Consider the following 115343-nt stretch of genomic DNA (forward strand, 5'->3'; position numbering starts at 1 on the left):
TTTACGTTCACCATAACGATCAAAAACTCTTAAAACGCCTTCCATTAATGGAATAATTTTATCTGAAGGCAGGAACTCATAAAACAAATCTGCGTGTCTTGGTTGAGAACCTAAGCCACCTGCAAGCATCACTTTAAAGCCTTTTACACCGTCTTTTATTTTTGCAATAAAACCTAAATCGTGCATGTAAGACAAACCAGTATCTTCATCTGTACCCGAAAAAGACACTTTGAATTTCCTACCCATTTCTTGACAAATAGGATTTCTTAAAAAGAACTTAAATAAAGCATCTGCGTATGGAGATACATCAAATGGCTCGTTAATATCTATACCTGCTGTTTCACTTGCAGTGACATTCCTTACTGTATTGCCACAAGCTTCTCTAAGGGTAACATTATCGCGTTCTAATTCTGCCCAAAGTTCTGGAGTTCTATTTAAATCCACATAATGAATTTGAATATCTTGACGTGTAGTAATATGTAAACGACTTCTTGAGTATTCATCTGAAACTTCAGAAATACGTCGCAACTGATGACTCAAAACCTTTCCGTAAGGCAATTTGATTCTGATCATTTGCACGCCTTCTTGACGCTGACCATAAACACCTCTTGCTAATCGAAGACTTCTAAATTTTTCTTCGTCTATTTTACCATTGTGAAAAAGCTCAATCTTATTTGCTAAGTCAAGGATATCCTTTTCTACTACCGGATTTTCTAATTCTGTTCTAAAACTTTGCATTTGTTCTATTTATTGAAAGTGAATACCACACTCTCTATTCAGTAGTGCTTTTATTGGGTCGAAGTAATCAACGTTCTTTTCTAATTGGTTCTCTACTATATAATCATCTAAGTCTTCATCACTCCAAAAGTAAAATGGACTCACTTTTAGAATACCATCTTTACTAAAACTTAAAATATCTTTTTTGTCTCTGTACTCCGTTTGTCTTACTCTAATGTTAGTAAACCAGATATCTGGATTCTGCTCTTTTAAAGCACGCCTAAAAGGTTCTAGCTTTACAGTTTCAGAAAAAATATCATGGTTATCATCCTCTAAACTTGGCAATCCAATAGTTGCATCAATTTCTTCTTTACTAAGTAAGGATTGATATTTTAGAATATTAAGCTTATACTTTTCTATCAAATTATTAGCATGCTCATAAGTACTAGGTTCGTTGTAAAGCGTATCACACCAAACCACTCTAATATCATTTTCTAATTTTGATATTGTACTTAATAATACTGAAGAATATTTTCCAAAACTGGTAGTTACAATCTTATTATTGGACAACTTTAAAGCCCATTTTGCAATTTCAATTGGATTCTTCTCTCTTAACTTCTTATTCCAAACGTCTATATCTATGTCTATCATTTTCCCCATTTTATATTAGTCCAAGCACGTTCATGAAAAAAGTAAAGTACCATTTTAGAGACTAGTTCTATTCCTCCAATAGAAAACGCTAATGCTAAAGTACCAGTGATCACATAGGATATAGTTACAGTAGCTAGTGTACCAACAACACGCCAACTAATTGTTTTTACAATACTTCTTTTTATGTTTTCTTGAGGTACAGAAGACACTTGTGCCTCATTATCTATATTTAAATCTGTCTGTATTACACTTCCCATAATATGCTATTAAATTATAAATACTTTTACCCTATAGATTTAGTAGGGTATTGCAAACATATAAATTTATATTCCTTTAAGAGGTATATATTTCGAAAAAATTAACGTATAAAAATAAGAATCTGCTAATTAGATAAATCAGCTAAGGTGGTATTTCTAAAAATCTCTAAGGTATTATCTCGCACCTTAAGCATTAATTTATTCACTGCACAGACCTTCTCATCTGGGCAGTCTTCACATTTTTCATAAAAATTAAGGCTTACACAAGGCACCATTGCAATAGGTCCTTCTAACAATCGCATTACCGTTGTCATAGGAATATCTTTTGGGTCTTTTAACAAATAGTAACCACCTCCTTTTCCTTTTTTAGAACCTAAAACACCATTTTTTCTTAAGGTTAAAAGGATACTTTCTAAAAATTTTTGAGAAATGTTTTCTGCTTTAGAAATTGTAGAAATTTGAACAGGAGTCCGTTCTTCTTGTCTTGCCAAATGCACCAAGGCTTTTATTCCGTATTTTGTTTTCTTTGAAAGCATAATGTAAATCTAGTTATTTTTTTCAATACTAAGCTCAATCTTGTGACTAGCATTTTTAAATAGCTAACGGTATTAATTTACTCTTTTTTATTGTAATTCTTTTCTTCAAATAATTCAAAAGTGAATTAAATCATAAAAAAAGTGAAATAAATATGGGTTCCATTTAATTTCTCTATTTTTGCACTATCAAAATTTAGAGGAAAAATTTGATCTGATTGCAACCTCTGACGCTGAATACTCAGCTGAAACAAAAAATGCTAAAGCAGTAAGTTTAGTACTTCTCTAGCGACCAAGCAATCTGAAATTTTCCGTAGATTAATTATAACCTAAAACTTAGGAATTATGCCATATTTATTTACTTCAGAAAGTGTTTCTGAAGGACATCCAGACAAAGTAGCAGACCAAATTAGCGATGCTTTAATTGATAATTTTTTAGCTTTTGACCCAGAATCAAAAGTGGCTTGCGAAACATTAGTAACTACAGGACAAGTTGTTTTAGCTGGTGAAGTAAAGTCTAACACCTATCTCGACGTACAGAAAATAGCAAGAGACACCATTAATAAAATTGGCTACACAAAAAGCGAATATATGTTTGATGGCAATTCTTGTGGTGTTTTTTCTGCAATACACGAACAATCTGAAGAGATTAACCGTGGTGTAGATAGAGCTACAAAAGAAGAACAAGGTGCTGGTGACCAAGGAATGATGTTTGGTTACGCAACTAATGAAACTGATAACTACATGCCTTTGGCTTTAGATTTATCACACAGAATTTTAGTTGAACTAGCTGAATTACGTCGCGAGAATAAAGAAATAAAGTATTTAAGACCCGATTCTAAAAGTCAGGTTACTATAGAATATAGTGATGACAATACACCTCAACGTATAGATTCTATTGTTGTTTCTACGCAACATGACGAGTTTGATGCTGATGAAATTATGCTCGCTAAAATCAGAAAAGATATTGTTGAGATATTAATTCCGAGAGTTGTAGCAAAACTTCCAGAGCATATTCAAGCTTTATTTAATGATGACATTAAGTATCATATAAATCCAACTGGGAAATTTGTAATTGGAGGACCGCATGGAGACACTGGTTTAACTGGTCGTAAAATTATTGTAGATACTTACGGTGGAAAAGGTGCACATGGTGGTGGCGCATTTTCTGGTAAAGACCCAAGTAAAGTAGACCGTAGTGCTGCCTATGCAACAAGACATATTGCAAAAAACTTAGTTGCGGCAGGTATCTGTGACGAAATTTTAGTACAAGTATCTTATGCTATTGGTGTTGTAGAACCTATGGCTATTTTTGTTGATACTTATGGAACTTGTCCTTTTAACTTAACAGATGGTGAAATAGCTAAAAAGGTTGAAAAACTATTTGATATGAGACCTGCTTTCATTGAAAAACGTTTAAAACTGCGCCAACCAATGTATAGCGAAACAGCTGCTTATGGTCATATGGGTAGACAACACGAAGTTGTAACTAAAACATTTCAACAACCAAATGGAGAATCTACAACTTTAGATGTAGAATTATTTACTTGGGAAAAATTAGATTATGTTGATAAAGTAAAAGCTGCCTTTGATATTTAAGAGATCTTTTAAAAGTTAAAATTATATAATCGAAAACACCCTAACTATTTAAATAGTTAGGGTGTTTTGTTTTTTACTACTTTTATATAATTACTCTTCTAAACTTATACTTTTAATATTGTCTTTATAAACACGATCTATTAATATATGTCTAGGGTCTATTGCTGCTTTTGCTGGCAAAGAATCTAGCTGCATTGTAATTGACGTACTTTCTTTATTGAACTTTATGCGCTTTTGAGAAAACAACCTTTCTTCATCATCATCCATAAAGAAACCAACATCAATCCAGTCGTTAATATTGGCCTTGGTTTCATTACCAAGACTATCTGATTTAATTTTTGAACTTTCAATTTCTAGAGTAACTTCATATTTACCATTATCCATTTTTTTATAATTAGCCTCTTTTAATCGGTTATCATATAAGGTAATTTCTTTAAACCAATCCGTTATCAAGTATTTAAGTGAGTCTGGCACTTGTGGTTCTAAATGTCTTATAAAATCCAATGAAGTAGGATAAGGTGGCTTTTTATAACGATACTCTTCTAAGAAATTTTTCATGGCTAAATTCACTTTAGCTTCACCAATATAATCTTGTAAAGCGTATAAAATTACACTACCCTTTCCGTAATGAATATACTGCTGATTCTCTACTTTGTATAGTGGCAATTCTTTTTCTCTTTCTCCACTTCGACCTCTTAAATAGCGATCATGATCGTACTTTATAAATTCTCTCATTTTCATCGGATTCCCCGTCATATTCTTCATGGTCATTAATGATGAATATTCAGAAAAACTTTCGCTCATAAGCGTACTTCCTTGCATGTTTGCACCAATAACCTGATGTGCCCACCACTGATGTGCCATTTCATGAGCAATAACAGCATCTACAACATTGTTTTCTGTTTCATCTTCAAGATTAATTATAAATCCTATAGCTTCAGAATAAGGCATTGTACCCGGAAAAGCCTGAGCAAAAGATGCATATCTTGGAAACTCAATAATTCTGCATTGTTTATGAAAATATGGTCCAAAATTTTTGGTATAATATGCTAATGACCTTTCTACTGCATCTAGCATCATATCAACATTTTCAGGATGTTTTTCATCATAATAAACTTCAATATCAATTCCATTCCATTTACGTTTTTTTAATTCGTAATCCGCAGACATAAAAGAGTAGAAATTTAAAGATGGTGTATCTGTTTTGTAATGGTAATAATCTCTTCCATTTTCTTCCCATTTCTTAATTAAAGAGCCAGGAGCAATTGCCGTTTGTTCTTTTACAGTAGATATTATAGTTTCAACATTAATAAAATCAGATTCACCGTTATTTATATAATTACGATTATGCAATTCACTAAGTTCACTAGACAATTCTGGTGTACGTTCTTTATGCTCTAAATCATATTTTTTACGTGTGTTATTATCTGAAATCTCATAATTTTCGTTATAACCCATTGTTGGTAATATATCTCCATTATTAAAGAATGTTCCATTCTTAACAATCATGGTATTCCCTCTACTGTTTTTAAATCCTTTGGTAATAAATTTATTATCTAATTTCATTACTATCGACTGTCCTGGCTGTAGCGGTTTACTCAATTTGTAAATGGTATATAGATAAGTACTGTCTTTGTAAACTGGTTTTGCATTAGGAATATTAAGTTTTGTATCCCAACCTTCTTTATTAAAAAAGTGAAGCGAATCAATTGCTTGGTTAGACTCATTAGTTAACTCAATATCTGCCTTAACATGTATATCCCTTTTATTAGGAAAAATGTCTATATAATATTTAGCATCTGTTACTTTAGGGTGTACGGCTTCTTTATATTTTGAATATTTCTTTTCAAATTCTGCCATAAGTTGCTCTTCTGTATCATTAGATCGATACGGATTTAAAACTTGTGTATTGTAATACACAAAGCCAGCAACACCAAGCCAAATTATAGTAAGGACTGCAATGAAACCTCTATAACTTTTAGGAACTTCCTTTTTGGCTGTTTTTATACGACTTAACAGTGAACTTTTAGAGCCACGATTCCATAATGCTCCTGCAATTAATAAGCCTATAACGGATAACAAAATCCAATAAAGATTAAACCACAAGGTGCTTTTTAAACCTGGTCCAAAACCATTCATATCTGAATAGAATACTGAAGAACCACCTCCAATATCTAACATATTAGAATTAATATCTAAAATACTCAGAATAATCTCCCAAACTAATAATATTAAAACAGAGATAAAGTAGCCGATATATTTATTACTAGATAAAACTTGAATCATTATCATAATACCTCCAAACACAATATACAAGGCAAAGTTCTCATAAAAGAAATCGAGTAAATACACGTCTAATTCAATACGTGTAAATCCATTTAGCAATTGATAGATTACACCTATTAGAATAAAAAATAAATTCAATATTGAAGTCAAACAAACTAAAGACAATGCCTTAGCTGCCATAGAAATAAACGACGTATGTGCTGTTGCATCTATAACTTCATTAATTTTTGAATCTCTATCTCGCCAAATTAATTCACCACTAAAAAAGATAAGAATTATAATAGTAAATATATTGGTGCTACCTTTTATAGAATCAATCAACTTATAAGTTAACGGATAAGATTGCAAGCCCATAAACTCAAATCCTTGACTTAAATCAACTACTAAAATTATAATACAGAAGAGGAATAATATTTTGAAAGTTACACTCTTAACAATGCTTAAAAAGTTAGTATAAAAAAAGCTTTTAAACTGAATCCAATTTGTGGAAGCCTTAAATGTTGGATTCAAGTTTGGTAGCGCAAACACAGTTTCTTTATCGCTATTTTTAACCTTTTGTTTTTTTACTTTTTTATTTTTCGTTTTAAATGAAAAACTAAAATAAGATATCATTAAAATAATTGCTCCAACTGCCGTCCATAGAAGTCTATTCTTAAAAAGCAAACCAGAAAACCCAGGACTAATAGTATTTTTCTCTATTGGTGTAAAATATTTAGTTTCTAAAAAGTAAGTGTTAATTCCAAATATATCTGAAAGTGCAGCTATGGTTTCGTTATCTACGTCAGACATTAGGGAACCAGACACTATATAGGCTACAATAATAACTAAGCCACCAACAAATGAAATAATAGTACTTTTCCACTTATTTGCCATCGCAAAAATCACTGATCCTGCTAAAAACATGTTGGGCAGAATAAATAATAAATAGTTATTAATAAAAGTTTCGAGATAAAAATCACCAAAGCGTTCGGTATCCATCCATCCAAAAATAGAATTCATGTAAGTCCCTAAAAGCACCCCTATAAAAACACCTAACAAGGGTAATGTTGAAACCACTAATGCTCCCAAAAAGCGTCCGAAAAAATAACCTGGTTTGCTTAAAGGTGTTGTAAATAATATTTCATTAAATTCATTATTATGATCTCGTAAAGCTGCATTATTAAAAAAAGCGACAGCCATTAATAGACTAAAAACACAAAATACAGTGACATGAATTGTGATTGTATATGGCGAATTGCGATAAACGTTACCAATTGCGCCACCAACTTGAACATTATCACTAACGGTAGCAAAGAATTCCATCAATGCCAATATGAAGATAAAAATATACACCATCGGTTGCTTAAGCGTATATTTTAATTCTGATAAAAAGAATGTTTTAAACATAATTAAAATGGTTAGATTAGATTAAACAAGAACGTTTGATGTGTTTATTTTTGAAAAGAACACATCTTCTAAATTTGGAGCAACTTGCTCAAAACCATTTTGCGGATGCACTTCGCTAAATACATGTATCAATGGCTGTCCTCCTACCATTTTATTTGAAATCACCTTATAATCATTGGCATAATTTTGTAAATCTTCTCTACTTACAATTTTCCGGAATACTTTATTCTCTAGATCATCAATAGCAGATTGTGGTGAACCATGATAAACAATTTCCCCTAAATTCATTATTGCCATTTTGGTACACAACTCTCTAACATCATCTACAATATGTGTAGAAAGTATGACTATTACCTCTTTACCTACATCTGCTAATAAATTATAAAAACGATTACGCTCTCCTGGATCTAAACCAGCAGTTGGCTCATCTACAATTATAAGTTTTGGGTTTCCTATTAAGGCTTGTGCAATACCTACACGCTGTTTCATTCCTCCAGAAAATCCTTTTACAGATTTGTTACGCTTTTCGTAGAGATTAACTTTATCTAATAAATAATTTACTAATTCTTTGCGCTCCTTAGCATTTGTAATACCCTTTAAAATTGCTAAATGAGTTAATAATTGTTCTGCTGTAATTCGTGGATATACACCAAACTCTTGAGGTAAATAACCTAATACTTTTCGTAATTCGGCCGGATTGTTTAAAATATCAATATCATCTAATGTGGCAGTACCTGAATCAGCCTCTTGCAACGTAGCTAGGGTTCTCATTAAAGATGATTTCCCAGCTCCATTAGGGCCTAAAAGACCAAACATTCCATTTTTTAATTCAAGATTAACGTTATCTAAAGCTTTTACACCATTAGGATATGTTTTAGATAAATTAGTGATTTTTAACGTACTCATAAATGAAGATTTTTTGATTGATTAATTATAAATTAGACGACTTATTCTGAAAAGCGTTACAGAAAATTCCCGTATTCTCCTTTAACAAGGTAGCTATTTATAAATAAAGACGTTAAAAATGGGCAAATAGTTGCCTACCCAATTGAAAAATTGAGATTAGTATTTATAAAAAAGAATTATTTGTTATTTCTTCAAATACGTAATAAAAGAAAATGAATAAGCATGTTTTTCATCAGCATCATGAGTTCTTCTACTAACTTCTTGCCATTTACTATCATCAATTTCCGGAAAAAATGTATCTGCATTTTCAAAGTCTGCGTGAACTCGAGTTATTTCGAGTTTATCAACCAAAGGCATTGCTTGTTTGTAGATTTCTCCGCCTCCAATTACAAAAGGTTGTTTATCAAATCTTGATGCATCAAGAGCATCTTCAAGAGAATTTACAACTATTACGCCTTCTGGTACTTTATAATCTTTTTGTCTGGTAATGACAACGTGTGTTCTGTTTGGTAATGGTTTTGGGAAACTTTCAAATGTTTTACGTCCCATAATAATATGATGACCATTAGTTAAAGCCTTAAAATGTTTCAGATCATCACTTAAATGCCAAATTAACTTATTATCCTTACCTATAGCATTGTTTTCGCCTGCAGCTACAATAATGGTTAACTCAGAAGTCTTTTTTTTTTCTAGTACTTTAGGGTTTTCTTTAACCTCAGTATAAGCTTGCGTTTGTGCTATTTTTGTCTCTTCTTTTAGAAAATTCTCTTTTAACTTATCTATTCTAACTTGTTGTTGGCTCACTAACTTATCTAACTGTTGCTTTTCCCAATTTTTACCCATAAACTTATTAGTAATAAATACACTTATAAAATGGTAAATAAACAAAAACAACCATGCAAGTATGGCATACACAAACCAATCTACACCGGCAATTTTAAAGTTTTCACCAATACCCAAAACCGTGTTAGATAGTATTAAGAAAACTGCACCAATTAAGAAAATAACGAAATGAATATACAATCCCTTCTTTTGCTTAATACGTTTCTGAGCATTTTCTATCAGCTCTAATTGGTCTTTATCTATGGTTGAAACCGTCTTTTTTTTCCCGAACATAATGGTAATTTAATAAGATAAATATACCTAAATTTTAAATAAATCAAGGTGGTAAATTTATGAGTTTCTATTATTAGCACTTTCGCAAACGATTTAGCTGAAAATCAGACACAAAGAAAAAAAATATTATGTTATTGATACACTAAAATATGACTTTAAAAATTACATTCTGTCATAAAAATCATTTACCATATTAAGAAAATGATAATTCTTTCGCCTTTAGACCTTTAATCGATTTTAATTACTCGATTCTTTTATACTTTTGTAGTGTAATTAAATCAATTATTATGGCAATTAAAAAGCAGTATTTAAAAAGTAAACCAGTTTGTAAGGTCACATTTTCTGTACCTGCAGAAGAGGCAAAAAGTGTAGTTGTTGTTGGAAACTTTAACGATTGGAACGCAAAAAAAGCGACTAAATTAAAGAAACTAAAAAACGGTACTTTTAAAGCAACTGTTGATTTAGAAAAAGACAACTCTTACGAATTTAGATACCTTGTTGATGGTAAATCTTACCTTAACGATGACCAAGCAGACTCTTATGCTTGGAATGACTATGCTGGCGCAGAAAACAGTGTAATCAATTTATAAGAAAGCCTCTTAAATAAGACATTAACAAAAGCGTCTCAATTAATTTTGAGATGCTTTTTTGTTTTTTAATCAAAATACACTGTCATTAAGGCACTAAATGGCGTCTTAACTGGTTGTCCATTATTTGTGCCTACAGTTTTGAATTTTGGCATCCGTTTTATAAGTTGAATTACATCTATTGCAACTGCTTTATGATGTGCTTTTACATTAATCTCTTCTGTCCTTCCTTTTTCGTTAATTACAAAATCTACATGAAACTGAGTCTTTTTTGCCGTAGGAAATGCTTTATCTGCTAACTCGTAATTAAAGCTAACCTTTATATAATTTATTATTTTTTCTGTAGTACATTTTTTAGTATCTTCAAAACTTAAATCTTTATCGCAACCTCTGTAAACAGGATATGTTTTATTAAATAACTTAATCTTTTCATTGCTCCTATTTACTACCAATTCCTCTGTGGTTGTTTTAAAATTTAATACTTGTTTTGCAAACATCTTTCCTTGAACACAAAGAAGCAAGCCAGATAGGAAAACTAAACTTATAAAAAATAATTTCATAGAGAAAATTTAAATAGCGACTTTCCCTTTAATATGTGGGTGCGGATTGTAATCTACAAGTGTGAAGTCTTCAAATTTAAAATCGAAAATATCTTTAATTTCAGGATTTAAAATCATTTTTGGCAATGGTCTTATCTCTCGAGATAATTGTAACTCTAATTGGTCTTTGTGATTATTGTAAATATGTGCGTCACCAAAAGTGTGAATAAAATCACCAGCTTCGTAACCACAAACCTGAGCCATCATCATGGTGAATAAGGCATAAGATCCAATATTAAATGGTACGCCTAAAAAGATATCTGCACTACGTTGGTAGAGTTGACAAGATAATTTCCCGTCTGCTACATAAAATTGAAAAAAGGCATGACAAGGCGGCAATGCTGCTTTTCCGTTGGCTACATTCTCAGAGAATGATTTTGATGTATCTGGTAAAACTGAAGGATTCCATGCAGAAACCAACATTCTACGACTGTTTGGATTGTTCTTTAAAGTAGAAATAACCTCCTTAATTTGATCTATCTCTTCGCTAGCCCAATTACGCCATTGATGTCCGTAAACTGGACCTAAATCACCATTTTCATCAGCCCATTCGTTCCAGATTCTTACGCCATTTTCAGTTAGATACTTTGTATTTGTATCCCCTTTTAAAAACCAAAGCAATTCATATATTATAGATTTTAGATGTAACTTTTTAGTCGTTACCATTGGGAAACCTTCGCTTAAATCAAATCGCATTTGGTAACCAAAAACGCTTGTTGTCCCAGTTCCTGTTCTATCTCCTTTTTCGTTCCCTTCTGCTAAAACGTGTTTTACTAAGTCGTGATATTGTTTCATATTACCTCCTGCAAAAGCAGGAGTCCCTTTTAAGTTATACAAAAATTTTGATAAGTTGAAATACTGTAACTAGTTCAGCACCACTCAAAGCGAAATTAAAAAAAAGCACTAACTCGCCTGAATAAATACTTTGTTTAATATTAAAAGTTATTAACGGAATGAGTTGTGATTGGAATTAAAGATGAAAGTATATTTTTAATTACTTTGAGATTCCTTTCTTCAAAGGAATTTGTTACCCAATAATCATTCCTGCAATGGTCGCTGAAACTAATGAAGCTAATGTACCTCCTATTAAAGCTTTCATTCCAAATTTAGATAACTGTTTACGTTGTCCTGGTGCTAATGAACCAATACCTCCAATTTGTATTCCTATTGAAGCAAAATTAGCAAAACCACATAACATGTATGTTGCCATGATTATAGATTTTTCGTAAGTAAGATGTGTAGCACTTGCTGCATTTTTTAAATCAGCTAATTGTATATAGCCTATAAACTCACTAGCTGCTAATTTAATTCCTAATAGCTGCCCCATTAATGCCATATCTTCTGAAGCCACGCCAATTAACCACATTAAAGGTGCAAAAACGTAACCTAAAATAAACTCTAAAGAAAGACCATCTTTATATGGTGTATTTGCAGCAATAACTTCATTTAGTGAAGTAAAATGCCAATTAATATTCCATTCTTCAATAATAATTCCATCAAAACCTGCAACACCTCCCAAAATACCATTTATCATGGCTATAAAAGCAACAAAAACTAAAAGCATGGCGCCTACATTAACCGCTAGTTTTAAACCTTCAGTAGTTCCGTTTGCAATGGCTTCTAAAATGTTAGACCCTATTTTATCTTGAGACACTGCAACATCTGTATTAACCTCTTCTGTCTGCGGAAATAATATTTTAGAAATCACAATAGCTCCTGGTGCAGCCATAACAGACGCAGCTAATAAATGTTTAGCATAAAACAATTGTAATGCTTCATCTTCTCCTCCTAAAAACCCAATATATGCAGCTAAAACAGCACCTGCAACGGTTGCCATTCCTCCTATCATTACCAGAAGAATTTCGGACTTATTCATTTTTTCTAAATAAGCCTTAATCAATAAAGGAGCTTCTGTCTGTCCTAAGAAAATATTACCAGCAACACTTAAACTTTCTGGTCCTGAAATCCCTAATACCTTAGATAATAACCAGCCCATTCCTTTTACTACCTTTTGAATCAATCCTAGGTAAAACAAGACTGATGTTAAAGCGGAGAAAAATATAATTGTAGGTAGTACTTGAAATGCAAAGATGAAACCGAAGGAGTTAATATCTAACATGCCTCCAAATAAGAACTCACTACCTGCTTGTGTAAAGCCTAGAATAGCAATAAATCCTTGACCTACATACTCAAAAACCGATTTTACAAAATCAATTTTCAATACACCTATAGCGATAATAAGTTGAAAGAGTAATCCAATTCCAACGGTTTTCCAATTAATAGCTTTACGATTACTACTGAATAAAAATGCAATAAAAATTAAGCTTACCATACCTAAAGCGCCTCTCCAAAAACTTGTAAATGAAAACCCTTGATTAGGAATTATTTTATCTACATTAGTTTCAGATAGAGCAACTTTATCTTCTTTTTTTGGCACTAAATTGAAACGCATCTCTTTTCCCGAGAAAACTAGAGTTGAATCTGTAAGCTCAGTTATTTTATACTTTTCAATGGAGTTGAGTGAATCGTTATGATAAAGTACCAATAAATTATTTTGATACATATAATCGCCTTGAAGACTATGATTTGAGTCTGAAGAAAAATTAAACTCTCCTTTCTTAAATTCTAAAGTTTTATAAGCGCTTTCAGGAACTGTAGATTCCCATGTTTTTTCAAGTTCTTGTGCCGTAATTGATGAGAGCCCAATAAATATAACAAGAAGTGTCTTGAAAAAATAATTCATAAAGTGTAGAGTTAGTTAGCGTTTAGAAATTTCGTCTCTTATTTTGGCAGCAGTTTCATAATCTTCATTATTAACGGCTTCATCTAAGAGCTTATTAAGTTCTTCGAGAGATGTATTTTTATAACCTTCTTGCTCAACTGAAGCAGCTTCAATTTCTTCCACAATAAGGTCGTCTACAAGAATGCTATCTTGTTCTTCGTCATCCTTTTTAGGATTGACTTTAAGATAGATTCCTGCTTTATCTAAAATATTTTTATAAGTGAATATTGGTGCCTGAAAACGTAAAGCCAAAGCAATCGCATCACTTGTTCTGGCATCAATTATTTCTTCAATTTTATCGCGTTCGCAAATTAAACTTGAATAAAACACACCATCTACCAACTTATGGATGATGACTTGCTTTACAACAATATCGAAACGGTCAGCGAAATTTTTAAATAAATCGTGAGTAAGCGGACGAGGTGGACGAATCTCCTTTTCTAAAGCTATTGCAATGGATTGCGCCTCAAAAGCACCAATGACTATTGGTAGTTTTCTGTCACCATCTACTTCATTAAGTATTAAAGCGTAGGCACCATTTTGGGTTTGACTGTATGAAATGCCTTTGATATTTAAACGAACTAAACTCATAATTTATAAAACACAAAGAACTGTTTAAATTTGGACTTTACCAACTGCATTTACAGATTTAGCTAATTTCTCCTATACTTTCCTTAAAATGTAAGTATTAGATAGAAATCAAAATTTAAACAGTCCTTAATTAATACCTCATCGTCTCTTCACCGAATTGGTATTCAATTTACAAGGTAATAAAATTATGCGTTTGCGGCTTTAAAAGCTTTTAATTTTTCAATTAACTTAGGCACAACTTCAAATGCATCACCTACAACTCCATAATCTGCTGCCTTAAAGAAAGGAGCTTCTGGATCTGTATTAATTACCACTTTTACTTTAGAGGAGTTAATACCTGCTAAATGCTGTATTGCACCAGAAATACCAATGGCTATATATAAGTTTGAAGCTACTGGCTTACCTGTTTGTCCAACATGCTCACTATGTGGTCTCCACCCTAAATCTGACACTGGTTTAGAACAAGCTGTTGCAGCTCCTAAAACATCTGCAAGCTCTTCAATCATTCCCCAATTCTCTGGTCCTTTTAATCCTCTTCCTCCAGAAACTACAATCTCTGCATCAGCGATACTTACTTTGTCTGTAGCTTTGTCAATAGACTCTACATTTACTCCAGAATCTGGCAATGAAGGTGAGAAATCTTCAACTGAAGCACTTCCTCCAGATTCTACCAATCCGAATGAATTATTAGATAAACCAACAATTTTTACATCAGTAGTAATTTCTGTATTTGCAAAAGCTTTGTTTGTAAATGTTGTACGTTTTACTGTAAATGGAGACACACTAGATGGCGCTTCAAAAACATTAGACACATAACCTGCATCTAAACTTACGGCTAATAATGGTGCTAAATATTTACTATCTGCACTAGAACTAACGACCACTACTTTTGCACCTTCGTTATTTGCTGCATTATCAACTATCGCTGCATATTTTTTGGCGTTAAATGCTTTTAAACTATCATCTTTTACCAAAAGCACTTTTGATGCTCCGTAGTTCCCTAAAATTTCTGCATTATCTGCATTAACAGCAACAGCAGTTACTGATGTTCCCATTTGATCGGCAACAGCTTTAGCGTAAGACACAACTTCTAAAGCCGCTTTTTTTAATTTTCCGTTTTCGGATTCTGTATATACTAGAATTGACATAATCTTTTTTAATTTTTAAACTTCAAGTTCTAAACTCCTTTAATCTATACTTTAGAATTTAGATTTTTGAATGTTAGAATTTGGTTTTAAATCACTTTAGCTTCGTTATGAAGTAAGCTCACTAATTCATCTATATTATCTGCATCTACCAATTTAACGGCACCTCTAGGAGCTGGTTTTTCAAAACTCACTACTTTAGTTTCTGCACTTGCATCTGTAGGCTCAACAACCGTTAATGGCTTTTTACGAGCCATCATAATACCTCTCATATTAGGAATACGTAAGTCACTTTCTTCTACCAATCCTTTTTGGCCTCCAATAACTAAAGGTAAACTTGTACTTACAGTTTCTTTACCACCATCGATTTCTCTAATTGCTTTTGCGCTTGTTCCATCAACTTCTAAGCCTATACAATTGGTTACAAAGTTTGCACCAATCATACCTGCTAACATACCAGGAACCATTGCACCATTGTAATCAATAGATTCTCTACCAGCAATTACTAAATCGTATCCACCATCATTAACTACTTTTGCTAATTGTTTTGCAACTGCAAAACCATCTGTAGCTTCAGTATTTACTCTAATTGCAGAGTCTGCACCAATCGCTAACGCTTTTCTTAAAGTAGGTTCTGTTTCTGCACCTCCAACATTAACAACGTCTACGCTTGCGCCTTGCTTTTCTTTAAACCACATGGCACGTGTAAGGCCAAATTCGTCATTAGGGTTGATTACAAATTGTACACCATTAGTGTCAAACTTAGTATCGCCTTCTGTAAAATTAATTTTTGAGGTTGTATCAGGCACATGGCTAATACATACTAATATTTTCATATAAAAATGATTTATTTTAAACGTCTATTTTATTCACGACGAAGATAAATATAAATATTTGAAATTTTACTATGCATGCATAATAAATTTTATGTAATGACAGTTTTATTCGATTAAACTATCAATTTTTCAAAAAATCACACTCTTTTTTATCAATAAACTGACCTTATCTAAAAAAAACAACATACTATTTTGTTATGATTAAATGCGAAATAAACTAAATAGACTATCTTAATCTAAGAATATAAAAAAAAACATTTTTGACTCTACATTTAATGTCATTATATAAGCAATAATTATTATTTTTGCTTTTCGAACAAAAATAAGAACATGAAGACAATTCAATTTAGAGAAGCTATTTGTGAAGCCATGAGCGAAGAAATGCGCAGAGATGAGAGCATTTATCTTATGGGTGAAGAAGTAGCAGAATATAATGGTGCTTATAAAGCATCTAAAGGTATGTTAGATGAGTTTGGAGCAAAACGTGTTATTGATACACCAATTGCTGAACTAGGTTTTGCTGGTATTGCTATTGGTTCTACAATGACAGGCAATCGTCCTATAGTAGAATATATGACATTCAACTTCTCTTTAGTTGGTATTGATCAAATTATAAATAATGCTGCAAAAATCAGACAAATGTCTGGTGGACAATTTAAATGTCCTATTGTATTTAGAGGGCCAACTGGTTCAGCTGGTCAATTAGGTGCAACGCATTCGCAAGCATTTGAAAACTGGTTTGCTAACACACCTGGTTTAAAAGTAATTGTTCCTTCAAATCCTTACGATGCAAAAGGTTTATTAAAAGCTGCCATTAGAGATGACGATCCAGTTATTTTTATGGAAAGTGAGCAGATGTATGGCGACAAAGGTGAAGTACCAGAAGGAGAATATACAGTTCCTATTGGAGTAGCTGATATTAAACGTGAAGGAACAGATGTTACTATTGTTTCTTTCGGTAAGATTATAAAAGAAGCTTACAAAGCTGCTGATGAATTAGCAAAAGAAGGTATTTCTTGTGAAATTATAGATTTACGTACGGTACGTCCATTAGATAGAGAGGCCATATTAAAATCTGTTAAGAAAACAAATAGATTAGTAATTTTAGAAGAAGCATGGCCATTTGGAAATGTATCAACTGAAATTACTTATTTGGTACAATCAGAAGCTTTTGATTATTTAGATGCTCCTGTTGTAAAAATAAATACGGCAGATACACCTGCACCTTATTCTCCTGTGTTATTAGCAGAATGGTTACCTAATAGTGACTCTGTTATTAAAGCAGTTAAAAAAGTGATGTACAAATAAATCGCAGATTTCTGCGTTAAGTAAACTTCATTATCAACCTAAAAGTTAAGTTTAGCATGGTTGTTGATGAAGTTTGTTTTTTATTATGAAACTGAAACTACTCTTATTTTTTATATCACTAGGACTTTTATCTGCCACTGCGCAAACTAAAGTCAGCGGACACGTGTTTGATGAAGGCAACACGCCAATACCTTTTGCCAATGTAATGTTTAAAGGCTCCACCATTGGAACCATTACAAACGAAGACGGTAAATTTTATTTAGAATCCGATGAAAACTGGGAAACCTTAGTGGTTTCTTTTGTTGGTTTTAAAACACTCGAAATTCCTTTACCGAAACGAATAAATTATGAATTAAAATTTATTCTTCAAGAAGAGGAGTCTTCCCTTGATGAAGTTCTTATTGTAACTGGTAAACAATCTAAAAAGGCTTCAGAAAATCCAGCTATAAGAATTCTTAAAAAGATTTGGGAACGTAAACGAAAAAATGGACTCAATCAATTTAAACAATACGAATACGACCAATACGAAAAAGTAGAATTTGACCTCAACACCATAGATAGCGCTTTAATTAAAAGTAAGCTTTTTAAAGGTATGGAATTTGTGTTTGAAGAAGTTGATACGTCTAATGTTACCGGAAAAACGTATTTACCAATCTTTTTAAATGAATCTGTAAAGAAAATCTCTGGTGATAATTCAATTAATAAAGAACGTGAGGATTTAATAGGTAATAAAAACTCTGGCTTTAGTAATAACCAAATTATAATTGATTTTATAGACGATTTATATTCTGAATATAGTATCTATGATAATTACATGAAATTTTTCGATAAAAGCTTTGTGAGCCCATTAAGTAGAACTGGTGTTCAAACCTATAACTATGTTTTATCTGACAGTGCTTTTATAGATAACAAATGGTGTTACAACATCATTTATTACCCAAGACGAAAAAACGAATTAACTTTTAAAGGTGATTTTTGGGTTAACGATTCTACTTTCGCTATAAAGGAAATTAATCTTCAAGCATCAAAAAGCGCGAATATAAATTGGGTTAAAGAAATATATATAGAACAAGAATTCGAAGTTTTAAATGATTCCTTATTCTTAATTAAACGCGATTATTTTCTTTCAGATTTTTCCATGAATAAAAAGGAAAAATCTAGAGGGATTTACGGAAAACGAACTACGATCTACGATAATTATCAATTCAACCAACCAAAAGACGCTAAGTTTTATGATAAGGTTGTTTATAATTACGAAGCAGACGTCTATAACCGTCAAGACGATTTTTGGCAAACTAACCGACTTGAAGAATTAAGCAAAGACGAAAAAGGTGTTTATAAAATGTTAGACACGCTTAAGACGGTTAAGAAATTCAAACGTATGTATAATCTAGGAAGCATACTTGCCTCTGGTTATATAGAGTTCCCGAGCCTTAACATGGACTATGGTCCAATTTTTTCAACCTTCGGTTATAACGAGGTTGAAGGTGTGAGGTTAAGAACTGGTGGACGAACGTATTTTGGTCCTAATGATTTATGGCGAATTGAAGGTTTCTTAGCATATGGTTTTAAGGACGATAAATTTAAATACGGTATTTCAGGAAAATGGTTATTAAATAAGCGAAGCCGACTCACAATATTTGGAGGCAATCGTAGAGATGTGGAACAAATTGGAGCGAGTTTAACAAGCTCAACAGATGTTTTAGGACGTAGTTTAGCATCTTCATCAATTATTAGTACAGGCTCAAATGATAAATTAACCAATATTAGTTTAACTAATTTAGGATTCTCTATTGAACCTACACGAAACTTTGAAGTGAGAATAGACGGAAGTTTTCGCAATCTCAGATCTGCATCACCTACGTTTAGTTTAGACTATAATGATATTGAATCACCTACTGGTATTTCTTCAGAAATTAAACAATTTGAATCTAGACTATCTCTATCTTATTTTCCAAAACGAGAAATGACTGGTTTTGGTGTAGAACGAAGAGAGAAAAACGATAATTTCGCTAGGCTTTTTGCACAAGTGAGTCGTGGAGACCAAGATTGGTTTAGTAGCGATTTCGATTATACTAAAGTGCAATTCTCATACATCCAACCATGGCAACTAGGTGGTTTTGGCCGTTTAACAACCTCAATAGAAGCTGGTAAAACTTTTGGTGAAGTGCCATTGGCATTACTAAATGTTGTACCTGGTAACCAAACTTATTTCTCAATATATAACACGTTTCCACAACTAGATTTTTACGAATTTGTAACTGACACCTATAGTTCTGTGCATTTAGAACATAATTTTAATGGTCGTATATTTTCTCGTATACCATTTCTAAAGAAGTATAACTTAAGAGCAATCTTAGGCTTAAGAGGTGTTTGGGGAGAATTATCAGAAGAAAACAGAGCATTAAGCAATACAGGAAATAATCCTGCTGAATTCATATTAGTTGCACCAGATTCTCGAATGTATTATGAATATAGTGTCGGTGTAGCCAACATTTTTAAGGTATTGCGATTAGACTTTAACTTCAGAGGTAATTATCTAGATCTTCCAGATGCTAGAAAATTTGGAATAACAGGTAGCTTTGGGTTTTACTTCTAACCCGATTTTAAGATTCTTTTCATTTGCCTAAAACTCGGTAAAACACTATATTTACAGACTGAAATAACACAAAAATCGCACAAATATTTTCTTGTGTGATTTTTCAAATTAATAAAATAGACATGTCAGAACAAGAAGATTTAACTTTCGATGTATTAATAGAAATACCTAAAGGAAGTCGTAATAAATATGAATACGATTTTACTTTACATAAAATTCGTTTCGACCGTATGCTTTTTTCATCTATGATGTATCCAGGAGATTACGGTTTTATACCAGAAACTTTAGCTTTAGATAGCGACCCTTTAGATGTTTTAGTATTAGGGCATCAACCTACCTTCCCGATGGTAGTAATGGAAGTTAGACCAATTGGTGTTTTCCATATGACAGATGAAAAAGGACCAGATGAAAAAATTATTTGTGTACCAGTTTCTGACCCAATTTGGAGTAATAATAAAGATATTAGCGATTTAAATCCACATAGATTAAAAGAAATCGAACACTTCTTTAGGGTCTATAAGGACTTAGAGAAAAAGAAAGTTGATGTTGGTGATTGGGGAAATGCAGAAGAAGCTGTGGCAATCTATCACGAATGTGTTAAACGTTACGATGAAAGTGAGCACAAAAAGAAACGCACTTTTACAATTTAACGAAATCGACCCAACTACATCGTTTTCGAAATCGTAAGTTTTTTAACTTATAAATATTAAAAAAGCAATATCATGTAATTGATATTGCTTTTTTCGTAAAAATATGTTTGATTTTACTACTTTAGCCGAGCTAAAAACTAATCAATTTAAATATTACAATATGGAATCAATGATGATTTACATGCCAATAGCGTTGGCAATTTTAGGATTAATTTACATGCTCATTAAGCAATCTTGGGTAATGAAACAAGATGCAGGAGATGGTAAGATGAAAGAAATTTCAGACCATATATATGAAGGAGCATTGGCGTTTTTAAATGCCGAATACAAATTACTAGCTGTTTTTGTAGTCGTAGTAGCTGCATTATTAGCTATTGTTTCATTTATTGTACCTACAACACACTGGTTAATTGTAATCGCTTTTGTTTTTGGTGCAGTATTTTCTGCATTCGCTGGAAATATCGGAATGAAAATAGCAACAAAAACAAACGTTAGAACAACACAAGCTGCTCGTACAAGTTTACCAAATGCACTAAAAGTCTCTTTTGGAGGTGGAACTGTAATGGGTCTTGGAGTTGCTGGTTTAGCTGTTTTAGGCTTAACAGTATTCTTTATAATCTTTTTTAATGTCTTTATGGGTGGTGTTTGGACAAATACCATGGATATGACTATCGTCTTAGAAACCTTAGCTGGTTTTTCACTTGGAGCAGAATCAATTGCTTTATTCGCCAGAGTTGGTGGAGGAATTTATACGAAGGCAGCCGATGTTGGTGCTGATTTAGTTGGTAAGGTAGAAGCTGGAATCCCTGAAGATGACCCTCGTAATCCTGCAACTATAGCAGATAATGTAGGTGATAATGTAGGTGATGTTGCCGGAATGGGAGCTGATTTATTTGGTTCTTATGTAGCAACGGTATTAGCTGCAATGGTTTTAGGTAACTATGTCATTAAAGATATGGGTGGCTCAATCTCTGATGCTTTTGGAGGTATTGGTCCTATTTTATTACCAATGGCAATTGCTGGTGTAGGTATCATTATTTCTATCATCGGAACGATGTTGGTTAAAATAAAAAGTAACGATGCTAAAGAAGCTGAAGTTATGGGCGCTTTAAATATTGGAAACTGGACTTCAATTATATTAGTTGCTGCTGCATGTTTTGGATTAGTAACATGGATGTTACCAGAAACAATGCAAATGAACTTCTTTGGAGAAGGCTTACAAGAGATTTCTTCAATGAGAGTATTCTACGCAACCTTAGTAGGTTTAGTTGTAGGTGCTGTTATTTCGTCGGTAACGGAATATTACACTGGTTTAGGTAAAAAACCAATTTTAAATATTGTACAACAATCAAGTACCGGAGCAGGTACAAACATTATCGCTGGTTTAGCTACTGGTATGATTTCTACATTCCCTTCTGTATTATTATTTGCTGGAGCAATATGGGCATCTTATGCTTTTGCCGGATTTTACGGAGTTGCATTGGCTGCATCTGCAATGATGGCTACAACTGCAATGCAGTTAGCAATTGATGCTTTCGGACCAATATCGGATAATGCTGGTGGAATTGCTGAAATGAGCGAACAAGAACCAATCGTTAGAGAGCGTACAGATATATTAGATTCAGTTGGTAACACAACGGCTGCAACCGGAAAAGGTTTTGCAATTGCTTCTGCAGCATTAACATCTTTAGCTTTATTTGCTGCCTATGTAACGTTTACAGGAATTGATGGTATTAACATTTTTAAAGCACCTGTTTTAGCCATGTTATTTGTTGGTGGTATGGTACCAGTAGTATTTTCTGCTTTAGCAATGAATGCTGTTGGTAAAGCTGCCATGGAAATGGTAGAAGAAGTGCGTCGTCAGTTTAGAGAAATTCCAGGCATTATGGAAGGAACAGGACAACCAGAATACGATAAGTGTGTTGCTATTTCTACTGAAGCTTCTTTAAAAGAAATGATGTTACCTGGTTTATTAACTATTGGTTTCCCTTTAGCAATCGCCTTTATTCCTATGATTTTCGGAATGGATCCTTTAGCTATCGCAGAAATGCTTGGTGGTTATATGGCTGGTGTTACAGTTTCTGGTGTACTTTGGGCAATATTCCAAAACAATGCAGGTGGTGCTTGGGATAACGCTAAGAAATCATTTGAAGCAGGTGTAGAAATTAATGGAGAAATGACATTTAAAGGTTCTGAAGCTCATAAAGCGGCTGTAACTGGCGATACTGTTGGTGACCCATTTAAAGATACATCTGGACCTTCAATGAACATCTTAATTAAACTAACGTGTTTAATTGGTTTAGTTATTGCTCCTATTTTAGGTGGTCATTCTAATGATACTGCTTTAGCAAACATTGAAGAAGAAGTGTCTATTGAAATGACGGTTAATTCTAATGCTATTGCAAAAGCAACAGTTGACTTTTCTACAATAAAAGAAGGCGTAAAAGTATTAGAAACAATTGTTTTTGAAGGTACTCAATCTGAAGTAGAGAAAGAATTAAAAGCTTTTGAAGCCTCTATTACAAATGATGCTGGCGACATTATAAAAGTCATTGAAAAAGTAGATATAACTAAAGGATAACCTTTAGAATCATAAATAAAAAACCCTCATAAAAATCATTTATGAGGGTTTTTCATTTCACGTAATTTAGCTATTACAAGGTAGGAATTTCTTGATTATAACTGTTATATCTGTAAATCAAGCAATTCTAATCAAAAGATTCATTATGGCATCAATTAAAAAAATCCTCAGTCTTATTTTAATTTTTCTATTTGCATTAACCTCCCTAACATCTTGTGAAACGGATGATGGCAATAATAGTAATGGACAACAAGAAACAATACCAGATTCGTTTTCTGAATATTTTGGAAACGACATTTCAAGAGATTTTATAGGCAATGTAATAGACAGTAACAAAAATCCAATTGAAGGTGTTACTATCACTATTGGTAACGAAACAGTATTAACCGATAGTAATGGTATTTTTATTATAAATAGCACTAATGTAAATGAACGTTTTGGATATGTTAAAGCTGAAAAATCAGGATATATTCATGGCTCACGTAGTGTTGTGCCTTCAGGTGGTACTAACAAAGTAACCATAATGCTACTTGAAGCTACGGTTGTAGGAACCGTAAACAGTGGTTCTTCTGAAACAATTAGCGTAGCAAATGGAAGTTCTGTAAGTTTTGATGGTAATTTTATTAAAGAAGATGGCTCAGCGTATTCTGGTTCTGTTGATGTAATAATGCATCATTTAGATCCGGCTGATAAGGACATGGCCATGCAAATGCCTGGTATGTTATATGCCCAAAACAATGAAGGTGCTGAACGCATGCTTCAAACCTTAGGAATGTTAGCAATAGAATTGAGAGGTACAGGTGGAGAAGATTTAAACTTAGGAGAAGGTTCTATCTCGGAAATTAAAATGCCAGTTGATGCGAGTTTAATGAGTATTGCACCTGCAACTATTCCATTATGGTATTTTGATGAAGTTAACGGCTATTGGAAAGAGGAAGGACAAGCCACTCTACAAGGCAATATGTATGTTGGTAATGTTTCTCATTTTTCATTCTGGAATTGTGATATACCAGCAGAAGCCATCACACTTTGCATAACAGCTACTAATGAAAGTAATAACTCACTGAGTAATCTTTGGGTAAGTATAACTAGTACAACTTTTGGCACTACATATGGTTACACAAATGAAAATGGTGAAGTATGTGGTTATGTTCCAAGCAACGAAACCTTAGAACTTAATATTTATAGTTATGATTTTTGTGGAGACACACCTCTTTATTATGAAATGATTGGGCCATTTTCAACCGATTCTAATATTTCTATTATTGTGCAAGAAAGTTCAGATATTATAGAGGAAACCATTATTGGAAATTTTAATTCTTGTAATGGTGACGCTGTAAATGATGGCTATGTGCAATTAACTTATGGATACCAAACTTACATAGATTTAGTAACTAATGGTGAGTTTGAAATTAATTTGCTACGTTGTGAAGAAGATAATACCTTTAAATTAAAAGGTAGTGATTATGTAAACTTACAGACAACGGATAGTATTAGTTATACGTTTACAACACCCTTAACTAATATAGGATCGATATCAGCTTGTAATACAGTAACCGAATTTATACAATACTCAATTGATGATGGAGAAACTGTATTAATAATTGATGGATTTCAAACAGGATTTTCTGAAGCTTCAGATGCTGTTGATGGACCTTCATTAACCATTAGCGGTTCAAGTAATACTGGAAATTGTTTCTATATGTTCGGAAACCTGGACGATACTGTATATGAAGGCTCATATGATTATTTCGACTGGAACGACGCCAATGATACGGGTTTCAATATACAAGAATGTATAGATATGACTTCTACAAATAACAACATCATATTTAACCTAACAACATTAGGAGCAGCAGGTGAGTATATAGATATTAATTTTAGTGGAGCTTATGAAGATTATAATGGTAACCCACATACTATTACTGGAGTTGTGCATGTATTTAGAGATTATTAATTTAAAACTCTCTATCTAAAAAAAAGCCTTTCAATACTAATTAGTATTGAAGCAAAAATTAATAGGATTTTTCACGCAACCATTTTAAGATTTTTTCATCTATAAAATATAATCTTAAATCAACCGCTATGAAATCAATCAAAATTTCACTTTCAACCTTCCTTTTATTATGTTTATCACTTACCTCTTGTGATATTGACGATGGTTCGTCTAGCAATAATAACCAACAACAAGAAATCCCAAATTCTTTTTCTGAATATTTTGGTAACGATATTTCTAGAGATTTTTTAGGAACGGTCGTTGATAAAAACCACCTTCCAATCTCAGGTGTTACAATTACCATTGGTAGTGAAACGGCTTTAACAGACAACAATGGTGTTTTTATTATTAGAGATGCTGATGTAAATAAACGCTTTGGCTATGTAAAAGCTGAAAAAGCAGGTTACATTCATGCTTCTCGAAGTGTTGTTCCATCTGAAGGCACAAACAAAGTAACTATAATGATGCTAGATGCTAATATTACCGGAACTGTTAATAGCGGCTCAGCAGGAACGGTTTCTCTTAACAATGGAAGCTCAGTAAGTTTTGATGGAAACTTTATTAAAGAAGATGGCTCTGCTTACTCTGGTTCTGTAGATGTTATTATGCATCATTTAGATCCTACTGATGATGATATGTCTCAACAAATGCCAGGTATGTTGTATGCTCAAAATGAAGAAGGTGCTGAACGTATGTTACAAACTCTTGGTATGCTCGCTGTAGAATTAAGAGGTTCTGGTGGAGAAGATTTAAATTTAGCCGAAGGTTCTACTTCAGAAATTAAAATACCTGTGGATGCTAGTTTAATGTCTATTGCACCTGCAACTATTCCGCTTTGGTATTTTGATGAAGTTAATGGCTTTTGGAAAGAAGAAGGACAAGCCACTTTACAAGGTAATATGTATGTTGGTAGTGTATCTCATTTTAGTTTTTGGAATTGTGATATACCAGCCGAAGCTATTACACTTTGTGTAACGGTTACAGACGAAAATGGCAATGAATTAAGCAATATAGAAGTAAATATAACAAGTGCTACTTTTGGAAGCACTAATGGCAGCACAAATGAAAACGGAGAGGTTTGTGGTTTTGTGCCAAGTAATGAAAGCTTAGACCTTAGTATTTTTAATTATGGTATTTGTGGAAATACACCTTTACACTTAGAAACTATAGGTTCTTTTTCTTCAGACTCTAACATCACCATAATTATTACCGATAATCCATATATTATTGAAGAAACTGTTACTGGCAAATTAAATAATTGTGATGGAGCTTCTGTTACTGACGGATATGTTCAAATCACCTATGGAGAAACAACTTTTACAGACTCGATAAACGATGATGGTTCTTTTGAGATTATTGTGCTTAGATGTCTTGAAGATAACACCTTTAGTATAATGGGAACTAATTTTAACAACCCGCAAACAACTGGAGAAATATACTATACATTCACATCTCCTTTTACAAATTTAGGAGATTTAAATGCCTGTAATACAATTGACGAATTTTTTACATATAGTATAGATGATAGTGCGGTTGAAAGATTGTATATAGAAAATGACGACTTGGGTACTGGAACATTTTCTGATTACATTCAGTTACATGGAGGACCATTTAATACTACATTCAATAGCATAATTATAAATGTCCCTAACCAACTAGGTAGTTATACTATAGGTGTTGATGATTTTGTTAAATTAGTATTAGGTTTCGAAGAGAATGGCACCAATCAATTATACGTTTTAAGTAATACTGAAGATTGTAATATAACTATAAATGTTAGTAAAGCTGCTGAATTTATAGGAGACCATATCGATATAAATTTTAGTGGTGAACTTATACATGTTTATGAAGGTGTAACATATGGCCCAACGAGAACAATTGTAGGTTCTGCACATATAAAAAAGAGGTAACTCATAAAAAAGCCTTCAACTCATAAGAGCAGAAGGCTTTTTCAAATTTAAAAATAAAATATTTTACAAAGTATAAGTCAATCTAAAAGTGATAAACCTTGGTAAAATAAAAGTCTCAGAACTATAAACTGAAATATTACTAGAGCCATTATTCACATTAGAATCTATATTTAATAAATTAGAGGCTTTAAGTTGGTATTCCCATTTAGCATCTTGATCCTTTCTGTAAGCTAAACTAGCATTCCAAGTTTGATAAGATTCTGAAGGCGTAATATTACTACTCTGATTAGTGTATGCATAATCTGTCCTTAACGTTAAAGAATCCCATATATAAGCATCAAATTCTACAGAAGGTGCACTTGTAGTATATTTTATATCGTCACCTCCTTGATTAGTATTACTTATACTATGACGGTATTTTAAAGTTACGTTTGGCCATTCTCTAAAATTAGTACTCAATTCTGGTGTGTATGTCTGAGAAAAACTTTCATTTACCGATCTATCACCTTGTACAAACTGATTTATTTTACTGTAATTAAAGTTAGCTCTTAAGCTTGCTCTTAACTTCCCAAATGTGCGTTGAATACGTCCGAAAGTAGAAATACTTTCATCTGCAAAATTAGAGTTAAAATAAGAACTCGTTCTTATTACATTATCAAAATCGGTTAATGACCTCACCTGATCAATGTTTTTATTATAATTAAAAAAAGCAAAAACATTGGTATAATTAAAAAGGTTGAAACTAAAATAACGTAGACTTATATTATGCGAAAGTGCATTCTGTAATTCTGGCTCACCATACTGAATGCTATTGTAATTATTTAAAACTAAACCTTCAGCTAAACTCGTAACGTCTGTAAACGAATTTTTCATATTATAGCTTAAAGTTAAACTTTCACTCTTTTTAAATTGAATCCTAGTTTCAAAATCAGGTAATAATCTAACAAAGTTATCTTCATATGTTGTACCAAATTGTGTGTTTTTATTTCCATAAGCATGTACAGAAAATCCTGGTGTAATGGTAAACTTACCTGTTTTTAGAGTATAATGCATTCCTAAATAAACATCACTAAAATTATATTCAGTATCATTTTCATTTACTAGCAAATCACCATCACTTGTTGTTAAAGTTGCAGTTGGATCAAAAAATGAACCATCATCTAAAAACTGAAAAATATTAGAATTAAATTTTTGATTACTTAAAATAGTCCCTAACGTAAAGTTGATATTACTTTTTGAATTCAGAATGTTATAATAATCTAATTTAGCATCTAACTGGTTAGATTTAATACGTCTTTCTTGATTTAAGTTATAACTAGTTTGATCCGTATCTAGGCCTAAAACACCTGCTGTTGTCTCAAAAGCATCCTCATCCTTTAATCCTGTTACATTGTAAAATGGGTCTTCATCCTTAATTAAGTGTTGTGCTTCAAAAGCAAAAATATTAGTCTCATTTAATGTGTAATAATAGTTAACATTTTGATTAATACTAAAAGGCTTTGCTTCATCAAGTTGATTCGTATTTCCAACTACAGATGAAAACTCATCGTTTGCTTCAGAATCATCAGAAATACGACCAAGTATATCATAATTCAATTGATTATTTACATTTGGTTTATAGCTTGCACTTAACTTCGCTAAACCCTGATTAGTTGCTTCTCTACCTGTTTGTATAGTTTCTTCATCTGGAATGTCTAATTCAGAATCCGTATAACGCACAAAACTCTCTTGTCTTGTTTTTAATCTATTTGCGTTATAAATAATAAAACCACTAAGATCTAAAGCTTTATTTGGAGCATAACTAAAGTTAACTGCTGCCAACTTAGATTCTATTTTTTCTGCATCTCCAAGATCAGTTAAACCTCGTAGTCCATTATCACCAAGATTTATACTTGTACCACTATTATTACTTGGAGCTCTAAATCCACCTCCAAAATTTCTAATATCCCTTCCTGTTAAGGCTACTTCTCCAATATTATTTAAGTCACCAATAACATTAATACTATATTTTGGACTGTAATAAAACAATTTAGGTTGTACTAAGTATAATTCATCATTTGGTGAAGGTGCAACACCTCCTCCTGCAGTAACATCACCAAACCAAAAGTTCTCTTTTCCTTCTTTTAGTTTAATATTAATAGCCACATTATCTTGATTATTCTGTACACCGCTTAACTGACCTACTTCGGAATAATTACGTAAAACTTGTACTTTATCTACTGCGTTAGAAGGTATGTTTTTGGTTGCTAATTTAGAGTCACCATCAAAGAAATCTTTTCCGTTCACCATTAATTTATTAACCACCTTACCTTCTACCTCAACTTGTCCATCTTCATTTATTTCTACACCAGGTAATTTTTTTAGAACATCTTCTAACTTCCGCTCAGAACCATTTTTAAATGAATCTGCATTATATATTAATGTATCTCCTTTTATAGTCACAGGCATTTCGTAAGTAATCTCAACTGCATCAAGCTGATTATCTGAAACCATACTATAGTTTTTTGTGATATCTGCTTCTTTGGTTGTTAGAGTTTCATTTACCGATTTTAATCCTATGTAACTGATCTGAATATTATACAAGGTATTCTTACTTAAAGACAGTACAAACTTTCCATTAGAATCTGTTATACCATAAGACTCTAAAGAGTTAGAGTCTTTATTAATAGCAATAACATTTGCAAGTTCTAATGGTGTACCAATACTATCCTTTACAACACCCTGAAGCTTAATTTGGGCAAAGGAACTACTAGCTATTACTATACATAATAGCGCTAAAACATTCTTCATATAATTTGGTTGTGATTGTTATTTTAAATTTTCGTTTAAATCAAATGCAATAAAACATTTGTTTGTAATATGGTTGTTCTAAACAAAAAATGCTTTTAAATTAGTTACGACCTCGTCCGCCTCCTCGACCACCTCGTCCACCTCTACCACCATACATCTCGCGCATTTCTTGCATTTTTTTTGTCACAATCTCATTGTATTCGGCTTGGGTAACCTCGTCTCCTTTTGTAGGTTTCTTAATTTCTTCTTTTTCAGCTGGGTTTAAAACAATCTTAGTACATAATATAGTAGTACGATCAGCATTAACTTCTAATATTAATCCTGGTAAACCCCAATAATCATCTGGCCCTTGGTTTACAGGAATCTGAGGCGAATACCATGCTACAACTTCTATCGTTTTTGGCACTTCTATTTCTGATAAAGGATCATCCGATTTTGCGTTAGCCTCATCTTTAGTTTTAGTACTATCTTTTGAAACTTTCCCTTCTTCTTTTTCATCCTTTTTGTCTCCACCACGCCCACGTCTAAAGCTTCTAAAATCAAACTTATCTACAGTTGTAGTCGCTGTAGCTTTGAAACACGTATATTGACCAATTTGTTTCGTCTCAGTCCCCATTTTCCATTCCAGATTTTTTATTTCATCTACAATTAAAAACTGCTTTCCAAAAAACTCTTGGTCCTGAATAACCTCTTTTGTTTTTACGTTTTTGTATTTTGGACCACCAGATAGGCTAGAACCGAAACCACCAAAACCTCTTCCTCCTCCTGGAGCTGCTAACTTCTCTTCTTCTTTGTAAATAGACTCTGCTTGATTAAATGTTAAAACGTATTCTTTTTCTAAGAAGCTTTTCATACGTTCCATTATTTGCTTTTTCCTATCCGGACTCATATCACGACCACCAAATTCATCCATATCCATAGTGGTTTTAGATTGGTAATAGGCCTTGCCTTGAAAATCTTGTGCAAACGCACTAAAATTGGTAAAAAACACTGTTAATAGTAACGCGATTTTTAATGGTAATTTCTTCATGTTTTTATTGATGTTGTTTAAACTCCTGAACGAATTTAGTTAATCTTACATTACATAAGACTGCAGATAATAAGAAAAGTAAAACGTCACCTTGTTAAACTTATGTTAAGAAAACTAACCACCAATTGTAATACTAATGCTTTCCCCTTTAGAACCTTTACGAGGTGCATAACGTTCCATCATTTCTTTCGCTTTTTTATCCATTATTTCATCGTAATCTTTCTGATTTACCTCTTTTCCTTTAGTGGGTTCTACAATCTCCACTTTTTCCTCTGGATTAATTACAATTTGACTACAAATGATTGTTAGTTTTCCATCATGAATTTCTAAAATTAAACCAGGTAAACCTTGATATTTCGAAGGTCCATTACTCACAGGTATTTGAGGTGTATACCAAGCCGTAATTGTACGCTCTTCCATTTCAGGTTCTTCTTCATTCTTCTCTTCGTCAGATTCTTTTTCCTTATTCGTGTTACTGCTAAAACTGAAACTTTTTCTCTTTGGAACTTGCTTAGTATAGGTGGCTTTAAAACACATATATTCACCAATATGCTTTGTTTCGGATCCTAATTTCCAATCTATGGAAGCTATAGAATCTTTAATCAAAAACTTTTTACCCATAGTCTCCTTTTGATCAACATAATTTTTGTCTTTTATATTTTTATAAAAAACATCATCACCACTATTTCCAAAAGACATCATAATTTCACCTCCAACTTGCGGTTTATCTAGTTCGGCTTCTTGTTTATATAAAGATGACGTTTTATCAAAAGTTAATTTATAAGTTTTCTGAAACCCTTTTTTCATCATCTCCATCATCTTGGTTTGCATAGCATCATTGATTTTAGTGCTATCCATCTTAATTTCAATTTTACGTTGCGTTTTGTAAGTTGCTACACCTTGAAAATCTTGAGCTAAAACTGAAGAAGCCATAAGAATAAGAACAAATGAGAGTAAGATCGAGAGATTTTTCATGTTTTTTTGTTTTGATTAATATACTACAATATTCTGAAAATTAATTAAGTACTTGTGTTAACCAACGTTAACGAGTGTTAACCAATAGCGAGTTCTAAATTTTTACTTTATACATTTGAAGTATGAATGATAAAAGATATAAATGGATATTATACACCATTGTTGTTGTCATCCTTGTTACAATTAGCATACAAGTGTATTGGAATTATAAAAATTACCAAACTAGCAAGCAACAACTTATAAATGATGTACAAATTAGTTTAGATAAAGCAGTAGATGATTATTATACAGCCTTAGCAGAACGGTCTACTATTGGTATTTTTTTAAAAGGCAATCAACAAAAGGATGCTTTTAAAGAAGGAAGTAAACTTCAAGATTTATTAAAAAATATAGATGAATCTAATAGCGGCTTTAATAATATAGACTCGTTAGATATCAATGCCATAGACGGCATAACAATACTTAGAGGACGTAAGGCCGATTCAATGGCTAAAAAAGAAGATGAAAAACTCAACCCTTTAACAATTGAAAATTTTCATTTAAAAAAAGACAGTTTAAAAAATAAGGGTATTGATTTTAAAACTGCCGAATTTTTAACATCAAAAGTCATGATTTCTATAAATAATGACACTCTTGATATTAAGAGCGTAGATAGTTTAGTTAAGCAAGAATTAAAACGAAAAAGTATTAATATCTCATTTTATTTAGACTATAAAAAACCAGAACACGATATTAACCATTGGATTAAGACTAAAGAAATGCCGAAGCTTGACCCTAACCATATGTCAGACGATTACTTACAAACCGACTCAAAATCTACGTTTCTTCCAAAAGGCACTTTTCTAACTATATTATTTACAAATACAACGGAAGCCATTTTATATCGTATTCTAGGTGGAATTTTAATCTCTACACTTCTCATTCTTGCCGTGATAAGTTCATTATTTTATCTCTTAAAAATTATACGAGACCAAAAACAACTAGCCGAAGTAAAAAACGACCTTATTAGTAATATTACACACGAGTTTAAAACTCCAATAGCTACCATAAGTGCAGCAATAGAAGGTATAAATAGTTTTAATGCTATTGAGGACAAGGAAAAGACCAAGAAATATCTAAATATGTCATCAGAACAATTAGGAAAACTAAATGTTATGGTTGAAAAAATGCTAGAAACAGCAACCTTGGATAGTAATAATTTAAAGCTGAAAAAAGAAAATTTTAACCTTTCCGAATTGCTACTAACGCTAACCAATCGTTATAAAATACAATTTCCAGAAAAAACCATAAACAGTAATTTTCAACTTGAAAACTTAATCATAAATGCAGATATATTTCATATTGAAAATGCTTTAAATAATATTTTAGATAATGCCGTAAAATATGGAGGAGATATTATTTCAGTTGAATTAATGTCAACTAAAAATGATTCTGTTATTATAATTTCAGATAACGGGAACAGTTTAAGCAAAGCAAATAAAGACCAAATTTTCGATAAATTTTATCGTATACCTAAAGGCAACATGCACGATGTAAAAGGTTTTGGGATTGGTTTGTATTACACCAAAACGATAATAGAAAAACACAAAGGATTAGTCGTCTCAGAATTAAATAAAAATTTAACTACTTTTAAAATCACACTTCCAAATGGCTAATAACATAAAACTTTTACTTGCTGAAGACGAAGCTGCTTTAGGTCAAATAATTAAAGAAAGTCTTGAAACTCGAAATTTCGACGTTATCCTCTGTGATAATGGAGAAAAAGCATTTGAAAAATATAAAACGGAATCACCAGAAATTTTGGTGCTCGATGTAATGATGCCCAAAAAAGATGGTTTCACTTTAGCTAAAGAGATTAGAGCTATTGATAACGCAATTCCTATTATATTTTTAACAGCTAAATCGCAAACAGCAGATGTTGTTGAAGGATTTTCTATTGGTGGAAACGATTATCTAAAAAAGCCATTTAGTATGGAAGAACTCATTGTAAGAGTACATAACTTGGTTGATAGAACAAAAACTCAAAAAACTGTAGAAATTGTAACTCTTGGTCATTTTTCTTTCGATTTCCCTAAGCAACTCTTACAGTTTAAAAATGAAAAATCAATACAACTCACACATAGAGAATCACATTTATTGTTTCATTTAATAAAAAATAAAAATCAAGTTTTAGATCGCTCTTTAATTCTGAACAAACTTTGGGGAACTGATGATTTTTTCACCACTAGAAGCATGGATGTTTTTATTACAAAACTTCGTAAAAAGCTAAGAAAAGATGAAAGTATTCAAATTATTAATGTCCGAGGGTTTGGATATAAATTAACAGATTAAACAGGTTAAAACCTATTATAGCTCCACTAGTATTTAAAAACCTGATAGGTCTTCAATTTAAACTGATACTATTTTTGTATTTTTCAAGTCTATTCCATTAATATCATGCAAAAATTAGTGTATTTGTTTATATTATTCTGTATGTTCTGCTTTTCTCAAGAAAAAGAACAACAACAAATTACTGCCACCATAAAAGATTCTACAGTAATTGATGCTAAAACTATTTTTGGGATTGACTCTTTTGAAACCTTATATTATTCAACGGAGAATAATTCATTCCATAAAAAAACAAAGGATACTATTATCACTTATGCCAATTTTCAACTTGGCGAAATCACTTCAGTAAACACTTTTAATCCTTTAAAAATAAATCTTTTTTATAAAGATTTTAATACGGTTGTTATTTTAGATAATCGTTTGGCTGAAATTTCAAAAATTGACTTCAATACTATTCAACCATATAAAAATGTATCTTTTGTTACTTCTGGTTTTAATAAAACGATATGGGTGTTTAATGCAGATTTTCAGTATTTAGAACTCTACGATTACAACTCTAAGAAGGTAAAATTAAAAACAATGCCTGTTCAATCTAGGGTCTTAGATTTAACAAGTGATTACAATTATTGCTACTTACTTACCGAAAACTTTCTCTACATCTACAATTATTTTGGTAGTTTAATTAGAAAAATAAAAAATACAGGATATGAAAAATTAGCATTTAATGAGGCGCATATACTTTTAAAAAAAGAAAATTCGCTTTTTATCCTTGAAAAAAACAAATCTGAAATTCATCCTGTAAAACATCCGAAAATGTTAATAAAACAGTTTTTGGTAACCAACCAAACGGTGTATATTTACGACGAAAATTTACTACGTCATTACCAATTAAAAACAGATTAGATTATGCATGTTGCTGTTGCAGGAAATATAGGAGCCGGAAAAACAACGCTCACAAAACTACTAGCTAAACATTTTAAATGGGAAGCACAATTAGAAGACGTAGTTGATAATCCATACTTAGATGATTTTTACAATCAGATGGAACGTTGGAGTTTTAACTTACAGGTTTATTTCTTAAACAGCAGATTTCGCCAAGTCAATCAAATCCACGATAGCGGAAAAGATATTATTCAAGATAGAACTATCTATGAAGATGCACACATCTTTGCTCCAAACCTTCACGCAATGGGCTTAATGACCAATCGTGATTTTGAGAATTATTCGTCTTTATTTCAATTGATGGAATCCTTTGTAAAAGGACCAGATTTATTAATTTACTTACGTAGTTCTATTCCTAATTTAGTGGCTCAAATTCACAAAAGAGGACGTGATTATGAGAACACTATTAGTATTGATTATTTAAGCCGTTTAAATGAACGCTATGAAGCTTGGATTTCTAAATACGATAAAGGGAACTTACTTATTATAGATGTAGACAATTTAGATTTTGTAGCTAACCCTGAAGATTTGGGTGATATTATCAATAGAATTGACGCTGAAATTAATGGTTTATTTTAAGCAATAAATCCATGCTTTTTTGCGTGTTGCATAGCTTGCGCACTACTTTCTACCATTAAAACCATTGTAGTCTTATAGTTTTCTACCAAGCCTTTAACGCGAAGCATTTTCTTTTCATGTTGCACACTTCTGAGATAGATTGCTAAAATACGATCTGGATATTCTTCTGCAATTTCCATATAAATATCCGGATCATGTTCACCACTATCTCCAATTAAGATAAAAGGTAATTCAGGATATGTTTTTAAGAGATTTAGGATTTCTTTTTGCTTTTGAGGCTTTTCGTCTTGAGGTTTCTTTTTCAAAAAATTACTTAAACTCCTTAACAAAATTGGACCTTTAGGGAATTTATTTTGTCTTAAAAAAAGTTCTAAATAACGATACAAATTCCAGGGACTATGACTCACATAAAAAATAGGATTGGCATTTTCTCCAGAAGCTCCTCTATGTAGTTTATGATAAAAATCGGCAGCTCCTTCTAAAGGAATTCTATTTTTAGCATGCTTAAATATAGAATTATAAATCACCTTCCATTTTAACGTAGACACAACACCTGTATGTAAAATGGTATCATCTATATCACTAGCAACACCAAATTGTGCTTTGGTTGAAGGGATTAACAACTCTCCAGGAAAACGGTTTTTATTCTGAATTGTTCGTTTTAAATTATTATTTACATAAGACAATTCAAAAGACAACCAACCTTCATCATTTGTTAATGTCTTTAAATTTTCTAAATTTTCCTCAAACTTGTAATACCCCTTATTATCTGTAACACCTTTTAAAATAGTATTATTTGGTAACGTTATATTTACACCAACATTTTTAATTTCATCGGTTTCAAAACGCTTCCAAGTATTTACAATAAGATGCCAAATATGTTGCTCCTCTAAGTCTATTGATTCATCTTCTAAAGCTCTGCCACGAGCGTAAAAATGAGTATTTGTACCGTAACCTTGAAAAGCAATAATCTGTAAAGGGTCTTTTTTTAACCAGCTCAAATGCAATTAATTTTAATAATTTTCAAGATAGTAAAATCTATAGTGCTAAAAAATCATCTTACCCATTTTATCTAAATTTAGTTTGTTAAACTTTAAGTCTTCAGAATTATAATTAATTTCGCAGTATGATAAGAGCCTTACAATTACGCGTTAATTTATTTGAAGAAAGACAACCAGACGGTTTGCTAAAAAAAGCTGCCCACAATCTGGATATAAAAACTTCAGAAATTTCAGGAATAAAAGTTCTAAGAAAATCTATTGATGCACGTAAGCGAAACATCATATTTAACTATAAGGTTGAAGTCTATATTAATGAACCGATGCCCGAAAATTCTGAGTACCACTTTGATTACAAGGATGTTTCAAAAGCAAAACCAATTCATATTATTGGCTTTGGACCTGCTGGTATGTATGCTGCTTTACGATGTATTGAGTTAGGTTTTAAACCTATTGTTTTAGAACGTGGTAAAAATGTAAAAGACAGAAGAAGAGATTTAAAAGCCATAAACCAAGATCATTTTGTTAATGAAGATTCTAATTATTGTTTTGGTGAAGGTGGAGCTGGTACCTACTCTGATGGAAAACTTTATACACGTAGTTTAAAACGAGGTGATGTAAGACGAATTTTTGAAAACTTAGTATATCATGGTGCCACAGATCAGATATTAGTTGATGCGCATCCTCATATTGGGACGAATAAATTACCTAAAGTTGTTCAGAATATTAGAGAGAATATTATAAAATTTGGTGGTGAAGTTCATTTTGAATCTAGAGTTTCAGATTTCACTATAAAAGATAATAAAATTGTTGCCTTACAACTTAAAGATGGAAGTGAACTAAATATTGAAAAAGTGATTTTAGCAACCGGACATTCTGCAAGAGATATTTTCTACTTATTAAATGATAAAAAATTAAAGCTTGAAGCAAAATCTTTTGCGATGGGAGTTAGAGTAGAGCATCCACAAGAGATTATTGACGGGATTCAATACCATTGCAAAGGCGAGCCACGAGACGAGTTGTTGCCTGCGGCTTCTTATAGTTTGGTACAACAAGTTAATAATAGAGGTGTTTATTCATTTTGTATGTGTCCTGGAGGATTTATTGTACCTGCTGCAACTGCAAACGGAGAAGTTGTTGTTAACGGAATGTCACCTTCTAAACGAAATAATAAATTTGCCAATTCTGGTATTGTTACCGAAATCAATGTTGACAAAGATTTATATAAATACGAGCATTTTGGAGCTTTAAAAGCATTAGAATATCAAAAAGACCTAGAACGTTTAGCCTTTACAGCTGGCGGAAGAACTCAAGCTGCTCCTGCACAACGACTAACTGATTTTGTTGAAGGTAAATTATCTTTAACTTTAAATGAAACATCGTATCAACCAGGTCTAAAATCGGCAACTTTACATTCATTATTACCTAAAATTATAGGTGGATCATTGAGAAAAGGTTTTAAAGCTTTTGGTGAAAAAATGAGAGGTTATTACACAGAAGAAGCTAATGTTATTGGTGTTGAATCTCGTACATCATCTCCTGTAAACATTCCTAGAACCGAAACTTTAGAGCATCCTGAAATCTCAAATTTATTCCCATGTGGCGAAGGTGGTGGTTATGCTGGTGGTATTATTTCTGCCGCTATGGATGGTGAGCGTTGTGCTGAGGCGGCTTGTAACTAATTTAATTGGTTTAATAAATAAGATAAGGGACAGCAAAATAAAACCGTAAATAATTAATTCTTACTTTTGCACAACTAAAATTACAACAAATGAATGCATATATATTTCCAGGTCAAGGTGCTCAATTCTCAGGAATGGGATTAGACCTTTACGAAAATTCACCTTTAGCACAAGAATTGTTTGAAAAAGCAAACGATATCTTAGGTTTTCATATCACAGACATTATGTTTGAAGGTTCTGCTGAAGACTTAAAGGAAACAAAGGTAACACAACCTGCTATCTTTTTACATTCAGTAATTTTAGCAAAAACAATTGGTGACATTATGAAACCAGATATGGTTGCTGGTCATTCACTTGGAGAATTCTCTGCTTTAGTTGCAGCAGGAGCTTTAACTTTTGAAGACGGATTGAAATTAGTTTCACAACGTGCACAAGCGATGCAAAAAGCTTGTGAATTACAACCAAGTACTATGGCTGCTGTTTTAGGCTTAGATGATGAAATTGTAGAAAAAGTATGTTCTCAAATTGAAGGTGTTGTAGTTGCAGCTAACTATAACTGTCCTGGCCAATTAGTGATCTCTGGTGATGTTGAAGCTATAAATAAAGCTTGTGTCGCTATGAAAGATGCTGGCGCAAGACGTGCTTTAGTTTTGCCTGTTGGTGGAGCTTTTCATTCACCTTTAATGGAGCCTGCTCGTGAAGAATTAGCTGCTGCAATTGAAAACACAACTTTTAGCAAACCAAATTGCCCAATATATCAGAATGTAACTGCAAAGGCTGTTACTGATGAAAATGAGATTAAAGCTAATTTAATTTCTCAACTAACAGCTCCTGTTCGTTGGACACAATCTGTACAACAAATGGTAAAAGATGGTGCATCTAATTTTACAGAAGTTGGTCCTGGTAAAGTTTTACAAGGTTTAGTAAAGAAAATAAATAGAGAAGCAGTAACAGCTTCAGCTACATTTGAAACTAATGCTTAAAACCTACTGCTTTGAACAGAAACCTATTCATTACTCTACTTATCATATTCAACATTGCTATTGACCAAATCTCTAAAGTTATTGTACGTAACACATTAACTTTTAGAGAACAAATCGATGTAATTGGAAGTTATTTTCAGTTAATTTGGGTTGAAAACAAAGGTGCTTTTTTAGGTATGGGGAGCGACATGAATCCTACTCTAAGATTAATATTTTTATTAATCTTGCCGACTATTGTTTTAGGTTATGTAGTTTATTACATTGTAAAAACAAAAGAACTCGATAAATTAAGTCTAATTGCATTCTGTTGTATTGTTGGTGGCGGAATTGCAAATGTTTTTGACCGTATTGTTTTTGGTCAAGTAACAGACTTCTTTTTTATTAATCTTGGAGGTGTCTTTAAAACGGGAATATTCAATGTTGCTGACCTTTCAGTATCATTAGGATTGGTAATGCTTTTATTAGGTGGTTTCTTAAATAGAAACAAAAGCAAAGTCATTACAGAATCTAATTAACTTAATTAAATATTACTACGTTAAAATTGAATTAACGTGCCAATTGGCAATCCTCGCAATCTTTAATTTCTCCGTAATACGTTTCGCGGTATTTGTGAAGTGTTTTATAAGGTATACTTAAAAATTGTTTTTTGATATAAGTGACATCAGTTAATAATACACCCATTTTTTTTGTGAAGCGACCTTCTGTTTTGGTCTCTCTTTTAATACTTATCAATTTCATGTTATTCAATTATCATTCACTGCAAAGCAACAAAGATTGATAACCAACACCAAGGAATAAACGTTAAAACCAAGTTAATTGCTTCTAGTATTATCATATTGAACATCAGCTCTTACAACTATTACCGTATTCGTAACCGATGTCTCCTACACTAAAAATACAATAATCAAAAAATAATAAATAAGTAATTATTTTTTATAAATAACACCTTCTTTCATTACAAAAGTTACGTTCTCCATGGTAGAAATTGTAGTTATAGGGTTTTCATCTACAGCAATAATATCAGCAATAAAATTAGGTTTAATTTGCCCTATTTCTTCTTCCATATTTAATAGCATAGCATTGGTAATTGTAGCACATTGAATTGTTTCCATTTCTGGCATTCCGGCTTCTACCATATAACCAAATTCTTTTCCGTTATCACCATGATAAAAAACCGCAGCATCTGTACCAAATGCAATTCCTACTCCTGCTTTATAAGCTCTTCCAAACATATCCTGTATTTTAGGTCCAATATCTAAGGCTTTAGGTACTATAATTTCTGGGTAATAACCATCAATCTTAGCTTTATCTGAAACAAATTTTCCTGCAGTAATAGTTGGCACGAGGTATACATCGTGTTTTTTCATTAATTCCATTGTTTCGGTACTCATTAAAGTTCCGTGCTCAATAGTTTTCACACCTCCTAATATTGCTCTTTGCATGCCTTCGTCACCATGTGCATGTGCCGCAACATGAAAGCCATAATCTTTTGCAGTTTCGCAAATTGCTTTTATTTCTTCGACTGTGAATTGTGGATTTTGGCCACTTTTAGCCACACTTAAAACACCACCTGTTGCTGTAATTTTAATTAAATCTGCTCCATTTTTATAACGTTGTCTTACTGCTTTTTTAGCATCTTCAATACCATTTACCACACCTTCTTTCGGTCCAGGGTTTCCAACAATGCTTTTCTTATATCCATTAGTTGGATCTGCATGACCTCCTGTTGTTGCCAAAGCTTTTTCTGCTGTAAAAATTCTTGGACCTTCTATTTTTCCTGCATTTATAGCATTTCTCAAAGACACATTTACTCCAGAACCTCCTAAATCTCTAACTGTTGTAAATCCACTCATTAAAGTAACTCTGGCATACTTAACAGAATTAAAAGCTACATCAGCATCATTTAAGGTATATTCCTCTAGATAAGATTTTGGATTTGTTTCGCCTTCCATATGCACATGCATATCTATTAAACCAGGCATTACTGTTTTAGATTTTAAATCAACTATAATATCCTCAGCATTCTTTGGATTAACATAGCCGTTTTCAACTGAAACAATTTTATTTCCAGAAACAACAATTGTTTTTTCCTTTAAAACTTTTCCAGATTTAGTGTCGATTAATTTTCCGCAATGGAGATACGTGTTTTGTGCCGTGAGTGATAAAACACACATCAATACTAAAATTCTGAGTAAAGTTTTCATCTATAAATGTTTATTTGTTTCTAATTTTCTGTTCCCATTTCCATGCAGAATCCATTGCGTCATCTAAAGTGAGCTTTGTTTTCCAACCTAAAATATTATTTGCTTTAGAAGTTTCAGCATAAGCGGCTGTTACATCACCTTCTCTTCTATCTACAATTTTATAATTTAAGACTTTACCTGAAACACGCTCAAAAGATTGAATAGCTTCTAAAACAGTACTTCCTGTACCTGTTCCGAGATTGAAAAACTCAAAATTAGATTCATTTTTCTCATCTAACAATCGTTGTAAAGCAATTACATGTGCTTTCGCTAAATCGACTACATGAATATAATCTCTTACACAAGTACCATCTGATGTTGAGTAATCACCTCCAAATACAGATAATTGCGCTCTTAAACCCATACCAGTTTGGGTAATATATGGCACTAAATTTTGCGGAACTCCAATAGGTAACTCTCCAATTTCTACAGAAGGATGTGCACCAATAGGATTAAAATATCGTAAAGCTATTGCATTAATATCTGCATTAACTCTACATGTATCTCTTATAATTTCTTCACCTACTTGTTTGGTGTTACCGTATGGTGATTCTGCTGGTTTAACTGGTGCATTTTCAGTAATCGGTAATTCATCTGCTTGTCCATAAACCGTACATGATGAACTAAAAATAAAATTCTTTTTACTTAACCCACTCAATTCTTGAAGCATGTAAACTAAGGTGGTAATATTGTTTTCATAATACATTAAGGGTTCTGCAACACTTTCTCCAACGGCTTTATTTGCTGCAAAATGAATAACACCATCAATATCATTATGACGTTTAAAAAAATCTTGAACGTCTACCTTTACTTTTAAATCCAATTTCTCAAAATGAGGCTTTTTGTTAGTGATAGCTGTTATACCATCTAAAACCTCAATAGAAGAATTTGATAAATTATCTATCACAACAACCTCAAAACCTTCATTTTGTAATTCAACAACGGTGTGGGACCCAATAAAACCTAAACCTCCTGTTACTAATATTTTCATTTTAAGAGTTGTTGTTAATAAAATTAAGAACTGTACTTGTTATAAATTCAATTTGATCATCTTCAAGCTCAGTGTGCATTGGTAAAGAGATAACAGACTTAATCAACTGATTTGTAACTGTAAAATCAAACTCATTGTAGCGCTCATCTAAATATGCTTTTTGTCTATGCAGTGGAATTGGATAATAAACACCACAGGGAATATTATTTTCTTGTAAATGTGCAACTAAAGCATCACGATTTACATCTTTTAAATTTAATGTGTATTGGTGAAATACGTGACAATCGCAAGTATCACAAATGCCTTCACAAACATCTCTACCTGTAGGTATTGTAATATTTGGATGATCCTCAAAAGCTTTGTTATATTTCCTAGCAGCATCACGCCTTTTACTATTATAAGCATCTAAATGTGGCAACTTAGCATCTAAAACTGCGGCTTGAATCGAATCTAATCTAGAGTTAACACCTACAACATCATGATGGTAACGCTCATACATCCCGTGATTTACAATTCCTCTTATAGTGTGCGCTAAGTCATCATCGTTTGTAAAAATAGCACCACCATCTCCATAACAACCTAAATTTTTAGAAGGAAAAAATGACGTAGATGCTACATCACCTATGGCTCCTGTCTTAGTTTTAGAACCATCTTTATGTGTATAATCTGCACCAATACCTTGTGCATTATCTTCAATTACATATAAATTATGTTCCTTAGCTAAATCCATAATAGCATCCATATCTGCTGGCAAACCAAATAAGTGGACTGGTACAATAGCTTTTGTTTTTGGTGTAATTGCTTTTTTAATAGCATCTACATCAATATTAAATGTAACAGGGTCTACATCTACTAGTACAGGTGTTAATTGCAATAAAGCAATCACTTCTACAGTTGCTGCGAAAGTAAAATCCGCAGTAATCACCTCATCTCCTGGCTTTAATCCCAAACCCATCATTGCGATTTGCAAAGCATCTGTGCCGTTAGCACAAGGAATTACATGTTTAACACCTAAGTAATCTTCAAGATTTTTCTGAAACTGATGTACTTTAGGTCCATTTATAAATGCTGCACTTTCCATAATTTCTGCAATTGCTGGATCTACAACGTCTTTTATTTTTGCGTATTGACTCTGAAGGTCAACCATTTGAATTTTTTTCATTCTCAAGTTTACATTAATAGAAAATAAATAAGAAAGCTTAATAGCTCTTAGCGAAAGTACGAAATTGTAATGGCTATGACAACGCAATTAATTGAAAGAAATGTATTTTAGCATAAATATTTATTTTTGAAAGGAATCTACTCCATAGGAATCTACATCGCAAATATTATCATAAAAGTTGCAGCTTTATTCAATACTAAATTGAAACAAGGTGATGATGGTAGAAAAGACACTTTTTCTAAACTTAAAAGCAGTCTCAATCAAGAAGATAATACTTTTTGGTTTCATTGTGCATCTTTGGGTGAATACGAACAAGGTTTACCTATTTTTGAAGCTTTAAAAGCTAAACATCCTAATTATAAAGTTGTATTATCATTCTTTTCTCCTTCTGGATATGAAATAAGAAAAAACACAAAAATTGCTGATGTTGTGGTTTATCTTCCATTAGATACAAAAGCAAATGCAAAACAATTTTTAGACCTAGTAAGACCAAATTATATTTTTTTCGTTAAATATGAAATTTGGCCTAACTTTTTACATGAAATAAAGAAGCGCAACTTAAATGCCATTCTAATTTCTGCTGCATTTAGAAAAGATCAATCATTTTTTAAATGGTATGGTAGTTATACAAAATCTGCTTTATTTGGGTTTAAACATATTTTTACGCAAAACGAAAATTCGAAATTGTTACTTGAAAGCATTAACTATAATTCCGTCTCAGTTTCTGGAGACACACGTTTTGACCGGGTTACAAATCAACTAAAAGTCGATAATACTGTTTCATTTATTGAAAAATTTAAAAACGAAAAACTATGCGTTGTTTTTGGAAGCACATGGCCAGACGATGATAAGTTATACCTCGACTTTATAAATAATAACACCAATACCGAAGTTAAATTTGTGATTGCGCCACATAACATAAAGGCGAGTTATGTTACTTCACTTAAAGCGCAGTTAAAAGTAAAAACTATTTGTTTTTCTGACTTAACCGATACTGACAATTTAGAGGATTATAAAGTCTTTATTTTAGATACAATTGGCTATTTAGGTAAAGTATATAGCTACGCAGATATCGCTTATGTTGGTGGTGGCGCTGGCACAACTGGCCTACACAATATATTGGAGCCAGCTGTTTTTGAAATTCCGATTCTTATCGGTGAAAATTATAAAAACTTCCCAGAAGCTATAAGGCTAATTGAATTGGGAGGTGTTACTAGTATATCAAACTCTGTTGTTTTTAACTCTAAATTAAATGATTTGATTACAGATGAAACCTCAAGAAATAACCAAGGTAAAATCACTAAGGATTATATCGATAAAAACAGAGGAGCTGTTATTAAGATTATGGAATATTTAGAATCCTAAATTCAGTCAAATTAGGATTTTATAGTTCTGAAAGTCAAATTTATTCTTGGTGTTTTTACTTTTTTTGTTGGTGGTAATCGATGTAACCAATGGGTTTGCGTTTCTCCTGTCATCACTAACAAACCACCTTTTTCTAATTGAAAAGAAACATTTTGTTTGGTTACTTTATGCTTGAAAGAAAATTTGCGTTCAGCTCCAAAACTTAAAGAGGCTATAGCTCCGTTCTTTTTTAAATCTTTTTCTCCATCACTATGCCAAGCCATGCCTTCATCTCCATTGTGATACAAGTTGAGTAAACACGAATTAAATGATTCTCCTGTTTTATTTTCCACCAATTCTTTTAGTTCTAGAAGTTCTTTATTCCAAGTTAAAGCTGATTTAGTAGTTTTAGAATAGGTGTAATTAAATGGCTGATCTCCATACCAAGCTACTTTTCGTTTTGTAACAATTAATTTTCCGAAAATTATAGCTTTATCATTTTCCCAATTAATATGTTGCAGTAATTTATTGTAATAATCTTGTGATTTATCAATAGGCATTATTGAACCGTAATAATAGACTTCTCCATCATATGGTAAACGATTAGTCATCATTTCTGTATTAAATAAATCCATTTTTTTATTTAAATTTAGAATTCACCAATCTATACATTAAAACTGCTGTTATTTTTGCTTGTGTTGCTACAGTATTTAAATTTCCAGATTCATTGATGGTATGATCACCTCCTCCACCTGTTAACCCTAAGCCATCAATAGCCATATCCACATATTCTGATGTAAATGAAATATCAGCTGCACCAGCATTTCTTGGATTTACTGCGGTTACAGAACCAAAGCCTAAATCCTCACTTACGGTATTAAAATATCCTAACAATTCTGTGTTTCCATCTGTTAATGATAATGGTGGATATCCACCAGAAGAAAACTCTAGTGTCGCATTTGTTTTTGGGTAGTTATCTGAAACTACCGTTTGCATTGTTTCTTTTGCTTTTTCTAATTGCTCCAAAGAGACAGCTCTTAAATCACCTCGAACTATAGTCTCTTGCGAAACTACATTGGTTTTCCCAAAAGCATGACCTCCTGTTCCATTATCATCTGGTTTTAAATTAGTGCCTCCTATAATAAAACCAGGATTAAAGGTTAAATCTTTTTCTTTTGCTAATTGAATATAAAACTCATTTAAAATTCTTGAAGTTTCATAAATTGCACCTGTACCTATTTCGTCTGTAAATATCTGTGACGAATGTGCCGGATTTCCCGTCACTGTTAGTTTCCAATCTGTAGAACCTCTCCTTGCTACAACTATTGTTTTTGGATTGTTATCTCCATTTTCAAACCCTAAAGCAATATCTGCACGTTTAGATGCATCAATTAAATCCTTTTTGGACAACTCTAGTGGCTTGCCACTTTTTTCTTCATCACCCGTCATTATTATTTCAATATTCATATCATCCAAGACACCTGCTTTCTTCAAGGCTTGCATGGTTAAAATAATTATTACGTCTCCTCCTTTCATGTCTGCAACTCCAGGACCTTTCATAATAGAATCGTTATGCATCGTATATTCTTGCAATGAACTATCTAATTCAAAAACCGTATCTAAATGTCCTATCATTAAAAAATTTGGACCTTTTTTCCCCTTTTTAGTAGCAATTAAATGACCTGCTCTACCGTAGGCTTCACCATTTGTTAATTCTGTTTTAAATCCTAACTTATCTAATTCTATTTTAAATAAAAGTCCAACTTCCTTTACACCTTCAAAATTCATAGTACCACTATTAATATTGACTGATTTCTTAATCAACTCAATAGCACTTTTAGAATGGTTATCTACAGCAGCCACAATGTTTTTTTCTTTTCTATTATTTTGAGAAAAACTTAAAATTGAAAAACCGAAAGTTGCTATTAGTAATAAGACCTTATAATTAAGAATGAGATTCTTCATATTTAAACTATTGTAAATGTTTTACTTGGTAAATATAATTTCAATATTAGTATGAAAGGCAAAAGAAAAATGAAAAAATAATATAGAAATATAGTCCAAATCCATTTTCATACACGTATATACAAAAGATGTACGAAGAATAATTAAAAAATTATGTTAAAATTACTTTGAAATTAGTATTTTCGTACATTAACAAAAATTAACACTAAAACTATTAAAATGAAAAAAGTTGTATTAAGTTTAGCACTAGTTGCCGTATTAGGTTTATCATTCACTTCTTGTAGAGAAACTGCTGAAAACGCTGCTGACGCTGTTGAAAACGCTGCTGATTCTGCTGGAGAAGCTGTAGGTGATGCTGCTGATGCTGTAGGTGACGCTGCTGAAGGAGCTGTTGATGCTGCAGGAGATGCTGTTGATGCTGCAGGAGAAGCTGTAGGTGATGCTGCTGATGGAGCTGTTGATGCTGCAGGTAATGCTGTAGACAGTGCAAAAGAAGCTGCTGGTGATGCAGTAGATAGCGTAAAAGATGCTGCTAACAGTGCAGTAGATAGCGCTAAAGAAACTGGTAAAGATGCTGTAGATTCTGCTAAAAAAGCAGGTACTGACGCTGTTGATGCCGCTGCAAATAAAGTTAAAGGTCTTTAATATTCCTTTATAACAAATAAAAAAAGGTCTGATTTAATCAGGCCTTTTTTTATGCTCAATATTTAAATTTATTATTTAACAGACTCGTTAAATTTTAATTCACTTGGCACTATTATGGTCTGTATATTTAAATCCTCATCGTTTATATGATCAATAAGTAGTTTTGTAGACATTTCTCCTATTTTATGTGCTTTCTGATGAATTATTGAAATTTTAGGACTCGATAATAATTGTGTGTGCTCATATCCAAAACCTACTACAGATAAGTCCTTAGGTATATCTCTTCCCAATTTTTTAGCCATATTAATAGCAACTATTCCGGTAACATGATCTATTGAAAGTATCGCATCAATGGATTGATGTTCTTTTAAATAATTATAAATTTTAGTCTCTACATCTGCATCTAATGCGTGATCTAGTTTTAAAATATCTAGTTTTAGATTATGATCTGCTGCAGCTTTAGCGCAACCTTCGATTCTAAGTTTACCAACACTTAATTCTTCTATATTGCTTACTAATAAAATGTTTTTTCTATTCTCTTTTACAATTAAATGTTCGGTAGCTTCATAAACAGATTGAAAATCATCGACTATAACTTTACTACATTCAATTTCATTTACCACACGATCAAACATTAATACAGGTAGTTTACTATTAATAATATCCTTAATATGATCCGTTTGCTTTTTTACTTGACTTTCTCTTGCCACAGCCATTATAAACCCATCAACACTTCCATTAGACAACAACTCCAAACTACGTTTTTCTTTATGCAAAGTTTCATTAGAAAGGCAAACAATAATATCATAATCACTGTCTGTTGCAGCCATCTCGATACCATGTAAAACCTCTGCAAAAAATGGATTCGTAACTGTTGGGAGAATCACACCAATTGTTTTAGACTTATTTGTTTTTAATTGCTGTGCAATTCTATTCGGTTTATAATTAAGCTTTGTTGCTAATTCTTTAACACGTATCCTAGTGTTTTCACTAATCTCATGACTATCATTTAAAGCCTTAGAAACTGTTGATACAGAAATATTTAAGAGCGCAGCTAATTCTTTGAGTGTTGTCATTATAGTTCTATTTTAAATAAAAAAGATACTACTAATTATACCTTTTTAAAAATATTTGTTTAATTAAAATGATTATTTTAATATTTGGCTTAAAGCTTTTTCAGTACTTGTTACTGGCATTTTACAAGTACCATTTACGCAAACGTAAACATAAGTTTCTCCTTCAATATATTTATTTTGTAATAAAGGTAACTCACTTTTAGCTTTAGCACCAGAGATTAAGACATTTGGTAAATATGATTGATCTAGTTCTTTCAATTTGTCTTGTGCATTATCTCCAGATATTCCAACTTCATAAAAAGGATTAGAATAATTTAGATACAAAACTAACCAATTTGAATACGAAGATGGTGATTCTTCTATATCTTCATTCATATTACTTAACATCTGCTTCGCTAAATCTGAATATTCTTTATTTGAATAATAATGCCCTAATTTGAATAAACTCTCTGCTAAAACAGAATTAGAGGAAGGAATTACATCATCATAAACTTCCGTTTTTCTGGCTATTAAATTCTCTTCTTTATCTGAAGTAAAATAAAACATACTACTCTCTTTATTTAAAAAGTGCTGTATTGAATAATCCGCCAATTGCTTTGCAGAATTTAACCATTCTTCATTAAAAGTAGCTTGATACAATTCTATAAAAGCTGCTATTGCATGTGCATAATCTTCAGAAAAGCCAGCAATTGTACTTTTTCCATTTTTAAAATTATGAAACATTGAACCATCTGCGTTAATTTGATTTTCTTTAATAAAACTTGCGTTTTTTATAGCCTTTTCTAGATAGGACGAATTTCCAAAAACACGATAAGCATCAATGTAAGCCTTTTGCATTAGTGCATTCCATGAGGTAAGTATTTTATCATCAGTTCTTGGTCGATTTCTACTACTTCTTACTTTATAGAGTGTATTTTTCCATGACAGAATTTTAGTTTCTAATTCTAGTAATTCTAAATTGTTAGATTTTGAAAACTCAACATCCGTTTTTGTTTTATACAGAATGTATTGGCCTTTTTCCCACTTTCCAGTGGCATTGATATTGTAATAAGACTTGAATAAACTGTAATCACTTTTTAGAATTTCTTTTAATTCTTCTGAAGTCCAAGTATAAAACATACCTTCTTCCAATTCTCCATCAGCATTATAACTATCTGCATCTAATGACGAATAAAATGCACCATCCCTTTGCGTGAGTTCTTTTTCAATAAAATCTATGGTTTCAATGACAACTTTTTTAAAATCTTCATTTTTTGTTAATTGATACGCTTTAGAATAGAGACTCACTAACTGTGCGTTATCGTAAAGCATTTTCTCAAAATGAGGCACATGCCATCTTTCATCTACTGAATATCTTGAAAAACCACCTCCAATTTGATCATACAATCCGCCATTGGCCATTTTACTTAATGTGTTAATCACATAATTTTGAATCTGTTCATTTTCATATTGAAAACTATAACGTAACAAAATATTTAAATTACTAGGCATTGGAAATTTAGGTGCCTTTTCTCGCCCACCATTCTTAAAATCTAAAGAAGTTCTCCATTGCTTCACCATTGTTTTCATTGCCAATGGATTGAATTGAATCTCTTCTTTATTAATAGTAATTAAGTCAGATTTTTTTACTCCTTCAGTCAGTTGTTCTGCAAAGGCAATAACTTTTTCTGGATCATCTTTGTATAGCTTAGACATATCCTTTAAAATTTTTGACCATTGTTTCTTTGTGAAATAAGTTCCTCCAAAAACAGGTCTTCCATCTGGTAAAGCTATACAGTTTAATGGCCAACCACCACTTCCTGTCATTAATTGAACGGCATTCATGTAAACTTGATCAACATCTGGTCGTTCCTCACGATCTACTTTTATATTAATAAAATTTTCATTCATGAGTTTTGCTATAGAATCGTTTTCAAAACTTTCTTCTTCCATTACATGGCACCAATGACAAGCCGAATAACCTACAGAAATAACAATTAATTTATTTTCCACTTTTGCTAGTTCTAAAGATTCATTATTCCAAGCCTTCCAATTTACCGGATTATAAGCGTGTTGAAGTAAATAAGGACTCGTTTCTTTAATTAAATCGTTGGCCTTTTTTTCAATATTAATATCTGCAGATTGGTTGCTTTGAGAGCAACTCATATTAAATATAACTACAAGTATGATGTAAACTATTCTTTTCAATCTATACAATTTAATTTTTCAATGATGATTTCACTACTAAGTTAAAACATCCAAGGTTAATTAATAAAAAAAGCGTGTTTAAATAATATAAACACACTTTTTTAAAAAGATAAATTTATTGCTATTAATCTTATTCTTTAATCAATTTTACGGTTTTTGAACCATTATCACCTTCTATTTTAGCAAAATACATTCCTGTTTTTAATGACGAAGCATCAATTACAGCTTCATTTGCGTTAGGCGCTAAAGAAATCACTTCCTTTCCTAAAACATCAAATACAGAAATAGTGTTTATACGCACACTACTAGAGATATTCCAATCATTATTTGTAGGATTAGGGTAAGCACTAAATTGAGCCGTATCAAACTGATTAACAGATAATGCGGTTTGCGTTAAAATAATATTATCAATAAATACAATTCCTGGATCTGTTACAACTTCCATAAATGCTTCAACCTTCCATTGAAAAAAGTTAGTACTGGAAAAGCCTAAACCTGTAAAATAAGACATTGGTATTGATACCTGAGTCCATTGACCAGTTACAACAGCTTCTTGTGTTCCTATTTCATAAGCATATTCTCCAACACCTCCATCATTACTAATCATTCTGAACTGAAAACCAGGTACACCTGGTGCAGCCCAATACATGAAATTCACAAAATTGTATGCTGAAACATCATCTGGACCACCTTCTCCTTGTCCAAACCCTGAAAAAGAAAAATCACATTTTAAAGCTTGATTAACTCCTGCTCCTGAATCCAAATCTGGTTCACCATCAATTGTTCCGAAAGAATAAATTACTGGAAATACTGTTGTATAACCATTTGTATCATTGTAAATGCTATAAGTGTCACCATCTACAGAAGTTGGTAAAGGTGCAGCTTCTGGATCCTCAACGGGAACAATATTTGTAGCTCCTGCAAAATCGTCAACTAAATAAACATCTTGACCAGTAGAACCAGCGTCAGTAAATAAAACCATTAAGGCATAATTACCTAAACCTGCAGGAAAATCTAAACTTACATCTTGCCACCCAGTCCCTGTTGTAGTAAATGCAACTTCGGTAGGTGCTGTTGTACCTTGTTCAAACTTTAATAAGTGATTATTACTACCTGTACCATTTAACGGGTTAATTCTAAAAGTAATAGTATTGTTAGTATCATCTGAAAGGTCAACATTTTGAGCAAAATTGATTGTTACATTATCCCAATCTCCTGCACCTCCATCTACTTGCATAACAGCATTTGTAGCATCTAGGGGATCTGTTGTTAAGCTAGGTGTAGAACCACCTGCCGCAAACAACTCAAAAGCATCACTAAAATCTATTGGCAATATAGCTTCTGGTGCTGGTGGTGGAGCAATGTTACCACAACTACAAGCCACATCATCTATTAAATAAGTACCTGTAGCGGTTCCTCCACCTGCGTCTGTAAAAATAATCATGCTAGAATAATTTCCGGCTCCAGCTGGCATATCTAAAGTGATATCTTGCCAATCTGTACCAGTACTTGTAAACGGCATCTCTGTTGCAGCATCTCCATCTACTCCACCTTCAAATTTTAAAATGTGGTTTCTAGTTCCTAGATCCGTTGTTGGTTTAATTCTTAACGTCATAGTATTATTACTATCGTCAGAAAGGTCAACATTCTCAGCGAAAGTAATAGCTACATGATCCCAATCTGTCATTCCACCCACAACTTCCATAACATCGTTACCTGCGTCATCAATTAAACTTGCCGAAGTTCCTTCTTGCCCTGTCATCAATTGAATTGGGTCACTAAAATCAAATGGCAAGGATTGTGAATACCCAAAGGACACTACCAAAAGCGTAAACATTAAAGTAATTTTTTTCATCATAATTTGTTGTTTTAATTAATTAGTAAAATCAATAATTTTGGTTTTTAATATGTGTTTTGCAAACCCAACTAATCCGCCTAATTATTGAATGCATTAAATTTAAGTTGAAATATTACTGATATCCAAAAAATATTCACTACAAAATACATACATCTCAATAAAACATTATTTTTTATATGAAATCAATAATAAGACCAGCAAACATAAGGATTGATGATATTTTTTTAATCTTACAATAATCAACACTGTACAAATAAATTAAGCTTTGTATGGGTAATGTAGTGTTTAATAACAAAGCCGTTGTGTTTCCTTAATCTAACATAGATAGTAATTTGACTTAAAAAACTCATATTATAATTAATTGCCTTATTAAACTTTAATATAAAAACGGAATACTTAATGTCGTTACAATATAAAATAACCGTTTATTTTTAAAACTTAAAAACAGAAACCGAATCATTATTGTTACTAATAACCAATAAATTACTATTGCTTTGTTTTATTATTTTAGCATCCCTACTATCTAAAGAAATGTAAAGTCCACTTTCTATTGCAGACATATTTATAAAGTTATTATTGCCATCACCCAAAAGAACATTTCCAAAACCTGCATCATAACGTGTTGTTTCAACTTCTACTCCGTAGTGGTTTCCAAATGTTATGATATCCTTATTACCATCTTTATTTAAATCCATCACAATAGAAGATTTAATAGGTGATAACTGTGCTTCAATAGGTAAGGATTTTCTAACTAATTGACCATCTTCATTTACTAAAATAATACTTTCAAAATTTGAAATTTCATAAACCACACCATCTTTAACTTTATCTTCGGGCAAAATATCTATTAATTTTGAAGAGGCAAAACTATGATAGTCTTTAAATTTCTCGGCGACATATGGCATTTGCTGACTCGTACATTCTCTTCCTCTCATTGGCACATAATCATCCTTATAGAATTTTGCAAGCACGACATCATTGGTTCCGTTGCCATCAAAATCATTAACATATACTTTAAAAGGATGCTCTACTGAAGCTTTAAATTTATTATTTAGTCCAAGGTTTCCTATTATGTAATCATCATCTCCATCGTTATCTATATCACTTGCGCTAATAGACCACCATAAACCTCTTGTATTTTTTAAACCAAATTTATCTGCACTATTTCCAAAAATTCCTTTATTATTTTCAAGAATATTGATTTCCATCCATTCGCCTACAATTAATAAATCTTCATCACCATCGTTATCTATATCTGAGAAAACAGCATCTGTAACCATTCCTAAGTTATTTAAATCTACAGCAACTTCATTTGAAGCCCTAGTGTAGATACCATTAGTGTTAATAAGTATATAACTACTCGCAGGAAAACCGTATTGTCCAGATTTAAGTCTTGTACCAACAAATAAATCTAAATCTCCATCTTTATCTATATCAGATGATTTAACGCATATAGTACTTTCAAAAATATTAGGTAATGCTTTATCGTTTTTAATGAATTGCCCTAAACCATCATTAATATATAATCTATCTTTTAATAATTTGCTACCTTGAGGATACTCACTTCCTCCACTAGTGATATATAAATCTAAATCGCTATCACCATCCACATCTAAAAATAGAGCACCTTGATCTTCTGAATCCTTGTCTTTTGCCCAAGGTTGAGATGAACTCTCAACAAAACTACCATCACTTTTTTGTAAATAAAGTATACCTTGTTGACCTAATGCACCACCAATAAATAAATCTTCTAATCCGTCGTTATTAATATCTGCTGTTGCTGTAAATGGTCCATTCTGGGAAATATTATGAGGCAATAAAACCTCTTCTTCATATTCATTAAAACTATTTTCTTTATGAACAAATGAAATACCAATATCTGAAGCCTTAGCTTCATTGAATATTGTCGTTTTACTAACCTGAATTTTTGATGTGATCTTAGCATCGTCATAACTAACAACCAGTTCTTTATTTGCACCAACATTCTTAATTATATTAGTTTTTCCGTTTGGCCAAATAACTTCAACTTTATTAACCTCTGTATCTTTTCCTAAGCCGAAGAATAATCCAGATTCTACAGACGATAGGTAACCGCGAGTTACTACATTCTCTGCCGTTTGCGTTTTACCATTATGATGAATTATAGCTTTTACACCATAACCAAACGTATTCTTTTCTGAACCCTTTAATTTAATATTAAGAAAATTACCATTGGTTTTATTTTCATAAATAAATGCAGAAACTTCCATGTTATTTACCACAACGTCTAAATCGCCATCGTTATCTAAATCTCCATAAGACATTCCGCTAGAAAAACTCGGTGTATCAAATCCCCATTTTTCTTCGACTTTTTCAAATTTATAATTACCTGTATTTTTAAATGCATGATTAGACAGAGGTACAGAAGGTGCCGATTTTGTCATTTCGTAAAAATCTTGAGAATCGGTCTTTAGCTTTTCATTTAAACCTGTTAAAAAATCATTATTTCTAACGTCTTTCTTAACACCATTTGAAATTATAATATCTTTTAAGCCATCATTATCTAAATCAACTAACAAACCTGCCCAACTCCAATCCGTTTTAGATATTCTGGCAATATTAGCAATATCAGAAAAACTACTTCCATTATTTACTTGAAGTGTATTAGCCATGTATTGATAATGATTTCCTTCATCAACCAGCTTATGAAATTTTTCAGCGCTCATAGATCCCATATTCGTTTTAGATCTATAGTGATCATCTGATGCCATATCTAATGTGATTAAATCCATTAATCCATCATTATTAATATCACCAGTATCTGTACCCATACTAAATTGAGAAATATGTTTTAGTTTTTCGTCGGTAACGTTTTTGAATGTCCCATCTCCATTGTTATAATATAAGATGTCTGGCTTGTCATAATCATTAGCGATGTATAAATCTGTCCAACCATCATTATTAAAATCAGAAGCACTAACACTTAAACCATAGGTCATGTCTCGCGAAATCCCAACCTCTTCTGAAACATCCTTGTATTTCCCATTGTCATTTCTGTAAAGTTTGTCTTTGTAATATACTTCACGTTTTTTAGGAATATTAGAATAACGTCTAAATAATCTAGCATCTGGAAGTTGATTGACTTGATACATATCTAAATCACCATCATTATCCATATCAAAAAATACAGCTTGAGAAGAAAACCCAGCATCTGCGAGTCCATAAAGGCTAGCTGACTCTGTAAAAGTCAAATCTTGATTATTTATTAAAAGTTGATTTTTTCGATCTTCGGGCTTCATAGATTCACCATTTCTACTGACATAAATATCTAGATATCCATCATTATTGACGTCTGCCATCGTTACTCCCCAAGACCAACCCGAATTTCTTGCTACACGAGATGATTTCGTAATATTTTCAAATTTTAAATCCCCTTTATTAAAGTATAATCTGTCACTAACTTGATTACCACAAAAGAAAATATCTGGCAAACCATCATTATTTATATCTCCTATGGCAACACCTGCTCCACTATATAATTGGTTGTAGTATAAATGATTTACTTTCTCTGATTCTGTAATAGCATTATTAAAATCTATTCCTGTTCTTTCGGCTGATAATAGTTCAAAACCACCTGTTAAAGTTTCAGGATATAAATCTCTTTTTGGCCTTTGATTGCAGTTAAGAAGGAATAGGCAAAGTGTACTTGCTACTATAAATTGAATCTTAATGTTCTTCATAATAAATATAGAATTATCTGAATATAGTAAATATATGGAATTATGAAATCTCTAGTATTTATTCATAATTAAAAACCGGTTGAATAGTCAATACTTAAGTTGTTCATTTTTATCCCAAATTCCCCAAGAAGCACCAACATCACCTTCCGGACCAACCTTCCAAGATTCATCAAAAGATGAAAAGTAGAACATATCTATATCTTCCTCTTTAGACCATTGTTGGGAATTGATAAAATACTTTATAGCATTTTCTTCTGAAGGAAAAGCACCATATAGATTAGAACCTTTATTTGGCCAACCTGTTTCTGTAATAATTACTTTTTTTCCTTGACCTGCTTTTAAGGCTCTATTATACATATCTTTCATATATAATAAAGCATAATCTTGGTCGCAGCCTTCCCAAAACGGATAACAATTTGCTAAAACAACATCACAGGCTTCTGTGATATTAGGACGGTCAGCAAACTCGTAGTATGCATCTACATACCCAACCGGAACATTCTTAATTGATTGTTTTACATTATAAATATGCTGAATCAGTTCTTCTTCTGTTAAATCACCACGATACATTACTTCGTTACCTACGGCCGCAATATCTACATAGCCTTGATTTGCTAATTCTATAAGTCCAGCAATTTCATTTTTATTAATTTCCTTATCATCACCTAACCATGCACCAACTAATGTTTTTAAGCCATACTCTTTAGCTATTTTTGGAATTAGCTCATTACCTTCAGTACAAGAGAATGAACGAATCCATTTTGTATAAGGTTTTATGATTTCGATTCGTCTTCTTATTTGAGCTTCCGAAAGTTCATCACCAGGTTCTTGCCCATCCATATAAGGACTAAAACAAAGTCCATGTGTGCCTTGAGATAAATATTCTTTATATAAAGTTTTTAACTCATTTATATCTTTATGAGCGCATTCTGTAGACCCTAACGCAAAAAATTTCTCTTCTCTAATAGACATAATTCAGTGTTTTCTTTTGATATCTTAACTATTCTACAGGTTTACGACTATCTAATTCTGCCCTAATTTCATTAGAGCGTTCTTCTGTTAAATCATAGTTACGCATTATATACATGGCAGCAAGAGTTCCTAATATTGGAAATCCGGTAAAGAATAATCTTAGTCCAGTAATAGCGCCTTCGGTTTGCACATCTATAGCAGAATCAAACCCAATAATTGACAAAATTGCTCCACTTAATCCGCCTGCAATTCCAAAACCAAATTTTACCATCCACCAGTATATCGCACCAAAAACACCTTCACGTCGTTTACCTGTTTTTAGTTCATCTAAATCTATTACATCTGCCGTCATAGACATCATAAGAGTAAACAAGCCACCTATTCCAAAAGAAAAGAAAGGCAATGCGAATAAAAACATATAAGGTTTTCCAGGAATAAATAAGAACCACAACATAATATAACCTATCACTGAAATACCTTGTGATACCATAAATGCTTTTTTCTTTCCTAGAACTTTCGACATTTTAGCGACTATAGGAATTACAAGAAACGTAGTCACTAGAGCACCAACACTCCCAAATAACGTTGGCCAAATACCTGCAGCTGCAGCATCGCCATTAAAAAGATAATAGACGATAATAAAAAATGTGAAACTCGCTACAGTATTAAAAGCATTGAAAACAAAAAATGTAGCAAAACAAAGTTTTTTAAATGGCACTGATTTGAATGCCTCCACAAAATTATTTCCAATTTCTTTTAAACTACCACCAATATTCTTCAAGGTTAATGGTGAATAATCTTCATTGACTGTGGATTTACTTTTTATAAATATGGCTGGTACCATAGCGCAAATTGCAAATATAATTCCGACCCAAATGGCCAATTCTCGTACTGCAACATCAGCAGTAGGATACCATTCTGGATCGTACATAATAACCCAAAACCAAGGTGCAATTACCCAAGCCCATTGGCCAATCCATTGTGCGACTGCCATGATGCTTGTACGCTCATGAAAATCATCACTCATTTCATAACCCATTGCTACGTAAGGCACGCTAAAAATCGTTAAGCCTAAATAAAACACAAACGACCATAATAAGAAATACCAAAAGTTATAGTCTAGTGAATTTTCTCTAAAGAGCTGCCACATAATTACAAAGGCAACACCCATTAATACGGCTCCGATAAAAACATATTGTCTACGTCTTCCCCAACGCGATTTAGTATTATCTGAGATATAACCCATAATTGGGTCTGTAATGGCATCAAAAAGTCTTGGAACGAGGGAAATAACGCCCCACATCCAACCTGGAAAACCTAAATCTTTAACCAATACCACAATAAAAATACCAATAACAGCGGGAAACATTTGATTAGCGAGCATACCCAATCCAAATGCAACTTTTTGACCTAACGGAACTTTATTGGTTAATGTGGACATATTATTTAGTTTTAGTTGGAATTAAAATCGTTTGAATAGCTTGTTGATTAATCTTTACTTTTACCGTTTCTTCACCAAGTATTAACGTAAAGCCTTTAGACATTTTACCTTCGTTGAATAATACAACAGCAATTGAACCATCTGGATTTTTAGCTGCAGTCACCATTAAATCGGCATCGGCATTTTCTACACCAATAACTTCTGCTCCTGGTCTTATGTATTTACTAAAATGAGACATAGTGTAATACAATGGTGTGAAGTACACCTCATCAGCTACTGGGTCTACAATGACTGGTGCAACACACCAATTTTCGAACCAATTTGGACCACCTTGTTTATCTAAAACCATGTTCCAATCTACCCATCCATCTACCCAATTGTTAAGGCAACCAATGATATCTCTGGCATAACGATTTACTGGTGCATATTTTGGGTGTAAGTGTTTGTCTTCTGGCGAAGCCCAATCCCAACCCCAATCTGTAGCTTCTTTTTTCCAATACCATGCATCATCTTCCCATTTCGGGATTTCAGAATCTACACAACCTTCAGTTTCAATAAGATATTTGTTTGGTGCTTTATTATGTGCATATTGCAATGCTTCTGGTAAGTAATCAAATGTACTTTCGTACCAATGAATTGCTGTACCTGCAAAATACTTTGAAGATGCTTCATCCTTAAACATTGCATCTACCCAGTCATTTAAGCCAGCTCTATTTTGGTCGTAACCTAGAATATTCACTTTGCCAAAACCGTCAGCTTCTAACTTAGGACCTAAATGGTTTTGCACAAAATCAGTTTCCTCTTCCGGTGAAAAGTGCATACTTTCCCAATTATTCCCATTTCCGTGTGGTTCATTAACAGGCGTCAGTCCCCAAATATCAATCCCTTCGGCTTTATAAGCTTCTAAATATTTTGAAAAATATAATGCGAATACATCGTAGTATTTAGGTAACAATTTTCCTCCAACATAGGCTTTGTTATCTTTCATCCATGGTGGTGAAGACCAAGGTGAAGAAATAATTTTAAATCCATCTTGAGAAATAGCCTGAGCATCTTTTATCATAGGAATTAAATCATCACGGTCCTCTTCAATATTGAAGCTTTTCAATTCCATATCATCTGCCTCTGGTGCGTAAGTATAATTATTTAATGAAAAATCACAAGACGCAATATGAGTCCTTGTTAATGAATAACGTGCACCATCTTCAGCAAAATAAGCTTGAAGAATAGTATCGCGATTCCTTTTACTCAACTTGTTTAATAAATAAGCTGAAGATTCCGTAAACGAACCACCAAAACCTGTTATAGTTTGAAATTTTTGCTCTGGTAATAATTTTATAACCGCTGAAGAATCTACTTTAGAAAACTCGGTAATTCTAGTGAGTTTATTCCCGCTTTCTGAAGTTTCATAAACCTCAACATTTAAGTTTTTACTTTCTTTTTTTTCAGAATTACAACTCATTACAGTAAAAATTAAGAGTGCTAATATGCTATATCTTATCGTTTTCATGTGTTTTTTAATTAGTTGTTTTATTTACATTAGTATAAATGTCTTTAACAACATCATATACTTTTTTCTTATTTCTATCAATATCTACAATACCCCAAAACTCTTCATTTGGGCTACCATCAAAAGGGACACCTGTACTATTTGGTGCAGCTCCACCTGTATCTTGGACGTTATTGTTTCCGGCTTTCCACCAACCATCTGTAAATTGAAATAACGTGACTCCAGAACAAATATCTTGACCTTTAAAAGTTGCCTTTAAAATAATATCTGTAGCATCCGCTTGCGCTAATTCATTTACACCTTGTGCATAGCCATCTTTAGCAATTTGCATGTAGCTGTCAGCTCCCGTTTCTGATAAATACATTGGTTTATCACTGACTTCTTTCCACTCTTTAAAAATAGTTTCTGGTCTAACTGAACGGTACACGTTCATTCCCCAAACATCAATATTCGGACTCATAGAACTCGCTAATTCTTTTGGCAAATCGCCATGTGCTGTAGTGACAGGGTGAGCAGGGTCGTTTTTATGAATTAATGCTGCAGCATCATTCATTGCAGTGTACCAGTTTTTTATATCACCATCAAACCATTCTGGATGATAGTTATATTCGTTACCTAATTCCCACATTAAAATAGCATTATGGTTTTTGTATTTATTGACATAATCAACAAATGAACCTGAAACAATATCATTTTTACCACCTTGATTGTAACCAAAGCCAATAATTACTTTTAAGCCTGCTTTATTTATCTCATCTAAAACTTGTTCTTCTTCAATTGGCGAATACACTCTAATGGTATTAATTCCGGCCTCGACCATGAGTTTTAAATCTTGTATCAAAGTCCCAAAATCTCTTTTAGTAGACGCTCCTTTTGGAACTGGATGATAGCAAATACCTTTAATTAAATAAGATTCATCATTTACCATTAATTGTCTCCCAGAAACAGATACAACATCACTTACTTGTACTTCAGGATTAACTGAAGCAGTAGCTTTTTCAGATTCATTTTTACACGATAAAAAAACAATAAAACTTATGGCTATGACTACTATTTTTCTCATTATTAATCTCTTGGATAATCTGTATTTGGCACTAATACATCTTTCATTAATTCTTCTAAATTCCCATTATAAGTTTTAGTAATTGGTTTTCCATCTCTGGTTAAACCATCAAATGTTCCGTCATCTACTAAATTCCATAATGGATATTTGGCTTCGCTTTTTAAGTTAATTAACCCAAAATGATTTTCGGAACCTAGTTCATGCTCTGCGTCTTTCCATTGTTCATCGAAAGCTTCAAAATAAAAAACTGAGATGTTTTCTTCATTCGTCCAATTACGCATATGCTTATAATACAATCCTTGTTTATATTCATCTGTAGCTCTAGAGCCATTTTTACCATAATGACCTCCAGAAATTGATGCCCAACCAGTCTCACCAATGTGAATAGGTTTATCAACTCCAATACTTTTCATGTAATTTGAAACTGAATCATATTGCGTTTTGGCAAAATCTAATGCACGCAACATAGCTGCATCAATTTTTTCTTTATCAGTTAAGCTTTCTTCACTTTCAGGAACTTTCCAGAATTCTGGATTATAATGCGAATTATGATAGGCATAGGTATGCATAGAAACATAATCTACAGCATTCGCTAACTTCACTAAATCTTCTGTATGATAAATAGCATCTCCTCCTCCCCAAGATGTGTAATCATCTGAACTGGTAATCCATAAATCTGCTGGTAACTCTCCTTTTTGTTTTAACTCTTGAAGATGATTTACCCATTTTAAAATAATCCACGGTTGCACAAAATAACTTGTTGCCCATTTTACCATAGCTTCATTACCAACGGCAAGAATTTTTACGATGTCTGGATATTGTTTTGCTAATGCAACTGCAGTTTTAACTTCAACCGGATTTCGTTCACTTTCTTGATTATGGTCTGGTTCTCCGTTTTCCCAATTGAATGCGCTTTTACAATCAATCCAAATACCGAGCATTACGTACATCTCAAATTCAGAATCTTCAATTTTTAATTCATCTATTGCTTTTAAAAGATTTGCCGCTTGGTCAAAGTGCACATTATAGGTTCTCAGCACTTTTACACCCATTGCGCTTAAGATTTTCATATCTTCCTTAAGCTCTGGAATTGTTGGTTGAATATTTCTATCCTTTTGTCTATAACCACCGTAAGAAATCGCTAAATAATCTGGATTTCCTAATATCTCTTTTGCATTCACAACTTGTTCTTCTTTAACCGGTTCTTCCTTACTCTCTTTTTTTGCATCATTACATGAAAACATAAAAAGTATTACAAAAACAAAAACCGATAATTTTAAACTCTTATTCATGCTTAGTGTTTTTAATTACTTTTTTACAGATACAATAATTTGATTCACTTCTCCAGTACGATTGAAAATTTTATCACTTGTAGTTTCATCAAGTTTTAAATCATCAAACTTAGAAGTTGAACCATCGTTATAAATCACTTCGACTCTATTATTGTCTTCCAATTTATACATAACCGGAACTTGGCAATATGTAAAACAAAGTGACCCTTTTTCTAGTGAAATTATTTTCAACTCCTTACCGATAGCTGTGTATTTGAATGTTTTTGCTTCGCTTAAAAATTCTTCAGTTCTTAATAATCTTGGGTTAAAAAATAGTTTGCCGTCCTCTACAAAAACACCTAATTCTCCAAAACGACATAACACATCTTCTTTTACCTGACCAGTCATACCTGGTTGCTGTGCGCCTTTTCCACCTGGTGTATGAGAGTATGGGTCTGTTGGAAAAGCACCATATAATTCTGGTGACTTATGGGCACCAATGCCTTCGTTAATTTCGTAATAATGTTCTAATAATCTGCCTATAGTTTCTTCGCTTTCATTATTTGCTACTGCCAATAGACAGTTTTCTTGAGTTGCTAATAATAACTTAGATACCATATGCCAATAAATAGACCCTAAACCTTCATAACCGTAGAATGTACCTGAACGACCTGTGAAAGATTTATGGTCAAACATCTCTTCAAAAATGTCTAATAATAACGTTTTATCAGATGCAATTAAGTCATCATATTTCCCTTCTGGCAATTGGTTAAGAGCCGTTTTTAAGCTCTCTGCATTATTAAAATTACCGTTAAAATGATATGCTCCTAAAACATCTTTCTCTATAATCTGAGTATTATTATCAGCAATCAATTGCTTCAATAACTTTGATTTTTCAACAGATGCAGATGGAATATTATTTTTATCTACAAAGCGTGATAATTGCTTATTTGGATATAAAATATAGCTGTATTGGTCGTCTCTAAAAAGTGCACTAGTTTTTAAAGCATCTAGTAAACCTAAAGCTTCTTTTGGCTCTAAGTATCCTGAACTTAAAACAGCAACCTGACCTTCTAACATTTCTGGTAAGTATGAAATTGACACTTCTGTATCATTTTCAACGGTCATTAAATTATAAGCGTGATAAAGATTATCTACCCGCTTGTTTGCTTTTATTGTATGGTCTAAATACTGCTTTAATACCGTGAAGAATTCTAATAACCCTTCTTTTGAAATAGATTCTTTATCACTAGAAAATCCTGTTTCATAAATTTTTAATCTATAATCGCTACCAGCAGTACCTAATCCATCTAAAATTGTTTTTCTTTCTTTATCAGATACTTTTCCTGATAAGACTTTTAAATTGCCATTTAATGTTGAAACAACACTTTCGAAAAACGTTTTTAATTCAACTGAAAGATTGTATTCTGAACTTGAAGAATCTTGTACAATGCCTTCAAAGAAATTAATGAATCGTCTTAGGTAATATAAGGTTACCATAGACACACCATTACCAACTAATGCGTTATTGGCATCATTCCATTCTGGTCGTTGTGTGTTTAACCAAATTCCGCCTTCTGGTATAAAATTAGATACTTTAGCTAAAACAGTTGCTAATAATTTTTCTATAAGGTTGACTTTATGAATGAAATAGTTTTCATCTCTCAATAAAGCACCATCTGCACCTAAACGGTCTTTTACTGTGTTAATTTTATCGTGTAATTCGTAATCGAAATCGATAGTATCCTTAGGATTTTTTAAAGTGTCTTGATAGCTCTTAATTTTATAAGGTACGTTAGCATATACAAACACATCTTGTGTAAAACTACTCTCTAATTTATTTGGATAATGCTTTTCAATAAACTCTAAAAACTTTAATAGATAGATAATTTGATGATCTCCCCAATAACCAATATAAGACCATGGATCATCTGGCTCAATGGCTTCCCAGTCAAATCCATCTTTTGTTACTCTGTAAGGATTGTAACCTTCAAAAGTAGTTGCATTAAAAAACTTATGAATCATCCCTTCCATAAAGGCAGGATAAGAATGCGCTAGTGTTTCCCAGTTTTGGAAAATATCTCTCCAGTTACCTTCGTAATCTAAAATTTTAGAACCATCTATTTCACTACGTGTGTTAATAGAAAACTTGTTCCAAGGTCTACTTGGATCTCCATGTCTTCTACTAAATTTTAATGGCAGGTATTCGTAACAGAGTCTTTTAAAATTACTATCATCATCTTGATCAGCAATATCTTTAATATAATCTACATTGAAGATTTTAGGTAAACTATTTAAAATTTCTTCTTTACTCTTTGATACCTTTTTATTGGCCTTAGATATGTACTTTACAAAATCTTCTTTTTCAATTTTATAATCGTCATCAAAGATGCCACCTCTCATAATATTGAAAAGTGTATTTGCAAAATGTCTTGTGTTTCTTAATTTATCATCACCAAGCTGAATTCCGTCTGAAGCACCAACTAATTCTAGAAGATTTTTAGTACCAGCATCTATATCTTTCTGTACAAGCTCTTCGAGGTTAGTGTTCCCTTTAATTTTTTCTGAAATATTATTAATTTCACTTATTGTTTGGTTGACTTCTGCCACAAACATCCAACTGCGCTCTCCATTTGGTTCTAAGCTTAAATCCTTAACAATAAAGTAAGCCCCTTTTTCTGCTCGGATATCTTTTTCTTCAGTAATCGTTTTACCATTTCTGAAAGCATCTAACTGTAAAGATGAAATTAAATGCGTAGGATTATCTAATCCTGAAGACCATACCGTATTGGCTTTTAAAGCTTCACTTGGCTCAGCTTTATCTACAATTATGGCACTCAAAGCAAATATTCCTATTCCAGAATCTGATTCTAATTCACACTTTTTATACGCATCAATTAAGTTACTTGTTGCATTTTGAAAATCTGAAGCCAAACCATATGGTAGAATATTTTGAATACCATCTAAAATAGTAACATCAACTTTTTCATTTGTATCATTAATAATATCAGCTTTTCTCACAAAACCAAATTGGTCACTAGAGTTCCATTGGTATCGATAAGTAAGACCTAAGTCTTCATTGATTTCTTCAAAAACAACTTTATTACCGTAACTGTTTTTGTAAAGATTTCGCTTAGTCGCATAAACTCCTTGATAGCGATTAGAAAACGGCTCCCATAAAAACGTCTTGCCGTCTTTATGAACCTGAATAATCGTTTTACTCCCAGTTGTTTCTAATGATTCAGTGATTTTATCATCTGTATAATAAGGAAACAATGCATTATTTGCATTTTTTCTACCTGCAGTTAACGCTCCATTACTAGATATAAATAACCAATGGTTAGAATTACTAACAAGACTCATAAAAAATGGTCTCATTTTATCACTATTTGAGATTTTATAATAGTCTTCATTATAAAGTGATACAAGTTCTCCTTTGACATCTAACTGGTCATTTGAAGCTTTTTTATTTCCTATATAAATGGGATTCTTTGTCATTGGTGTAGTACTATCTATTTTTAATTTAAAATGAATTCTGTAATTCTACAGAATCAAAATAACTGGTATTTAAACAAAATTTTTAAAAGGTCGAACTGAAAATAGCTCGACCTTAAAAAACTAATTCAAAAAAATTAATCAATATTTCTTATTGATATACTCTTATGTAATCTACTTCCATCGTGTCTTCAGTAAAGGCAGGATCAATAGTTCCTCCCAAAGTTCCACCCATTGCGATGTTCATAATAAAAAAGAAATCAGCATTGAAAGGAAAATCAGCACTATTAGATAATGTCATAAATGGCACATCATCTAATGAAATTTGTATACTTTCTTCACTCCAGATTATTGAATACAAATGAAATTCTGTTGAAGCATTTGCAACAGCAGTAGTTTCGCCATAACTAGCATTGGCTGCAGTTCCATTATCAAACCAGTGACAAGTCCCTAAAGTTGTGTTTTTATCACCTCCTGTTTGTTCCATTATATCAATTTCACCACAAGCTGGCCATCCTACAGTAGGAAAGTTAGCTCCTAGCATCCATAAGGCCGGCCAAGTTCCTTGAGCCGATGGTAATTTTGCACTTATTTCTACTTTGCCATAAGTAAATTCCTGTAAACCAATAGATTTTATACGAGCTGAAGTATAGCTACTTCCATCTGCTTTCGCTGTAATTTTTAAGAACCCACCTTCTACGATTACATTTTCTGCATTATCTGTGTAGGTTTGAGCTTCTCCATTTCCCCAGCCACCTGCGCCAAGGTCGTATGTCCAGTTTGCAGCATCTGGCGCACCGTCCGTGTCAAACTCATCTGACCAAACTAATTCATAGTCAACCACAACATCTGGTTCTTCCTCTTCTGAGGTAATTGTAAACCACCAATCAAATTCTCCATTACCATCTGTAGATCTTAATACCAATTCATTTGGAACAGATCTGTCAAAAATCTCATAATTATGACTTCCTCCGATGTAATAAGAAATAAACCCTAAACCACTTAAACTAATGGTTTCAGCACCACCTGGTGCAATTAAAACATAATCTTCTGTGTAATCAGAATATGGAAGATTTTCTACATCTGCGCCATTTAAAGTTCCTCCAGAACCTAAATCACTAACTAAACCATCTCTACCAAATACAGTACCTGAAGTATCTGTGCCAGCATCATCATTAGTGTTATTTGTTATGTAAGTAAATGTACCATCTGTATTAAAAATAAAACGATCATCATACATACCTACACCAACTTTTTCTTCAGGACCAGCTCCATACCATTCTGCAGGGACTGTGCCACCTACAGGACCTAAGCCAAAATGGCCAGCTGCTTCTGATTTCATTCTCCAAACTTTTGAACCATCTCCTATTAAGGCATCTAATAAATCTTGTGGTGGAGAATACGTTGCTAAAACGTCTACATCAATAGTTGTTGATGCAGAGTTACCAGCAGTACCAATTGCTATTACTGTTAACGTATATGTATTGACACCTAAATTAGAAAAGTTATAAGCTATTGTCCCTAAAGGTGCTAACTCTTGACTATTATCATAAGAATACTTATAAGTGATTGCATCATCAGCTATTGCAGTAAAATTTACAGTACCACTACCATCACCATAAGGGTTATCTGCATCTTGACCTACTATTTCTGCAGAAACCTGCAAGTTAGTTGGAGTGGTAATATCACCAAATTCATAGGTTTCTTCATCACAACTTACCATTAAAGCAAGTGAAAGGAAAAGAAACATAACATATTTTAAATTTTTCATCTTTTTCATTTTTAAATTTTAACAAGCTTATACATCCAAAAAACACCAGGACCAGCTTCGATTCTAATTGTAACCGTATTAGAATCAATAAAGTCGACATTATATGTAATTGATGCAGGTGCATCAGCAGGACTTGAAAGTTCGCCTGTATTAATTGGCTTTGGTATTCCTAAATATGAACCTGTTCCGTTTAAAGTCACTGTACCTGCTGACGCATCATAAGAGTACGTCGCAGCATTTGAACCATCATGTGGTGCTACTGGAGTAGAACAGCTATCTGCTCCAACACCTTGCCAAGCTTCTACCCATGTATCTGCTCCTTGTACATTACTAAATGTACCATCAGTACCAAACACAAAAGTATCATCATAAAAACATGCTCTCTGTGTTACACCAGCATCGTCAATTGACCACCATTCTGATGAGCCTTCAGTTGGACCAACAGCTAAAGAACCAGCTTCAGGTGCTACTGTCCAAGTACCTGCCATTGGCGAAGCTACCGCTCCATCTCTTATTAATTTATAAGTCCAAAACGTACCACTACCAGCTTCTATACCAACTATCATTGTATTGATATCAGCTAATGTAATCGTATATGTAATTGATGCAGGTGCATCAGCAGGATTTGAAAGTTCTCCTGTATTAATTGGTTTTGGTATTCCTAAATATGCTCCTGTACCATTAATGGTAATAGTACCTGCAGTTTCGTCATGGACATAAGTAGCGGCATTTGACCCATCATGTGGTGCAACAGGTGATCCACAAGAATCAGCACTACCTTGCCATCCTTCAATCCAAGTATCTACACCTAAAACATTATTAAATGACCCATCACTTCCAAAAACATAAGTATCATCATAAAAACATGCTCTTTGAGTTACTCCAGCATCATCTATTGCCCACCATTCTGATGAACCTGCAGATGGACCAACAGCTAGCGAACCAGCTTCTGGTGCTACTTTCCATGTACCAGCTACAGAAGTAGGAACTGAAGCTTCTTTATAAAAATAAATATTATCTATAAAAACTGTACCTGCTGCCCATTGGTTAGGTGCAACAAATTTTAATTGAATAAGATCAGCTAAAGTTAATCCTTGATCCGTGTAAGCAGACATCGGTATATCTATACTAGTCCATTGATCCGCTGTTAAAGGTAATGTTACTGCATTTTCTACTGGACCAGTTCTAATTGCAGAAACTTCTAAATCTTCAATGACATCAGCTGTCCATACATCTAAGTGTAAATACTCCATTTGACTTGCATCTATTTCTTCACCAAAATCAACACCTTGATAACTTAAATTAATGTATTGCAAGATTTCATCTCCAGATAAATCAAATAATGCCCATGCACTTCCTTGACCTCCTTGTCCCCAATCTGGGAAATAATCTGGGTTTGCGACATTAGTGTAAGCAGAGCTAAAAATTGAAATTACGTCTTGTGCATCTCTAGCAGGAGGTGTTGGAGCTGAGTCTAGTGGCTGAACGATTGCTGTTACTTCAAAGTCCGTAATTACAAACTCTGTAGTTTCAATAGCAGCACCCATAGCAACAACAGTAATTGTATATAATCCTGGGTTTGCATATATATAAGAAACTGTTTCCCCTATATTACTCATCATTAATTCACTACCATCTCCAAAATCTACACTATAACTAATAGCATTATCTGCAGATGCTGTAACATTAACTTGCTTAGAAACACCTAAATCATTCTCTGCAGTTACAACTAAATTTACTGGAGGATCAAAAGTCACTACTAATTGTTGAGTGATTTCAGTCTCTAATCCTGTTGGACCAACAGCAACGACTGTTACTGTATAAGTTCCCTCTTCATAAATATGAGTTGTATTTTCACCTTGAGATATATCTATTGGCTCTGCCGTACCATCTCCGTAAAAAATATTGAACCCAATTGCACCTTCCGCAGTTGGTGTTATTGTAACTGTACCTGTATTATCTTGTGTTACTTCAAATAATGCTAAAACATTAGTCGGAGCGACTGCTGTATTAACAAAATCTGTATTGCTCTCATCTTCAACACAACTATTAACTAGAAGTACTAAAAGACATAAACTAAATATATATTTTAATGTTTTCATATAATTATTTTTTTTTAGTATCCATCATTTTGAGACAAACCTGAAATTTCTATTTCCCTTTGAGGAATTGGGAAAAGGCCTGCTGTTGCAGCACTATAACCCAAACTACCCAATACACTATCAACTTGTCCGGTTCTAACCAAATCGAAAAAACGATCACCTTCCATTGCTAGCTCTAAACGTCTTTCATCCCAAACTGCTTGAACAGTTGCTGTCACTCTATGATCCTGGTCACCAAAGGCTCTATCTCTTACCATATCTAAATAGGTTTGAGCTAAAGACTGATTTACTGATGACGCTCGTAAATTTGCTTCAGCCGCCATTAATAAAACTTCTGAATAACGAATAGTGCGTTGATTATTTTCATAATTCAACTCTACTTGACCACTAGTTTGCCCTTTTCTAGGTAAATACTTTTTATTATATAAACCTGTATTTTTAAACGGTGCTACCTGGTAGCTTACATTTAAGCTAGGATTATTAGTTGCATATGCTTCAACATCAAAAGTTGTAGCTTCCTTTCTTTGGTCACCATCTTCATATACCGCTGCTAAATCTTGAGTAGGTAAATTTGTACTCCAACCTGAATTAAAAGGCATATCTGCTGTTCCGTTAAAACCTCTGACACCACATTGCTGAACTGCATAATTCCCTTGCCCTCTTGTTTGACCTCCCCAATTATAATAAGGTTGCCCATTAGAATATTGAACTTCGTAAACAGACTCTGTTCCATTTTCTCCTTCTAACAAAAAGATATCATCAAAATTAGTAACTAAACTAAATGGACCATCCACCACGCTTTGTAATACAGGAACCGCTTCGTCAAATTTTTCTTGATATAAATAAACTTTTCCTAATAAAGCTTGAGCAGCATACCTTGTAATTCTTCCTTTTTGCGATTGAGCTAAAGGTAAATCACTAATAGCCTGTAATAAATCTGTTTCTATTTGAGCATATACATCTGCCTTAGGTGATCTTTCAAAAGTACCAAAATCAGAAAGCCCTAATTTGTGATCTGTGAACAATACAACATCACCAAACATTTTAACTAAATTAAAATAATAAAAAGCTCTTAAAAAGTGAACTTCACCATAAAGGGCATCTTTACCATCAAAATCAACTGTTTCTCCCAAAAGATTAACATCTCTATAATCTGTTAAATAATTTGTTCTATTTACACCTTCATAAGCTGCAGTCCATAAATCTTGGAGCGTGCTATTATTTGTTAAAATATTGTAATCATCCATTTGTTGAAATGCTACAACGTCTGAAGCATTTTCTCCTCCAGCCACTGCATTATCAGAAGCAACATCTCCTATAACTATAACTTGATTTAACCATTGTGTTGGCGTGTAACAACTAACAACCATAGTTTGATAATCTGATTCTGTTTGTAAATAATCTAATTCTGTTACAGCGTATTCATCATGCGGATCAAATTCTACCACATCTGAGCAACCAAGAAAGATTGAAAGTATGATGATTAACCCTATACTATTTTTTATATTTTTCATACTAATTTATTTTAGATGTTAAAATTTAAGGTCTAAGCCCATTAAAAATGTTCTTGCTTGTGGATAAGCTCCTCTGTCAATTCCAGTATCTAAAATTCCTCCAGATATTTCAGGGTCATAACCTGTATATTCCGTAAGCGTTAATAGATTCTTGGCTTGAGCATATAAACGAACTTTACTAAAAACTGTACTTAGTTTTTCTGGTAATGTATAACCTAAGATTAAACTTTTAATTTTAATAAAGCTTCCATCTTCTACATATCTATCAGATGGTCTTATGTTACTATTTGTATCTGCAAACGTATAACGCGGACTATTTGCATCATTAGTTGTTCCTTCTCCTGTCCATCTATTTAAAATACTTCTATCTTTATTAGTGAATTGTGCATTACGCTCATAAGCTCTGTAGATATCATTACCCACTGAAGCGTAAGTAAACATACTCAAATCAAAGTTTTTATATTCGAAACCTAAATTCCAACCAATTGTAAATGTTGGAAAAGGGTCTCCAATTTTCGTTTTGTCATCATCATTAATAACACCGTCATTATTAGTATCTACATATCTAATATCTCCAGGTAAAGCGCCATCTTGAATTGCATGAGCTTCAATTTCAGATTGATTTTGGAATAAACCATTTGTTTCATATCCGTAAAAGTAACCTGGTGTAAATCCTTTTTGAAAACGAGTTGCATTTTGAGCTTGGCCGTTAAAATAACTACCTCCCGCAACAAATGCAGTACCATCACTATTAGTATCAGTAACTTCATTTTTTGAAGATGTGAATGTGAACGAAGTATTAAATTTAAAATCTTTTGACCCCTGATTTTGATAACCTAAAGTCAAATCTACACCCTTACTTTCTGTACTACCAATATTTGAAGTTACTGGTTCAGATGTTCCTGCATATAAAGGTGGTGCATCCGTAAACAATAGACCTTCTACAGATTTATTAAAATAATCTGCTGTTAACGTTACCGTGTTATTTAAAAATGTAGCATCGAAACCTATATTATATTGCGTTTGTTCTTCCCAACTTAACGTTGTATTACTAAAAGAATTTACAGTAGCTCCAGAAACAAATTCATTACCAAAAGTATAACCATTACTATTAGCTGTAGAATTATAACTTGGTCCTCCTACAGATATACTTACATATTGTGGATCTACATTTTCATTTCCTACTGTACCATAACTTCCTCTAACTTTAAGAAAATTAATAGCTTCAACATTGAAAAAATCTTCATTTGTAACAACCCAACCTAATGAACCTGCATAAAAGTTTGCAAACTTATTATCGTTACCAAAAGCTATTGAACCATCTCGTCTTGCAGAAAATGATGCTAAATATTTACCTTGATAGTCATAGTTAACTCTACTAAAGTACGAAACATTTCTACGTTCTAAATTTTGATAACTATATCCTGTATAAGCATCTGTATTCAGTTCAGTATTTATTCCAGTTGCTGCACTAATATCTGCCCATGCCCAAGAATTATCTCTCACATCTTGTCTTGTAGTTCCAAATCCGTAACCTGTAGATTTACTTCTAGAGATACCTAAAACGATATCAAAATTATGTTTATCATTTATATTAAATCCATAACTCGCAAAAGTTTCGAATGTGTAATTAAAATTAGAAACAGTTGTTTCTGTCACACTATTATGAAATGATGGAATTGTACTTGTTGTACCGTCACCATTATCAACTTCCTGCGTTTTAATTGTTCCATCAGAATTATAATCACTTGAAACATTATTAGGCCCATAATAAGCCAAAGGTGAAAAACTTTTACCTACTTGATTCCAATACGTATAACCAAAACGAGAGGTAACTTTAAGGTTCTTTAATATATCATACTGAACCTCAAACTTGCCATATAACTTATTACCATTGCTTTCATTAAAAGTATTCTCTAATCTCTGAACAGGATTAAAGATTTCTGATAACAATAAATCACTATAACCATAAGTCGCAAAATCATTTGGGTCATTGTTATAAGGCGTAACTGTTGGGTCAAAATTTATAGCATTACCAAGAATTGAATTAAATGAATTCTCCGCAATTGATTTACTTTTTATATTAGCATAACTAGTATTTAAAATAAATTTCAATTGAGAGGACAATTGAAAATCTACGTTTGCAGTAAAGTTCGCTCTATTAAAATTAGATTTATCATCACCACCAACAATACCACCTTGACTCAAATAACCAGTAGACAAGAAATAACCAACTTTTTCAGTTCCACCTCTTGCAGAAAACGTAAAAGCACTTACACTTGCATCTTCAAAAATTTCATCTTGCCAATCAGTTCCTTTTCCTATAGTAGAAAGATTAGAAAAAATTATCTCTCCACCTGAGACAGCACTACCTTCATTAATCATTGCAGCATATTCAGAAGCATTTAACAAGCCGATTTTTCTATCTACAGATTGTACACCCGTATAAGTATTAAAAGAAAATTCAGTTTTCTCATTATTTCTACCTCCTTTAGTAGTAACTACAATTACACCATTACCACCTTTTACACCATATATCGCTGTTGAGGCAGCATCTTTTAAAATATTAAGAGATTTAATATCCGCAGAGTTTATAGAGTTTAAATCATCTAAACTTTGAGGAACACCATCAATAATTACAACTGGATCCGTACCTGTAAATGATGGAATACCACGAATCAATACTGTTGGTTTACTTCCCGGAGAACCACTCTGTATTACGGATACACCAGAAGCACTACCTTGAAGCGCCTCTTCTACCCTTAAGGGTTTTAATTTTTCTATAGACTCTGACTTCACTGTAGAAATTGCACCAGAAACATTAGTAACTTTCTGAGTACCATACCCAATTACAACAACTTCACTTAAAGACTCAGCGTCTTCAACAAGTGAAATACTTAAAGAATCACTATTTATAATAGTAATTTCTTGTGTCACAAAACCCAGATATGAAATAACGATTACGGAGTTTAAAGGCACATTATTTAAAGTAAACTCACCATCAAAATTTGATGAGGCTCCTTTTGATGTGTTCTTAACAACTACGTTAACACCAGGTAAAGGCTGTCCTGAAGAAGCTTCTATAACTGTTCCAGAAACATTTACATTTTGCCCAAATACTGCCATTGTAAAAATGAATGTAATGAGCGTTAAAAGTTTTATTTTCATAGTTTATTATTTAGTTCTTGCAATTTATAACATATACCAAGGAATTTCTTAAAACATGACTATACAAAAAACATACACAATAAATTTTTGAGGTGAAAAATATCAATACCACAACAGAAAGGCCTTTAATTTATAGAATTCTTATTGTTATTACACTATTAACAATAATTAACAATTACTCAGCTGAAACACTAACAAAACACAAATGTATGGGTAATGTATAGGTTGTTTTTAAAGGTGTATAGGTATTACAGCTCTATAATATAATTTGATAAGCTTTGTTTATGATCTAAACCAAGTTTTTTACGCAAACGATAGCGCTTAACTTCAACACTCTTATGAGAGATATTAAGTAGTGGTGCTATTTCTTTAGAAGATAGGTTTAATCTTAAATACGCACAGAGACGTAAATCATTAGGTGTAATAGATGGATGGATTGCTTTTATTCGTTGCATAAACTCCTTATCAACGTTATTAAAAGCTTTTTCAAATAAATCCCAATCACTTGTATCATTAATACTAGAATTAATTGTCTTTATCACTTTACCAACCTCTGTTAACGACTTACTTTTAGATAAATCACTTTTGATACTACTTAGTAACTCATTACGCTTTACCAAATTCATGGTAGCCATGCCGAGCTCCCTGTTTTTATTATCTATATCTAACTGTAAGTTCTTATTTTTAAATTGAATTAATTGACGCTGACTTTCTAGTTGTTCCATTTCTAGTTGTCTTTGCTTCTTTTCAATGATTTTCTTCTGTATATTTTTATAGTGCTTTCTATTAAAATAATAAAGCACAAATATAATGAGCAAGGCCAATAAAAAATACGATACTATAGCCAATGGCTTTAGATACCAAGGCTTCTCAATATTAAACTTATAGGATATAACATTATTAGAGATAACACCATTTGTAATTGCTCTAGCTTCAAACATATAATCCCCATGAGGCAAATTCTTGAAGAACACTTCAGAATCACCAGACCACATACTCCAATTATCGTATATTCCTGTTAACTTGTATTGATACTTAGCGGTAGTAAACCTGTTGTAATTAGCAACACTATATTTAAATCTAATATTATTAGCCTTATTCTTAAAGGTATTGGTAGTGGATAAATCTAACGGAATTAAGTTATTGAGATCTTTACCATAATCTGCATTATTAAGATGAATATCAAGCGCATCTTGCCCTATCAATTCCAAATCCATAATTATATAACCTCCTGTAGTCCCAATTAAATAATTATCATCTCCTAAATCTAAAATATTTTCAAAAGAAGATTTCGTTTTCCTAGCTTCACTCGAAATAGCAATGGTATTTATTTTTGGAGCCTCAGATAATTTTCCTGGTTGAATATACACGATTCCATTTTTAGAAAAACCCCAAAGTTTATTCCCATTATTATCACTTATTAGTTTACCAGATATATAATTTTCACCACTTAACAAATCACTCAAAACAGAATCTCTTTTAAACTCTTCAATTTTTAAATCATAATAAAAAACTCCCTCAATTGTACTATATAAAATCCTATTGTTATAATTTACTATACTAGACTTTATACCTTCTTTTATTAGAATTTTTCTACTATCTACTATTTTAAGAAAATCATTATCAACCTTAATTTTATAAACGCCTTTATATTCATGACTAACTAATATCTCGTTTGAATCTAGAAACTCAAAATATCTAGACGAAATATCAAATCCTTCAATTTTATTTCTAAATCGCCATTCATTATTAACTTTCTCTAAAACATTCAGCCCTTTATAATTTCCTTGTATAAGAAGCTCAGGTTGATCTTTTACTTTTTTTATAGCCCAAGTTCCAAGTTGATCAGAAACCTTTTTTACACCATTTTCTTCTACAATAAAAGTTCCCTTATCATGACCACAAAATAAATCTCCATCAATTAAAGATAAATTCCAAACCTGACCTTTAGTTCCCTTTATAAATTTAAATTTATCTGAAGAATCAATTAACTTGTAGAACAAACCATGATTAGTCCCTAAATACAAAAAGCCATCAGCTTCAGCTGCAGTATAAACAGTACCTAAATTACCTTGTTTATCCTTATACACTTTAAATGGCGAATTAATATTTACAACATTAATTCCATTATCAAGTCCTAACCATATATTTCCATAATCGTCTTCTAAAATTGAAAGAACCGTATTATTACTAAGACCATGGTTTTGGTCTATTCTGGTTAACACATTACCAAAAGCATCCATATGGATTATCCCATTAGAAATGGTACCTAAGACGAAATTACCATTTCTTAGTTTTGCACTACTGTATACACTTACGTTAGACAATAAGGAATCTGATGCGATCACCCATTTATCAACTTTATTCTCATTAACCTTATAAAATCCATTCTCTTCAGTTTGCAACAGTAATCCAAATTCGGAACTAAAAATATTAACGAGTTTATAATTACCTATACTATCTGATTCAACTATCAATTGAGGCTTACCATTTATAATCTCGAATACACCTTCTCCAATGATTTGATAGTAAATTGTTTCTTCTACTTTGAAAATTTTATTAATTCTTTTTTCTGATTCAATAACAGAAAAACTTTTATTTTCTGAATGATAAACATAGACCCGATCAAACGACTGAAATAAAACAAACTGTCCTACATCAATAATTCCCCAAAAATCTTCATCCTCTTTTATACTAGATTCTAAATCATTCTTTAATGATGTATAGACTAATGAACCTTTATTGTTTTTGGTCCAATACCCAAAATCCATATAACCGCCAGAATAAATACGGTCACCAATAACTCTTACTGACCTTAAAATACCGTTATTGGGAGAATTATAAATATTCCATGAGGCTCCATTATATTCCAACAAGCCCTTATTATTTGCAACATAAATAAAGTTATCGTCTGATTGAGAAATTGCCCAATTTTGATCTTCAGCACCGTAGTCTTGTGGTGTAAATATCTGAATTGGAGAAAACACTTGAGCATGAGAAGCACATGTAAAAACCAACATTAAAGTGTAGAGAAAATATTTAATAAAACCCATTGTTGTTAAGCCATTATCCGCCTGAATTTAAGTCTGCATAAAACAGATACTCACAAACTTTAATACGTTGTGTTAAGGTACTAATATAGACAAATAAAAGAATATAGCGCTTTGTGTAGTGTTAAGTTAGATTTTAGTATAGTTTAATTTGGCGTGAAAACGAGTATTGTTTTCGCTAATAATTAGATAATTCTATAAGACGTAATAACGTTATATATTTTCTACAATACCACTACTATTATTAAATACTCAGTTGGTTTTTATTGACCAGCAAAATCAAAGCACTACCAATATTAAAAATAACTTTAAGTACTTTTTAAAACCAAAAAAGCCGAAAACTTTCGTTTTCGGCTTTTCATCTGTACTGAAGACGGGACTTGAACCCGTACGTCCTAATGGACATTGGATTTTAAGTCCACTCATACAGGCACCAAATAAACCAAAACCAACTCATTACCAAATAGTTAATGTGTTTTTAATTTTATTTAATATCGATTAACATCAAGTAAAACCAACAAATGTTGTACCTATGTTGTACCTGTAATTAGCAATAAAATCGGTATATTTACTATTGTAAAAATCAAAATGTTGTACCCGTTTTGCAATCTTCATCATTTTTTAATGAATTTATTGTACCATGACCTCAAATGCAAAAATAGTTTTAAGAAAAAAACAGAATAAACAAGGTTTGTATCCTTTGGCAATTCGAATTACAAAAAACAGACGGTCCACCTATCACTATCTAGGGCATTATATAGATCTAAAATATTGGAATGAAAAAGATATTCGTGTAAAAAAATCACACCCAAACGCAGCAAACCTGAATAATCTGTTGGTAAAAAAATTATCAGAGGCTAATAAGACACTAATGAATTTGCAAGCTGAAAAACAAGATATATCAGCAAATCGTATTAAGGATAAATTATACAAAGGCTCAAATGGCTCAACCTTTTTTGAAATTGCAAAAGCATTTTTAGATGAACTTGAAGCCAATAAAAAATTAGCTCGATTTTACTCAGATAAAGTAAGAGTAAATCATGTGTTGAATTTTTCAAAATCGAATCAGCTTTCCTTTCAAGAAATTGATGAAAAGTTTTTAAGGAATTTTAAAACTCATTTAAAAACCAAACATGGCTTATCTGAAAGGTCAATAGTGAATAACCTTGTTGTCATAAGAACCATATACAACAGAGCTATCAAATTAGGAATTGTCGATAGAAAATTATACCCATTCGGGTCGGGTGGAATTCAAATTAAATTTCCTGAAAGTCAAAAATCCGGATTAAACAAGAACGAACTTATTGCCTTAGAACGTGTTGAAGGTTTAACCGAAAACGAAATTCATGCACGAAACATTTGGCTTTTCAGTTTCTATCTTGCCGGAATAAGAGTAGCTGACGTACTCAAAATTAGGTGGTCTGATATTTCTGATAATAGACTTAACTATCGTATGAATAAAAACTCAAAATTATTATCACTAAAGATTCCTGAGAAAGCTCTTCCTATTTTAGAACATTACTCAATACATAAACAAGACGATAATGATTTTATTTTTCCAGAGATGAAAATGATTAACATTAAATCGTCAAAGGATGTCTTTAGAAAAATTAACGCGGCTACAACAATGTTAAATAAGTATTTAGCAAGAGTGGCAGAAAAAGCTAAAATAAATAAGAAAGTTACAATGCATATTGCTCGCCATAGCTTTGGCACTATATCTGAGGATAAAATCCCTATTAAGATGCTTCAAAAACTTTATAGACATTCATCTATAACAACTACGATAAATTACCAAGCGAATTTTATGCATAAAGATGCTGATGAAGCTTTAGAGAACGTTATAAATTTTTGACACATTATAACGGTATATCATAATCTTTAACATTGTTGTTCTTTAAATTATCTACATAGCCAGAAAATGGACTAGTATATTTTTCCTTTATGATGAAACCTTTTTCAACATAATCTTTAGCGCTCTCTTTCCAGTTTTGAATGTTTAGCCCTCTGCTCAATTTCCAATTTTTATTTTGATAATAGGCATAGAATTTTTTTCCTTCCATATATGGCCAATTGTTTTCTTTAAAAAACTCTAAAACAACTAGTTCATTTTTTGGCCTTGCCAGTTTATTATAATTTTCTTTTGTTTTATGTTTATAAGAAGATACCATATTTTGGCTTGGTTCTGGGACGCGGTTGTCCAAATTTTGGCCTGGTTGGCAACAAAAAATGGCCATCTCAATTTTAGATCCCCTAGCTGGATGGTATGATGGAAAATATCTTAAATAGCCCCATTCATTAAGGTCTTTCAGAAAATTGTGATAGGTTGTTTTTGATTTGAATTTTGCCTTTTCCATAATCAACCCCCTGTTTACGGTAATTGTTTTTTTAAAAAACTCACGATTCCATTTTTGAAAGAATGCCAGATACAATGTTATGTGACCCTGTTTAATTCTAGTGTCCTTATTGAAGTATTCAAAAATTGCGTTTAGCTGAATAATATAGTTTACCCTTTCCATTACTCATTATCAATGCTATTCAAATATCCCTTTCCTCGAAAGCGACCTTCATTCTTTTCCTCTTTAATCTCTTTTGCTAAAATCAATTTCTTTTTAGGTGGTTCTGCTACTTGAAAAAGAGCTTGCATCATCGCTACAGTCGGTTTGGTCTGCGACTTTTCTATATCTTTCATAATAGCGATCATTCCATTCATTCGTTTTTTGATTAGTATAGAGATTCTGTTTTCCAAGGCTTCCATTCGAGGCCCTAAACGCTCCGTTGGGGAAATTCCATTTTCGTTAAAAAATTCCATCATCAATAGCAATGTCATCGATTGAGATTTCGAGAGAATTTTACTAAATTTTCTAAACTCAATAGCCACAGACCTTTTAATCTTTAATGTCTCAAACTTCTCTTTTTCAAATCTCTTATCCATAATTTTAGTAAAATAATTGCCTGTTTACGGCGGTTTCCGAATGTTTTTAGTAAAAAGCAGCATTATATTTTAAATTTTAAAAAGCTATAAACTCTGCTAAGTCTTGTAAACACTATGTTTATTTAAAAATCGAATATATGTAACATCGCGCAGCGTGTTACCCTCTTGCTTTTCGATTCCTTCATTTTATTTCAGGATCTTCAAACTTTTCAACTAAGGCTGAAAAGCAATACTTCGACTTCTAACTCCATTATATTTTTTAGTAATAAAGTGAAGTTAATTATTTATAAACAACTGACAATCATTTAAGTAAACTAATTTTTAAAATCATTTTAGATGACTTTATTTGATGTAATTTGACAAACGTTTTCCTTCTAAAGACACCTACTTATTATATCTTGAGCGTTTTCCTTTTCTTTTGGTGTTGAATTCTATGTGCTTTGATGATTACCAAGTTTATTTATAGCAAAATGATACAGATTAGCGTCCAATTCAATTTCAGTCACTTACCTCCCATAGCGCCATCGCCGTTACCTTTTCAGTAACCGACTCTAAAATTGTGAACGAGTAAGAACTTATAAAAGTGAGTGAGCGAACGGTTATGCAGTTCGTCTCGAGCAGAATTTTAAACTTTGTGTAGTAAATGGTAGTGGTGATCTTTTTACTTGGCGAACGCTGTGGCTTTTTCTGCGATACGTTTAAAGGCTTTTCTAGATTAGCGAAGACCTTCACCCACTTGTTTTCGCATCACAAAAAATTGTCGCAAGAAATATCAACATATTGGTTATTACACCTATATATTATTTAGGAATAGACTAAAAGAGGAATCCTTAAAAAATATTGGATTGAACGCTATATCTCGCAAGTATTAGTTTTATTATACCTCCTCCAAATAATGATAACGATACATTTTTACATTAGTTCTTAATTACCTTTTTCACAGCGACATTTCCTTCAGTATCCACAATTCTTAGCATATAAATCCCTGTTAATAGAGAACTTACTCTTAACTCATTTACACTTTGATTTTTAATTTCCATTACTTTTTTTCCTGTCAGGTCAAACAATTCTATTATAGAAATTACTTTATTTGATGTGATATGGACAACATCTTTTGTTGGATTTGGATAAGTCATAAAGTTTGAGAAATCAGACTCTTCTAAACTTAAAGTTTCTGAAAAACTATAAGCAAAAGTATCTGAATTGAAAGTTACGTCATATGTGCCAGCAGTTGTTGGTATATTATTCTGACTATCAACAACAACTGTCCCTGAAGGAAAGTCAGTTCCACCCCAATTATAAGGTAAATCCCATGCATTATTACCTCTAAACTTTGTAGATCTTATAATCAATACTACATTTTCAATTGTCAAATTGATTCCATCTCCAAAAGTCATGTTCTAAACACTATTTAAAGAGGTTATTCCAGATCCATCGCCTTCTTTTATTCTAATTGCAAAACCTCTAATGGCTACAGAACTTCTTAATACTTTTTTATTCTTTAATCCTTTATAAGTTTAAAAGTTTCTATGATACTCCCATCACTAACTTTTGCTATATATACTCCTTTAGATATATGTGTAGCATCAATCATAATATTATTACTTTTTGGGCTTAATCTCATTATTTCTTTCCCCATAATATCCGTTACGTATACCGTATTGATTATGGTATTTGAAGCATTAATATGCCATATGTTTGTTGTTGGGTTAGGGTAAATGTTAATTTTTTTTTCAGTAAAATTCGGCACACTCAATTCAGCTATTGTCTGCGTAGTTAAACTCTGACGACTACAATTTGTAACTGTAAGAGTAACTGTATAAGGGCCTGAACCATCATAAGCATGTTGTGGGTTTTCCTCAACAGACATAGTTCCATCACCAAAATCCCATAAATAACTTATTCCGTTTGTAGAATTATTTGTAAATGAAACTGTATTCTCCGTTGTTTCATAATCAAATATTGCCTCAGGATCAAAAGCACCTACATTCCAGTCTTCAAAATCATCATAAACAATTGATTTGACAATTGCTTTTACTTGGTTAGCTATTGCCTCATCTAATGTACTGTTGAATGTAATTAATGTTGGATCCTTACGAAAAATTACTGTGTTAAACGTTACAGCAGACACATATGAACCTACCAACGTTGGATGACTTTCATCATCTACATAAAGATCAATTTCCGGATGTAATTCTCTTATTTCACGTCTTACTCTACCTACAGGTGAGAGCATGGCATCATTATCATTTGCCATTTGGGTATAACGCAACTGTAACCGTTCATCCATACCTAGATAAGTACACATTTCTGGTATGGTTGGACAATTCTGAGCATCACCATTCTCTCGACCCCAAGTTTGATAGAAAAACAAATCTGCACAAGGGCTATAATCACGAACCATATCTACAAGCAGTGTTGCAAATGCAAATGTATGTGTTGCCACAAAGTCATCTTCTAGAGCAGGACGCTGGCTTTGATCCTGAAGTACCACATAATCCCAATTTCCTTCCTGGATTTTACCTGTTGTCCCAGAATTTTCATAATGTGATTCAAGACTTGTTCCACCAATTGTATTACTCTGTACTACTAACTCATCACCCATTGAAGCAGCCACATCTTTTAACATAAAAGGCATAGCATTATAATAGGTATAACTATTTCCAACAAATAGAATACGTTTAGAGTTATCAAATATAGGTGTTCCACAAACGTTGATTTCATAGATAGCATACCCATTTTGCGTATTGGGTGTTACTCCATCCATTTTTAGCCAGCGAAATTCTGCATCGACATCAATAATATCAGTACGAGCACCATAATCCATATTACTTTTTTCAGTAATATCTGTCCAGGTAGAACCATCAAGAGATCCACGTAAAAAATAATGCTTTCCACTTGCTATACCCCAATCGATCGTTACGGCATTTATAGCATTTGGCGATCCTAAATCTAATGTTAAACTTTGTTCATCCTCTAATGGACTTTCCCATTTTGTACTGCTATCACCGTCTGTTGCAAGTACAGCATTTCCTGTAGATGCTGTAGTTGAAACGACTGGTATAAGTGTGCAGTTCGGAACAGATGCAGAACCAATTGGCTCACCAAAACTATAAGCTCCAGTCAATCGGTTTAATACAATGCTGTAATCGCCTGCAGCTACATTAATATCTTCACCACTTTGTGATCCTGTGCCTGAAGGAAATCCTCCGTCTCCGCCCCATTGCACTGCCCAACTATTATCTTGCCTAAACTTAACAGCATTTGTTGTTATAGGCAAACTATTAATAACATAATGTGTACCGTCTATAGTCGTCATTACATGATCATCTGTTTGAGGATCAGCTGGCCAACCTTGAGGTGTGCCAGACCCGACAACTGCAATGCTCAGATAATCAAAAGCGTACTCTAAAGTATTAAGATTAAAAGTGACTCTATAACTGCTGTTAGATACATTAAGTGCTCCAGAACCATTAGAAACTGCTGTTCCTGAGGGGAATGTTATTGGTTCCCAGTTACCTTCTGAATAATCGTGGTTTTGACGAAATTTCACTTCTCCATCAATAGCAATACTATTTCCTAAATAATGAATTCCATCAGTAGTTCCGAGATCAACATCTACATTGTTACCACCAACGCCTGAACCCGTAAGACTTATTATTGGATAAACACTTGAAACAGTAAAACTATATTCTAATGTATTGCTATTAAAAGTCACATTATAAACACCAACTGGTGTTGAAATATTAGACCCATCAGCAACTGCTATTCCATCGGGAAAAGCACCTCCCCAATTATTAGTCCACGAATTTTCTGCTCTGAACTTTACTGATCCGCTAGTTGTCTCTAAGTTATCAATACTCCAATTGATACCATCCGTAGAACTCATTTGATTAGTATCTACTTCGCCTGCAGCGCCTGTAGGCCATCCACCAACACCATCACCAACAATTGCCATAGAATTAAATTGTGCATTAGCAAAAAAGACGCTTAATAAGCAAATAATAAAAAAGATAGTTTTTCTCATAATTTATTGGTTTAATTATTATTAAATAGATACACCTCAAAGTGCATAGCTTTTATATTTTTTTTAAAGTTTTTAGTTCAGAAACATCACCTTCTTTAATGCTTATCGCAAATCCTCCACCTGGTGCTATATATTGCTTTAATTTACTTTTTGAATTTACTCTTACTTTTCTAATAGTATAAGCTTGTGGGTTTTTATCCCAACTAGCATCTTTTGCATCTGCATAGATAGTAGCTATGTATTTTTCACCTTTTGGTAAGTATGAAAAATCAATGCTTGCTGTTCTTGAGTTTTCATCAGTAATACCACCGACAAACCATTCATTCTTGCCTTTTGCTTTTCTTGCAATAGTGATATAATCGCCTGGTTCAGCTTCTTGAATATAAGTACTATCCCAATCTAATGCTACATCTTTTATAAACTGAAAAGCATCTAGAAAACGACTATAATTATCAGGAATATCAGCAGCCATTTGTATAGGACTATACATAGATACGTAGTAAGCTAATTGCTTAGTTAGGGTTGTATTTACACGCTGCTGACCTCCTGTTTTATAATAAGAAAGATCTGTTTGAAAAATCCCTGGCGTGTAATCCATAGGTCCTCCCATTAATCTTGTAAAAGGTAAAATTGTTGTATGTTCTGGATGAAGACCTCCCATGGCTTCAAATTCTGTTCCTCTAGCAGACTCTTGCGCTAACCAATTAGGATAAGTTCTATTTAGTCCCGTAGGTCTTACTGCTTCATGACTATTAATCATTATCTTATACTCTGCAGCTCTTTCTGCTACATGTATGTAATGATTTACCATCCATTGTCCGTCGTGATGTTCACCTCTAGGAATGATTTGACCTACATAACCTGTCTTTACTGAATTATAATTATTGTCTTCCATAAATTGAAAGGCTCTATCTAATCGTCTTTCGTAATTTGTTGCTGAAGCTGAAGTTTCATGATGCATCATTATCCTAACACCTTTAGACTTTGCATAATCTCTAACCGCATCTACATCAAAATCTGGGTATGGTGTTACAAAATCAAAAACATTTTCTTTCCAATTACCAATCCAATCTTCCCAACCAATATTCCATCCTTCTACTAAAACGGCATCAAACCCATGTTCTGAAGCAAAATCTATATACTGCTTAACGCGTTCGTTAGTTGCACCATGTTTTCCATTTGGTGTTAGCTTACTAAAATCTTGATCTAGTTTTACATTGTTTTCTTCACCGTAAGCCCAAGTACTTTTCCCTGCTACAAAATATTCCCACCAAACACCAATATATTTTACAGGCTTTATCCAAGAAACATCTTTGTATGCTGTAGGTTCGTTTAAATTTAAAATAAGTTTTGATGATAAAATTTCTGTTGCATCATCACTAACAACTATAGTTCTCCAAGGCGATTGCGTATTTGTTTGCAAATAGCCTTTATTGTCAACAGCATCTGGAGTTAAATGCGAACTCATTTTAAAATTTTCCGCATCAACATTTAAGGACATTGCTGGGTAATTTACCAAAACAGCTTCGTGTATATTTATATATAAACCTTCATCTGTTTTCATCATAGATGGTGTTTGCACAGCAAGATTTTTAATAGGTGTCTGCGCACTTATAAATGCGGTTGCTTTTTCCATCAATGCAGGAATCTCTGCAATTTTTGAAGTGGTATAAGCATACTCATTAGTATCATAATCTCCTGGAATCCAAAATATCTTATGATTGCCATTAAGCTGAAACTCTGTATGCTCCTCTTTGATAACAAAATAATTAAGATCTTTCTGTTTTGGAAATTCATACCTAAAACCTAATCCGTCATTAAAAAGTCTAAAACGAATATTGATATATCTATCATTGTTTTTTGGTTGTGTTAGAGTGACCAACAATTCAGTATAGTTATTACGAATGCTTTTTTCTTCGCCTAATATTGGTTCCCAAGATGAATCAGATGTGTTTTGTTCTGTATTACTTATTACAAACCCATCCATAAATGAAGGTTGGTCTTTAACTTCAATTCCTAGTTGACTAGGTTTAATCACTGGCTTCTCTTTATATTGAAGTTGATAAACAGGAATGCCATTACCCTTTAATTCAAACGTAAGAGACAAATTCTTATCTGGAGATGTTATGGTTTGCGCGTACAACCCATTATTAAAACTCACAAATAATAGTACTAATAAGGCATAATTTGCCATGGATTTAAATGAAAATCTTGAGTGGTAAAACATAATTTTTATAGAATTATTTCTTTAGTACGATGTACTGATAAGGGCTTAGGGTTACTTCAGTATTTAAGGTCATGGATTGCTCAGTAAAAGCATTAGTCCAAGAATCAACAGAAAGTGACGCAGGCACAATATAATTTACATTGCTATTGGTTAAATTAGAAAGTACCAACACGGTTTCATTATCAGTTTTCATAGTGAATGCTGCTACTGCATTACTACTATAACCATTATAAACACCTTTTTTTATGGCTTCACTATTTTTTCTGAAATCAATAATCTGTTGATATTGAGCAAACATATCAGCATCAGCAGTACTCCAATCTATTGGTGTGTGGTTAAAAAATGGAATACGCTGTGTATATCCTATTTCTTGTCCATTGTATATCATTGGCATTGACTTCATATAAGCAGCAACGACAAAAGTAGCCATAGAACCTGGTTTGCCACCGAATAATTCTATTGGTGTACCATCTGTAATATTAACATCATGATTAGATGTATAACGTACAATTCTATAATCATTATTGTAAATATTGTCATACTCTGATGCATTAACATCTTGGATTGATGTTGCAGGATTGCCTTCAGAGAAAACTCTTTTTAGAGCATCAAAATATCCGAAACCAAAAGTAAAATCAAAACCAACATCAAAGTGATTTTTACGTGTACCTTCTGCTAACATTAGCATATTTTGCGTTTTTATACTTCTTATACTTGTAATTGCTTCTGCCCAAAAACTTTGTTGTACACCATCTGCATAATCACATCTAAATCCGTCAATGTTTGCATTGTAGACCCAATAAGACATTGCATCAATCATAGCATCACGTAATTCTGAATTATCGAAATCTAATTGCGCAACATCATTCCAACCTGTACCTGGTGGTTCTGTTATGTTTCCAGATTCATCTTTTAAATACCATTCTGGATGATTATTGATCCAAGCATTATCCCAAGATGAATGATTAGCAACCCAATCTAAAATTACAGCCATATCCATAGCATGTGCTTCTTCAACAAGTGCTCTTAAATCTTCTAAAGTTCCATATTCTGAACTTACGCTTTTATAATCTTTTACCGAGTATGGTGAACCTAATTCACCCACAGAATTTAATTGTCCTACGGGATATATAGGCATTAAGTAAACAACATTAGCACCAAGTGATTTTATATGACTCAAGCGATCTCTTACTCCATTAATAGTACCTTCTTCACTAAAAGCACGAAGATTAACTTGATAGATAATAGCATCTTCACGATCTGGCATATTAGCAAATGTTTCGCCATATTGCTCATATGAGGATTCTTTTACCGTAGTATCATCATCAGAAGCACACGATGTCATTCCTGTGGCTGAGCATATTAAAAATAAGGTGTTTAAAAATAAATTTTTCATGAATTGTTTTTTTAATAATTATAACTGCGTAATAGAATAAATTGCTGTAGCTGAATTGTTTTGATCTACGCTAAATGTAACTTCATAAGTGCCTGCATCTGTAATATTGTGTGCTCCCGGATTATCTAAATACATAATACCATCAACAATATTTCCGCTATTTCCATCTTCAGTACCGTAATTAACTGCCCACTCATCATTGAGTCTAAACTTTAAAGCTCCTGGTACCAAGTCTCCTGTGTATGTCCATTTTGATTGACTAAAATCGTAAGTCATATCTGTATCTGCATCCCAACCTCCTGGTGTTGCATCTCCAATAATCCCCCAAGAATATGGGACTTCGCTAACAGAATATGTAGCTGTAGTAGGATCGATATCTACAGAAAAAGCGATATTATAAAAACCTTCTGCATTTATTGTATGTGCACCTGGATTATCTAAATAGGCAACAGCATCTATAATTTCTCCACTATTTCCATCTTCGGTGCCGTAATTTGTAGACCAATCATTATTAAGTCTAAATTTTAACGCTCCAGGTGCTAACACACCAATATATTCCCACTGTTCTGTAGTGTAATTATAACTCATATCTGTATCTGCATCCCAACCTCCTGGTGTTGATGGTCCTATAATTCCCCAAGAAAATGGAACAATCGTATAACTTAGATTATTTAGGTTTACTGTTATTTGGTATGACCCAAAATCTGGGAAAGTCAAATCTCCTTCTCCTCCTAAAGCAAAATCACCACTGCTGTCCAAGCCATAAAACTCGTCAAAGTCGGGTTCTGGTGTTACCTTAAATGCTAGGCCCTGAGGCGAATTTACAGTTAAGTAGCCTTGATAAATACCAACAGAAATTGCAGATAATTTTGCCGCTGCAGAAGCATCCCAACCATTGTAGGCTCCTGGTATATAAAGTTCACCAAACGCCACCTCCGCAACATAAGGCGTTACCTGAACAGCAACGGGTTCAGAATAAACATAACGATCCATATACGCTTCAACACGAAACATTAATTCACCTTCAACATCTGGCATTAAACCTAATTCTGCTGAATAAACATTTAAATCGCTTCCCATTATTGAAGTACTCAAAACATCTACTCCAACAGGAATTCTTACAGCATTAGACCAGCCATTTTCTCCAAAAGTATCTGCAGCTACATCTATTGCTAATGTATAAGTTACAGGTGCTTCTATCGGAAATTCTACATCTGACCAAGATACTGTTACTACAGATTCGAAATCATTATCTGTTGAAAGTATTATAATGTTTGGTGTTGCCTCGATTGGTGCAGAAAAGCTAACGAATTCTAAATACGTTAATTCTGCATCATCTTCACAAGAAGCGAACGTTAATAGCACTAGACTAATTGTAAATAGTTTATTTATAAATGTTCTCATAAAATTATGTTTTAGTAACCTGGATTTTGCTGTAAGCCTGGGTTAGCATCTAAGGCTGATGTTGGAATTGGAAATAATTTTCTAAACTCGCTTGAAGCTCCTCTAAATTCATTTGGCTGTAGAAATGTTCCAAAACGAATCATATCTTGTCTTCTATGACCCTCCCAGTTAAGTTCAAATGTTCTTTCATTATAAACATCTGTTATTGTTGGGTTTGCTTCCAAAGCACTAAGTCCTGCGCGCTCTCTTACTATGTCGATAAATGGTTTTGCTTCCGAAGCATTACCTAAACGCACATTACACTCTGCCTGCATTAATAATATATCTGCATATCTGTAAATTGGAAAATCGTTAGAAGCTCCCCCACCATCCATAGTTCCGGCAGGATAGAATTTTAATCCTCTAATTCCTGCTTGTGGCGCAGCACCAGGGTCATCTAAAGAAGTGACATCCGTAGAGTAATTAACACCACCTGGTTGTTCCCCAAAAATGAATTGTTTTCGTCTTATATCGTTTTCATCATATTGAAGAAAATATTGTTTTGGAACGATAGTTCCATTCCACCCACTATAACCAAAAACTTCCTGACCATGAGATCCAAAAAGTGTTCTCACACCATAAATATTTCTAGATACAATATTAACACTTGCATACATAGCCAAAATTGTCTCGTCTTCTGGCAAAACATCACCAAATAAATCATAATATTGAGAACTAAAAGGACTAGATTCACTTTCTGCTGCTGTGTGTAATGAAAAACCACCTTCGCTTATAGCTTCACATACATCTAAACAAGCTTGCCACTGCGCAACACCTGTATAAACCTCTGCGTTAAGATATACTTTTGCTAATAAAGCATAACCCGCCCATTTATTGAAACGTCCGTAATAATCACCACCTCTTTCTGCGGAAAGTAAATCTACACTTTCGGTTAATTCGGTTACAATAAAATCATACACTTCTATTCGTGATGCTTGAGGAATTTGATCTACAGTAATATTGTTTTCTGTATAAAAAGGCACACTTCCATAATCATCTATTAACAGATAATAAAAGAATGCTCTGAGTACCTTTGCTTCAGCAATCTTTGAAGCATCTGCATTAGCGCTTACCAATTGATCTACTGCTAAGTTTGCATTAAAAATAGATCTGTAAAGCCAGTTCCATGTATTATTGACCATTAAATCTGAAGGTAACCATTCATGCTTAAACGTGCGTGCAAAATCGAGTTGCCAATCGCCTGTGTTTCTGTGCGGAATCACTTGCTCATCAGAGCTCATAGCATTCAAATCGTACCAACCGTTATCTGCACCTGCATAACCGACTCCATCCCAATTACCTGCTACTTGAGCGTAAACAGCTGCTAAAGCCACATCAGAACCTTCTGGAGTACCGTAAAATTCATTTGCCTCGTACTTGTCGTAAACATTTTCATCTACATCAGTACATGCAACACTTAAAAGGATACATAAAAATCCTATTAATACTTCGTTTTTTCTTTTCATTTTAATTTAATTTAATTTCACATCTAAACTAATAACAAAGCTTCGTGTACGTGGATAGATACCATTATCACCACCAAAGCCATTACCACCAGAGAAGTTGAGTTCGGGATCAATTCCTGAATAATCGGTGATTAATAATAAGTTGTTTCCTGTAACAGATATACGTACAGAATCTAAATATTTTAAGTCTTCAAAATTGAATGTATACCCAGCAGTTAAGTTTTCTAGTCTTAAGAAAGAACCATCTTCTAACCAAAGATCAGATCCGTATTGAGATGTATAAATACCTAAATCAACAGCACTTTCTAACACATTTGATCTTCCTATATTTTCTAAATAACTTAAGCTAGATTTTAAACTATTGTAAATTTTGTTTCCTCCAGAACCTCTCCATAACATTGATACATCAAAATTCTTATATCTAAATGTTGGATTAAAAGCATAAGAATAAGTTGGTAAAGCAGAACCTTGAAGCATACGATCTGGACTTTGATTTCCTTGATCTATAGTATTATCATTATTAACATCTAGAACGGTTTCGGAATTAGAATCATCTTTACCTGTATGATGCAGTATATTAAAAGTACCTATTGGCTGACCTTCTATTAAATAAGAACTTGGTCCCCAAGGAACATAGTTGGTGTTTAGTGGAACTCCGTTAATGCTACCACTTAGTTTTTTTACTTCATTTTTTAAGAATGACACATTACCTGCTAACGTTAAGGTCATATCATCTTTATCAATTAAATCGTAAGCTAGAGAAACTTCCAAACCTTGATTTAAAATACTGCCAACATTTGCTTTAATTGTACTATAAGGATAAGGTGGCTGTGGTACTGTATAATCAAATAAAAGATTATCTGTAGTTGCTGTATAGGCATCAATTGTTCCTCGTAAACGACCTTCAATCGCTGCGAAGTCTACACCAATATTTGTTTGTTTTTTAGTTTCCCAACGTAAATCTGCATTAGCATTTTGTACAACATTGAAGTTTGTAATTTGCTGACCTCCAAAATAAGTTACGCCAGAACCACCAACTAACGATAATGAGTTTTGAGGATATAAACCTTGCTGATTACCTGTTACACCATATCCAACTCTAAATTTAAGCGCATCAAAAATAGTTTGATTCGCCATAAAAGACTCTTGGTCTATTTGCCATGCCACTGAAGCTGATGGAAAATTGCCCCATTTATTATTAACACCAAATACAGAAGATCCATCACGTCTTAAACTTGCTGTAAATAAGTAGCGATCTAAATAAGAATAATTAACACGACCTAAAAATGAAACTAAAGTTCGGTCATTTTTATACGAAGAAACATCACCAGGTCTTACAGCAGACAAATCTCCTAATTGCAATGCATTGTATGTAGCGATGTCGTTAATAAACCCTCTAGCTTGAGCAAAATTTCCTTGATAGGTTTGATTTTGCCACTCATATAAGGCTAAAGCATTAATACTATGATCCCCAAATATCTTTTTGTAAGAGAGACTAATGTTCATTAGTTTCTCATTTTGTTTACTATTACTTATGTTAGCAAAACCATTTTGATCAATAGCATTTGCACTTGTAGATTTCACAGGAAGATAAAAGCCATTTGTGTTATTAGTTTTACGCCAGCTACCAAACCAACCTAAAGTTAAACCTTTATATACATCCAAATCGGCTTTTAAACTACCAAACAAATTATCTTGTTGACCTTCGTTAACAACCGTTTGAGCTACTGCATAAGGATTGAGATATTGAAAAACGTTTGGATCATTAAAATAGTTACCATCTACATCATATATTGGATCTGTAGGACGCATTAAGTAAGCATTGGTAATTAAATTAGAAGTAAACGAAGCACGACCTATACTCTGAACCGTTCCTGTATTTTCAACAATACCACTGTTAAGACTATATGTTAGTGTTAAATTATTATCTAAAGCCTTTTGAGTTGCAGTAATACTACCAATATATTTTTTGTTATTTGAGTTTATCACCACACCATCTTGAAGAATTGCACTTACTGATGCACGATAATTAAATTTGTTTGTACCACCTCCAAATGATAGTGTATGACTTTGGGTAGAACCATTTTGAGTTAATAAGTTATACCAATCGGTATTTGAACCATGATTTGCAGAAGCTGGTACTCCAGAGAGTTGTGCTTGCGTCCACCATTGATTGGCATTTAACATATTTAACTTTTTTGGAATAAAGTCTACAGAGGCATTACCTGAATATTCTACACTAGTGCTACCTATCCTATTTTTCTTTGTAGTTACTATAATAACACCTGCTGCTCCTCTAGATCCATAAACTGCTGTTGCAGATGCATCCTTTAATATATCGATGCTTGCTATTTCACTAGGTGGAATTTGGTTTAACAAATCCATATTACCTTGTATGCCATTTACAACAACCAAAGGGTCATTACCACCAATTAAAGAAGAAATACCTCTAATACGTACGTTTGGTGCGGAACCAGGTTCACTACCTGTTTGATTAATAACCACACCAGCAGCCTTACCTGTAATTAACTGTAAAGGATTTGTTATAGCTCCCTTATTCATATCTTTCGCTGAGACTGAAGCCACAGCTCCCGTAACATCCTTACGCTTAGTAGACCCATATCCCACTACAACAACTTCACTTAGTGTACTATTGTCTAGTTCTAACTGAATAACTCCTAGGCTTTCAGATGCTAAAACTTCTTTGTCTTTATAACCTAAATAACTAATAATTAACACAGATGACTTATTGGCAACTGGAATACTAAAATTACCATCAAAATCAGCTGCAACTCCGTTGCTAGTGCCTTTTTCAATAATATTTGCACCTAATAAAGGAATTCCATTTTCATCAATAACCCGACCCTTAATGATAAGATCTTGATTTTGTAACGTATAATACCTGTAATTTTTTTCAGATAATAGAATTCCATTATTAGTATCTGAAAATGCGTAAGCATAACTACTGAACAATACCATCAATAAATAGAATGACATAATAGTTTGGTTTAAAAACCTTTTTTTATTAATTACAGGTTCTTTTTTCATAAGTCTAAGCATGAGTTAGTTTCAATTTAGTTTGATAGATTAACTGTTTGTTATTAAAATCGATACATCAGTACAAATTCCTTAACAGTATGTTAACATTTTCAAAATTAGCCCCAATAACGTCTTTATAAAAAGCTAATAATTAAAAATCAAGAAAAAATAATTATAAAAAAATCATAATATACTAATAATCAATTGTATAAAAATTAAAATTCTGCTTAAGAATCAATACTAATTTTTGAAAAATCAAGATTAATATTCAACGATATCATAATTAAAGTGGATAATTTTGATATATTCGTAAATATTTCTATTAAATTTTTAAGGATTAACAATTAACACTAAGCTGTTTTATGAGGTATATTCTAATTTTTTGTTTTCTAATTGTTATCAATAGTTCTGCCGCTCAGAATAATGCAATCCTTCAAGAACTAGAAAATACAATTGAGAAAAGAGACATCTTCATTAAAGAGAAATATAAAAGAATTGAATTAATTAAAAAAGATTTAGACAGGTATCAATATAGAGGAGATAATAAAAACACATACAACTCCTACTTATCTCTTTTTAAAGAATACAAATCTTTTCAGTATGATTCTGCTTATAATTTTTTAGAAAAAGCCAAATCTTTATCTACTAAGTTAAATGACCCTATAAAACTATCTCAAACAAAAATTAAAGAAGGATTTGTTCTTTTATCTTCAGGTCTTTTTAAGGAAGCTATAGACACATTAAATAGTGTTGATCCAAAACAACTCTCAGATAAATTCAAATACGAGTACTATGCAGTAAAATCTAGAACTTTTTATGATTTGGCTGATTATGTTGGTGATAGTCGTTTTAGTTCTAATTATATAGAAAAAGGGATCTTTTTTTTAAATAAAGCCTTAGAATATGTTGAGCCTAAATCGAGCAATTATTGGAATACTGAAAGCTTAAAGAGATTAAAAAGTAACAATTGGAAAAGCGCTGAAGAAGCCTTTAATTATTGGATTGACAACTATGAATTATCACCAGAAGAATATGCTATAGCTAGCTCTTCCCTCGCCTATGTATATGCAGTACAAAACAAAGAAGAAAAGCACATAAAATACTTAGCATTAGCAGCTATAGCAGATATAAAAGGAGGCATAAAGGAAACCGTTGCTCTTCGTAATTTAGCTAGTGAACTTTTTAAACAAGGAGACCTTAAAAAGGCAAATAGATTCATCAGCTTAGCCATGGAAGATGCTGCATTTTACAATGCACGTCACAGAAAGGTTGAGATATCTGCAATTTTACCAATTATTGAAAAAGCTCAAATCCAAAAAACAGAAAAGCAAAAGCGTACACTTCAACAAATCGTTATAGCATTATCTATACTAGCGCTTTTAGTTGTTATTTCATTAATTATAATATTTAAACAATTAAGATTGCGAAATGCATCTAAACGTATTTTAGCAGATTCAAACAAAAAATTGCAAGAGCTAAATAGTAATTTAAAAGAAGCTGATACCATTAAACAAGAATATATTACATATTTCTTGAAAGTTTCATCTGGGTTTATTAACCGAATTGATAATCTTCAAAAAAATATTCTACAAAAAATAATAGCAAATAAGCCTGAGGAGGTTATGCTGATCTTAAAAAAATATAGTGTGAAAAAAGCACGGCAGCAATTATTTGCACAATTCGACGAAGTCTTCTTAAAGCTATTTCCGACGTTCAAAGAAGATTATTACAAGTTATTTCCAGAAAGTGAAAAAGTCTTACCAAACAACGATAGTTCATTAAATAATGAGCTACGGATTTTTGCACTCTATCGTTTAGGTGTTCAAGACAGTAACCAAGTAGCAGACTTTTTGGAGTTATCGGTAGCTACAATTTATTCTTATAAAACAAGAATAAAAAATCGATCAAATTATAAAGACACCTTTGAAGAAAAAATAATGGATATTAAACAATTTGAAAGTAAAAAGAATACTCTTTTCAATTAAAACAAAAACATTATGAGGTTTTAAGATTACTAGTTTATGCAAAAGTTAAAGATTTATATTTGACTTTAACTATCTAAAGAAGAACAAAAAAATTGATTCATAAACAAATAATAGGTAGTGTAATTTAAACTATGTCCGGTTCATTTTTATCCATTCCAAAATCATTCGAAACTTGTTTTCGACTGATTTTGGAATGCGACCTAGCGTCAGCGACACGTTTTGGTTGGATTCTACCGATATCCAAATCAATCCTGTCCTCAAAGACAATATATAATTGCTGAATAGTCGAACTCCAATTTTACAGTGGGCTCGTCCGCTTTTTTTTGTATATGAATCGTTGCCTGATAGACCAGCTTTAGAAGTACCTTATCATTGGCGAAACCACCTTTGGTCTTGGTTACTTTTCTTACTTGTCTGTGATAGCCTTCAACGGCGTTTGTAGTACAAATGATTTTTCTAATTGGCGCGGTAAACTTCAAGTATTGAAATATATGTTCCCAATTGTTTTGCCAACTTTGGATTACCACGGGATATTTAGCACCCATTTTTCTTTTAACTTTATAAGCTCATTTTCTGCTACACCTTTGTTTGTCTATCTATAGAATAGTTTAAGGTCTCGCATAAACGCTTTTTGATCTTTTGAGGTCTGTATTTTTAATCAATTGCGAATTTGATGGACTATGCACAACTGAACTTCTGCTTTAGGGAGCACACTTAGTATAGCACTGGTAAATTCTTTCAAATTATCGGTACAAGCTATTAAGATATCTTAAAACTTTGTATTTTTCAAACCTATCAGCACCTGTAACCAAAATTTCCACACTCGTTCTCGGATAAGTAAACTCTAGTATTACCTTCTGTCTCTTTTTATTTATTCCAATATATTATAAATTGCTTTGTTTAAGATCTTACAATCTATCTCGATCCCAAATGCATCGCATCCAGCCAGACGATACATTAGAGCGACTCTAGAGGACGGTTCTGTCAAGCTTTTACTCAGGTAAGATCAGGCCTCCCTGGCTCGTACATCACTTTTGTATAGGAAGAGATGTCACGATAGCCCACCCCTAATCCATAAAGATCAATGATTTAGTCCGATAGGTTATCTACCAAAATATTTTGGAGATTCTTTACTAACCCTAGTTCAAAGATTCATTGGCGATCTTGCGGAGTCTCGATATCGAAACTGTCAAACCCGCTCTTAATGGTTTTCTTGCCATTGCCTTTGCGCTTGTTTCCCTTTATCCAGATAGCCTTACATCTCGGATTCTAGGGCTTTTTCTGTAAAATTCTTGATGGTCTTTTATTGTCATAATATCTGATTAAAATTGAACTAAAATTTTTAATCAGACTGAGTTCAATTTACACTCACAAATAATATCAAATAACACAATTTTGTGTAACATCCTGATACAGCTATACGTAATTAATAATAATAAAGTTATATTATTAAGCACTCTAGAACTACTTTCAATAATTCTTAATATCAATTCAACTATACTAATATCAGTATTGTCAGTTAAAAGAAAACAACAAGGCTTTGTGCCTATTCTGTAAACTTTGCGATGAAAAACCATTCAATTTCTTGAAAGGCTCGGTTTTAATAGAAGAAGAAACTGAAATCATACTAGCCTCCTATGAGTTATGAGATTTACCCTATTCATTTAACATCAAACAAGACCATCGACTATCATTTTAAATTAAATCAATGAAAATATTTAAAATGTTGTACCTATGTTGTACCTAAACAAAAAAAGCCTTTGCAGGAAATCCTGCAAAGGCTTGGTACTGAAGACGGGACTTGAACCCGTACGTCCTAATGGACATTGGATTTTAAGTCCAACGTGTCTACCAATTCCACCACTTCAGCATCTTGATTACAACAATGCAATCAAATTGGTATATTATATAAAAATAGAGCGAAAGATGGGATTTGAACCCACGACCTCCACCTTGGCAAGGTGATGCTCTACCCCTGAGCTACTTTCGCAGTTTTTAAAGAACTATTTCGCTTTCAAAGCGGATGCAAATTTAAAATATTTCTTAGAACATCAAAGCCTTTTTCTAAAATAAATTAAAAAAAATTTACGCGTCCTTTTTCTTGATCAGCATTCGCTTAATTTCATTGAGTTTCATTAAAGCTTCTACAGGCGTAAGTGTATCAATATCAGTGTGTAAAATCTCATCTTTTATTTCTATCAATAAAGGGTCATCCAAATTAAAGAAACTCAATTGTAAATCGTCTTTTATACTTTTTACCTTATCTGTTAGTTCTTCACTAGAATGTGACTTCTCTAATTTAGATAAAATTTTGTTTGCACGTCTAATGACTTGTTGTGGCATTCCTGCCATTTTTGCAACATGAATACCAAAACTATGCTCACTTCCGCCTTCAACTAGCTTTCTAACAAAAAGCACGTTATCTTTTAATTCCTTTACAGCAACATTAAAGTTTTTAATACGACCAAAAGTTTCAGTCATTTCATTTAACTCATGGTAATGCGTAGCAAATAATGTTTTTGGTTTAGATGGATGCTCGTGTAAATACTCACTAATTGCCCAAGCAATAGAAATACCATCATAAGTACTCGTTCCTCTTCCTATTTCATCTAACAACACCAAACTTCGGTCTGAAATATTATTAAGAATAGAAGCCGTCTCATTCATCTCTACCATAAAAGTAGATTCTCCCATCGAAATGTTATCACTTGCTCCTACTCTAGTAAAAATCTTATCCACTAAACCAATTCTAGCTTCACCTGCTGGCACAAAACTTCCAATCTGTGCTAGTAATACAATTAAAGCCGTTTGCCTTAAAATTGCCGACTTACCAGACATGTTTGGACCAGTGATCATAATTATTTGCTGAGACTCTCTGTCTAGAAACAAATCGTTAGCAATATAAGGTTCTCCTATTGGTAATTGTTTTTCAATGACTGGATGACGACCATCCTTTATTTCTAAATCAAAACTATCATCAATTTGTGGATAGGTATATTTATTCGCTTTTGCCAAACTTGCAAAACCACATAAACAATCTAATTGCCCAATGAGTTGTGCATTTTGTTGCACCGAAATAATAAACTGATGCATCCACTGCACCAATTCTGCAAATAATTGTTGCTCAATAACAGAAATTCGTTCTTCGGCTCCTAATATTTTAGATTCGTATTCTTTAAGTTCTTCAGTAATGTATCGCTCAGCATTTACAAGTGTTTGCTTTCTAATCCATTCTTCCGGAACCTTATCCTTATGAGAGTTTCTAACTTCAATATAATAGCCAAAAACGTTGTTTGAAGCTATTTTCAACGATGTGATACCAGTTCGTTCACTTTCGCGCTTCAACATATTATCTAAATATGTTTTTCCAGATTGCGACAAACCTCTTAATTCATCCAATTCTTCAGAAAAACCTGTTGCAATGGTGCTACCTTTTAAAATGTTTACGGGTGCATCTTCATTTAAAGTTTCCTTTATTTTATCACGTAGCAAATCACAGCGATGTAAATTATCACCCAAAACTTTTAACGCTTCGTTATCGCAAGTTTCAGCAACTGACTTAATAGGAACAATAGCTTCTAATGAGTTTTTAAGCTGAATCACTTCACGTGGACTCACTTTAGTCGTAGCAATTTTTGAAATGAGACGTTCTATGTCTCCAATATGTTTTATTTGTCCTTGAATATCTTGAAGCACAGTTTCATTCTCTAACAAATACTTCACCACTTCGTGACGTTGTTTTATTTTCTCAGCATGTTTTAGCGGCAGTGCCAACCAACGTTTTAACATACGTCCTCCCATTGCAGAAATCGTTTTATCAATCACGTTGATTAACGTTACTGCATTTGCGTTAGTTGAATTATACAACTCTAAATTTCGAATGGTGAATTTATCCATCCACACATAATCATCTGTTGCAATTCTTGAAATAGTTGCAATATGTTCTAGCTTATTATGACGCGTTTCTCCTAAATAATGAAGCACAACACCCGAAGCGATAATCCCTTCGTATAAATCTTCAATTCCAAAACCTTTTAATGTTTTAGTGTTGAAATGTTTGGTTAAGGTTTCATTGGCATAATCGGCTTGAAATACCCAATCTTCCAAATAAAACGTATGAAAATCATTTCCGAAAGCTTCAGAAAACACTTTTCGGCTTTGTTTTGAAATTAAAACTTCACTTGGATTAAAATTCTGAAGTAACTTATCAATATACTCAGCATTGCCTTGAGAGGTTAAAAATTCACCTGTTGAAATATCTAAAAACGCCACTCCAATACGTTGCTTGTCAAAATAAACAGCTGCTAAAAAGTTATTAGATTTTGAATGTAAAATATCATCATTAAAAGCCACTCCAGGTGTTACCAATTCTGTAACACCACGTTTTACAATAGTTTTGGTTTGCTTTGGGTCTTCTAACTGGTCGCAAATTGCAACACGCTCACCTGCTCTTACCAATTTTGGCAAATAAGTATTTAAAGAATGATGCGGAAAACCAGCTAATTCAATTTCGCTTTCACTACCAGCTCCACGTTTGGTTAAAATAATATCTAGAATTTTAGATGCCTTTACAGCATCGCTACCAAAGGTTTCGTAAAAATCACCAACTCGGAATAATAATAAGGCATCAGGATATTTAACCTTGATGGCATTATACTGCTTCATTAATGGTGTTACTTTTTTTGCGGATTTTGCCAATGGTAATCTCGTATTAAGTTATATTTTTGCTTAGACTATTTTCAGAATTGCAAGTTTGCTAAATTACTTATATTTTGAGTTTTTTTGAAGCCGAAAAACTAGAAGTTATTTACAAGTGTTGATAACGGCGCGCCAACTGACCTAGCTGGTTTTAAAAACCTAGCAGGTCTCATAAAATAAAAAAACACCCCTAAAGTCCCCTCAAGGGGACAATTGTTAAAAATATCTTTCTGATTTTTTTAACCGCAACAGTGAGACTGTCCCCTTGAGGGGACTTTAGGGGTGTTTCAAAATTTAATTAAAAAAATTAAGTACAGTTGAAAAGAAAACTAAAAAACGAAGAATTAGACCGATTAGAAGTTTCAGAATTTAAAGAAGCGAAAAAGACACCTATCATTATTATTCTAGATAATATTAGAAGTCTCAATAATATTGGCTCTGTGTTTAGAACAAGTGACGCTTTTTTAATAGAAAAGATTTATCTCTGCGGTATCACGGCACAGCCACCACATAACGATATTAGGAAAACCGCCTTAGGAAGTACAGAAACCGTCGATTGGGAATATGCAGAAAACACCTTAGACGTTGTTGAAAAGCTTAAAGCAGAAGACGTAAACATTTGCTCAATTGAACAAGCCGAAAACGCAACCATGCTCAATGATTTTAAACCTCAATCCAACAAAAAATATGCTTTTGTTTTTGGTAACGAAGTTAAAGGTGTAGACCAAAACGTAGTTGACGAAAGTGATGTAGTCATTGAAATTCCGCAATATGGAACTAAGCACTCCTTAAATATCTCCGTGAGTTGTGGTGTTGTTATTTGGGATATTTTTAGTAAAATCAAATGAAAAAATCAATCATATTATCTCTTCTTTTTATTTCAATACAATATTGTTTTTCTCAAAACAAACAATCAAAAAATGGAATCAAAAGAATCCTATTAACAGAAATGACTAGAGAATTATATTCTGACGGAAATTATTACACTTCACTAACAGAAACGAATGAAACTTTTTATGATAAAAAAGGTAAAAAACTTAAAACTGTTAGAATAACTTATGAAAAATCTAAGCCAAAAAGCAAAAACACCACAACATATCATTACAGCAGTAATAAAAAAGTAGACTATTCAATTTCATTTTTAGACGAAGATTCAGTCTCTTTTAAAACATATTATTCTTATCGTGACAACCTTTTAGTTAAAAGATATTTTAACTATATAAAGAATCAAAAAGAATCCAAATTTGAAGAAGTATATAATTATAATAAAAATCACAAATTAATCTCTAGCAATTACGTTTACTATGAAAAATATACAGACTCTAACTTAGATGATTATATCACTTTTTTTAAATTAAACGAAAAATATGATAAAAAAGAGAGAACGATTGAGATGGATTATTCGGAATCTGACAGTATTTATAAGCACAATAGGTTTATATACAAATGGAAAAGAAACGGTGTTTTATCATTTAATAAAGAATATGATGTAAATAATAAATTAATAAGTAAAACACACTTTAATTATCTATTTAATGATAGAAATCACTGGACAGTAAAAAAAGCTTTCAAAAATAAATCCTTGCATAAAACTAGTTACAGAGAGATTGAGTATTATCAATTGTAAATTTTTTTAACAACTATAGACAAATGCAAAAAAAGACCAAGAAACCTTGGCCTACAAAAGATGCGATGCAGCAAATCTATGACATGCATCTTTGGGGCGGAAAAGACTTTGACTTTTACTCAGGTGATGGTTCTCATAACATTAAAATTGTTGAACCTTACCTACATAGTGTTTCTACGTTTTTAAAAACACATAACAATTCTCTTACCGTTTGCGATTTAGGTTGTGGTGATTTCAATATTGGAAAACAACTCGCTAAACATACCAAAAACTATATTGGAATTGATATAGTTGAAAATCTCATTGAAAGAAACAAAACATTATTTAAAGATAAAAACTTAGAGTTTCATTGTTTAGATATTGTCGAAAATGAATTACCAAAAGCAGATTGTATTGTTCTAAGACAGGTTTTACAACACTTATCTAATACTGAAATCTTAAAAGTGGTTGAAAAACTATCCAATTATAAATACATCATTCTCACCGAACACTTACCCGTTGGTAATTTTGAACCAAATAAAGATATTATTTCTGGTCAAGGGATTAGAATCAAAAAAAATAGTGGTGTTAACTTATTGGAAGCGCCTTTTAATTTGAAAATTGAAGAACAGAAAATTTTGAATGAAACTATTCTGGAAGACCATAAAGGTATAATCGTCACAACTATTTATACTTTATAAACATCTATTTCAGAATACTCTTACTGCTTACTGCCAACTGAAGCATCATTTATCTCACTCAGCAACCACAAATAATCAGCACGATTCTTAACAAAATCTTTTTCTGAAACATCAATAATCTTAACATTCATTTCAGGCTGACTTTTTAAGAATTCAAGATAACCAGAATTGATTTTATCTAAATAATCGTCTTTTATATCCTTTTCGTAATTGCGTCCTCGTTTTTTAATATTAGCTTGTAAACGTTCAGTATTTTGATATAAGTAAACGTATAAATCTGGCTTTGCAATATCCTTATAAACTTGGTAGAATAGTTTGCGGTACAAACGAAATTCATCTTCTGGTAAGGTCACTTTAGAGAATATGAGCGACTTATTTACATCATAATCACTTACCATAAAATCTTTAAACAAATCTAATTGCGATAAATCGTCACTAATTTGTTGATAACGGTCTGCTAAAAAAGACATTTCTAATGTAAACGCATAGCGTTCTGGCTCTTTGTAGAATTTTGGTAAAAACGGATTATCTGCAAATCGCTCTAATATCAATTTAGCATTAAAATCGCTAGAAATCTTATTAGACAAACTTGTTTTCCCTGCACCAATGTTGCCTTCTATTGCAATGTAATTATAGTTATTAAACGTGTAAGATTTCTTAGGATTTTTCAACCAAATATTTACGTGCTCAATTACAGAACTATCATTACATTCCACCAATAAGGTTTCAATAGATTTATTTAAAACAGGATGTTTTAAGTCCTTTGCAACATCCAAAAGCGGTTGCAAAACAAATTTGCGATTTTGAAGCTGTGGATGCGGAAGAATCAAGGTTTTCTCTTCGATAATTTCGTCTTCAAAAAACAAAATATCTAAATCTATTTCGCGAGACTCATAACCTTTGCTTATTTTTGATTTCCTACCTAATTCAACCTCAATAGCCTGTAGTTCTCTGAGCACCTTTTTAGGTTTAAATTCCGTTACAACACTAATACAAGCGTTATAAAAATCATCGCCTTCAAATCCAAAAGCTGGTGTTTTATAAACTTTAGAAATCTTTTTTACAGCACCTATATGTACAAAAATAGCATCAATAGCAGATTGCAAATACTGCAACTTGTTGCCTTTGTTACTTCCTAATGCTATGTGAATTGTTTTAGTCGGTTTCATCGAAGGAACAAAATAACTAAAACAATTTTTATAACTTTACCTTTACTTAAACTATTTATTAACCATTTTCAATGTCACTAAAAGACAAGCTATTAGCACAACGTATTTACCTCTTACTTGGTGGCCTTTTTATAACCTCTCTCGTAGTTTCAAATTTAATCTTTCAAAAATTCTTTTATTGGCATCCTTTCGATGTAGAGATTTTTGGTTCAAAATTATTTGAAATCTCTGTTGGTATTTTACCGTATCCTATTACGTTTCTTATTACAGATTTAATTAGTGAGATTTATGGTAAAAAACGCGCTAACGATATTGTGGTTGTTGGTATTTTTGCATCGCTATTTTCACTTTTAATTGTATATACAGCTTCAAATGTACCAGCTACTGAATGGTCTTATGTAGACAACACAATGTTTAATACCGTTTTTGGTAATACGTCTTTAGCCGTTTTTGCTAGTATGCTAACGTATTTATTTGCTCAGTTTGTAGATATTCAAATCTATCATTTCTGGAAACGATTAACCAAAGGCAAACATTTGTGGCTGAGGAATAATTTTTCTACTTGGTTTTCTCAATTTGTTGACACTTTTACTATTGTCACGTTACTTTGTAGTTTCGGAATTATAGATTGGGCCAATTTTAAAGGCTTACTAATTAGTGGCTTTTTATTTAAAGTTATAGTCGCCTTGTTAGATACACCATTTTTATACTTAGGTGTGTATTTATTTAGAAAACGTTTCAAACTAAAAGTAAATGAGGAAATAAATTTACTATAACGATTAAACAAAACATTAAAATCTTCTTAAACTTGACAACAATAGCAACTTTTATGCGGAATTTTGCGTATATATAAAAGACGCTGTTTTAAAAAACACAAAAAGACCTTATGAAGAAATTTTTAAAAATTATTGGAATCGTTTTACTCATATTTATTGCGATTCTTATAGCTATACCTTTTGCTTTAGAATCTAAAATCGATACGATTGTTCAGAATTATGCAGATGAAAATTTAAATGCCGAATTATCCTTCGATGACATCAATTTAAGCCTTATCAGTAGCTTTCCGAAAGCAGAAGTTAGCGTTGAAAATTTAAAAATCACCAATCGTGCACCTTTTGAAGGTGAAACTTTAGCAACAGCAAAATCGTTATCTTTTGAAATGGGTGTAATGCAGTTATTAAAAGGAACTGAAGACCCATTAGAAATTAACGAAATTATCGCAGACGAGCTTCTTTTGGTTATTAAAACCAATAAAACAGGTGCTGTAAACTATGATATAGTAAAAGAAAGTGAAACAGATGCTGCACCTACAGAAACAGAAAGTTCTGGTGGTTTTAGTTTTGACATTGACAACTACGAGCTTAATAATAGTGCGTTTACTTATATTGATGACACTTCTAATTTAACCTTCTATTTAACAGAAATCAACCATAAAGGAACAGGAATTTTCTCTGGTGAAAAATCTGAATTAGACACCAACACAGAGGCAAATGTGACATTTGCTATGGATAGTACTGAATATTTAAGCAACAACAGTATTAAATTAGATGCGCTAATCGATTTAGACCTAGAGCAACAGAAATATACCTTCAAAGAAAACAAAGCCTACATCAATGCATTGCCTTTAGAGTTTGATGGATATGTTCAATTGGTTGAAGCTGGCCAGCAAATAGACATCACCTTTAAGAATCCAGAAGCTTCGTTTAAAGATTTCTTAGCCGTAATACCAAAGGCTTACGCAAAAGATATTGCAAATGTAAATACTACCGGAAATTTTACAGTCAACGGAATTATTAAAGGTTTGGTTTCAGAGGAAACGATTCCAACTTTAGACATCAATTTAAATTCAAGTAATGCATCTTTTAAATATCCTGACCTTCCAAAGAGCGTTAGAAATATTACAATTGATGCTTCTGTAAAAAACACAACAGGAAACGTTGACGATACTTTTGTAAATATTGATAAACTTAATTTTCAGATTGATGAAGATGTTTTTAAGTCTGAAATTCATGTTAAAAACCTAACTAAAAACCAGCAAATTGATGCTAAATTAGATGGTGTTTTAAATTTAGCGAACATCACAAAAGCGTATCCAGTAGAATTAGAAAATGAGTTGAGTGGTATTTTAAAAGGAAACATCAATACGTCTTTTGATATGAATGCGATTGAAACAAATGCTTATCAACGCATTAAAAATGTTGGTAGTGTTTCTATTTCAGATTTTATATTCTCTTCTGAAGATATTGTAAACCCTATTCAAATTAACAAAGCCGATTTAGCCTTTAAGCCAGGAACGGTAAGTTTGAACAGTTTTGATGCTTTAACAGGAAAAAGTGATTTTTCAGCCACAGGAACTATTAATAATTTATTAGGTTTTCTATTAAGCGACAAAAAACTTGAAGGTAATTTTAATGTAAATTCTAATACGTTTGCGATTTCAGATTTTATGTCTGAGGACGAAACAGCTACAGAATCATCTAATAAAACGACTTCAGAATCAGAATCACTTAAAATTCCAGATTTTTTAGATTGTACTATAACAGCCAACGCAAAAACTGTTATTTATGACAATCTCAACTTGAAGAATGTAAAAGGTCAATTATTAATAAAAGACCAAAATGCGAATCTAAAAAATATGACCACAGATATTTTTAATGGTCAATTAGGAATTTCTGGTAATGTCTCTACTAAAGCAGCCAAACCTGCTTTTGACATGAGTTTAGCGATGCAAAACTTCGATATTTCGCAATCATTTAAAGATTTAGATATGTTGAAGGCCTTAGCGCCAATTGCAAAAGTGCTTCAAGGAAAATTAAACTCTACAATAGATGTTAGCGGATTTTTAGACGAAAGCTTTTCACCTGATTTAAGTTCAATTTCTGGTAGTGCAATCGCTGATATTTTAACTAATAATATAGATGCTGCAAATAGCCCGTTGCTTTCAAGCTTAGATAGTAAATTAAGTTTTATAGATTTTAGTAAACTAGATTTAAAAGACCTTAAAACAAAATTAAGCTTTGAGAATGGACAAGTTTCTGTAAAACCATTTACTGTTAATTATAAAGACATACCAATTGTAGTGTCTGGATCTCATAGTTTTTCGAATTCAATGAATTATAGTGCTGTTTTTCAAGTACCAGCTAAATATTTAGGAAGTGATGTCAATCGTTTAATTGGAAAGATTAATGATAATGAAGTAAATAAACTTACTGTACCTGTTACGGCAAATATTGGTGGCACTTTTACAAGTCCTATTATACAAACAGATTTAACGTCTGGTGTTTCAAACTTAACGAAGCAATTAATTGAAATTGAAAAACAAAAATTAATTAACACAGGAAAAGATAAGGTTACCGATTTAATTGGTGGACTTTTAGGAGGAAACTCAAACACGACTAAAACAGATTCTACTACGACCACAATAGAAGACACAACTAAGCAAACAGCAGAAGATAAAGTTAAAGAAGGTGTAGGAAATATTTTGGGCGGACTCTTAGGCGGAAAGAAGAAATCAAAGGACACAAAAGCACAAGACTCAACTAAAAATTAACCGTTTATCGTCAAAAACAGCTTTTTTTCGTCAATATGTGTTAATAAACATACAATTATTTGGAAATCTAATTTATTAGGTTACATTGAAGGTTCACTAAATTTTAAATAGGATATATGAGGCAGTTAAAAATCACCAAGCAGGTTACCAACAGAGAAGACAAATCTTTAGATAAGTACTTACAGGACATCAGTAAGATTCCGTTGATAACAGCTGATGAAGAAGTGGAACTAGCACAGCTCATCAGAAAAGGTGATCAAGCAGCATTAGACAAATTAACAACAGCCAACTTAAGGTTTGTTGTATCTGTTGCAAAACAATACCAAAACCAAGGTTTAAAATTACCAGATTTAATTAATGAAGGTAACGCAGGTTTAGTAAAAGCAGCAAAACGTTTTGATGAAACTAGAGGTTTTAAGTTTATTTCTTATGCTGTATGGTGGATTAGACAAGCAATTTTACAAGCATTAGCAGAGCAATCTCGTATTGTACGTTTACCTTTAAATAAAATTGGTACTATTAATAAGATTAATAAAGCCTTTTCTCATTTAGAGCAAATAAACCAAAGACCTCCAAATGCGGACGAAATCGCACGTGAGTTAGATATTAGCGAACGTGAGGTAAAACAGTCTATGAAAAACTCTGGACGTCACTTATCAATGGATGCTCCATTAAAAGATGGCGAAACGTTTAGTTTATATGATGTTGTTAGTTCTGGTGAATCACCAAGACCTGATATGGCCTTAATGAAAGAGTCTTTAAACACTGAAGTTGAACGTGCTTTAGAAACACTTACTCAAAAGGAAAGTGACGTTATTCGTTTAAATTTTGGAATCGGAGATCAGCCACCAATGACACTAGAAGAAATTGGAAGCATATATGATTTAACGAGAGAACGTGTAAGACAAATTAGAGAAAAAGGTATTAGAAGATTAAGACATGCTAGTAAGAGTAAAATCTTAAAAACATACTTAGGCTAAAAATAAATATCTAAAAACTTGAATTAATTTTTTATTCTCAAATAGTTAGTATATATTTGCCGACCATTTGCAAGAATTAGTTAACAAAAATATTATCGATAATGATTAAAATCGAAATCAAAGAAGGAGAAAATATAGAACGTGCACTTAAGCGTTACAAGCGTAAACACAGAAATGTGCAAATTATGCAAAACCTTAGGGAATCACGTTATTTCACTAAACCTTCTGTAAAGAGAAGAAGACAAATTCAGAAAGCTGAATACATTCAAGGTTTAAGAGACGCTGAAAACGTATAGTTTTTCTCATTTATAAAATTAAGATTAAAGAGTAGCACTTGTGCTGCTCTTTTTTTATGCAAAAAATTATGCAATTCTAAATTTTCATTTTATCTTGATGAATGAAAATCTAGAACCTATCTAATTTAAAATAATAAGGAATCACCGAATAAGATTCCTATTCTCAAACCAATATAATTATGCCTGTAATAAAGTCCGTAAGAGGAAATACACCTCAAATACCAGAAGATTGCTATTTAGCAGAAAATGCAACAATTGTTGGCGAAGTTTCAATGGGAGAACAATGCAGTGTTTGGTTTAATGCTGTAATTAGAGGTGATGTCCATTTTATAAAAATAGGTAATAAGGTAAACATCCAAGATGGTGCTGTAATCCATGCTACCTATCAAAAATCACCAACAACTATTGGTAATAACGTTTCTATTGGACATAACGCTTTAGTACATGGTTGTACAATTAAAGATAATGTACTCATTGGTATGGGAAGTATTATAATGGATGATTGTGTTATTGAAAGTAATAGCATCATTGCTGCAGGTGCTGTAGTAACAAAAAATACTATTGTAAAATCTGGAAGTATCTATGCAGGTGTGCCAGCTAAAAAAGTAAAAGATATTAGTAAGGAACTTATATCTGGAGAAATTAATCGCATTGCTAACAATTATGTAGAATACTCTAGTTGGTTTAAGGACTAATTAAATCCTAGATTTCAACATTTCAATTAATGCTTCTACAGTAGCTATTTCATTTAAAACATCTGGATTTAAAACTGTACTAAGTTGGTTCTCTTCAAGCTTTAGTACTGTTGGATATGCCAATTTCACTTTAGGGAATTTAGCTTCAAATTCGTCTTTGTGATAAAACTCCATATCAAAATGACTTTTATCTCTAAAGTTTTTCCAAGTTGAATTTTCAGAAAAGACATCATGAGTTAGAGTACATAAGCTACACTTGTAAGTTGATGGACTTAAAAGCTTGTGACCAACGTCTAGTAAAGAATTTAATGTTCCTGAAGTCGCATTATAAACAAATAGTAATTTCATACAAACTTAGTGTGTTTAATAATTAAAACCTTACTAGAAATTTAAATAGGAAACATCAAATTTACTATTTAGTATAGTATCTAAAACGCTCACATCACCATTTGAGAATAGCTTTATTCTTGGTTTTGAAACGCTACTATTTAATAAATCATTAGAAGCTAAGACGGATTGTGTTTGTTTTGCTACTGCCAAACCAGAATCTATAATTTCAACCTCACTTGGAAGCATTTTAGATAGCATAGGAATGAGATATGGATAATGCGTGCAACCTAACACTAAGAAATCTATATTCTGCTCTAGCATTGGTTTTAAATACCTTTCTAAAAGTAACTGCATCTGGCCAGAATCTACTTTCCCAGATTCAATTAATGGCACAATACCTTCACCTACTTGTTCAATAACTTTTATTCCAGAAGCATATAAATCTGTCGTTTTATGAAAAAGCTGACTACTTAATGTTCCCTTGGTTGCCAGTATACCAATAGCTTTTGTTTTTGTATTTAAAGCCGCTGGTTTTATTGCTGGCTCAATGCCAATAAATGGGATATTATAGTTCTCTCTAAGAAAATCAATAGCATTTGTTGTAGCCGTATTGCAGGCTACAACAATAATTTTACTTCCCTTGTTAATTAGAAACTCTGTGTTTTTAACACTAAGTTCTACAATTTCCTCTTTAGATTTATTGCCATAAGGTGCATTAACACTATCAGCCAAATAGATGCAATTTTCATTTGGTAAAAGCGCATGAATCTCCTTGAAGATAGATGTACCTCCAATACCAGAATCGAATATGCCAATAGGGTTATTACTCATTGTTACAAAAATAAAAAGTCGCTTAATATTAAGCGACTTTCTAATTGTTTATTTTAAAATTAGGATTACATCCCTAATTGCTTTTTTACATCTGCCATAAGATCTTTACCATCTGCTACAATAAGCATAGCTTCATCTACAACGTATTCAAAACCTTGAGCTTTAGCTACTGCCTTAATTGCATTATCAGCTTTTTCAACGATTGGCTTTAAAAGATTAAATTCTTTTTCTTGCAATTGCTTCTGAGCTTGTTGTTGGTATTGACCTAAACTTTGTTTCATACCTTCAACCTCTTGCATACGCGTCATGTTTTCTTCTTCAGTCTTAGTTTCAGCTTCAGCATTATATTGCTTATACTTTGCATCTAATTCTTTGTAAGAACCTTGTATTTCTGCTTCGTAAGTTTTACCTAACTTTTCAATTTCTGCTTGTGCAAGAGCATATTCTGGCATTGCCTTAATCAATTCTTGCTTATTAATATGAGCAATTTTCCCTTGAGCTGAAGTAAAACTAGTGGCTCCAATAAAAAGTACTGCTGTAAATAAAAGTGTTTTTAAATTTTTCATTGTCTAAATTGTATTTGTGTGTTATAAATTAATAGTTGTTTTTGTTTTTAATCATTCTTCTTTGCTTTCGCAATAGAATCGTTCTTTTTTACTTGTTTCTCACGTTCTTCACGCGCTTTCTTTCTTTGTTCTATAATTTTATCTTTTCTATCTTGTAACGCTTTTTGACGCGCTTCTCTTTCTTTTAATTTCTGTAAGCGTTTAGCTTCTGCAATTTCAGCCGCTGTAACTGGCTTCTTAATACTAGTTGAATCTTTTACTACGCCTCCTTTAGCTTTTGTACTATCTATTTTAATAGATGGTCTTGCCTTACTGGTTGTATCTGTTTCTACAGTTTTTACACTTTCCGTAGATTCCGATTTTTTATTTCTAGCATCTATCGCTTTTTGGCGACGAGCCTCTGCTTCTAATCTTTTTGTTTCTCGCAATTCTTCTTGAGCTTGCTTTCTATCTGCAGCCGCTTTTTCTCTTTCTGCTCGTGCTGTTGCTAATTGCTCCTCTCGTTTTGCTTTACGGTCTTCTAATGCTTGTTGGCGATCATCTTTTGCTTCACTTACTTCGGGCACAACCTCTTCATCCTCTAACTCCTTTCGTTCTTTTTTGTTTTTTACTTGTGAGCGCTTAGATGTCCTAGTTATAGTTCTTAAAACCTGCTCGCTCATATCATAGCGTTCGGCAGAATAAAGCATAACAACATCGGCCGACTTATCAAAAACAAAATCATATTTTTTAGTTTCAGCGATTTCTTGAACTGCTGCAAAAATCTGATCTTGAATAGGCTCAATTAACTGACGCTTCTGAATCATTAAATCACCATTTGGACCAAATCGTTTTTGTTGGTAATCTAAAATTTCAGCTTCTTCAAAAGAAATATCTTCAAAACGTTCGTCATACAATTCTTTAGTTAAAAGCACACTTTCGTTATCGAGTTCTTTCTTCTTTTGCTCAATTGCATTTAATTTAGTTTCTATTTCAGATTTCCAATTTTGAACTTTTTTGTCAAGTTGCGAAGAAGCCTCTTGATATTCTGGTACATTTTGTAAAATGTATTCCGTATCAATATAACCTATTCTAACGCCACGCTGTGCATTTGCATTAAAGCTCAACAACCCTATTATTAATAAAAAAAGAACTTTGAATTTCATCATTTTTGTTTTCATGTTTTGAGACATTTTATTTGTAATACTAAACGTGTTACTCTTTTAGTGCTACTAATCCTCAAATTTAACGAAATATATTCTTAAAAATTTTAACACGCGATGAATTTCTTATTAAGCTATTAGAAAATATCGTGCCAAACTTAAAATTGTTGACCAATTATAAAGTGAGTTTCCCAGTTTTTAACTGTTGCTCCATAAGGAGATTCATCAAACGCATGGCCAAAATCTATACCAAGTAAACCAAAAGCTGGCATAAATATTCTTAAACCAAAACCTGCCGATCGCTGAAGGTTAAATGGGTCAAAATCTTTAAAATTATTAACAGAACTACCTGCTTCTAAGAAAGTTAAAGCATAAATTTTTGCTTGCGCACCTAAAGTAATAGGATAACGCAACTCTAATGAGAACTTATTATATATAGATCCACCATCTGTATCTGATAATGATTGATTAGGATAACCACGTAACTGCACAACCTCTCTACCATCTAAAGAGTAATTTGCTAAACCGTCACCACCAACAAAGAATCTTTCAAAAGGAATTACACCTCTATCATTGTTATATGCTCCTAGGAACCCAAATTCTACACTTGGTCTTAAAACGAATTTTTTAGTTAGTGACTGATACCATTCTGCCTTAAATTTTACTTTATAGAATTCTAACCACTTAAAACGCTCTTGATCAATTTCAGCAATTCTATCAAGATCATCTGCATCTGACGCATCTAAACCATCTCTTTCATCTATCAATGACTTATAATCAACACCATTTACTAATGAATATGGAAACGAAAATTTTGCAGAGACACTAAAACTAGAACCTCCCGTTGGGAAAATTGGATCCACTCTAAGGTCACTTCGACTTAAACCAACCGTATATGAAAGGTTATTAGATGTACCGTCTCCAAATGTAAATAAACTAGTTGTATAGTTATTTAGGTTATAATGTTGAAAGCTTAATGCTTGTGATAAAACAAAATAATCATCTGGCTTAGAAAGCCTAGTAGACAAACCTAAAGTTAAACCTGTAATATTAAAACTTCTCTCTTTATTTGCTCTACCTGTACTTGAATCGTATAAAAATTGCTTAGAGTGCGACAAAGAGGTTGACATTTGGTAAGGTTTTTTACCTCCAAGCCAAGGCTCACTAAATGAAAAACTATAAGTCTGGAAGTACTGACTTGCTTGAAGTCTTAATGCTAAACTTTGTCCATCTCCTCTTGGAACTGGCTTATATGCATCTTTCTTAAATATATCTTTTATTGAAAAGTTATTGAATGACAACCCTAATGTACCAATGAAGCCACCACCACCATAACCACCTTGCAGTTGTATTTGACTTGAACCTTGTTCTACAACAGAGTATTCAACATCTAAAGTTCCATCCACAGGATTTGGATTCTTAATATTAGGAACTATTTGCTGTGCATCAAAAAATCCAAGTTGTCCTAACTCTCTAATTGTTCTAATAATATCAGACTTTTTATATAATTGACCTGGACGTGTTCTAATCTCTCTATAAACAACATGGTCATTAGTAACATCATTACCTACTATAGTAACATTATTAAAATATGCTGGTTTACCTTCTGAAATACGAATTTCCATATCTATAACATTACCCTCAGCACTTACCTCAACTGGATTTATTGTTGAGAACATGTAACCGTTATTTTGGTATGCATTGGTAATATCTTGAGCATCTGGATTAGTATCATCTGCAATACGCTCTCTTAATTCCACGCCATTATAAGTATCACCTTCTTTTATACCTAATAGAAGTCCTAACTGTCTATCCGAATATACTGTATTACCAACAAAAGTAATTTTACCGAAGGTATATTTTTCCCCCTCTTCTACTTTAATATCTAGACTAATTGTTTTTTTATCTAAATAAGAAATAGAATCAGAAATAACTCTAGCATCTCTATATCCATTCTCTTTATAATAATCTACCAGACTTACTAAATCTGCTCTAAAATCGTCTTCGATATATTTAGAACGCTTTAACAAACGTAAAGGACTAAAACTTTTTTGCTTCGTGTTTTTCATTGCTTTACGAAGCTTTTTGTCAGTTATTTTCACATTACCTTCAAAATTAATAGACTTTATTTTTACTTTCTGTCCTTTATTAATATCAATAAGCATATTTACACGCTCTTTTTCAACTGAATCAAGAACCTGTGAAGTTGTTATTTTGACTTTAGTATTTAAAAATCCTTTCTTTCTATATTTATTAGTTAGGTAATTCTTTGTAGTTGCAATGAGGTTTTCGGTAACTTTCGTTCCGGCTTTTAGCTTATTTTCAGCAATAACCTCATCTTTTTTACCCTTCTTAATACCTTCTATAGTTAG

83 protein-coding genes and 3 tRNA genes (2 of these 86 running past the window's edge) are annotated in these 115343 nt (G+C 32.5%); 27 read left to right on the plus strand and 59 right to left on the minus strand.

The window, feature by feature from the left end; genetic code table 11:
* The 4 genes from Q0807_RS04280 to Q0807_RS04295 form a co-directional block, all read right to left on the minus strand.
* Positions 1-738, minus strand: the start of a protein-coding gene (locus Q0807_RS04280; RefSeq protein ID WP_299106772.1) for a HEPN domain-containing protein. It extends 1356 nt beyond the left edge of the window; 738 of the gene's 2094 nt are visible here — the first part of the coding sequence; the start codon lies at positions 736-738; the stop codon falls past the left edge of the window.
* A gap of 9 nt (positions 739-747) precedes the next feature.
* The gene (locus tag Q0807_RS04285; protein ID WP_299106774.1) at positions 748-1368 is read right to left on the minus strand and encodes a phosphoadenosine phosphosulfate reductase family protein; all 621 of its coding nucleotides are present in this window, start codon (positions 1366-1368) and stop codon (positions 748-750) included.
* On the minus strand, positions 1365-1625 hold the full coding sequence (locus tag Q0807_RS04290; RefSeq protein WP_299106776.1) for a DUF2061 domain-containing protein: 261 nt from the start codon (positions 1623-1625) through the stop codon (positions 1365-1367). Before Q0807_RS04290 ends, Q0807_RS04285 begins: the two co-directional genes overlap by 4 nt.
* 125 nt (positions 1626-1750) lie before the next feature.
* Positions 1751-2161 (minus strand): Rrf2 family transcriptional regulator, encoded by a 411-nt coding sequence (locus Q0807_RS04295; protein WP_299106778.1) that lies wholly within the window; start codon positions 2159-2161, stop codon positions 1751-1753.
* Positions 2162-2503: 342 nt separating this feature from the next.
* On the opposite strand from Q0807_RS04295, the gene metK reads away from it, so the two are divergent.
* Positions 2504-3757, plus strand: coding sequence for a methionine adenosyltransferase (metK, locus tag Q0807_RS04300; RefSeq protein WP_299106780.1), 1254 nt, complete (start codon positions 2504-2506; stop codon positions 3755-3757).
* A 90-nt stretch (positions 3758-3847) separates the two neighbouring features.
* Here the strand turns inward: metK and Q0807_RS04305 are convergent, their stop codons facing one another.
* The 3 genes from Q0807_RS04305 to Q0807_RS04315 all read right to left on the minus strand — a co-directional run bounded on the left by Q0807_RS04305 (position 3848) and on the right by Q0807_RS04315 (position 9451).
* On the minus strand, positions 3848-7429 hold the full coding sequence (locus Q0807_RS04305; RefSeq protein ID WP_299106783.1) for a M1 family aminopeptidase: 3582 nt from the start codon (positions 7427-7429) through the stop codon (positions 3848-3850).
* 21 nt (positions 7430-7450) lie between these two features.
* Positions 7451-8335, minus strand: a complete 885-nt coding sequence (locus Q0807_RS04310; protein ID WP_299106786.1) for an ABC transporter ATP-binding protein — start codon at positions 8333-8335, stop codon at positions 7451-7453.
* 183 nt (positions 8336-8518) lie between these two features.
* Entirely contained in the window at positions 8519-9451 is a 933-nt protein-coding gene (locus Q0807_RS04315; RefSeq protein WP_299106788.1) for a dihydrofolate reductase, read from the minus strand.
* A gap of 287 nt (positions 9452-9738) precedes the next feature.
* On the opposite strand from Q0807_RS04315, the gene Q0807_RS04320 reads away from it, so the two are divergent.
* Positions 9739-10041: an isoamylase early set domain-containing protein gene (locus Q0807_RS04320; protein ID WP_299106790.1), complete on the plus strand. Its 303-nt coding sequence runs from the start codon at positions 9739-9741 to the stop codon at positions 10039-10041.
* 65 nt (positions 10042-10106) lie between these two features.
* Here Q0807_RS04320 and Q0807_RS04325 read toward each other — a convergent pair whose 3' ends face one another.
* From Q0807_RS04325 to Q0807_RS04350, 6 genes are all read right to left on the minus strand, one after another.
* Positions 10107-10598 carry a hypothetical protein gene (locus Q0807_RS04325; protein ID WP_299106793.1) on the minus strand — a complete coding sequence of 164 codons (492 nt, stop codon included), beginning with the start codon at positions 10596-10598 and terminating at the stop codon, positions 10107-10109.
* Between the two features lie 9 nt (positions 10599-10607).
* Positions 10608-11432, minus strand: coding sequence for a thymidylate synthase (locus Q0807_RS04330; protein WP_299106990.1), 825 nt, complete (start codon positions 11430-11432; stop codon positions 10608-10610).
* Between the two features lie 232 nt (positions 11433-11664).
* On the minus strand, positions 11665-13380 hold the full coding sequence (locus Q0807_RS04335; protein ID WP_299106795.1) for a nucleoside transporter C-terminal domain-containing protein: 1716 nt from the start codon (positions 13378-13380) through the stop codon (positions 11665-11667).
* A 15-nt stretch (positions 13381-13395) separates the two neighbouring features.
* Positions 13396-14010 carry a bifunctional nuclease family protein gene (locus Q0807_RS04340; protein ID WP_299106798.1) on the minus strand — a complete coding sequence of 205 codons (615 nt, stop codon included), beginning with the start codon at positions 14008-14010 and terminating at the stop codon, positions 13396-13398.
* A 185-nt stretch (positions 14011-14195) separates the two neighbouring features.
* Positions 14196-15158: an electron transfer flavoprotein subunit alpha/FixB family protein gene (locus tag Q0807_RS04345; protein ID WP_299106800.1), complete on the minus strand. Its 963-nt coding sequence runs from the start codon at positions 15156-15158 to the stop codon at positions 14196-14198.
* A gap of 86 nt (positions 15159-15244) precedes the next feature.
* Entirely contained in the window at positions 15245-15991 is a 747-nt protein-coding gene (locus tag Q0807_RS04350; RefSeq protein ID WP_299106802.1) for an electron transfer flavoprotein subunit beta/FixA family protein, read from the minus strand.
* 330 nt (positions 15992-16321) lie between these two features.
* Here Q0807_RS04350 and Q0807_RS04355 point away from each other — a divergent pair, with 330 nt between their 5' ends.
* From Q0807_RS04355 to Q0807_RS04380, 6 genes are all read left to right on the plus strand, one after another.
* The gene (locus Q0807_RS04355; RefSeq protein WP_299106804.1) at positions 16322-17299 is read left to right on the plus strand and encodes a pyruvate dehydrogenase complex E1 component subunit beta; all 978 of its coding nucleotides are present in this window, start codon (positions 16322-16324) and stop codon (positions 17297-17299) included.
* 85 nt (positions 17300-17384) lie between these two features.
* On the plus strand, positions 17385-19898 hold the full coding sequence (locus Q0807_RS04360) for a DUF5686 and carboxypeptidase-like regulatory domain-containing protein (RefSeq protein ID WP_299106806.1): 2514 nt from the start codon (positions 17385-17387) through the stop codon (positions 19896-19898).
* Between the two features lie 122 nt (positions 19899-20020).
* On the plus strand, positions 20021-20548 hold the full coding sequence (locus Q0807_RS04365; protein ID WP_299106808.1) for an inorganic diphosphatase: 528 nt from the start codon (positions 20021-20023) through the stop codon (positions 20546-20548).
* Positions 20549-20708: 160 nt separating this feature from the next.
* On the plus strand, positions 20709-23129 hold the full coding sequence (locus Q0807_RS04370) for a sodium-translocating pyrophosphatase (RefSeq protein WP_299106992.1): 2421 nt from the start codon (positions 20709-20711) through the stop codon (positions 23127-23129).
* A 145-nt stretch (positions 23130-23274) separates the two neighbouring features.
* Complete coding sequence (locus Q0807_RS04375; protein WP_299106811.1) at positions 23275-25086, plus strand: carboxypeptidase-like regulatory domain-containing protein; 1812 nt, start codon at positions 23275-23277, stop codon at positions 25084-25086.
* Between the two features lie 128 nt (positions 25087-25214).
* A complete protein-coding gene (locus Q0807_RS04380; RefSeq protein ID WP_299106815.1) occupies positions 25215-27035 on the plus strand; it encodes a hypothetical protein in 1821 nt (606 codons plus the stop codon).
* A 63-nt stretch (positions 27036-27098) separates the two neighbouring features.
* On the opposite strand, the gene Q0807_RS04385 is transcribed toward Q0807_RS04380, so the two are convergent.
* The 3 genes from Q0807_RS04385 to Q0807_RS04395 all read right to left on the minus strand — a co-directional run bounded on the left by Q0807_RS04385 (position 27099) and on the right by Q0807_RS04395 (position 31830).
* A complete protein-coding gene (locus tag Q0807_RS04385) occupies positions 27099-29825 on the minus strand; it encodes a TonB-dependent receptor (RefSeq protein WP_299106817.1) in 2727 nt (908 codons plus the stop codon).
* A gap of 100 nt (positions 29826-29925) precedes the next feature.
* Positions 29926-30855, minus strand: coding sequence for a GLPGLI family protein (locus Q0807_RS04390; protein ID WP_299106819.1), 930 nt, complete (start codon positions 30853-30855; stop codon positions 29926-29928).
* A 114-nt stretch (positions 30856-30969) separates the two neighbouring features.
* Positions 30970-31830, minus strand: coding sequence for a GLPGLI family protein (locus tag Q0807_RS04395; RefSeq protein WP_299106821.1), 861 nt, complete (start codon positions 31828-31830; stop codon positions 30970-30972).
* 122 nt (positions 31831-31952) lie between these two features.
* On the opposite strand from Q0807_RS04395, the gene Q0807_RS04400 reads away from it, so the two are divergent.
* The 4 genes from Q0807_RS04400 (at position 31953) to Q0807_RS04415 (ending at position 35679) form a co-directional block, all read left to right on the plus strand.
* A complete protein-coding gene (locus Q0807_RS04400; RefSeq protein WP_299106824.1) occupies positions 31953-33485 on the plus strand; it encodes a sensor histidine kinase KdpD in 1533 nt (510 codons plus the stop codon).
* Positions 33478-34161, plus strand: coding sequence for a response regulator transcription factor (locus Q0807_RS04405; RefSeq protein WP_299106826.1), 684 nt, complete (start codon positions 33478-33480; stop codon positions 34159-34161). Before Q0807_RS04400 ends, Q0807_RS04405 begins: the two co-directional genes overlap by 8 nt.
* A gap of 141 nt (positions 34162-34302) precedes the next feature.
* Complete coding sequence (locus Q0807_RS04410; RefSeq protein WP_299106829.1) at positions 34303-35061, plus strand: hypothetical protein; 759 nt, start codon at positions 34303-34305, stop codon at positions 35059-35061.
* Between the two features lie 3 nt (positions 35062-35064).
* Positions 35065-35679: a deoxynucleoside kinase gene (locus tag Q0807_RS04415; protein ID WP_299106832.1), complete on the plus strand. Its 615-nt coding sequence runs from the start codon at positions 35065-35067 to the stop codon at positions 35677-35679.
* Here the strand turns inward: Q0807_RS04415 and Q0807_RS04420 are convergent.
* Positions 35676-36680: an App1 family protein gene (locus Q0807_RS04420; RefSeq protein WP_299106834.1), complete on the minus strand. Its 1005-nt coding sequence runs from the start codon at positions 36678-36680 to the stop codon at positions 35676-35678. The genes Q0807_RS04415 and Q0807_RS04420 overlap by 4 nt on opposite strands.
* 125 nt (positions 36681-36805) lie before the next feature.
* On the opposite strand from Q0807_RS04420, the gene Q0807_RS04425 reads away from it, so the two are divergent.
* From Q0807_RS04425 to lspA, 3 genes are all read left to right on the plus strand, one after another.
* On the plus strand, positions 36806-38359 hold the full coding sequence (locus tag Q0807_RS04425; protein ID WP_299106836.1) for an NAD(P)/FAD-dependent oxidoreductase: 1554 nt from the start codon (positions 36806-36808) through the stop codon (positions 38357-38359).
* A gap of 89 nt (positions 38360-38448) precedes the next feature.
* Positions 38449-39342, plus strand: a complete 894-nt coding sequence (fabD, locus tag Q0807_RS04430) for an ACP S-malonyltransferase (RefSeq protein ID WP_299106839.1) — start codon at positions 38449-38451, stop codon at positions 39340-39342.
* 11 nt (positions 39343-39353) lie between these two features.
* Positions 39354-39857 (plus strand): signal peptidase II, encoded by a 504-nt coding sequence (gene lspA, locus Q0807_RS04435; protein ID WP_299106841.1) that lies wholly within the window; start codon positions 39354-39356, stop codon positions 39855-39857.
* A 31-nt stretch (positions 39858-39888) separates the two neighbouring features.
* Here the strand turns inward: lspA and Q0807_RS04440 are convergent, their stop codons facing one another.
* The 4 genes from Q0807_RS04440 to Q0807_RS04455 form a co-directional block, all read right to left on the minus strand.
* The gene (locus Q0807_RS04440; protein WP_299106843.1) at positions 39889-40080 is read right to left on the minus strand and encodes a hypothetical protein; all 192 of its coding nucleotides are present in this window, start codon (positions 40078-40080) and stop codon (positions 39889-39891) included.
* Positions 40081-40268: 188 nt separating this feature from the next.
* Entirely contained in the window at positions 40269-41546 is a 1278-nt protein-coding gene (locus Q0807_RS04445; RefSeq protein WP_299106845.1) for an amidohydrolase family protein, read from the minus strand.
* A gap of 10 nt (positions 41547-41556) precedes the next feature.
* On the minus strand, positions 41557-42576 hold the full coding sequence (gene galE, locus Q0807_RS04450) for a UDP-glucose 4-epimerase GalE (RefSeq protein ID WP_299106846.1): 1020 nt from the start codon (positions 42574-42576) through the stop codon (positions 41557-41559).
* A gap of 1 nt (position 42577) precedes the next feature.
* Complete coding sequence (locus tag Q0807_RS04455; RefSeq protein WP_299106848.1) at positions 42578-43738, minus strand: DegT/DnrJ/EryC1/StrS aminotransferase family protein; 1161 nt, start codon at positions 43736-43738, stop codon at positions 42578-42580.
* Positions 43739-43864: 126 nt separating this feature from the next.
* Between Q0807_RS04455 and Q0807_RS04460 the strand changes: the two genes are divergently transcribed.
* Positions 43865-45103 (plus strand): glycosyltransferase N-terminal domain-containing protein, encoded by a 1239-nt coding sequence (locus Q0807_RS04460; protein WP_299106850.1) that lies wholly within the window; start codon positions 43865-43867, stop codon positions 45101-45103.
* Between the two features lie 11 nt (positions 45104-45114).
* On the opposite strand, the gene Q0807_RS04465 is transcribed toward Q0807_RS04460, so the two are convergent.
* Positions 45115-45717 carry an alpha-ketoglutarate-dependent dioxygenase AlkB gene (locus Q0807_RS04465; protein ID WP_299106852.1) on the minus strand — a complete coding sequence of 201 codons (603 nt, stop codon included), beginning with the start codon at positions 45715-45717 and terminating at the stop codon, positions 45115-45117.
* A 4-nt stretch (positions 45718-45721) separates the two neighbouring features.
* A complete protein-coding gene (locus Q0807_RS04470; RefSeq protein WP_299106854.1) occupies positions 45722-47047 on the minus strand; it encodes a M20/M25/M40 family metallo-hydrolase in 1326 nt (441 codons plus the stop codon).
* Positions 47048-47266: 219 nt separating this feature from the next.
* On the opposite strand from Q0807_RS04470, the gene Q0807_RS04475 reads away from it, so the two are divergent.
* On the plus strand, positions 47267-47692 hold the full coding sequence (locus Q0807_RS04475; protein ID WP_299106856.1) for a hypothetical protein: 426 nt from the start codon (positions 47267-47269) through the stop codon (positions 47690-47692).
* A gap of 71 nt (positions 47693-47763) precedes the next feature.
* Here the strand turns inward: Q0807_RS04475 and Q0807_RS04480 are convergent, their stop codons facing one another.
* The 16 genes from Q0807_RS04480 to Q0807_RS04555 all read right to left on the minus strand — a co-directional run bounded on the left by Q0807_RS04480 (position 47764) and on the right by Q0807_RS04555 (position 78349).
* Complete coding sequence (locus tag Q0807_RS04480) at positions 47764-48768, minus strand: LacI family DNA-binding transcriptional regulator (RefSeq protein ID WP_299106858.1); 1005 nt, start codon at positions 48766-48768, stop codon at positions 47764-47766.
* A gap of 72 nt (positions 48769-48840) precedes the next feature.
* Positions 48841-50955 carry a thioredoxin domain-containing protein gene (locus Q0807_RS04485; RefSeq protein ID WP_367180233.1) on the minus strand — a complete coding sequence of 705 codons (2115 nt, stop codon included), beginning with the start codon at positions 50953-50955 and terminating at the stop codon, positions 48841-48843.
* 130 nt (positions 50956-51085) lie between these two features.
* Positions 51086-52813 carry a T9SS type A sorting domain-containing protein gene (locus Q0807_RS04490; protein WP_299106860.1) on the minus strand — a complete coding sequence of 576 codons (1728 nt, stop codon included), beginning with the start codon at positions 52811-52813 and terminating at the stop codon, positions 51086-51088.
* Positions 52814-53244: 431 nt separating this feature from the next.
* A complete protein-coding gene (locus tag Q0807_RS04495; RefSeq protein ID WP_299106862.1) occupies positions 53245-56532 on the minus strand; it encodes a VCBS repeat-containing protein in 3288 nt (1095 codons plus the stop codon).
* A gap of 87 nt (positions 56533-56619) precedes the next feature.
* Positions 56620-57504, minus strand: a complete 885-nt coding sequence (locus Q0807_RS04500; RefSeq protein WP_299106864.1) for a glycosyl hydrolase family 17 protein — start codon at positions 57502-57504, stop codon at positions 56620-56622.
* Between the two features lie 28 nt (positions 57505-57532).
* Complete coding sequence (locus Q0807_RS04505; protein ID WP_299106866.1) at positions 57533-58945, minus strand: MFS transporter; 1413 nt, start codon at positions 58943-58945, stop codon at positions 57533-57535.
* A 1-nt stretch (position 58946) separates the two neighbouring features.
* Complete coding sequence (locus Q0807_RS04510) at positions 58947-60455, minus strand: glycoside hydrolase family 30 protein (protein WP_299106868.1); 1509 nt, start codon at positions 60453-60455, stop codon at positions 58947-58949.
* Positions 60456-60462: 7 nt separating this feature from the next.
* The gene (locus Q0807_RS04515; protein WP_299106869.1) at positions 60463-61518 is read right to left on the minus strand and encodes a glycoside hydrolase family 2 TIM barrel-domain containing protein; all 1056 of its coding nucleotides are present in this window, start codon (positions 61516-61518) and stop codon (positions 60463-60465) included.
* 2 nt (positions 61519-61520) lie between these two features.
* Complete coding sequence (locus Q0807_RS04520; RefSeq protein WP_299106872.1) at positions 61521-62810, minus strand: glycosyl hydrolase family 17 protein; 1290 nt, start codon at positions 62808-62810, stop codon at positions 61521-61523.
* A gap of 15 nt (positions 62811-62825) precedes the next feature.
* On the minus strand, positions 62826-66287 hold the full coding sequence (locus Q0807_RS04525; protein ID WP_299106874.1) for a hypothetical protein: 3462 nt from the start codon (positions 66285-66287) through the stop codon (positions 62826-62828).
* 148 nt (positions 66288-66435) lie between these two features.
* Positions 66436-68055 (minus strand): glycoside hydrolase family 16 protein, encoded by a 1620-nt coding sequence (locus Q0807_RS04530; RefSeq protein WP_299106876.1) that lies wholly within the window; start codon positions 68053-68055, stop codon positions 66436-66438.
* Between the two features lie 11 nt (positions 68056-68066).
* The gene (locus Q0807_RS04535; RefSeq protein ID WP_299106878.1) at positions 68067-70157 is read right to left on the minus strand and encodes a PKD domain-containing protein; all 2091 of its coding nucleotides are present in this window, start codon (positions 70155-70157) and stop codon (positions 68067-68069) included.
* 14 nt (positions 70158-70171) lie between these two features.
* Positions 70172-71671, minus strand: coding sequence for a RagB/SusD family nutrient uptake outer membrane protein (locus Q0807_RS04540; RefSeq protein ID WP_299106880.1), 1500 nt, complete (start codon positions 71669-71671; stop codon positions 70172-70174).
* Between the two features lie 18 nt (positions 71672-71689).
* Complete coding sequence (locus Q0807_RS04545; RefSeq protein ID WP_299106882.1) at positions 71690-74839, minus strand: TonB-dependent receptor; 3150 nt, start codon at positions 74837-74839, stop codon at positions 71690-71692.
* 248 nt (positions 74840-75087) lie between these two features.
* Positions 75088-77892, minus strand: a complete 2805-nt coding sequence (locus Q0807_RS04550; RefSeq protein ID WP_299106884.1) for a triple tyrosine motif-containing protein — start codon at positions 77890-77892, stop codon at positions 75088-75090.
* Between the two features lie 360 nt (positions 77893-78252).
* Positions 78253-78349 (minus strand) — tRNA-OTHER (locus Q0807_RS04555).
* Between the two features lie 180 nt (positions 78350-78529).
* Between Q0807_RS04555 and Q0807_RS04560 the strand changes: the two genes are divergently transcribed.
* Positions 78530-79744: a site-specific integrase gene (locus Q0807_RS04560; RefSeq protein WP_299106885.1), complete on the plus strand. Its 1215-nt coding sequence runs from the start codon at positions 78530-78532 to the stop codon at positions 79742-79744.
* A gap of 4 nt (positions 79745-79748) precedes the next feature.
* On the opposite strand, the gene Q0807_RS04565 is transcribed toward Q0807_RS04560, so the two are convergent.
* The 9 genes from Q0807_RS04565 to Q0807_RS04605 form a co-directional block, all read right to left on the minus strand.
* Positions 79749-80246 (minus strand): hypothetical protein, encoded by a 498-nt coding sequence (locus Q0807_RS04565; RefSeq protein ID WP_299106887.1) that lies wholly within the window; start codon positions 80244-80246, stop codon positions 79749-79751.
* Between the two features lie 161 nt (positions 80247-80407).
* Positions 80408-80824, minus strand: a complete 417-nt coding sequence (locus Q0807_RS04570) for a BfmA/BtgA family mobilization protein (RefSeq protein ID WP_299106889.1) — start codon at positions 80822-80824, stop codon at positions 80408-80410.
* Positions 80825-81741: 917 nt separating this feature from the next.
* Positions 81742-82221, minus strand: coding sequence for a T9SS type A sorting domain-containing protein (locus Q0807_RS04575; protein WP_299106891.1), 480 nt, complete (start codon positions 82219-82221; stop codon positions 81742-81744).
* A 104-nt stretch (positions 82222-82325) separates the two neighbouring features.
* Positions 82326-84851: a discoidin domain-containing protein gene (locus Q0807_RS04580; RefSeq protein WP_299106893.1), complete on the minus strand. Its 2526-nt coding sequence runs from the start codon at positions 84849-84851 to the stop codon at positions 82326-82328.
* 52 nt (positions 84852-84903) lie between these two features.
* The gene (locus tag Q0807_RS04585) at positions 84904-87045 is read right to left on the minus strand and encodes a glycoside hydrolase family 97 protein (RefSeq protein ID WP_299106895.1); all 2142 of its coding nucleotides are present in this window, start codon (positions 87043-87045) and stop codon (positions 84904-84906) included.
* A 46-nt stretch (positions 87046-87091) separates the two neighbouring features.
* Complete coding sequence (locus tag Q0807_RS04590) at positions 87092-88474, minus strand: alpha-amylase family glycosyl hydrolase (RefSeq protein WP_299106897.1); 1383 nt, start codon at positions 88472-88474, stop codon at positions 87092-87094.
* Between the two features lie 18 nt (positions 88475-88492).
* Positions 88493-89878, minus strand: a complete 1386-nt coding sequence (locus Q0807_RS04595) for a SusF/SusE family outer membrane protein (protein WP_299106899.1) — start codon at positions 89876-89878, stop codon at positions 88493-88495.
* Between the two features lie 11 nt (positions 89879-89889).
* A complete protein-coding gene (locus Q0807_RS04600; RefSeq protein WP_299106901.1) occupies positions 89890-91383 on the minus strand; it encodes a RagB/SusD family nutrient uptake outer membrane protein in 1494 nt (497 codons plus the stop codon).
* Positions 91384-91389: 6 nt separating this feature from the next.
* Complete coding sequence (locus Q0807_RS04605; RefSeq protein ID WP_299106903.1) at positions 91390-94380, minus strand: SusC/RagA family TonB-linked outer membrane protein; 2991 nt, start codon at positions 94378-94380, stop codon at positions 91390-91392.
* Between the two features lie 404 nt (positions 94381-94784).
* On the opposite strand from Q0807_RS04605, the gene Q0807_RS04610 reads away from it, so the two are divergent.
* Positions 94785-96407: a DUF6377 domain-containing protein gene (locus tag Q0807_RS04610; protein ID WP_299106905.1), complete on the plus strand. Its 1623-nt coding sequence runs from the start codon at positions 94785-94787 to the stop codon at positions 96405-96407.
* 257 nt (positions 96408-96664) lie between these two features.
* On the opposite strand, the gene Q0807_RS18920 is transcribed toward Q0807_RS04610, so the two are convergent.
* The 5 genes from Q0807_RS18920 to mutS form a co-directional block, all read right to left on the minus strand.
* Positions 96665-96952, minus strand: a complete 288-nt coding sequence (locus tag Q0807_RS18920; protein ID WP_367180234.1) for a transposase — start codon at positions 96950-96952, stop codon at positions 96665-96667.
* Between the two features lie 113 nt (positions 96953-97065).
* Positions 97066-97173, minus strand: a complete 108-nt coding sequence (locus tag Q0807_RS18925) for a transposase (protein WP_367180236.1) — start codon at positions 97171-97173, stop codon at positions 97066-97068.
* Between the two features lie 1017 nt (positions 97174-98190).
* Positions 98191-98277: transfer RNA gene (locus Q0807_RS04615), tRNA-Leu, on the minus strand.
* Between the two features lie 48 nt (positions 98278-98325).
* Positions 98326-98397 (minus strand) — tRNA-Gly (locus Q0807_RS04620).
* A 95-nt stretch (positions 98398-98492) separates the two neighbouring features.
* The gene (gene mutS / locus Q0807_RS04625; RefSeq protein ID WP_299106907.1) at positions 98493-101105 is read right to left on the minus strand and encodes a DNA mismatch repair protein MutS; all 2613 of its coding nucleotides are present in this window, start codon (positions 101103-101105) and stop codon (positions 98493-98495) included.
* A 317-nt stretch (positions 101106-101422) separates the two neighbouring features.
* On the opposite strand from mutS, the gene Q0807_RS04630 reads away from it, so the two are divergent.
* Genes Q0807_RS04630 through Q0807_RS04640 form a run of 3 tightly spaced genes read left to right on the plus strand, consistent with a single transcriptional unit; the run spans position 101423 to position 103412 of the window.
* On the plus strand, positions 101423-101953 hold the full coding sequence (locus Q0807_RS04630) for an RNA methyltransferase (RefSeq protein ID WP_299106910.1): 531 nt from the start codon (positions 101423-101425) through the stop codon (positions 101951-101953).
* Positions 101950-102732: a hypothetical protein gene (locus Q0807_RS04635; protein ID WP_299106913.1), complete on the plus strand. Its 783-nt coding sequence runs from the start codon at positions 101950-101952 to the stop codon at positions 102730-102732. Before Q0807_RS04630 ends, Q0807_RS04635 begins: the two co-directional genes overlap by 4 nt.
* 23 nt (positions 102733-102755) lie before the next feature.
* A complete protein-coding gene (locus tag Q0807_RS04640) occupies positions 102756-103412 on the plus strand; it encodes a trans-aconitate 2-methyltransferase (RefSeq protein ID WP_299106916.1) in 657 nt (218 codons plus the stop codon).
* A gap of 20 nt (positions 103413-103432) precedes the next feature.
* Here the strand turns inward: Q0807_RS04640 and folK are convergent, their stop codons facing one another.
* On the minus strand, positions 103433-104581 hold the full coding sequence (folK, locus tag Q0807_RS04645; protein ID WP_299106920.1) for a 2-amino-4-hydroxy-6-hydroxymethyldihydropteridine diphosphokinase: 1149 nt from the start codon (positions 104579-104581) through the stop codon (positions 103433-103435).
* Positions 104582-104652: 71 nt separating this feature from the next.
* Here folK and Q0807_RS04650 point away from each other — a divergent pair, with 71 nt between their 5' ends.
* The 5 genes from Q0807_RS04650 (at position 104653) to Q0807_RS04670 (ending at position 110102) form a co-directional block, all read left to right on the plus strand.
* Positions 104653-105357, plus strand: a complete 705-nt coding sequence (locus tag Q0807_RS04650) for a queuosine precursor transporter (protein WP_115817816.1) — start codon at positions 104653-104655, stop codon at positions 105355-105357.
* 110 nt (positions 105358-105467) lie between these two features.
* Positions 105468-108131 (plus strand): AsmA-like C-terminal region-containing protein, encoded by a 2664-nt coding sequence (locus tag Q0807_RS04655; protein ID WP_115817815.1) that lies wholly within the window; start codon positions 105468-105470, stop codon positions 108129-108131.
* Positions 108132-108247: 116 nt separating this feature from the next.
* Positions 108248-109111, plus strand: coding sequence for an RNA polymerase sigma factor RpoD/SigA (locus Q0807_RS04660; protein WP_299106927.1), 864 nt, complete (start codon positions 108248-108250; stop codon positions 109109-109111).
* A gap of 101 nt (positions 109112-109212) precedes the next feature.
* The gene (rpsU, locus tag Q0807_RS04665) at positions 109213-109407 is read left to right on the plus strand and encodes a 30S ribosomal protein S21 (protein WP_299106929.1); all 195 of its coding nucleotides are present in this window, start codon (positions 109213-109215) and stop codon (positions 109405-109407) included.
* A gap of 179 nt (positions 109408-109586) precedes the next feature.
* Positions 109587-110102: a gamma carbonic anhydrase family protein gene (locus Q0807_RS04670; RefSeq protein ID WP_299106931.1), complete on the plus strand. Its 516-nt coding sequence runs from the start codon at positions 109587-109589 to the stop codon at positions 110100-110102.
* Here Q0807_RS04670 and Q0807_RS04675 read toward each other — a convergent pair whose 3' ends face one another.
* The 5 genes from Q0807_RS04675 to bamA form a co-directional block, all read right to left on the minus strand.
* The gene (locus Q0807_RS04675; RefSeq protein WP_299106932.1) at positions 110103-110450 is read right to left on the minus strand and encodes a GTPase; all 348 of its coding nucleotides are present in this window, start codon (positions 110448-110450) and stop codon (positions 110103-110105) included. It abuts the gene before it with no gap.
* Positions 110451-110483: 33 nt separating this feature from the next.
* Complete coding sequence (gene murI, locus Q0807_RS04680) at positions 110484-111263, minus strand: glutamate racemase (protein WP_299106934.1); 780 nt, start codon at positions 111261-111263, stop codon at positions 110484-110486.
* A gap of 65 nt (positions 111264-111328) precedes the next feature.
* Entirely contained in the window at positions 111329-111829 is a 501-nt protein-coding gene (locus tag Q0807_RS04685; protein WP_299106935.1) for an OmpH family outer membrane protein, read from the minus strand.
* A gap of 47 nt (positions 111830-111876) precedes the next feature.
* Positions 111877-112989 carry an OmpH family outer membrane protein gene (locus Q0807_RS04690; RefSeq protein ID WP_299106936.1) on the minus strand — a complete coding sequence of 371 codons (1113 nt, stop codon included), beginning with the start codon at positions 112987-112989 and terminating at the stop codon, positions 111877-111879.
* Positions 112990-113129: 140 nt separating this feature from the next.
* Positions 113130-115343 carry the 3' portion of an outer membrane protein assembly factor BamA gene (gene bamA, locus Q0807_RS04695; protein ID WP_299106937.1) on the minus strand. Its footprint extends 366 nt past the window's final position, so the window shows 2214 of its 2580 coding nt (coding positions 367-2580); its start codon lies beyond the right edge, outside the window — the gene reads right to left on this strand; the stop codon is at positions 113130-113132.

The organism is uncultured Winogradskyella sp. (assembly GCF_947495255.1).
GTDB lineage: Bacteria > Bacteroidota > Bacteroidia > Flavobacteriales > Flavobacteriaceae > Winogradskyella.

What these genes read in the sequence shown, in the direction of transcription:
- Q0807_RS04635 (WP_299106913.1), top strand. Translation starts at nt 101,950, where the DNA reads ATGAAAAAATCAATCATATTATCTCTTCTTTTTATTTCAATACAATAT.
- Q0807_RS04530 (WP_299106876.1), bottom strand. Translation starts at nt 68,055, where the DNA reads ATGAAAAATTTAAAATATGTTATGTTTCTTTTCCTTTCACTTGCTTTA.
- Q0807_RS04500 (WP_299106864.1), bottom strand. Translation starts at nt 57,504, where the DNA reads ATGTCTATTAGAGAAGAGAAATTTTTTGCGTTAGGGTCTACAGAATGC.
- Q0807_RS04315 (WP_299106788.1), bottom strand. Translation starts at nt 9,451, where the DNA reads ATGTTCGGGAAAAAAAAGACGGTTTCAACCATAGATAAAGACCAATTA.
- Q0807_RS04470 (WP_299106854.1), bottom strand. Translation starts at nt 47,047, where the DNA reads ATGAAGAATCTCATTCTTAATTATAAGGTCTTATTACTAATAGCAACT.
- Q0807_RS04575 (WP_299106891.1), bottom strand. Translation starts at nt 82,221, where the DNA reads ATGACTTTTGGAGATGGAATCAATTTGACAATTGAAAATGTAGTATTG.
- murI (WP_299106934.1), bottom strand. Translation starts at nt 111,263, where the DNA reads ATGAGTAATAACCCTATTGGCATATTCGATTCTGGTATTGGAGGTACA.
- Q0807_RS04405 (WP_299106826.1), top strand. Translation starts at nt 33,478, where the DNA reads ATGGCTAATAACATAAAACTTTTACTTGCTGAAGACGAAGCTGCTTTA.
- Q0807_RS04610 (WP_299106905.1), top strand. Translation starts at nt 94,785, where the DNA reads ATGAGGTATATTCTAATTTTTTGTTTTCTAATTGTTATCAATAGTTCT.
- Q0807_RS04360 (WP_299106806.1), top strand. Translation starts at nt 17,385, where the DNA reads ATGAAACTGAAACTACTCTTATTTTTTATATCACTAGGACTTTTATCT.
- Q0807_RS04385 (WP_299106817.1), bottom strand. Translation starts at nt 29,825, where the DNA reads ATGAAGAATGTTTTAGCGCTATTATGTATAGTAATAGCTAGTAGTTCC.
- Q0807_RS04535 (WP_299106878.1), bottom strand. Translation starts at nt 70,157, where the DNA reads ATGAAAACATTAAAATATATATTTAGTTTATGTCTTTTAGTACTTCTA.
- Q0807_RS04655 (WP_115817815.1), top strand. Translation starts at nt 105,468, where the DNA reads ATGAAGAAATTTTTAAAAATTATTGGAATCGTTTTACTCATATTTATT.
- Q0807_RS04520 (WP_299106872.1), bottom strand. Translation starts at nt 62,810, where the DNA reads ATGAATAAGAGTTTAAAATTATCGGTTTTTGTTTTTGTAATACTTTTT.
- Q0807_RS04335 (WP_299106795.1), bottom strand. Translation starts at nt 13,380, where the DNA reads ATGAATTATTTTTTCAAGACACTTCTTGTTATATTTATTGGGCTCTCA.
- Q0807_RS04310 (WP_299106786.1), bottom strand. Translation starts at nt 8,335, where the DNA reads ATGAGTACGTTAAAAATCACTAATTTATCTAAAACATATCCTAATGGT.
- Q0807_RS04415 (WP_299106832.1), top strand. Translation starts at nt 35,065, where the DNA reads ATGCATGTTGCTGTTGCAGGAAATATAGGAGCCGGAAAAACAACGCTC.
- Q0807_RS04570 (WP_299106889.1), bottom strand. Translation starts at nt 80,824, where the DNA reads ATGGATAAGAGATTTGAAAAAGAGAAGTTTGAGACATTAAAGATTAAA.
- Q0807_RS04350 (WP_299106802.1), bottom strand. Translation starts at nt 15,991, where the DNA reads ATGAAAATATTAGTATGTATTAGCCATGTGCCTGATACAACCTCAAAA.
- Q0807_RS04390 (WP_299106819.1), bottom strand. Translation starts at nt 30,855, where the DNA reads ATGAAGAAATTACCATTAAAAATCGCGTTACTATTAACAGTGTTTTTT.
- Q0807_RS04560 (WP_299106885.1), top strand. Translation starts at nt 78,530, where the DNA reads ATGACCTCAAATGCAAAAATAGTTTTAAGAAAAAAACAGAATAAACAA.
- Q0807_RS04510 (WP_299106868.1), bottom strand. Translation starts at nt 60,455, where the DNA reads ATGAAAACGATAAGATATAGCATATTAGCACTCTTAATTTTTACTGTA.
- Q0807_RS04685 (WP_299106935.1), bottom strand. Translation starts at nt 111,829, where the DNA reads ATGAAAAATTTAAAAACACTTTTATTTACAGCAGTACTTTTTATTGGA.
- Q0807_RS04495 (WP_299106862.1), bottom strand. Translation starts at nt 56,532, where the DNA reads ATGAAGAACATTAAGATTCAATTTATAGTAGCAAGTACACTTTGCCTA.
- Q0807_RS04285 (WP_299106774.1), bottom strand. Translation starts at nt 1,368, where the DNA reads ATGATAGACATAGATATAGACGTTTGGAATAAGAAGTTAAGAGAGAAG.
- Q0807_RS04370 (WP_299106992.1), top strand. Translation starts at nt 20,709, where the DNA reads ATGGAATCAATGATGATTTACATGCCAATAGCGTTGGCAATTTTAGGA.
- Q0807_RS04565 (WP_299106887.1), bottom strand. Translation starts at nt 80,246, where the DNA reads ATGGAAAAGGCAAAATTCAAATCAAAAACAACCTATCACAATTTTCTG.
- Q0807_RS04505 (WP_299106866.1), bottom strand. Translation starts at nt 58,945, where the DNA reads ATGTCCACATTAACCAATAAAGTTCCGTTAGGTCAAAAAGTTGCATTT.
- Q0807_RS04515 (WP_299106869.1), bottom strand. Translation starts at nt 61,518, where the DNA reads ATGAGAAAAATAGTAGTCATAGCCATAAGTTTTATTGTTTTTTTATCG.
- Q0807_RS04525 (WP_299106874.1), bottom strand. Translation starts at nt 66,287, where the DNA reads ATGACAAAGAATCCCATTTATATAGGAAATAAAAAAGCTTCAAATGAC.
- Q0807_RS04595 (WP_299106899.1), bottom strand. Translation starts at nt 89,878, where the DNA reads ATGAGAACATTTATAAATAAACTATTTACAATTAGTCTAGTGCTATTA.
- Q0807_RS04600 (WP_299106901.1), bottom strand. Translation starts at nt 91,383, where the DNA reads ATGAAAAGAAAAAACGAAGTATTAATAGGATTTTTATGTATCCTTTTA.
- rpsU (WP_299106929.1), top strand. Translation starts at nt 109,213, where the DNA reads ATGATTAAAATCGAAATCAAAGAAGGAGAAAATATAGAACGTGCACTT.
- Q0807_RS18920 (WP_367180234.1), bottom strand. Translation starts at nt 96,952, where the DNA reads ATGGGTGCTAAATATCCCGTGGTAATCCAAAGTTGGCAAAACAATTGG.
- Q0807_RS04540 (WP_299106880.1), bottom strand. Translation starts at nt 71,671, where the DNA reads ATGAAAAATATAAAAAATAGTATAGGGTTAATCATCATACTTTCAATC.
- Q0807_RS04365 (WP_299106808.1), top strand. Translation starts at nt 20,021, where the DNA reads ATGTCAGAACAAGAAGATTTAACTTTCGATGTATTAATAGAAATACCT.
- Q0807_RS04605 (WP_299106903.1), bottom strand. Translation starts at nt 94,380, where the DNA reads ATGTCATTCTATTTATTGATGGTATTGTTCAGTAGTTATGCTTACGCA.
- Q0807_RS04295 (WP_299106778.1), bottom strand. Translation starts at nt 2,161, where the DNA reads ATGCTTTCAAAGAAAACAAAATACGGAATAAAAGCCTTGGTGCATTTG.
- galE (WP_299106846.1), bottom strand. Translation starts at nt 42,576, where the DNA reads ATGAAAATATTAGTAACAGGAGGTTTAGGTTTTATTGGGTCCCACACC.
- Q0807_RS04355 (WP_299106804.1), top strand. Translation starts at nt 16,322, where the DNA reads ATGAAGACAATTCAATTTAGAGAAGCTATTTGTGAAGCCATGAGCGAA.
- Q0807_RS04475 (WP_299106856.1), top strand. Translation starts at nt 47,267, where the DNA reads ATGAAAAAAGTTGTATTAAGTTTAGCACTAGTTGCCGTATTAGGTTTA.
- Q0807_RS04325 (WP_299106793.1), bottom strand. Translation starts at nt 10,598, where the DNA reads ATGAAATTATTTTTTATAAGTTTAGTTTTCCTATCTGGCTTGCTTCTT.
- Q0807_RS04320 (WP_299106790.1), top strand. Translation starts at nt 9,739, where the DNA reads ATGGCAATTAAAAAGCAGTATTTAAAAAGTAAACCAGTTTGTAAGGTC.
- Q0807_RS04345 (WP_299106800.1), bottom strand. Translation starts at nt 15,158, where the DNA reads ATGTCAATTCTAGTATATACAGAATCCGAAAACGGAAAATTAAAAAAA.
- Q0807_RS04490 (WP_299106860.1), bottom strand. Translation starts at nt 52,813, where the DNA reads ATGATGAAAAAAATTACTTTAATGTTTACGCTTTTGGTAGTGTCCTTT.
- Q0807_RS04670 (WP_299106931.1), top strand. Translation starts at nt 109,587, where the DNA reads ATGCCTGTAATAAAGTCCGTAAGAGGAAATACACCTCAAATACCAGAA.
- Q0807_RS04580 (WP_299106893.1), bottom strand. Translation starts at nt 84,851, where the DNA reads ATGAGAAAAACTATCTTTTTTATTATTTGCTTATTAAGCGTCTTTTTT.
- Q0807_RS04425 (WP_299106836.1), top strand. Translation starts at nt 36,806, where the DNA reads ATGATAAGAGCCTTACAATTACGCGTTAATTTATTTGAAGAAAGACAA.
- Q0807_RS04445 (WP_299106845.1), bottom strand. Translation starts at nt 41,546, where the DNA reads ATGAAAACTTTACTCAGAATTTTAGTATTGATGTGTGTTTTATCACTC.
- Q0807_RS04650 (WP_115817816.1), top strand. Translation starts at nt 104,653, where the DNA reads ATGTCACTAAAAGACAAGCTATTAGCACAACGTATTTACCTCTTACTT.
- metK (WP_299106780.1), top strand. Translation starts at nt 2,504, where the DNA reads ATGCCATATTTATTTACTTCAGAAAGTGTTTCTGAAGGACATCCAGAC.
- Q0807_RS04590 (WP_299106897.1), bottom strand. Translation starts at nt 88,474, where the DNA reads ATGAAAAATTTATTTTTAAACACCTTATTTTTAATATGCTCAGCCACA.
- Q0807_RS04660 (WP_299106927.1), top strand. Translation starts at nt 108,248, where the DNA reads ATGAGGCAGTTAAAAATCACCAAGCAGGTTACCAACAGAGAAGACAAA.
- Q0807_RS04690 (WP_299106936.1), bottom strand. Translation starts at nt 112,989, where the DNA reads ATGAAAACAAAAATGATGAAATTCAAAGTTCTTTTTTTATTAATAATA.
- Q0807_RS04400 (WP_299106824.1), top strand. Translation starts at nt 31,953, where the DNA reads ATGAATGATAAAAGATATAAATGGATATTATACACCATTGTTGTTGTC.
- Q0807_RS04550 (WP_299106884.1), bottom strand. Translation starts at nt 77,892, where the DNA reads ATGGGTTTTATTAAATATTTTCTCTACACTTTAATGTTGGTTTTTACA.
- Q0807_RS04545 (WP_299106882.1), bottom strand. Translation starts at nt 74,839, where the DNA reads ATGAAAATAAAACTTTTAACGCTCATTACATTCATTTTTACAATGGCA.
- Q0807_RS04330 (WP_299106990.1), bottom strand. Translation starts at nt 11,432, where the DNA reads ATGAAACAATATCACGACTTAGTAAAACACGTTTTAGCAGAAGGGAAC.
- folK (WP_299106920.1), bottom strand. Translation starts at nt 104,581, where the DNA reads ATGAAACCGACTAAAACAATTCACATAGCATTAGGAAGTAACAAAGGC.
- fabD (WP_299106839.1), top strand. Translation starts at nt 38,449, where the DNA reads ATGAATGCATATATATTTCCAGGTCAAGGTGCTCAATTCTCAGGAATG.
- Q0807_RS04410 (WP_299106829.1), top strand. Translation starts at nt 34,303, where the DNA reads ATGTTCTGCTTTTCTCAAGAAAAAGAACAACAACAAATTACTGCCACC.
- Q0807_RS04675 (WP_299106932.1), bottom strand. Translation starts at nt 110,450, where the DNA reads ATGAAATTACTATTTGTTTATAATGCGACTTCAGGAACATTAAATTCT.
- Q0807_RS04440 (WP_299106843.1), bottom strand. Translation starts at nt 40,080, where the DNA reads ATGAAATTGATAAGTATTAAAAGAGAGACCAAAACAGAAGGTCGCTTC.
- Q0807_RS04305 (WP_299106783.1), bottom strand. Translation starts at nt 7,429, where the DNA reads ATGTTTAAAACATTCTTTTTATCAGAATTAAAATATACGCTTAAGCAA.
- Q0807_RS04640 (WP_299106916.1), top strand. Translation starts at nt 102,756, where the DNA reads ATGCAAAAAAAGACCAAGAAACCTTGGCCTACAAAAGATGCGATGCAG.
- Q0807_RS04585 (WP_299106895.1), bottom strand. Translation starts at nt 87,045, where the DNA reads ATGGCAAATTATGCCTTATTAGTACTATTATTTGTGAGTTTTAATAAT.
- Q0807_RS04395 (WP_299106821.1), bottom strand. Translation starts at nt 31,830, where the DNA reads ATGAAAAATCTCTCGATCTTACTCTCATTTGTTCTTATTCTTATGGCT.
- Q0807_RS04465 (WP_299106852.1), bottom strand. Translation starts at nt 45,717, where the DNA reads ATGGATTTATTTAATACAGAAATGATGACTAATCGTTTACCATATGAT.
- Q0807_RS04340 (WP_299106798.1), bottom strand. Translation starts at nt 14,010, where the DNA reads ATGAGTTTAGTTCGTTTAAATATCAAAGGCATTTCATACAGTCAAACC.
- Q0807_RS04480 (WP_299106858.1), bottom strand. Translation starts at nt 48,768, where the DNA reads ATGACAACACTCAAAGAATTAGCTGCGCTCTTAAATATTTCTGTATCA.
- Q0807_RS04375 (WP_299106811.1), top strand. Translation starts at nt 23,275, where the DNA reads ATGGCATCAATTAAAAAAATCCTCAGTCTTATTTTAATTTTTCTATTT.
- Q0807_RS04380 (WP_299106815.1), top strand. Translation starts at nt 25,215, where the DNA reads ATGAAATCAATCAAAATTTCACTTTCAACCTTCCTTTTATTATGTTTA.
- Q0807_RS04290 (WP_299106776.1), bottom strand. Translation starts at nt 1,625, where the DNA reads ATGGGAAGTGTAATACAGACAGATTTAAATATAGATAATGAGGCACAA.
- Q0807_RS04455 (WP_299106848.1), bottom strand. Translation starts at nt 43,738, where the DNA reads ATGAAAAAAATTCAAATGGTTGACCTTCAGAGTCAATACGCAAAAATA.